Annotated in this window: 116 protein-coding genes, 1 tRNA gene and 1 pseudogene (1 of these 118 cut by a window edge); 98 read left to right on the plus strand and 20 right to left on the minus strand. The window is 55.8% G+C overall.

Annotated elements, in window-relative coordinates:
• The first annotated feature begins 418 nt into the window (after positions 1 to 418).
• Positions 419 to 889 (plus strand): SRPBCC family protein, encoded by a 471-nt coding sequence (locus tag MNODULE_RS18285; protein WP_168062618.1) that lies wholly within the window; start codon positions 419 to 421, stop codon positions 887 to 889.
• A 60-nt stretch (positions 890 to 949) separates the two neighbouring features.
• Entirely contained in the window at positions 950 to 2125 is a 1176-nt protein-coding gene (locus MNODULE_RS18290; protein ID WP_168062619.1) for a zinc-dependent alcohol dehydrogenase, read from the plus strand.
• Between the two features lie 41 nt (positions 2126 to 2166).
• Here MNODULE_RS18290 and MNODULE_RS18295 read toward each other — a convergent pair whose 3' ends face one another.
• The 3 genes from MNODULE_RS18295 to glgA are packed head-to-tail and all read right to left on the minus strand — an operon-like array spanning position 2167 to position 5476.
• The gene (locus MNODULE_RS18295) at positions 2167 to 2922 is read right to left on the minus strand and encodes a PD-(D/E)XK nuclease family protein (protein WP_168062620.1); all 756 of its coding nucleotides are present in this window, start codon (positions 2920 to 2922) and stop codon (positions 2167 to 2169) included.
• A complete protein-coding gene (locus MNODULE_RS18300; RefSeq protein ID WP_168062621.1) occupies positions 2919 to 3998 on the minus strand; it encodes an ATP-dependent 6-phosphofructokinase in 1080 nt (359 codons plus the stop codon). The genes MNODULE_RS18295 and MNODULE_RS18300 overlap by 4 nt, the downstream gene beginning before the upstream one ends.
• On the minus strand, positions 3995 to 5476 hold the full coding sequence (gene glgA, locus MNODULE_RS18305; protein ID WP_168062622.1) for a glycogen synthase GlgA: 1482 nt from the start codon (positions 5474 to 5476) through the stop codon (positions 3995 to 3997). Before glgA ends, MNODULE_RS18300 begins: the two co-directional genes overlap by 4 nt.
• Before the next feature lie 349 nt (positions 5477 to 5825).
• Here glgA and lpxC point away from each other — a divergent pair, with 349 nt between their 5' ends.
• Entirely contained in the window at positions 5826 to 6746 is a 921-nt protein-coding gene (gene lpxC, locus MNODULE_RS18310; RefSeq protein ID WP_238339652.1) for a UDP-3-O-acyl-N-acetylglucosamine deacetylase, read from the plus strand.
• A gap of 136 nt (positions 6747 to 6882) precedes the next feature.
• Here lpxC and MNODULE_RS18315 read toward each other — a convergent pair whose 3' ends face one another.
• Both MNODULE_RS18315 and murJ read right to left on the minus strand, forming a co-directional pair.
• On the minus strand, positions 6883 to 7419 hold the full coding sequence (locus MNODULE_RS18315) for an HTH domain-containing protein (RefSeq protein WP_168062624.1): 537 nt from the start codon (positions 7417 to 7419) through the stop codon (positions 6883 to 6885).
• A 157-nt stretch (positions 7420 to 7576) separates the two neighbouring features.
• Complete coding sequence (gene murJ, locus MNODULE_RS18320) at positions 7577 to 9199, minus strand: murein biosynthesis integral membrane protein MurJ (RefSeq protein ID WP_168062625.1); 1623 nt, start codon at positions 9197 to 9199, stop codon at positions 7577 to 7579.
• A gap of 47 nt (positions 9200 to 9246) precedes the next feature.
• Between murJ and rpsT the strand changes: the two genes are divergently transcribed.
• On the plus strand, positions 9247 to 9534 hold the full coding sequence (gene rpsT, locus MNODULE_RS18325) for a 30S ribosomal protein S20 (RefSeq protein WP_168062626.1): 288 nt from the start codon (positions 9247 to 9249) through the stop codon (positions 9532 to 9534).
• A gap of 128 nt (positions 9535 to 9662) precedes the next feature.
• Here the strand turns inward: rpsT and holA are convergent, their stop codons facing one another.
• The 3 genes from holA to leuS are packed head-to-tail and all read right to left on the minus strand — an operon-like array spanning position 9663 to position 13737.
• Positions 9663 to 10706: a DNA polymerase III subunit delta gene (holA, locus tag MNODULE_RS18330; protein WP_168062627.1), complete on the minus strand. Its 1044-nt coding sequence runs from the start codon at positions 10704 to 10706 to the stop codon at positions 9663 to 9665.
• Positions 10703 to 11245, minus strand: coding sequence for an LPS assembly lipoprotein LptE (lptE, locus tag MNODULE_RS18335; RefSeq protein WP_168062628.1), 543 nt, complete (start codon positions 11243 to 11245; stop codon positions 10703 to 10705). The genes holA and lptE overlap by 4 nt, the downstream gene beginning before the upstream one ends.
• Positions 11242 to 13737, minus strand: a complete 2496-nt coding sequence (leuS, locus tag MNODULE_RS18340; RefSeq protein WP_168062629.1) for a leucine--tRNA ligase — start codon at positions 13735 to 13737, stop codon at positions 11242 to 11244. Before leuS ends, lptE begins: the two co-directional genes overlap by 4 nt.
• 120 nt (positions 13738 to 13857) lie before the next feature.
• Between leuS and MNODULE_RS18345 the strand changes: the two genes are divergently transcribed.
• From MNODULE_RS18345 to MNODULE_RS18390, 10 genes are all read left to right on the plus strand, one after another.
• On the plus strand, positions 13858 to 14889 hold the full coding sequence (locus tag MNODULE_RS18345; protein ID WP_168062630.1) for a hypothetical protein: 1032 nt from the start codon (positions 13858 to 13860) through the stop codon (positions 14887 to 14889).
• Between the two features lie 364 nt (positions 14890 to 15253).
• Entirely contained in the window at positions 15254 to 16210 is a 957-nt protein-coding gene (locus tag MNODULE_RS18350; RefSeq protein ID WP_168062631.1) for a Fe(3+) ABC transporter substrate-binding protein, read from the plus strand.
• 26 nt (positions 16211 to 16236) lie between these two features.
• On the plus strand, positions 16237 to 17907 hold the full coding sequence (locus tag MNODULE_RS18355; protein WP_202882265.1) for an ABC transporter permease: 1671 nt from the start codon (positions 16237 to 16239) through the stop codon (positions 17905 to 17907).
• A 4-nt stretch (positions 17908 to 17911) separates the two neighbouring features.
• Positions 17912 to 19003, plus strand: coding sequence for an ABC transporter ATP-binding protein (locus tag MNODULE_RS18360; RefSeq protein ID WP_168062632.1), 1092 nt, complete (start codon positions 17912 to 17914; stop codon positions 19001 to 19003).
• 97 nt (positions 19004 to 19100) lie between these two features.
• A complete protein-coding gene (locus MNODULE_RS18365) occupies positions 19101 to 19589 on the plus strand; it encodes a Fur family transcriptional regulator (protein WP_168062633.1) in 489 nt (162 codons plus the stop codon).
• 135 nt (positions 19590 to 19724) lie between these two features.
• Positions 19725 to 19952, plus strand: coding sequence for a hypothetical protein (locus MNODULE_RS18370; RefSeq protein ID WP_168062617.1), 228 nt, complete (start codon positions 19725 to 19727; stop codon positions 19950 to 19952).
• A gap of 159 nt (positions 19953 to 20111) precedes the next feature.
• Positions 20112 to 21278 carry a hypothetical protein gene (locus MNODULE_RS18375; RefSeq protein WP_168062634.1) on the plus strand — a complete coding sequence of 389 codons (1167 nt, stop codon included), beginning with the start codon at positions 20112 to 20114 and terminating at the stop codon, positions 21276 to 21278.
• 39 nt (positions 21279 to 21317) lie between these two features.
• Entirely contained in the window at positions 21318 to 22790 is a 1473-nt protein-coding gene (locus tag MNODULE_RS18380; RefSeq protein WP_238339653.1) for an FAD:protein FMN transferase, read from the plus strand.
• 5 nt (positions 22791 to 22795) lie between these two features.
• Positions 22796 to 23335, plus strand: coding sequence for a hypothetical protein (locus MNODULE_RS18385; RefSeq protein WP_168062636.1), 540 nt, complete (start codon positions 22796 to 22798; stop codon positions 23333 to 23335).
• Positions 23336 to 23410: 75 nt separating this feature from the next.
• Positions 23411 to 23485, plus strand: a tRNA-Val gene (locus MNODULE_RS18390).
• A 22-nt stretch (positions 23486 to 23507) separates the two neighbouring features.
• Here the strand turns inward: MNODULE_RS18390 and MNODULE_RS18395 are convergent.
• Entirely contained in the window at positions 23508 to 24023 is a 516-nt protein-coding gene (locus MNODULE_RS18395) for a DUF4124 domain-containing protein (protein WP_168062637.1), read from the minus strand.
• A gap of 119 nt (positions 24024 to 24142) precedes the next feature.
• Between MNODULE_RS18395 and MNODULE_RS18400 the strand changes: the two genes are divergently transcribed.
• Entirely contained in the window at positions 24143 to 24952 is an 810-nt protein-coding gene (locus MNODULE_RS18400; RefSeq protein WP_168062638.1) for a M48 family metallopeptidase, read from the plus strand.
• Positions 24953 to 24966: 14 nt separating this feature from the next.
• On the opposite strand, the gene MNODULE_RS25305 is transcribed toward MNODULE_RS18400, so the two are convergent.
• The 7 genes and pseudogenes from MNODULE_RS25305 to MNODULE_RS18435 form a co-directional block, all read right to left on the minus strand.
• Positions 24967 to 26166: a tetratricopeptide repeat protein gene (locus MNODULE_RS25305; RefSeq protein WP_168062639.1), complete on the minus strand. Its 1200-nt coding sequence runs from the start codon at positions 26164 to 26166 to the stop codon at positions 24967 to 24969.
• Between the two features lie 84 nt (positions 26167 to 26250).
• Positions 26251 to 26499 carry a hypothetical protein gene (locus MNODULE_RS18410; RefSeq protein WP_168062640.1) on the minus strand — a complete coding sequence of 83 codons (249 nt, stop codon included), beginning with the start codon at positions 26497 to 26499 and terminating at the stop codon, positions 26251 to 26253.
• Positions 26496 to 26723 carry a hypothetical protein gene (locus MNODULE_RS18415; protein ID WP_168062641.1) on the minus strand — a complete coding sequence of 76 codons (228 nt, stop codon included), beginning with the start codon at positions 26721 to 26723 and terminating at the stop codon, positions 26496 to 26498. The genes MNODULE_RS18410 and MNODULE_RS18415 overlap by 4 nt, the downstream gene beginning before the upstream one ends.
• A gap of 76 nt (positions 26724 to 26799) precedes the next feature.
• The gene (locus MNODULE_RS18420; RefSeq protein ID WP_168062642.1) at positions 26800 to 27183 is read right to left on the minus strand and encodes a TraR/DksA family transcriptional regulator; all 384 of its coding nucleotides are present in this window, start codon (positions 27181 to 27183) and stop codon (positions 26800 to 26802) included.
• Between the two features lie 182 nt (positions 27184 to 27365).
• Positions 27366 to 28511, minus strand: a complete 1146-nt coding sequence (locus MNODULE_RS18425; protein WP_168062643.1) for a response regulator — start codon at positions 28509 to 28511, stop codon at positions 27366 to 27368.
• 196 nt (positions 28512 to 28707) lie between these two features.
• Positions 28708 to 29508 carry an MBL fold metallo-hydrolase gene (locus MNODULE_RS18430; protein ID WP_168062644.1) on the minus strand — a complete coding sequence of 267 codons (801 nt, stop codon included), beginning with the start codon at positions 29506 to 29508 and terminating at the stop codon, positions 28708 to 28710.
• A 208-nt stretch (positions 29509 to 29716) separates the two neighbouring features.
• Positions 29717 to 31420: pseudogene (locus tag MNODULE_RS18435) on the minus strand (vitamin B12-dependent ribonucleotide reductase); the annotation flags it as partial.
• Positions 31421 to 31601: 181 nt separating this feature from the next.
• Between MNODULE_RS18435 and MNODULE_RS18440 the strand changes: the two are divergent.
• Both MNODULE_RS18440 and MNODULE_RS18445 read left to right on the plus strand, forming a co-directional pair.
• On the plus strand, positions 31602 to 31979 hold the full coding sequence (locus tag MNODULE_RS18440; protein ID WP_168062646.1) for a cytochrome c: 378 nt from the start codon (positions 31602 to 31604) through the stop codon (positions 31977 to 31979).
• Positions 31980 to 32020: 41 nt separating this feature from the next.
• Complete coding sequence (locus MNODULE_RS18445; RefSeq protein ID WP_168062647.1) at positions 32021 to 32944, plus strand: TIGR02757 family protein; 924 nt, start codon at positions 32021 to 32023, stop codon at positions 32942 to 32944.
• On the opposite strand, the gene MNODULE_RS18450 is transcribed toward MNODULE_RS18445, so the two are convergent.
• The gene (locus MNODULE_RS18450) at positions 32908 to 33564 is read right to left on the minus strand and encodes a hypothetical protein (protein ID WP_168062648.1); all 657 of its coding nucleotides are present in this window, start codon (positions 33562 to 33564) and stop codon (positions 32908 to 32910) included. The genes MNODULE_RS18445 and MNODULE_RS18450 overlap by 37 nt on opposite strands.
• A 91-nt stretch (positions 33565 to 33655) precedes the next feature.
• On the opposite strand from MNODULE_RS18450, the gene MNODULE_RS18455 reads away from it, so the two are divergent.
• The 14 genes from MNODULE_RS18455 to MNODULE_RS18520 all read left to right on the plus strand — a co-directional run bounded on the left by MNODULE_RS18455 (position 33656) and on the right by MNODULE_RS18520 (position 45006).
• Positions 33656 to 33871, plus strand: coding sequence for an FmdB family zinc ribbon protein (locus tag MNODULE_RS18455; RefSeq protein ID WP_168062649.1), 216 nt, complete (start codon positions 33656 to 33658; stop codon positions 33869 to 33871).
• 279 nt (positions 33872 to 34150) lie between these two features.
• Complete coding sequence (gene ccmA, locus MNODULE_RS18460) at positions 34151 to 34828, plus strand: heme ABC exporter ATP-binding protein CcmA (protein ID WP_168062650.1); 678 nt, start codon at positions 34151 to 34153, stop codon at positions 34826 to 34828.
• On the plus strand, positions 34815 to 35492 hold the full coding sequence (locus MNODULE_RS18465) for a heme exporter protein CcmB (protein ID WP_168062651.1): 678 nt from the start codon (positions 34815 to 34817) through the stop codon (positions 35490 to 35492). The genes ccmA and MNODULE_RS18465 overlap by 14 nt, the downstream gene beginning before the upstream one ends.
• A 2-nt stretch (positions 35493 to 35494) precedes the next feature.
• Positions 35495 to 36208 carry a heme ABC transporter permease CcmC gene (gene ccmC, locus MNODULE_RS18470; protein WP_168062652.1) on the plus strand — a complete coding sequence of 238 codons (714 nt, stop codon included), beginning with the start codon at positions 35495 to 35497 and terminating at the stop codon, positions 36206 to 36208.
• Positions 36209 to 36245: 37 nt separating this feature from the next.
• Entirely contained in the window at positions 36246 to 36749 is a 504-nt protein-coding gene (locus tag MNODULE_RS18475) for a cytochrome c maturation protein CcmE domain-containing protein (protein ID WP_168062653.1), read from the plus strand.
• The gene (locus MNODULE_RS18480) at positions 36736 to 37191 is read left to right on the plus strand and encodes a cytochrome c maturation protein CcmE (protein ID WP_168062654.1); all 456 of its coding nucleotides are present in this window, start codon (positions 36736 to 36738) and stop codon (positions 37189 to 37191) included. The genes MNODULE_RS18475 and MNODULE_RS18480 overlap by 14 nt, the downstream gene beginning before the upstream one ends.
• 60 nt (positions 37192 to 37251) lie before the next feature.
• Complete coding sequence (locus tag MNODULE_RS18485) at positions 37252 to 39342, plus strand: heme lyase CcmF/NrfE family subunit (RefSeq protein WP_168062655.1); 2091 nt, start codon at positions 37252 to 37254, stop codon at positions 39340 to 39342.
• Complete coding sequence (locus MNODULE_RS18490; protein ID WP_168062656.1) at positions 39339 to 39929, plus strand: redoxin domain-containing protein; 591 nt, start codon at positions 39339 to 39341, stop codon at positions 39927 to 39929. Before MNODULE_RS18485 ends, MNODULE_RS18490 begins: the two co-directional genes overlap by 4 nt.
• The gene (locus MNODULE_RS18495; RefSeq protein ID WP_168062657.1) at positions 39926 to 40405 is read left to right on the plus strand and encodes a cytochrome c-type biogenesis protein; all 480 of its coding nucleotides are present in this window, start codon (positions 39926 to 39928) and stop codon (positions 40403 to 40405) included. The genes MNODULE_RS18490 and MNODULE_RS18495 overlap by 4 nt, the downstream gene beginning before the upstream one ends.
• Before the next feature lie 27 nt (positions 40406 to 40432).
• Entirely contained in the window at positions 40433 to 41359 is a 927-nt protein-coding gene (locus MNODULE_RS18500) for a TPR domain-containing protein (RefSeq protein ID WP_168062658.1), read from the plus strand.
• 91 nt (positions 41360 to 41450) lie between these two features.
• The gene (locus tag MNODULE_RS18505) at positions 41451 to 41984 is read left to right on the plus strand and encodes a TlpA disulfide reductase family protein (RefSeq protein WP_168062659.1); all 534 of its coding nucleotides are present in this window, start codon (positions 41451 to 41453) and stop codon (positions 41982 to 41984) included.
• 6 nt (positions 41985 to 41990) lie between these two features.
• Positions 41991 to 42734: a cytochrome c biogenesis CcdA family protein gene (locus tag MNODULE_RS18510; RefSeq protein ID WP_168062660.1), complete on the plus strand. Its 744-nt coding sequence runs from the start codon at positions 41991 to 41993 to the stop codon at positions 42732 to 42734.
• A gap of 49 nt (positions 42735 to 42783) precedes the next feature.
• On the plus strand, positions 42784 to 43833 hold the full coding sequence (locus tag MNODULE_RS18515; RefSeq protein WP_168062661.1) for a trypsin-like peptidase domain-containing protein: 1050 nt from the start codon (positions 42784 to 42786) through the stop codon (positions 43831 to 43833).
• A 42-nt stretch (positions 43834 to 43875) separates the two neighbouring features.
• Entirely contained in the window at positions 43876 to 45006 is a 1131-nt protein-coding gene (locus MNODULE_RS18520; RefSeq protein ID WP_168062662.1) for a geranylgeranyl reductase family protein, read from the plus strand.
• On the opposite strand, the gene MNODULE_RS18525 is transcribed toward MNODULE_RS18520, so the two are convergent.
• Positions 44987 to 45163 carry a hypothetical protein gene (locus MNODULE_RS18525; RefSeq protein ID WP_168062663.1) on the minus strand — a complete coding sequence of 59 codons (177 nt, stop codon included), beginning with the start codon at positions 45161 to 45163 and terminating at the stop codon, positions 44987 to 44989. The two genes, MNODULE_RS18520 and MNODULE_RS18525, sit on opposite strands and share 20 nt — an antisense overlap.
• A gap of 160 nt (positions 45164 to 45323) precedes the next feature.
• On the opposite strand from MNODULE_RS18525, the gene gspE reads away from it, so the two are divergent.
• From gspE to MNODULE_RS25310, 21 genes are all read left to right on the plus strand, one after another.
• Positions 45324 to 47048 carry a type II secretion system ATPase GspE gene (gspE, locus tag MNODULE_RS18530; RefSeq protein ID WP_168062664.1) on the plus strand — a complete coding sequence of 575 codons (1725 nt, stop codon included), beginning with the start codon at positions 45324 to 45326 and terminating at the stop codon, positions 47046 to 47048.
• Positions 47049 to 47276: 228 nt separating this feature from the next.
• The gene (locus MNODULE_RS18535) at positions 47277 to 48497 is read left to right on the plus strand and encodes a type II secretion system F family protein (RefSeq protein ID WP_168062665.1); all 1221 of its coding nucleotides are present in this window, start codon (positions 47277 to 47279) and stop codon (positions 48495 to 48497) included.
• Positions 48498 to 48571: 74 nt separating this feature from the next.
• Positions 48572 to 48904, plus strand: a complete 333-nt coding sequence (locus MNODULE_RS18540) for a hypothetical protein (protein ID WP_168062666.1) — start codon at positions 48572 to 48574, stop codon at positions 48902 to 48904.
• Between the two features lie 97 nt (positions 48905 to 49001).
• Positions 49002 to 49385 carry a type IV pilin protein gene (locus tag MNODULE_RS25120; RefSeq protein ID WP_168062667.1) on the plus strand — a complete coding sequence of 128 codons (384 nt, stop codon included), beginning with the start codon at positions 49002 to 49004 and terminating at the stop codon, positions 49383 to 49385.
• A 95-nt stretch (positions 49386 to 49480) separates the two neighbouring features.
• On the plus strand, positions 49481 to 49984 hold the full coding sequence (locus MNODULE_RS18550; RefSeq protein WP_168062668.1) for a GspH/FimT family pseudopilin: 504 nt from the start codon (positions 49481 to 49483) through the stop codon (positions 49982 to 49984).
• 56 nt (positions 49985 to 50040) lie between these two features.
• Complete coding sequence (locus MNODULE_RS18555) at positions 50041 to 50403, plus strand: hypothetical protein (RefSeq protein WP_168062669.1); 363 nt, start codon at positions 50041 to 50043, stop codon at positions 50401 to 50403.
• 18 nt (positions 50404 to 50421) lie between these two features.
• Positions 50422 to 51009 carry a prepilin-type N-terminal cleavage/methylation domain-containing protein gene (locus MNODULE_RS18560; RefSeq protein WP_168062670.1) on the plus strand — a complete coding sequence of 196 codons (588 nt, stop codon included), beginning with the start codon at positions 50422 to 50424 and terminating at the stop codon, positions 51007 to 51009.
• A complete protein-coding gene (locus tag MNODULE_RS18565) occupies positions 51006 to 52772 on the plus strand; it encodes a hypothetical protein (protein ID WP_168062671.1) in 1767 nt (588 codons plus the stop codon). Before MNODULE_RS18560 ends, MNODULE_RS18565 begins: the two co-directional genes overlap by 4 nt.
• Positions 52773 to 52788: 16 nt before the next feature.
• Entirely contained in the window at positions 52789 to 53673 is an 885-nt protein-coding gene (locus MNODULE_RS18570) for a hypothetical protein (RefSeq protein WP_168062672.1), read from the plus strand.
• A 35-nt stretch (positions 53674 to 53708) separates the two neighbouring features.
• Positions 53709 to 55385, plus strand: a complete 1677-nt coding sequence (locus MNODULE_RS18575; RefSeq protein ID WP_168062673.1) for a COG1361 family protein — start codon at positions 53709 to 53711, stop codon at positions 55383 to 55385.
• Positions 55386 to 55451: 66 nt separating this feature from the next.
• The gene (locus tag MNODULE_RS18580) at positions 55452 to 55718 is read left to right on the plus strand and encodes a MerR family transcriptional regulator (RefSeq protein ID WP_168062674.1); all 267 of its coding nucleotides are present in this window, start codon (positions 55452 to 55454) and stop codon (positions 55716 to 55718) included.
• Positions 55718 to 56740 (plus strand): type IV pilus assembly protein PilM, encoded by a 1023-nt coding sequence (pilM, locus tag MNODULE_RS18585; RefSeq protein WP_168062675.1) that lies wholly within the window; start codon positions 55718 to 55720, stop codon positions 56738 to 56740. Before MNODULE_RS18580 ends, pilM begins: the two co-directional genes overlap by 1 nt.
• Positions 56741 to 56778: 38 nt before the next feature.
• Entirely contained in the window at positions 56779 to 57345 is a 567-nt protein-coding gene (locus tag MNODULE_RS18590) for a PilN domain-containing protein (protein ID WP_168062676.1), read from the plus strand.
• Complete coding sequence (locus MNODULE_RS18595; protein WP_168062677.1) at positions 57342 to 57893, plus strand: type IV pilus inner membrane component PilO; 552 nt, start codon at positions 57342 to 57344, stop codon at positions 57891 to 57893. The genes MNODULE_RS18590 and MNODULE_RS18595 overlap by 4 nt, the downstream gene beginning before the upstream one ends.
• Positions 57890 to 58291 carry a hypothetical protein gene (locus MNODULE_RS18600; protein ID WP_168062678.1) on the plus strand — a complete coding sequence of 134 codons (402 nt, stop codon included), beginning with the start codon at positions 57890 to 57892 and terminating at the stop codon, positions 58289 to 58291. The genes MNODULE_RS18595 and MNODULE_RS18600 overlap by 4 nt, the downstream gene beginning before the upstream one ends.
• 27 nt (positions 58292 to 58318) lie before the next feature.
• A complete protein-coding gene (pilQ, locus tag MNODULE_RS18605) occupies positions 58319 to 59728 on the plus strand; it encodes a type IV pilus secretin PilQ (protein WP_168062679.1) in 1410 nt (469 codons plus the stop codon).
• 59 nt (positions 59729 to 59787) lie between these two features.
• Positions 59788 to 60105, plus strand: a complete 318-nt coding sequence (cutA, locus tag MNODULE_RS18610) for a divalent-cation tolerance protein CutA (protein WP_168062680.1) — start codon at positions 59788 to 59790, stop codon at positions 60103 to 60105.
• A 679-nt stretch (positions 60106 to 60784) separates the two neighbouring features.
• Positions 60785 to 61417 (plus strand): M23 family metallopeptidase, encoded by a 633-nt coding sequence (locus MNODULE_RS18615; protein WP_168062681.1) that lies wholly within the window; start codon positions 60785 to 60787, stop codon positions 61415 to 61417.
• Positions 61418 to 61562: 145 nt separating this feature from the next.
• Positions 61563 to 61760, plus strand: coding sequence for a cold-shock protein (locus MNODULE_RS18620; RefSeq protein WP_168062930.1), 198 nt, complete (start codon positions 61563 to 61565; stop codon positions 61758 to 61760).
• 131 nt (positions 61761 to 61891) lie between these two features.
• Positions 61892 to 64549, plus strand: coding sequence for a preprotein translocase subunit SecA (gene secA / locus MNODULE_RS18625; protein WP_168062682.1), 2658 nt, complete (start codon positions 61892 to 61894; stop codon positions 64547 to 64549).
• A 2-nt stretch (positions 64550 to 64551) separates the two neighbouring features.
• On the plus strand, positions 64552 to 65685 hold the full coding sequence (locus tag MNODULE_RS25310) for a sensor domain-containing diguanylate cyclase (RefSeq protein WP_320412497.1): 1134 nt from the start codon (positions 64552 to 64554) through the stop codon (positions 65683 to 65685).
• An 82-nt stretch (positions 65686 to 65767) separates the two neighbouring features.
• Here the strand turns inward: MNODULE_RS25310 and MNODULE_RS18635 are convergent, their stop codons facing one another.
• Entirely contained in the window at positions 65768 to 68353 is a 2586-nt protein-coding gene (locus MNODULE_RS18635; protein WP_168062684.1) for a BamA/TamA family outer membrane protein, read from the minus strand.
• Positions 68354 to 68490: 137 nt separating this feature from the next.
• On the opposite strand from MNODULE_RS18635, the gene MNODULE_RS18640 reads away from it, so the two are divergent.
• The 46 genes from MNODULE_RS18640 to MNODULE_RS18865 all read left to right on the plus strand — a co-directional run bounded on the left by MNODULE_RS18640 (position 68491) and on the right by MNODULE_RS18865 (position 113869).
• Positions 68491 to 69663 (plus strand): class I SAM-dependent methyltransferase, encoded by a 1173-nt coding sequence (locus MNODULE_RS18640; RefSeq protein ID WP_168062685.1) that lies wholly within the window; start codon positions 68491 to 68493, stop codon positions 69661 to 69663.
• Positions 69664 to 69696: 33 nt separating this feature from the next.
• Complete coding sequence (locus MNODULE_RS18645; protein ID WP_168062686.1) at positions 69697 to 70068, plus strand: NADH-quinone oxidoreductase subunit A; 372 nt, start codon at positions 69697 to 69699, stop codon at positions 70066 to 70068.
• Positions 70059 to 70538, plus strand: a complete 480-nt coding sequence (locus MNODULE_RS18650; protein WP_168062687.1) for an NADH-quinone oxidoreductase subunit B — start codon at positions 70059 to 70061, stop codon at positions 70536 to 70538. Before MNODULE_RS18645 ends, MNODULE_RS18650 begins: the two co-directional genes overlap by 10 nt.
• 67 nt (positions 70539 to 70605) lie before the next feature.
• Entirely contained in the window at positions 70606 to 71094 is a 489-nt protein-coding gene (locus MNODULE_RS18655) for an NADH-quinone oxidoreductase subunit C (RefSeq protein WP_168062688.1), read from the plus strand.
• A gap of 161 nt (positions 71095 to 71255) precedes the next feature.
• Positions 71256 to 72428 carry an NADH dehydrogenase (quinone) subunit D gene (gene nuoD, locus MNODULE_RS18660; protein ID WP_168062931.1) on the plus strand — a complete coding sequence of 391 codons (1173 nt, stop codon included), beginning with the start codon at positions 71256 to 71258 and terminating at the stop codon, positions 72426 to 72428.
• Between the two features lie 29 nt (positions 72429 to 72457).
• Positions 72458 to 72997 carry an NADH-quinone oxidoreductase subunit NuoE gene (gene nuoE / locus MNODULE_RS18665; protein WP_168062689.1) on the plus strand — a complete coding sequence of 180 codons (540 nt, stop codon included), beginning with the start codon at positions 72458 to 72460 and terminating at the stop codon, positions 72995 to 72997.
• On the plus strand, positions 72997 to 74304 hold the full coding sequence (gene nuoF / locus MNODULE_RS18670; RefSeq protein ID WP_168062690.1) for an NADH-quinone oxidoreductase subunit NuoF: 1308 nt from the start codon (positions 72997 to 72999) through the stop codon (positions 74302 to 74304). Before nuoE ends, nuoF begins: the two co-directional genes overlap by 1 nt.
• Positions 74304 to 76880, plus strand: a complete 2577-nt coding sequence (gene nuoG, locus MNODULE_RS18675; RefSeq protein WP_168062691.1) for an NADH-quinone oxidoreductase subunit NuoG — start codon at positions 74304 to 74306, stop codon at positions 76878 to 76880. Before nuoF ends, nuoG begins: the two co-directional genes overlap by 1 nt.
• Before the next feature lie 53 nt (positions 76881 to 76933).
• Positions 76934 to 77953, plus strand: coding sequence for an NADH-quinone oxidoreductase subunit NuoH (nuoH, locus tag MNODULE_RS18680; RefSeq protein WP_168062692.1), 1020 nt, complete (start codon positions 76934 to 76936; stop codon positions 77951 to 77953).
• Between the two features lie 8 nt (positions 77954 to 77961).
• Positions 77962 to 78513: an NADH-quinone oxidoreductase subunit NuoI gene (gene nuoI, locus MNODULE_RS18685; protein ID WP_168062693.1), complete on the plus strand. Its 552-nt coding sequence runs from the start codon at positions 77962 to 77964 to the stop codon at positions 78511 to 78513.
• Complete coding sequence (locus MNODULE_RS18690) at positions 78513 to 79154, plus strand: NADH-quinone oxidoreductase subunit J (RefSeq protein ID WP_202882266.1); 642 nt, start codon at positions 78513 to 78515, stop codon at positions 79152 to 79154. Before nuoI ends, MNODULE_RS18690 begins: the two co-directional genes overlap by 1 nt.
• Positions 79155 to 79205: 51 nt before the next feature.
• Positions 79206 to 79508 carry an NADH-quinone oxidoreductase subunit NuoK gene (nuoK, locus tag MNODULE_RS18695; RefSeq protein ID WP_168062694.1) on the plus strand — a complete coding sequence of 101 codons (303 nt, stop codon included), beginning with the start codon at positions 79206 to 79208 and terminating at the stop codon, positions 79506 to 79508.
• A 52-nt stretch (positions 79509 to 79560) separates the two neighbouring features.
• Positions 79561 to 81516, plus strand: coding sequence for an NADH-quinone oxidoreductase subunit L (nuoL, locus tag MNODULE_RS18700; RefSeq protein ID WP_168062695.1), 1956 nt, complete (start codon positions 79561 to 79563; stop codon positions 81514 to 81516).
• Between the two features lie 9 nt (positions 81517 to 81525).
• Complete coding sequence (locus tag MNODULE_RS18705) at positions 81526 to 83133, plus strand: NADH-quinone oxidoreductase subunit M (RefSeq protein WP_168062696.1); 1608 nt, start codon at positions 81526 to 81528, stop codon at positions 83131 to 83133.
• Positions 83130 to 84581, plus strand: coding sequence for an NADH-quinone oxidoreductase subunit N (locus MNODULE_RS18710; RefSeq protein WP_168062697.1), 1452 nt, complete (start codon positions 83130 to 83132; stop codon positions 84579 to 84581). Before MNODULE_RS18705 ends, MNODULE_RS18710 begins: the two co-directional genes overlap by 4 nt.
• A gap of 130 nt (positions 84582 to 84711) precedes the next feature.
• Positions 84712 to 85017, plus strand: coding sequence for an AtpZ/AtpI family protein (locus MNODULE_RS18715; RefSeq protein ID WP_168062698.1), 306 nt, complete (start codon positions 84712 to 84714; stop codon positions 85015 to 85017).
• Entirely contained in the window at positions 85007 to 85390 is a 384-nt protein-coding gene (locus MNODULE_RS18720; RefSeq protein ID WP_168062699.1) for a hypothetical protein, read from the plus strand. Before MNODULE_RS18715 ends, MNODULE_RS18720 begins: the two co-directional genes overlap by 11 nt.
• The gene (gene atpB / locus MNODULE_RS18725) at positions 85391 to 86218 is read left to right on the plus strand and encodes a F0F1 ATP synthase subunit A (RefSeq protein ID WP_168062700.1); all 828 of its coding nucleotides are present in this window, start codon (positions 85391 to 85393) and stop codon (positions 86216 to 86218) included.
• Between the two features lie 61 nt (positions 86219 to 86279).
• Positions 86280 to 86513 (plus strand): ATP synthase F0 subunit C, encoded by a 234-nt coding sequence (atpE, locus tag MNODULE_RS18730; RefSeq protein WP_168062701.1) that lies wholly within the window; start codon positions 86280 to 86282, stop codon positions 86511 to 86513.
• Positions 86514 to 86611: 98 nt separating this feature from the next.
• Positions 86612 to 87097, plus strand: a complete 486-nt coding sequence (gene atpF, locus MNODULE_RS18735; RefSeq protein ID WP_168062702.1) for a F0F1 ATP synthase subunit B — start codon at positions 86612 to 86614, stop codon at positions 87095 to 87097.
• The gene (gene atpH / locus MNODULE_RS18740) at positions 87098 to 87646 is read left to right on the plus strand and encodes an ATP synthase F1 subunit delta (RefSeq protein ID WP_168062703.1); all 549 of its coding nucleotides are present in this window, start codon (positions 87098 to 87100) and stop codon (positions 87644 to 87646) included. It begins immediately after the preceding gene.
• A 273-nt stretch (positions 87647 to 87919) separates the two neighbouring features.
• Entirely contained in the window at positions 87920 to 88597 is a 678-nt protein-coding gene (locus MNODULE_RS18745) for a response regulator transcription factor (RefSeq protein ID WP_168062704.1), read from the plus strand.
• Between the two features lie 217 nt (positions 88598 to 88814).
• Complete coding sequence (atpA, locus tag MNODULE_RS18750; RefSeq protein ID WP_168062705.1) at positions 88815 to 90335, plus strand: F0F1 ATP synthase subunit alpha; 1521 nt, start codon at positions 88815 to 88817, stop codon at positions 90333 to 90335.
• 2 nt (positions 90336 to 90337) lie between these two features.
• Positions 90338 to 91195, plus strand: coding sequence for an ATP synthase F1 subunit gamma (gene atpG / locus MNODULE_RS18755; protein ID WP_168062706.1), 858 nt, complete (start codon positions 90338 to 90340; stop codon positions 91193 to 91195).
• Between the two features lie 100 nt (positions 91196 to 91295).
• On the plus strand, positions 91296 to 92708 hold the full coding sequence (gene atpD, locus MNODULE_RS18760; RefSeq protein ID WP_168062707.1) for a F0F1 ATP synthase subunit beta: 1413 nt from the start codon (positions 91296 to 91298) through the stop codon (positions 92706 to 92708).
• Positions 92709 to 92750: 42 nt separating this feature from the next.
• Positions 92751 to 93155 (plus strand): four helix bundle protein, encoded by a 405-nt coding sequence (locus MNODULE_RS18765; protein ID WP_168062708.1) that lies wholly within the window; start codon positions 92751 to 92753, stop codon positions 93153 to 93155.
• Between the two features lie 4 nt (positions 93156 to 93159).
• Positions 93160 to 93444, plus strand: a complete 285-nt coding sequence (locus MNODULE_RS18770; RefSeq protein WP_168062709.1) for a FoF1 ATP synthase subunit delta/epsilon — start codon at positions 93160 to 93162, stop codon at positions 93442 to 93444.
• Between the two features lie 235 nt (positions 93445 to 93679).
• Positions 93680 to 95044 (plus strand): hypothetical protein, encoded by a 1365-nt coding sequence (locus MNODULE_RS18775; protein ID WP_168062710.1) that lies wholly within the window; start codon positions 93680 to 93682, stop codon positions 95042 to 95044.
• 162 nt (positions 95045 to 95206) lie between these two features.
• Positions 95207 to 97012 (plus strand): excinuclease ABC subunit UvrC, encoded by a 1806-nt coding sequence (uvrC, locus tag MNODULE_RS18780; protein WP_168062711.1) that lies wholly within the window; start codon positions 95207 to 95209, stop codon positions 97010 to 97012.
• An 82-nt stretch (positions 97013 to 97094) separates the two neighbouring features.
• Positions 97095 to 97847 carry a YebC/PmpR family DNA-binding transcriptional regulator gene (locus MNODULE_RS18785; RefSeq protein ID WP_168062712.1) on the plus strand — a complete coding sequence of 251 codons (753 nt, stop codon included), beginning with the start codon at positions 97095 to 97097 and terminating at the stop codon, positions 97845 to 97847.
• An 11-nt stretch (positions 97848 to 97858) separates the two neighbouring features.
• Positions 97859 to 98386 (plus strand): crossover junction endodeoxyribonuclease RuvC, encoded by a 528-nt coding sequence (ruvC, locus tag MNODULE_RS18790; protein ID WP_168062713.1) that lies wholly within the window; start codon positions 97859 to 97861, stop codon positions 98384 to 98386.
• Positions 98387 to 98399: 13 nt separating this feature from the next.
• The gene (gene ruvA, locus MNODULE_RS18795; protein WP_168062714.1) at positions 98400 to 99011 is read left to right on the plus strand and encodes a Holliday junction branch migration protein RuvA; all 612 of its coding nucleotides are present in this window, start codon (positions 98400 to 98402) and stop codon (positions 99009 to 99011) included.
• A gap of 13 nt (positions 99012 to 99024) precedes the next feature.
• A complete protein-coding gene (gene ruvB, locus MNODULE_RS18800; RefSeq protein WP_422666764.1) occupies positions 99025 to 100041 on the plus strand; it encodes a Holliday junction branch migration DNA helicase RuvB in 1017 nt (338 codons plus the stop codon).
• Between the two features lie 15 nt (positions 100042 to 100056).
• Entirely contained in the window at positions 100057 to 100566 is a 510-nt protein-coding gene (locus tag MNODULE_RS18805; RefSeq protein WP_168062716.1) for a MogA/MoaB family molybdenum cofactor biosynthesis protein, read from the plus strand.
• Positions 100567 to 100666: 100 nt separating this feature from the next.
• A complete protein-coding gene (locus MNODULE_RS18810) occupies positions 100667 to 102634 on the plus strand; it encodes a hybrid sensor histidine kinase/response regulator (protein WP_168062717.1) in 1968 nt (655 codons plus the stop codon).
• Between the two features lie 166 nt (positions 102635 to 102800).
• A complete protein-coding gene (gene pheA, locus MNODULE_RS18815; RefSeq protein ID WP_238339648.1) occupies positions 102801 to 103898 on the plus strand; it encodes a prephenate dehydratase in 1098 nt (365 codons plus the stop codon).
• Complete coding sequence (gene hisC / locus MNODULE_RS18820) at positions 103895 to 104986, plus strand: histidinol-phosphate transaminase (protein ID WP_168062718.1); 1092 nt, start codon at positions 103895 to 103897, stop codon at positions 104984 to 104986. The genes pheA and hisC overlap by 4 nt, the downstream gene beginning before the upstream one ends.
• 13 nt (positions 104987 to 104999) lie before the next feature.
• Positions 105000 to 106013 (plus strand): 3-deoxy-7-phosphoheptulonate synthase, encoded by a 1014-nt coding sequence (gene aroF, locus MNODULE_RS18825; protein WP_168062719.1) that lies wholly within the window; start codon positions 105000 to 105002, stop codon positions 106011 to 106013.
• An 81-nt stretch (positions 106014 to 106094) separates the two neighbouring features.
• Positions 106095 to 106955: a prephenate dehydrogenase gene (locus MNODULE_RS18830; protein WP_202882269.1), complete on the plus strand. Its 861-nt coding sequence runs from the start codon at positions 106095 to 106097 to the stop codon at positions 106953 to 106955.
• A complete protein-coding gene (gene aroA, locus MNODULE_RS18835) occupies positions 106952 to 108244 on the plus strand; it encodes a 3-phosphoshikimate 1-carboxyvinyltransferase (protein ID WP_168062720.1) in 1293 nt (430 codons plus the stop codon). The genes MNODULE_RS18830 and aroA overlap by 4 nt, the downstream gene beginning before the upstream one ends.
• Positions 108245 to 108345: 101 nt before the next feature.
• On the plus strand, positions 108346 to 109071 hold the full coding sequence (gene cmk / locus MNODULE_RS18840) for a (d)CMP kinase (RefSeq protein ID WP_168062721.1): 726 nt from the start codon (positions 108346 to 108348) through the stop codon (positions 109069 to 109071).
• A gap of 57 nt (positions 109072 to 109128) precedes the next feature.
• Positions 109129 to 109758, plus strand: coding sequence for a lysophospholipid acyltransferase family protein (locus tag MNODULE_RS18845; protein WP_168062722.1), 630 nt, complete (start codon positions 109129 to 109131; stop codon positions 109756 to 109758).
• Positions 109759 to 109767: 9 nt separating this feature from the next.
• Complete coding sequence (gene ispH, locus MNODULE_RS18850) at positions 109768 to 110613, plus strand: 4-hydroxy-3-methylbut-2-enyl diphosphate reductase (RefSeq protein ID WP_168062723.1); 846 nt, start codon at positions 109768 to 109770, stop codon at positions 110611 to 110613.
• A 137-nt stretch (positions 110614 to 110750) separates the two neighbouring features.
• Positions 110751 to 112502 carry a 30S ribosomal protein S1 gene (locus MNODULE_RS18855; RefSeq protein ID WP_202882270.1) on the plus strand — a complete coding sequence of 584 codons (1752 nt, stop codon included), beginning with the start codon at positions 110751 to 110753 and terminating at the stop codon, positions 112500 to 112502.
• Between the two features lie 119 nt (positions 112503 to 112621).
• Positions 112622 to 113518, plus strand: a complete 897-nt coding sequence (sppA, locus tag MNODULE_RS18860; RefSeq protein ID WP_168062724.1) for a signal peptide peptidase SppA — start codon at positions 112622 to 112624, stop codon at positions 113516 to 113518.
• A gap of 33 nt (positions 113519 to 113551) precedes the next feature.
• A complete protein-coding gene (locus MNODULE_RS18865) occupies positions 113552 to 113869 on the plus strand; it encodes an integration host factor subunit beta (protein WP_272953305.1) in 318 nt (105 codons plus the stop codon).
• A 91-nt stretch (positions 113870 to 113960) separates the two neighbouring features.
• Here the strand turns inward: MNODULE_RS18865 and MNODULE_RS18870 are convergent, their stop codons facing one another.
• Positions 113961 to 114043: the final stretch of a DUF1565 domain-containing protein gene (locus tag MNODULE_RS18870; protein ID WP_320412499.1), read on the minus strand. It continues 712 nt past the right edge of the window; the window shows 83 of its 795 coding nt (coding positions 713–795); the start codon falls outside the window, past its right edge — the gene reads right to left on this strand; the stop codon is at positions 113961 to 113963.

The raw sequence follows: 114043 nt of genomic DNA on the forward strand, positions 1-114043 counted from the left end.
GGACTCATTGATGATCGGCTCTACCTGGGTCATTGCTCCCCCTTTCCTTTTTCAAGAAAAAGCAGGGAAATCATGACCGTTAGCCGTTTAATTGGTCAATCTATTTTGTTACGTATAGGTAGGTGAAAGCGTGACTTCGTTGGTATTGCCTGACAGGTCACGTTCTGATTTTCACAAAAAAATTTCACAATCGATATTCCGTCCTTCTTCATCATCCATGCAATTCCGAAAAGCAACCCGTTCTTCCCCCCGCTCGGCGATCTCCTCTCAATGCTGAGGTTGCCTAAGCGGGATCACTACTCCCTTCAAGCTAATTGACGCCCCCTTCCATAGCGTTCTACCCTTCCATAAAGGATACTTCGTGTTCAAGCAGTCACGACCTCATTGAACAAAAAATTAGAACAAGGAGGTTCTTGAGATGGAAATAAAAAAGGCAGTCACCGTTTTAAAGTCGCCGGAGGAGCTCTACCGTTACTGGCGAAAGTTCGACATGCTTCCGAATTTCATGAAAAACCTCGAGGCGGTCACGCCGCTGGGGGACCGGCGCTCTCATTGGCGGGCGAAGGGGCCGGCGGCTCAGGTGTTCGAATGGGACGCGGAGATCACCGAGGATCAGATCAACGAGCGGATCGCGTGGCGGTCGCTGGAGGGCGCCGACGTTGAGCAGGCCGGCGCCGTGACCTTTAAAAAGGCGCCGGGCGACCGGGGGACGGAAGTTCGGGTGAGGATGGAATACAACGCGCCGGGCGGGAAACTCGGCGCGGCGGCGGCAAAGCTGATCGGAGATGATCCGGGGACGCGGGTCTATGAAGATCTGCGTCGCTTCAAAGCGCTGATGGAAACGGGAGAGATCCCGGTCAACAACGGCGAGCCGGCCCGTCCCAAATAGCCGAACGAGAACGATCGGTTTATTTCGTAGAAATTCTGAAGTGATTTAAGGAGGAAGAGAATGAAGGCTGTTTCTTGGTATGGATCACAAGAGGTTCGGGTCGAGACTGTTCCCGATCCGAAAATTCTCAATCCGCGCGATGCCATCGTCAAAGTGACGACGGCGGCGATCTGCGGTTCCGATCTCCACCTCTATCACGGCAATGTTCCGACGATGAAGCGCGGTGATATTCTCGGTCACGAATTTATGGGGGAGGTGGTCGAGGTGGGAAAGGGAAATCGGAAGCTCCGCGTGGGGGACCGGGTGGTCGTTCCCTTTTCGATCTCCTGCGGCAACTGCTTCTACTGCCGAATGGAAGCGTTCACCCTCTGTGACAACTCCAATCCGAATTTCCTGATGCAGGAGAAAGTGACCGACTATCCGACCGCCGGTCTCTTCGGCTACACCCACCTTTATGGCGGCTACCCGGGAGGACAGGCGGAGTATGTCCGTGTCCCGTTTGCCGACGTGGGGCCGGTCCGTATCCCGGACGATCTGACCGATGAGCAGGTTCTCTTCCTGGGGGATATCTTCCCTACCGCGTATCATGCGGCGATCAACGGCCGTATTCAGCCGGGGGATGTGGTGGCGGTTTGGGGATGCGGTCCCGTCGGACTACTCACGATCAAGTGCGCTTATCTTCTCGGGGCGGAGCGGGTCATCGCAATCGATCACGTTTCGGAGCGGCTCGAAAAGGCGGGGGGCCAGAACCACACCGAGGTCCTCAACTTCGAAGAGGTCGATGTCGTGGACGCACTCAAGGACATTACCGCCGGCCGGGGTCCCGATGTCTGCATCGATGCGGTCGGGATGGATGCCGATGAAAAAGGGCCGGTGGCCGCGTATGAAAAATTAAAACAGAAGTTTTACCTGGAGACCGATCGCCCCTTTGCGCTGAGAGAAGTCATCCGCGCCTGCCGAAGCGGGGGAACGGTTTCTCTGCCGGGGGTCTATGCCGGCTATGTCGACAAGATGCCGATGGGGATCGCCTTCGGGAAGGGGATCACGTTTCGGATGGGGCAGACGCCGGTTCAAAAATATACGGGGCTCCTGCTCGATCGGATCATCAAAGAGAAGATCGATCTGACCTACATTATCACCCATCGGATGCCGCTCGATGAAGCGCCGGAGGGTTATCGGATCTTTAACGAAAAAGAGGAGGGCTGCATCAAAGTTCTCTTAAAACCGGGGAGTTGATTCCTTCCGTTGTGCTGCTTGTGAATGGGGAGGGGAAAGCGTCAGCGGGAAAAAGGGGCGAGCGCCTGGTCGCAGAGCGCTTCGGCGTTAAACCGGCAGATCCGGCATTTGTTGATCGAACCGCTCGGTTCGGGCTCCCTTTTCCCCCGCCAGTAATCGACCGCCCAGCGCAGATCGCGCTCGGCGATCTGCGGACGGAACGGGAAGAGATGAAGCGTGAACGATTTTTCTTGCCGGAGAATGGGGACCGCAGAGCGGAACGTTTTTGCCCGAAGTTGCTCCGTGACCTTCAGGAGCGTTCCGATCAGATCGGCGGGGAGAAGCTTGACGTGAGGAATCGTCGCGGGGAAGATCGCGACGGCGCAAAGAAGAGAATCGACATCAAATCGATTCTGCTGGAGTAGCCAGCCGTAGAGGTTGGCCTGCGTTTGTTGCGAAGGGAAGAGATTCGAGCGACGTGAGAATTTAAATTCGACCAGCAGTTTGGCCGATTTCCCCTCCAATTGAACCAAGTCGGGCCGCCCCCAAATCGGGATCTCTTCCCAGACCCCTTCCATCGGAAATTCGAAAAGAGTCAGGCTCTCCCCGCGATGGAGCGAAGCCTCAATCTCCTCCCGGGTGACGGGGGTCGCCCCTTCTTCCAGCCGCGCATGGCCTTCGGCCCCTTGCTCCATCGCCGGAGAGGTCGGCTCCACCTCTGGGAACTGCATCGCGAGATCGACCTTCTTCTCGCAATACCGCTGTTGCGAGAGGGTGGAGACCATCAGGATTTCTTGTTGATGCCGCAATCCGCTCATCGGCCGAAGGAGATCCCGAGCGCTTCGGCGGCGCGGACCCTCTCCCCGTCGGCCGGGACGAATTTCAGCCCCCGCGTCGCTTCCGAGAGGGGAACCGAGCAGATCTCGTCTCCTTTCAAGCAGACCATCTCGCCGAAACGACCCTGCGCAAAAAGGTCCATCGCGGCGACGCCGAAGCGGGTCGCCAGGATGCGATCGTAGGGGGTCGGCGATCCGCCCCGCTGAATGTGGCCGAGCACCGTGACCCGGACATCCATTTTGGTGCAGCCGCCGATCTCCTCCCCGACCTTGTTGCCGATACCGCCGAGGCGCAGCGCGTAGCCGGTCTCGGAGCGTTTGATGACCGACATTTCGCCGCCGAGCGGTTTGGCCCCTTCGGCGACGACGACGATCGAAAAGCGGCTCCCCTGCTCGTAGCGCGCCACGATCTTCTTGCAAACCTGATCGATCTGGAACGGGATCTCCGGGATCAAGATCACATCCGCCCCCCCCGCAATCCCGGCTTCCAGGGCGATCCATCCGACATAGCGGCCCATCACCTCGACCACGATGACCCGATGATGGCTTTCGGCCGTCGTATGGAGCTTGTCGAGCGCCTCGGTCGCCGTGTTCACCGCGGTTTGAAATCCAAAGGTGACGTCGGTCGCCGGGATATCGTTATCGATCGTCTTCGGAATGCCGATCGTCGGGACCCCCAATTTGTAAAGGTTATCGGCGATTTTTAAGGTCCCATCCCCGCCGATCACGATCAAGCCGGAGAGCCCGAGTTCCTCGACATTTTTTTTGAGTTCTCCTGAAAGATCGACCTGCTGCTCTTTCCCGTCGATCTTTTTTGTCATCTCCATCGGGTTGATTGTGCTGGTGGTCCCCAAGACGGTGCCCCCCGTCGGAAGGATCCCTCGGATGGTCCAGGGGGTCATCGCTCTGACTTTCACCGGGGAGAGAAGCCCGTCGAAGCCTTCTTCGATCCCGAGCACTTCGCAGTTGTATTTGACCTTGGATGATTTGACGATGGCGCGAATGACGGCATTGAGTCCCGGGGCGTCCCCCCCTCCCGTTAACACACCGATTTTCATTTCTCCCCCCGTTTCTTATTGTGGATCCGCTTGTAGAGATTCAGGTATTTTTCGGCGGAGGCGTCCCACGCGTAATTCCCCTCCATCCCGTTTCGGATCAGGGCCCGCCACTTCTTTTTCTCTCTGAAAAGCGAGAGGGCGTTTTGGACTTGCCGAAAGAAGGCGGTTGCGGTGTACGCCTTGAATTTGAATCCGTTTCCCTTCAACGTATCCGGATTGAATTGGGTAATGGTGTCGTCGAGCCCTCCCGTCGCGCGGACGACCGGCACCGTTCCGTAACGGAGACTCATCATCTGGCTCAACCCGCACGGCTCATACTTGGACGGCATCAGAAAAATATCGGCGCCGGCTTCGATACGGTGCGCGAGAGGATGATCATAGGCGATCTTCACTACCGCCTGCTGCGGATATTCCTTTGCCAACGCTTCCAGCCGCATTTCATATTCCTTGTCGCCGTTTCCTAAAATGATCAATTGCGCCCCGGTCGCCATCATTCGATCAAAGGCCGAGACGATCAGATCGATCCCCTTCTGCTCGCTCAGCCGGCTGATCATCGCCAGCAGCGGAGCGTCTTTCTGGACGGGAAGGCCGACTTCTTTCTGGAGCGCGGCTTTGCATTTTTCTTTTCCCTGGAGCGTTTTTGTGTCGTAGTTTGAGGCGATATGAGGATCACGCGAAGGGTCCCATTCCTCTGTATCGATGCCGTTTAAAATTCCATAGAGGTTTTTCCTTCGTTTTCGAAGGACCCCTTCTAAACGGTGTCCGTATGCGGCTGTCTGGATCTCTTTCGCATAACCGGGGCTGACCGTCGAGAGGGCATCGGCAAAGATCAATCCTCCTTTGAGAAAATTGATCTTTCCATAGAATTCCAAAGCCTCAGGGTTGAAGTACTCCCAGGGAAGGTTGAGAAGATGCCAGTCATAATGCCAGAAGATCCCCTGATAGCCGAGATTATGAATCGTGAATAAGGTCGCGGTTTCCTGAAAAGAGGGCTCCCCGGCATAGGCCGTATTTAAGTAAACGGGGATGAGTCCGGTATGCCAATCGTGGCTATGAACGATCTGAGGGCGCAGATTCAGGACTTTTGCCGATTCCAGAACGGCGCGTGAGAAGAAAACAAAGCGCGCGGCGTTGTCGGGGTAGTCCCCTTCGTTGGTTCCATACAATCCGGGTCGATTAAAGTATGAATCGTTTTTGATGAAATAGTATCGAACGCCGGCGAGTTCGTGAGAAAAAATCTCGCCCGTCTCAAGCCGGCCGGAGACCGGGACGGCGATCGTCTGTCCCGTCGATTTCAGGGGGAAACGGCTTTGATCAATCTGCGAATAAAAGGGAAGGAAGACGGAAACCGATGCGCCGCGGGCTGCCAACGCCTTCGAGAGGGCGCCGACGACATCGGCCAACCCCCCCGTTTTCGCGTAAGGAGCCGCCTCGGAGGCCGCCATCAAGATATTTAATTTTCCTTCCACCGGGGTCATGAGGATTCCATCCGATTTGTTGATGCTATCTTAACCGTTTTGGCTGTCAAAGTCGATACCGAGGGGTCACCCGTTCGATCCGGTTTATTCAGTAATGCTGGGGAAGGAATAAAAATAAAAGCGTTGCTTAAAGACAACAGAATTCGCCCGGCTCGTCTTTTTTTTACAACAACTCGCACGCGTGATCTTCATCGCAGCGGCAAGCCTTTTCTAAACGATTGATTGTATGAATAAAATAAAACTCTCCGTGGGAATACATTGGCATAGATGTTGCTTTTCATCTCCAGGCAATGGTCATCATATCCCATATTAGAGATCAGGAAGGTTCGAGCGAGGTTTCTTACGAATGATGAATGAAAAAACAATCCAAAACGAGGTATCCTGCTCTGGAATCGGCCTTCATTCCGGGGAAAAGATCCATCTGAGACTCATTCCCGCCGCTGAGGGGAGCGGGATCATTTTCTGCAGAACAGATCTCGGCGGAGTATTGATCCCTGCAAATGCTTCCCATGTGGTTTCTACCCACTTGTCTACCACAATCGGAATGGAAGGAGCAACCGTCCAGACCATCGAACACCTTCTGGCGGCAATCGCTGCTTTCGGCGTCGATAACCTCATCATCGAATTAGATGGTCCGGAGGTTCCTATTTTAGACGGCAGCGCGGCCCCCTTTGCCGATCTCTTATCGGAGGCGGGGATTGTTCATCAGAAAAAGGCAAAAAGAATCGTCCAAGTGATCGAACCGGTGACCGTCTCGGAAAAGGGGAAACATGTTACTGTTTCTCCGGCGTCCACCTTCGAGATCTCCTATCAGATTCAATTCGATCATCCGCTGATCTCGAGCCAGACATACCGTTATCAGCATAGCCCGGAAACCTTCATGACCGAGATCGCTCCGGCCAGGACATTCGGGTTCCTGAAAGATGTCCAAATGCTTCAATCGATGGGGCTGGCCCGGGGAGGCTCGCTCGAGAATGCGATTGTCATTGGGGAGGAGCAGGTGTTAAATGAGGGGGGGCTTCGCTTCCCGGACGAATTCGTTCGCCACAAAATTCTCGATTTAATTGGAGATCTCTCGCTGCTCGGAATGCCGATCATCGGTAAGATCGAGGCGGTATGCTCGGGACACCTGCTTCATTCAAGGCTGATTAAAGCGCTTTTACAAAACAATAAAGCCTGTAAAATCTTGGGCGCCGGTCCCGCGGTTGAACCACACAGAGTTCCTTCCCGCCCAGCACCGATCTACTCTCCACTTTCTTCAGCAATATAATATAATTCCATAAAATCAAAAAACAGAGGGGCCCCGGAGGGCCCCCCATTCATTTCTATCTAACACTATTTCTTTTTTGTCGCTTTTTTCTTTGTGGCGGTCTTCTTTTTTGTCGCCAATTCTCTCTCACCCCCTTTCATGACCCAGCAGGGTTTTTTCCCAACAGGGTTTCCGGCCCTGTCTCCTCAACAAGCGTGAATGTATTCGGCGCGATTTTCTTGAAGCGCTTATCCCTTGAAAGGGAGATGGCGACCGAGGTCACAGGGGTCTTCCCCCTGATGCGAACACCCCCCTCCGTAAGTTTTTGGTATATTTCTTTGGCGTGTAGCGGCTTACCGGCCTCTTTCAAGAGCAAGAAGGTCGCCTGTGGGACGGAGAGCCCGGCATATTTGGTTTTTTCCAGAAGAATTTCTTTGGAGTGATCGTGGCCTTCGGAGGTGGGTTTGCCCCCCTTCTCTTTTTCCACTTCTGAAGTAAGTTGATTGGAAGGCTGAGCCCACTTGACCTTTTCAATCTCAACTCGGTAAAGCGTTTCGGCGAGCTCTAGGTATTTTTTGACAGTCTTAATCTCATCCTCGATCTTTTCACGTTTCTTTTGAAGCTCTTGAAGTTTCGATTTGTAAACGTGAATTCGCTGCTCAAGACCTGTAATAATATCTTTGAAGTCTTCCACTGTAACACCTCTATAGAACATGTATAGCACATAGAATAATTCCAGTCAAGACAAATTTATAGCCATGCTACTGTTATTAATTTTATGAATGCTATATCCAAGGCTATTGCTTGTATACTATATATGGACGGGATGTTTACTCACTCTACCAATGAGTTTAACGAGGAGTTTGGGAGCGCTTTGTAAGGCGGCTCTTGATAAGATTGAGGATAAAGTAGAATTCTTCACTTTTTAAAGAAGCCTGTATCAGAAAATAGGATGCTGCACTTACAACAATAGCTATAGAGAGTAGCGCTGCTTTAAGAAGCCAATCCCCGGCTGAGAGCCACATCTCATGGGCATTTAGCCATAAGGAGGCCGGTAAAAGGGTGCTGGAGGCGAAGAGTACCTTTAGATGGGAGTTGAGAATTCGTTTTCCGTCGATCCGTCCGATCCGTTTCCTCAAAATGAGGAGGAGGAGGGAAAAGTTGAGGATCGCTGAAAGAGAGGTCGCCAGCGCCAAACCGCCATGCTGGAGCGGACCCATCAGGATGAGATTCAGAATTATATTGGCGACCACGGCAACCAGACCGATCTTTACAGGGGTTTTTGTATCTTGAAGAGAATAGAAGACCGGCACCACGATCCGGATTCCGGCAAAGGCCCAAAGTCCGATGGAATAGAACAGAACGGCGTTTGCCGTCCCAAGTGTCGCCACGCGGCCGAATTCCCCATGTTCGAAGAGCAGATGAACGATCGGAATCCGAAAGAGAATCAGCCCCATCATGGCGGGAAAGGTGATAAAAAAGACCAACCGAAGGCCGAAAGAAAAGGTTTGCCGCAACCCTTCTGTTTCTCCTCTGGCCGCTTGTGCCGAGAGGGTCGGAAGAATCGCCGTGGAGAGAGCGACGGCAAAGATACCGAGCGGGAAGTGGATGAGCCGCATCCCGAAATAAAGATAAGTGACGCTTCCGGCAACCAAGTATGAGGCGAGAAGGGTGTTTACTAGGACATTGATTTGCGTGACGGAGAGGCCGAGCGTCGTCGGAAGGAGGAGCCGTCCCATTTGAACAACCCCGGGATGCAGCGGCCGGATCGGCCTTCGAAAGGAAAGAGGGAATCCCTCCTGATAAAGCGCGGGAACCTGGATGAGAAACTGCGCGAGGCCTCCCAGTGCAACCCCGATCGCGGCCCCGTAAACCGGCTCGGGAAGGAGCGGGGTAAAGCCGAAAACGAAAAGAATGCTGACCACATTAAAAACACCGGAGGCGAGCGCGGGGGGGGCGAAACGCCGGGTGCTGTTGAGGATTCCCATCGCGAGGGCCGCCAGGGAGATAAAGAGGAGGAAGGGAAACATGATCCGGGTCATGGAGACGGTCAGCGAGAATTTATGGGGATCATCGACAAAGCCGGGCGCAATCAAACGGATCAGTAGGGGAGAAAAGAAAATCCCGAAGGCGACGACAATGCAAAGAAGCAGAAGGAGGGTGGTAAAGGCCGCGGAGGCAAGCTCTTTGGCCTCCGACCGTGACTTTTTCGAGAGGTACTCCGTAAAAACCGGAATAAAGGCGGCCGACATCGAGCCCTCGGCGAACAACTCCCGAAGGATGTTCGGAATCCGGAAGGCGACATAGAAGGCATCCGCCGCGATCGTCGCCCCGAAGAGGTTGGCCAGGATCATATCCCGAATGAATCCGAGAATGCGGCTGATCAGCGTTCCGAATGCGACAATGCCGGCCGCGCCGGCGATTCCTTTCTCGACTTGGCCCTGAGCAGCGAGGCTTTTTCCTTGACTTTCCATAGCGTGCTATGTTAAAAAATGACTTTTAAATTAAGGAGATCTCAATCGTGGCAAATCATCCATCTGCATTGAAACGAGAACGGCAGGCAAAGAAAAGGAGACAGAGAAATCGAGGGATCCTCTCCGCCGTTCGAACCGCCGTCAAGCGGGTTCAGGCGGCCCTTTCCGAAAAAAATCAGGATCAGGCGAAAACGGCTCTCAAGGACGCAACCTCGTCGCTCGACGGCGCCGCATCCAAAGGGGTGATTCCCAAAGCGCGCGCCTCCCGCAAAATCTCTCGCCTCGCGGCGCGAGTCAATAAGTTCCTGTCGTCGAAGGCATCCCCCTCTGCCTAACATCAAACCACGGCATATCGAGCGGGTTATCTCAAGGCGCCTTGCTGGGCACGCTCCTTCCGCCGGATCGCCGGCGAGGCGGAGAGCGGTCCGATCGGTTCTCTTCAAAAGGGAAAATCGGGCGAGCCTCATGACCTTGATTCCAGAAAAGGGAGGGTGTAGCCGGTCCGTTGGGATGTCGGATGCGGTCTGCAGAGGTCGAGCAACAGCATCTCGAGAACTTGCGGCGCCGATTGTCTTCCCCCCTTCAATTGAGAATCTGCGGCCAAGGAGAGGTCAAACGCCCTCCGAATCTCGCTTTCCTTCCAATTCCGCAGCTGCTTGAAGAAAGCCGGAAGGAGGCTGGGGGGCATCGGAACCTTCTTGCCGACCGCCGTTTCCGATTTCCCGGCGTCGATTCCCTCTCGGGCCGTCGCCATGAGCCGCCACTGCCGCGTCAGCATCGTCAGAATGAAAAGGGGATGCTCCCCCTCTTCGAGCAGAGAGGAGAGAAGGGTCAGAGAGCGCTTCAGATTCTTCTCACCGACAGCTCGGACCAATTCAAAAATTGAATGGCTTCGCCCCCCTGCGATCAACTGCTGAACCATCTCGAGAGAAACTTCCTTTTTATCCGAAGAATGAAGTGAAAATTTATCGATCTCTTGCTGAATAAGAAAGAGATCATTCCCGAGGCGTTCTTTCAGGTACCATGTCGCTTCCTCCGAAAGGGAGACTCCCCGCCGCTTTCCTTCCTGAGCGATCCACCCCGGCAAGGCCTGTTCCGAGAGAGGGGCGCAGTGGATCGCGGTTCCTTTCTTTTTCAGCGCGGTAAAAAGTTTTTTACGCATATCGGGTTTCGCCGCAACAAAGACTAAAACGGTCGTATCGCAGGGCGATTCGAGGTAACTCAAGAGCGTCTCGCGCTCATCTTTGATGAGATCCGCGTTTTGGATGATGACCAACCGCCGCGCGCTGAACAAAGGAAAGGTCTTCGCCGTCATCAACACCTGATGCGGATCGAGACTCTCCCCTTGAAAGTGATCATAATTAAAATCGCGGGACGCCTCTTCGAGGACCTTCTCTCGAAAGCGGCTCAGGATCTGTTGGATGAAAAAGGGCTCTTCCCCGGTGAGCAGATAAATGGGAGAAAAGCGCGCTTGCTCAAGGTGCTTTACGGCTTCTGTGTAGGTCATCGGTCCGCCGGCGTTGCGAGGGGGGGTGCTGAAAGTGGGGCGATGCTGATCAAACCGGCTACCCGCTCGGCCAGCTTTTTCCCCGCTTCACGAATGGCCCGGTCTTGCGCGACCCGATCTGCAAGCGGGTCGGGATGGACGATGTACTCCGCGGACGCCTCCGCGTGATTTCTCTCTTTCGGCGGATCGCCTTCGCCGGAAAGGAGCGTATAGTCGAGGCCGATGGTAATCCGGTATTCCTGGGCTTGGCCGATCCGATTCAACGAGATGGGGGTTTTGTCGAAACGGGTCACGCGGCCGGAAAGGGTCCGGGGGGCTTGGTGGGGATGGGCGACGACCTGCCAACCTTGTCTGAGAAAGGTCTCTTTGAAGCTCTCGCCGACCCGCTTCTCCAAAAGCGGCTCGAACGTCGCGTTCTCAAAGAGGGGAATGGCGATCGTCTGATCGGGAGGGATCATCTCCGATCGGAGTCCGCTGTGGTATCCACAGCCGGCCAGGCTCACCAGGCTCGATAGAAAGAGAAGAATCGCTCTTCTCATACGACGATGTTGACCAATTTTCCCTTCACCACGATGACCTTCTTGATCGGGCGTCCTTCGATCCAGGGCTGTGTCTTCGGATCGGAAACGGCGCGCTCCTTGAGTGTTTCCTCATCGGCGTTTGCGGGCGCCGGAAATTTGCTCCGGACCTTGCCGTTGACCTGCACGACGACCTCCACGACCTCTTCTTCGGTCCAGGCCGGATCGTAAGAAGGCCATGAGACGTCCAGAATCGAAGGGGAATGGCCCAGAACCTCCCAGAGCGATTCGGACAGATGCGGCGCGAACGGCGAGAGGAGAAGGACCAAATGATCGAGCGCTTCCGTGTAGGCTGCCCGATGTTTTTGTTCTTCTTCCTGAGAGGGGGGCGCCGCCGACGGGTCGCGCGAGAGGGCGTTGTAAAACTCCATCAACGCCGCGATCGCCGTATTGAATTGGAACCCCTTTTCGATATCTTCGGTCACCCGTTTGATCGTCCGGTGGGTCATTCTTCGGATCTGTTTCACGCGGGGGGAGGCTTCGGAGAGATCGATCTGCTCGCGTAAGGCCCGGCCGGATGCGGCAAACTCCTGGACCATGCGCCAGACCCGCTGCAGGAAACGGAAGGCCCCCTGCACCCCTTCATCGCTCCACTCCAGATCTTTCTCGGGAGGGGCGGCAAAAAGAGAGAAAAGCCGGGAGGTGTCGGCGCCGAAGGTCTCGATCAGCTGATCGGGATCGACGATGTTTCCCTTCGATTTGGACATCTTGGCGCCGTCTTTGATGACCATCCCCTGTGTGAGGAGGTGGGCGAACGGCTCGCCGACTTTGATCAGGCCGAGATCGCGAATGACCTTGGTGAAAAAGCGGGCATAAAGAAGATGCAACACGGCATGCTCGATCCCGCCGATGTATTGATCGACCGGCATCCAATGAGCGGCCCCTTTCGGATGGATCGGTCCCGAGGTCTCGTGCGGAGAGGTGTAGCGCAGAAAATACCACGAGGAGTCGACGAAGGTATCCATCGTGTCGGTCTCCCGCCGCGCCGGCCCGCCGCATTTCGGACAGATGGTATTGAGAAAAGAAGGACTCTCCGACAAAGGGGAGCCTCCCTTTCCGGTAAAAGGGACATCCTCCGGAAGCGCGACGGGGAGATCTGACTCCGGAACCGGCACCACGCCGCAGCGCTCGCAATAGAGCATCGGGATCGGCGTTCCCCAATAGCGCTGCCGCGAGACCCCCCAATCCCTCAGGCGATAATGGATCTTTTCCCTTCCCAGCCCTTTTTCTTCAACGGATCGGGCGATCGCACTTTGGGCCTCAAGGGGAGGGAGGCCGCTGAACGGTCCGGAATTCACAAGCGTGCCGGCCTCTTCGGTGTAAGCGGCCGTCAGCGGTTCCGCCAAGGTCCCGGACGGATTCTGAATGACAATCCGAATCGGCAGGTGATATTTCCGGGCAAATTCGAAATCGCGTTGATCGTGCGCCGGCACGGCCATCACGATCCCGGTTCCATAATCCATCAAGACAAAATTGGCGACCCAGATCGGAATCCTCTCCCCCGTGAGGGGATGGACGGCATGCGCCCCGGTGAAAACCCCTTCTTTCTCCTGGTTCAGGGCGGTCCGGACCGTTTTATCCTGACCTTTGACCTTTTCGATAAAGGCGCGAACGGCGGCCTCCTCCGGCCGGCCGGCGATGAGGGCCGGGAGGAGCGGATGCTCCGCCGCGATGCTCATGAAGGTGACGCCGAATAAGGTGTCGGGACGGGTTGTAAAAATGGAGAGCTTTTCGGATCGATCCGCGACAGGGAAGGCAATCTCCACCCCCCGGCTTTTGCCGATCCAGTTTTTCTGCATCACCAGGACGCGCTGTGGCCAACCGGTCAACCGGTCGGACTCCGAGAGAAGCTCTTCGGCATAGGCCGTGATTCGAAAAAACCACTGCTCCAAATTTTTCTGGATCACGACGCTGTCGCAGCGCCAGCAGTGTCCCTCGATCACCTGCTCATTCGCCAGGACCGTGGCGCAGGAGGGGCACCAGTTCACCGAAGCCATCTTCCGATAGGCAAGGCCGCGCTCGTACATCTTGAGGAAGAACCATTGATTCCAGCGATAATATTCCGGCCGGCAGGTCGTCACCTCCCGATCCCAATCGTAAGAGAGCCCCATCTTTTGGAGCTGGGACCGCATATAGCCGATGTTTTGGGCGGTCCAAACGGCCGGATGGACCTTCTTTTGGATGGCGGCGTTTTCCGCCGGCAGACCGAAGGCATCCCATCCCATCGGATGAAGGACCTGATAACCGCGCATTCTCTTGAAGCGGGCGATCACATCCCCGATGGCATAGACGCGAACATGGCCCATGTGGATTCTCCCCGAAGGATAGGGGAACATCTCCAGGCAGTAGAACTTGGGGCCGATGGGGTCTTCGACCACCTTAAAGGTCTGATGATCGCGCCAGTAGGCTTGCCATCGCGCTTCGATCTCTTTGGGTTGATAGGTTTTTTCCATCTCTTCAGGGATACAATTTATGGTGTGAGTGTTGGATAAAATTAACATAGGCTTGCCAATTTAGCAAGCTTGGTTGACGGGAGAATACACGGGGTATATCCTTTTCTTATGCAAATGAACATGGAAAAAGAGGCCGCGTTGCCGGGAAGGCTGGTCGCTTTTTTAGTCGGCCAGACCGACCTCAACTTGGAGAGTACCGCTGTTTTTGAGAGCAAGACTTTAAAGCGCTCTCCCGCCTATCCCAACGTCATTCCAAAGCAAAAAGTCATCAGAGTAGAGAAAAAAAACATGCTCGGCCGTGATGCGACCTTTCTGGTCAAGGCCTATCTGCCCGATATCGTGATTGTCGAGGCCACCGTAGAGTTGGAGAACCTTCTTTCCGAGCAATTGGAGAGTATCAAGAAGGGACTTTTGGAAGAGTGCAGGGCGTTCCTGGTGAAATACCAATGTCTCCCCGATTTTGAAGAAGATTACAGCCTCTACTGCGTTTCCAACTATCAGGGAGACCCGGAAATCTATCTTACTCTTTACGGAGAGCGGATCGCCCAGATCCTCAAAAACGAAAGGATCCAGCTCGATGAAGAAGAGATTCAAAACACACTTCAATCGGGATTGAAATATGCCAAAGACGATCTGACGCTGGTCGACTGGGACGGCGCCTTTATGTTCGATCCGCACGGCGATTTCGAAAGCGACATCGAGCTCTTTGAGATCGCCAATGTTCAGCTTCTGAAGTCGCGGATTTTGGATAAGCAACTGGACGATCGACTCCAGCAGACGATTATTTTGCTGAAGCAGACGCAGCGAATGCTCTTCCGCTCCAAAGAGATCCGGGCCAATCTCAAAGAGATCATCCAGATTCGGACCCAATCGCTTCTGGAGTCCGACGCCATCGACCACAATATCAAGCTGATCGGCGATTGGTATTCGGCCCGTCTTTTCAATCAGATTTCAAAGAAGTTTCATCTGGATGCCTGGAGCAAAAGCATTTCTCAGAAGCTCGACGTCCTGGAGGATGTCTATACGATGGCGGCCGAGCAGTTTTCGGTCTCCTTTTCGACCACACTCGAGTTTATCCTGATCGCCGGCTGGTTTGTCCTTCTGGTCGGTTGGTTCGGGATCTTTATCCTTGATTTACTTCTTCGCACCTAGACTCCCCCTTTACTCTTTTTCCAAAAAGAGCTTGACAAGGAAAGCTCCCGGTTTTAGAATGGGAATGACTTTGATAATCATTCTCACTTCTTAAAGGATCGGAAAAACTGCGGAAGCAGGGCTCCCTTCCACTCAACAAACGATCCACGGGTCTTCCTCTCTTGATTCAAATCAATGACATCATGAGCGCAAACAGGTCACCGAATTCCTCCCTTGTCCGGGAAGAAATCCTGACTATAAACGAAGGAGAATAAGAAAACCGATGTCCCTTCTCAGCCGTCCGACTTATTGTTTTGCTTCCACAGAGTCATTCGTTCAATTTATTTCGAGATTATCCTTCATCGGGTTGCTTGTTTCGCTATTCATGACGTCTCCTCTCCGTGCGGCAGAGGAGGTGATCGTTTATTCTGCCCGGAATGAGCAGCTCATCAAGCCGCTTTTTGATGCTTACACGAAAGAGACCGGGACGCGCATCAAGTTTATCACCGACAAGGAAGGCCCTCTGCTGGAGCGGTTGAAAGCGGAAGGGGAGCATACACCCGCCGATCTCCTCATCACCGTCGACGCCGGCAATCTCTGGAGGGCGGCCGAGGAGGGATTGCTGAAGCCGATCCATTCGAAAGTCCTCCAGGAGAATATCCCGGCGCACCTGCGCGATCCCGAGAACCGCTGGTTCGGCTTGTCGGTGCGCGCGCGGACGATCGTTTACAACACCCAAAAAGTCAAGCCGTCGGACCTCTCGACCTATGAAGACCTCGCCGATTCCAAATGGAAGGGACGGCTCTGCCTTCGAACCTCGAAAAAGGTTTATAACCAATCGTTGGTGGCGATGATGATCTCGGAACATGGAGAGCCCAAGACGGAGCAGATCATCAAATCTTGGGTCGGCAATCTTGCCACCGATGTTTTTTCCGACGATACCCAAGTGATGAAGGCGATCGCGGCCGGACAATGCGATGTCGGAATCGTAAACACCTACTACTACGGACGCCTTCTCGTGAAAGAGCCGACCCTTCCTCTGGCCCTCTTTTGGCCCAATCAAAACGGCAGCGGTGTCCATGTGAACATCTCAGGGGCGGGGATCACAAAGCATGCGAAACATGAACAAGCGGCTTTGAAACTCCTCGAGTGGCTCTCTTCGCAGAAGGCGCAGAATCTTTTCTCAGACACCGATATGGAATACCCGGCCAACCCGAAAATCGCGCCGGACAAATGGGTGGCGTCGTGGGGATCGTTCAAGCAAAACCTGATCAATGTTTCCAAAGCGGGCGAGCTGCAGGATGAGGCGGTGAAGTTGATGGATCGCGCCGGATATAAATAAATACGGCGTGAAGGGGCCGGATCCGAATGATGAAACCGTATGTATTGAAAGTCCCTTTCGAGCGGGGGGTAAGCTTCTTTCAGCGCGCCTTTCTCGATCGCTGGCAGGTTGCGACATTGTCTATTGCCGGTCTGGTCTTGACGCCGCTCGGGGTCGTCCTCTTTTCGGTCTTCTCGGAGACGAATGATGTCTGGCTTCACTTCGTTCAGACCAGTCTGGTCACACTTCTCGCCAATACCTTTTGGCTCCTTCTGGGCGTGGGGGTAGGGACCACCTTCCTTGGCGTGAGTCTGGCCTGGCTGACGGCGGCGTGCGATTTTCCAGGAAGAAAATGGCTCGATTGGGCCTTGATGCTCCCCCTCTCTCTCCCCCCTTATGTGGTCGCTTTTGTCGGCATCGGCCTGCTCGATTTTACCGGTCCGGTTCAAACGCAGTTGCGATCGTGGCTCGGCGCGGAGCCGCTTTGGTTCCCGAAGATCCGATCGACCGGAGGGGTCATCGCCGTGATGACCCTGACCCTCTATCCTTATGTTTACATGTTGGCCCGCAATGCTTTTCTGACACAGGGAAGACGCGCCATCGAGGCGGCGCAATCGCTCGGCCAGGGTCGGCTCCGAGGGTTTCTCCATGTGGCGCTGCCGATGGCGCGGCCCTGGATCGCAGGGGGGTTGGCGTTGGTTCTCATGGAGACCTTGGCCGACTTCGGCACGGTTTCCATTTTCAATTACGATACCTTTACGACGGCGATCTATAAGGCGTGGTTCGGACTCTTCTCTCTCTCCGCCGCCGCGCAACTCGCCTCGCTGCTGGTCTTGATTGTCTTCATCGTCTTGCTCATCGAGCAGCGCTCTCGCTCCCGTCGGCGGTTTTCTCACGCGGGACGGAGCAGCGTGGCCGATCGGATTCCACTCCGGGGCGGGCGAGGCTGGTTGGCCTTTGCTTATGCGATATCGGTCCTGGGGATCGCTTTTATCATTCCGGTCGGTCAGCTCTCGGTCTGGGCTTTCGGTGTATTTCAGCAAGATTTCGATCTCCGGTATCTTTCCTTTCTCGGCCATTCCGTTTTTTTGGGGGGAGCGGCGGCGCTGCTCACCTGCGCCGGCGCGCTGATTCTCGTTTCCGCAAATCGGCTGCGAAACGATTTGATGACGCGGACCGCTGTCCGGGTGGCGACCCTCGGTTATGCCCTCCCCGGATCGGTGCTCGCGGTCGGCATTTTTATTCCCCTCATCTGGATCGATAAGCAAATGATCGAATGGATCCAAACCCTTTTCGGAATAGAAATCGGATTTATCCTCAACGGCACGCTGGCCGCGATGCTCCTGGCTTACCTGATCCGCTTTCTGGCCGTCGCGCACGGCGCCGTCGACAGCGCCATGAACCGGATCACGCCCAGTTTGGATGAGACCGCGCGTTGCCTGGGTGTCAGCGGCGTTCCCCTGCTTCGAAGAGTTTATCTGCCGATGCTTCGCGGGGGGCTCCTCACGGCCGCCCTGTTGGTGTTTGTCGATGTGATGAAGGAGATGCCGATCACATTGATGACCCGTCCTTTCGGCTGGGATACGCTGTCGGTTCGGATTTTTGAGATGACCTCCGAGGGCCAATGGGAGCGGGCGGCCCTCCCCGCCGTCGCACTGGTCTTAGCCGGGTTCATCCCGATTTTGTTGTTAAGCCGATATTCCAACAGGGAACCGTAACGGAATGACTGTCATCGAACTGGCTCAGATCACCAAGACATACCCGGGCGGGAAAATGCCGGCGGTCTACGATGTTTCTTTCAGGGTGGAGAAAGGAGAGGTGCTGGCGCTCTTGGGGCCGAGCGGCAGCGGCAAAACAACCCTTCTTCGCTTGATCGCCGGTTTTGAGAAGCCCGATCAGGGCAACATTCTCCTAAACGGCCAGGAAGTAAGCCGGCCGCATCAGTGCCTTTCTCCTGAAAAGCGGGGGGTCGGGATGGTCTTCCAGGACTATGCGCTCTTCCCGCATCTGACGGTGGAAGAGAACGTCGCCTTCGGGCTCGGCGGTTTGAGCCGGGAGCTTCGAAGGAAGCGGGTCCAAGAGGTCATCGATCAGGTCGGCCTGACCCCCTGGGTTCAACGCTACCCTCATGAGCTCTCCGGGGGGCAGCAGCAGCGGGTCGCCCTCGCGCGGGCGCTGGCGCCCAATCCGATCGTCTTGATGTTGGATGAGCCGTTCAGCAACCTCGATCCCGATATGCGAACCCAGATGCGGATGGAGGTGGCGGCGATTCTGCGCCGGACCGGGAGCACCGCCATCCTGGTGACGCACGATCATGAAGAGGCGTTCGCCATGGCCGATAAGGTCGCCGTCCTCAACGCGGGCCGTCTGGAGCAGTGCGATACCCCGGAGATGGTCTACCATATTCCGTCCACCCCTTTTATCGCCGATTTCGTCGGGCAGGCCGATTTTATCCCCGGGGCCATTCAGAACGGAAAGGTTCTCACCGAGATCGGGATCTTTCCGAACGTGTCGACCTTTCCCGACGGGGCGGAGGTGATGGTGATGATCCGTCCCGACGATGTCGATTTGCTCCCTCAGGCGGAGGGGGCGGCCACGGTTTTGGGCCGCCAATTCAAGGGATCGGAGAACCGCTACATCGTTGCCCTCCCCTCCGGGCAGATTCTTCATAGCAGCCAGCATTCCCTTGCGGTTTATGCCGACCGAACGAAAGTGGACCTTAAATTAAAGGTGACGCACACGGTTTTGTTTAAAAGGGACGATGAATTCTTTAAACAGGGGTTCCATCATCCATATGGAGTGAAAAATGCGTGAAAAAGGGAATCGCCCTCTGAAAAAAAGCTTGACAACCACAAAGCGCTCTTCTACTATGGAGAACGAATTTGATAATCATTCTCAATTAGGGACCCAGATGAAGGAAGAAGCACTGCTGCAAGAACATATCGCGAAGCATCATTTGAAGGTCACCAAAGAGCGAAGCGCCATTTTGCGCGCCTTCATCGAGGCGGAACGCCACGTTACCGCCGAAGAGTTATACCGAATGATGAGGGAGAAGCACGCCTCGATCGGGCTGGCGACGATCTACCGGACCCTTAATCTTTTCTGCGAATGCGGTTTGGCGGAGCAGCGGCAATTCGGAGACGGCCATGCCCGGTATGAACTGACCTACAACGTCAACCACCATGATCATCTGGTCTGCACCCAATGCAAGAAGATCATCGAATTCGAAAACATGGACATCGAGAAGCTCCAGGAGAAAGTGGCGAAGGCCCATCGCTTCACCATCTACAGCCATAAACTGGAGCTCTACGGACTCTGCTCCGATTGCGCCAAGTCGAACAGCTCCCTCCGGAAGGGAAAGGACGAGCTTCATGCCGTGCGATCTTCCCGATCCGAATAATCGCGCCGAGACGGGCGATCCTGAAGCGCTTCGTGTCGATTCCGATTTCTCCATGCATTTCCTTCACAGGCAGCACGAGTAAGAAGGTTTGGAAATAAGAGTATGGTTGCTTCTTAGGGAAAGAGAGAACTGGATATGCCGAAGAATGAAGAGAAAACAGCCCCGGAGGATTTGCGTTGTCTCTGTGGCAGTCTCGTCGCCAAGGTCAGAAAAGAGGGGATTGAGCTCAAGTGTCGTCGCTGCAAACGAGTGGCCCTCATTCCTTTTTCCGGGGATGATCAGGCTTTCCTGGAAGAAAACCATCCCGATATCTTTTGGCACCAGATTACATTCGACCACCCATCGGGCTGTAATCCGTTATAGTTCGGGCGCCGCTCGCGTTTCTGCAATATATTGAAAACATAAAAATTTAAGAGAAAAATTTGTGATCTTGGACACAGGGGGGTGTCCAGACAGCGGCCAGAGATCCTTTGCGAGCCAGAGCCCGAATTCGAAACAAAACACGAATAGGAGATCCTGGAGATGCTTAAGAAATGGGTGTGGCCGTTTTTCGCGTTGATGTTTGTTTTTGTTTCTTCCGGTTGGGCCATGGAGATGGAGCCGGGTGAAGGCTCGCAGACGAAGATCTACGGATATGGGGAGCTTCATTACAACGATTACGAGGGGACGCAATCGGTTTCCGGGAGACCGCAGGGAGGAGGGGTCGGAGCCAAACTGGAGCTTCACCGTTTTGTCATTGGAATCGGTCATGATTTCAACGACTGGATCTCGTTCCGCGGGGAGATCGACTTAGAGCATGCCTTTCGGGAGCCCTACGTCGAATATGCCTATATCGAGTTTCGTTTAAATCAAGCGTTGGCGATCCGCACGGGAAGTCTTCTGCTGCCGGTCGGTTTTATGAACGAGGTGCATGAACCGCCCACATTCTACAGCGTGGAGCGGCCCGACGTCGAGGCGAGGGTGATTCCGACCACCTGGCCGGAAGGAGGAATCGGATTTTTGGGAAATGTCGTTCCCGGCCTTCGATATAAGGTTTACATCGTCTCGGGTCTTGATGCGCAGGCCGGCTTCGGCGGCACGGCCAATTTCGCCACGGGATTCAGCGCCAGCAACGGCATCCGAGGGGGGAGAAACAAGGCGGCCGATGCGCCCGCGCAAGACAAGGCGGTGGTCGGCCGGCTGGAGTATACCGGGATTCCGGGGCTGAAGCTGGGAACCTCGGCCTATCGCGGAGAGGCCGATCAAGGAAAGATTCCGGGGGCGGATGTCGCCGTTCTTCTTTTGGAGGCTGACGCCCAGATCCGATTCGGAGGGTTCGAGGTGCGGGGGGTTTATGCTCAGATCGACATCGACGATGTCGCCGCCCTCAACGCCGCGAAAGGAATCGCGGCCGGCTCCAGCGCCTCCGTCGGGGAGCAAATTTACGGCTGGTATGCCGAACTGGCGTATCACCTGGTTCTCGGGAACCACGAACTGGTCCCTTTTGTCCGCCACGAGCAGTTCAATACGCAGGATGCGGTTCCGACCGGTTTTACAGCCGATCCGGCCAATGACGTGACGGTCTGGACGGGGGGATTGGCTTATTTCCCCCATCCGCAGGTCGTCGCGAAGGCCGACTTCCAGGGACGGGAGGATGGAACGAACGATCACAGCAGGCAGTTCAATCTCGGCATCGGTTGGATGTTTTAATCTTTGACGGATCGATATTACAAAAGAATACGCTACTTGATGGGATCTCCCGTCGAGATCACGGCGTATGGAGAGAAGGAGATCTGCTCGAACGGGATCGAAGCGGCCTTTCTGGAAATCGGTCGGATCGAGCGGCTGTTGAGTGTTTATCAACCGGACAGCGTCCTCTCCCGAGTTAATCGCTTCTCCAAAAAAGGTTTCATTTCGGTTCCGAGGGAGGTCTTGGATCTCCTCTCCGAGTCGATCCGTTACGCCAAGGAAAGCCAGGGGGCCTTCGACATCACCGCAGGCCCCCTGGTTCGTCTCTGGGGGTTTGGTCCGGGAAAAGAAAGGGGAGAGCCCCCTTCGAGAGAAGAGATCGCCGCGGCCTGCCGTTCGGTCGGCTCCGAGCATGTTCGGATCCATTTCGATTCCGGCGAGCTTGAACTTTTGCAGGAGGGAATGGAACTCAATCTCGGGGGGATCGGGAAAGGGTATGCCATCGATCGGGCGGCGCATGTTTTAAAAGCGTTCGGGGTCACCCGAGCGTTGATCAGTTCCGGAAGCACCCTCTTCGCGCTGGGGTCGCCGCCGGGCCAACGCGGGTGGCCGGTTTTGATTCGGCATCCGCGGCTGGAGAAAGAAGAGATCGGCACCCTTTTTTTATGTCATCAGGCCCTGTCCACCTCCGGAGATTATGAGAAATTTTTTGTTTTTCAAGGGAGGCGCTTCAGCCATCTGATCGATCCGCGGACGGGCGCTCCGGCCGCGTGGATGGCCTCCGTCAGCGTGGTCGCCCCCGGTGCGATGGAAGCGGATGCCCTCTCCACCGCCGGGTTTATCCTGGGAGAACGGGAGGGGAGCGCGCTTCTTAAAAGATTTTCAGGTGCCGAGGGGCTTTTTGTCGCCGAGAGTTCCGAAGGGAACGTCTCCTTTCATGCCACCACGGAGTGGCGTCGGGTCGAGGCCTCCTATTCACCAAGCCGTCGAAGGTTTCTGACGCTTCTCTCCGGATTCTTCATCGGCCTCATGGTTCCTCTCCCGGCGCGGGCGACCGTCGTCTACGCGAAGGAAGAGGAGGCGCTCCGGAGGATGATGCCGGAGGCCGATCGTTTCGACGCGGACGAGATCGATCTCTCCCCCGACCAGCTCTCCAAGGCGCAAAATCTGACCGGAAAGGGGTTCAGGGATAAAAAATTTCTCTTCAAAATCGGTCGGAAGGGAAAAGAGACGGTCGGGTATGCCGTTCGTCTTGAAGCGATCGGAAAGGAGCGGCCGATCACCTTTCTGATCGGGATCAATTCGGACGGGACGGTCAAAGGGGCCGAAGTCCTGATCTATCGTGAATCCGAAGGCTCCGAGATCCGTCACCCGCGGTTTATGGCGCAGTTTCTCAGAAAAACGGTGGAGGATCCTTTACGCCCCGGGCAAGACATTCAGGTGATCAGCGGCGCGACCCTTTCCTCCCGCGCCGCCGCCTACGTCGTCCGGAAAGCGTTATCGATCTTTGAGGCGGTTTATAAAAAAGGATAGCTTGCTTGAAAAACTTTATACGCAAAGGAACTTGGCTTGAACAGACCTCTTTGGAGATCCGGTGGATCTATAGCCTCTTTCTGGTTTTCGCCTTCGTCGGCCATTTAACCTTCGTCATGATTTCGGTCTACCGGGTCGGTCCCGGCTATCAGGAGATCGTCCGCCATTATCGGGGAGACGAAGGGGGGGATGAAATGGCCTTTCCGAAAGAGTTTCTCACTTTATTGGAAGTCACCCATTTCCATGCCTACATCGAAGGGATCGTTCTCTTGGTCTTGGCCCATCTCTTCGCCGCCGTTCCGATCCAGCAGAAGATACGGTTGGGAATTATCGCCGCCGCCTTTGGAGCCACCTTTCTCGATCTCGGCTCCCCCTGGCTGATCCGTTATCTTTCCCCCCAGGCAGCCTATGCCCAGATCGCCGCCTGGATCGGGATGGGGGTGAGTTATCTTCCCCTGACCTTCTTTCCTCTTTACTATCTCTGGAAGAGCCCTCCCGACAAGGAAGGCCGTAAGAAGAAGGGGCATGCCGCGCCGCAAGGGTAGTCCGATCGAATTCGGGTTTTCAGCGGTTGACAGCGGGGGGCTAATTTGTTAAATATGAGCTTCCCGTTCGGTATCGGGCGATTAGCTCAGTGGTAGAGCGCTTCCTTCACACGGAAGAGGCCGCTGGTTCAATCCCAGCATCGCCTACCAATCCTTAAAGTCTTTATCCCTCTCATCGAAGCCATCCCGGCGGTGCGCCGGCCTTTCTGGCCGCTTCCGGAAGCGCGGTTTGAAGCGCCTCTTCGGCCTCCCGGATCTCCTGTTTCATCGCTTCGATCTCCCGCAGAAGCCGGTTGGTTTCAGCCTCCCTGAAGAAAACGGCCTTATTCTCGAATCGAAGCCGGCCGAGCGCTTTCTCCGCTTCCGTCAGCTGCCTGATCAGTTCACCCTTTCGAGACCGCCATTCTTGGATTCGCTTCTTCCACCAACGCTCATCATGTCCGTTCAGATCGACATTCGCTGAACGTGGGACGGATACCAAGGGGGCGATCGATTTTACCACCGGCAGGTCGGGAAGCGGCTGGACCTCCGCATGTTCCCGATAGGCCGGCGGGATTCTCGAAGGAACGTTGGTAAAGTGTGGCGTGCCGTCTTCATCCAACCATCGAAAGATCTCCCCCGCCATGGCCGAAGGTTTGGATGGAGTCAATAACAGCAACAGAATCAACATGGTTTTAGAGAATATCATTTTTCTCCTCGGCAGAATTCATATGGACAATAGAACGCTTTTTGATTCGTCTCTTTTGCTTATGCTACTATAAAAGTACTGTTTATCCTTGGCAAAAATCAACTAGCAGGGTGGTCTCTATGAAATTTGCGAATGTAATTAAAAAACAGATGATCCTTCTGGTGCTCCTCTCGATCCTGGTTGCCTGCCGGAGCACTCCCGTCACCGACCGGGAACAGTTGATCCTGGTCCCGGAATCTCAAGAAATCCAGATGGGGCTCACCGCGTATCAGCAAATCTTGTCCGAGTCAAAACTTTCGGACGATCCTGAAAAAGTGGCCATGGTCCGGCGGATCGGCGAGCGGATCGCCGCGGCGGCGGATAAGCCCGATTATGAGTGGGAGTTTAATCTGATCGAAGATGACAGCCAGGTCAACGCATTCGCCTTGCCGGGAGGGAAGGTCGCCGTCTATACTGGAATCCTCCCGATCACGCAGAACGAGGCCGGGCTGGCGACGGTGATGGCGCACGAGGTGGCCCATGCGACGGCGCGGCACGGGGGCGAGCGGATGTCGACCGGGCTTCTGGCGCAGCTCGGAATGATGGCGCTCGATGTCGGATTGGCCATGAAGAATCAAGACCCGCAGATGAAGCAGGCGCTCCTTGCCGCTTACGGCGCCGCGGCTCAGGTGGGGGTGATCCTGCCGTTTAGTCGAAAGCAGGAATCGGAAGCGGATCGGATCGGCCTGACCTATATGGCAAAAGCCGGCTACGATCCCGAGGAGGCGCTTCAATTTTGGGAGCGGATGTCGAAGATCGAGAAAGAGAAAGCGCCCGAGTTTCTCTCCACCCATCCGAGCGACGAGACCCGTGTCGAGCAGATTGCCGAATGGATTCCGGAAGTGAAGGAGGAATATCGGGAGAATCAAACGGGGATGGGGGGAAGGTAACTCTTGGGACGCTGCTAAGAGGCGGCCGGCGCATCCGGCTGCTTGCAGCGGTTTTTCTCCCGCTCGGCATCGGCCGTCGATTCGAGGTGGGTGAACGCCTCTGCGAGAAGACAATGGGGCTCGTTTAATTGAGGATTGAGCTTGAGCGTTTGCTCCAGCTCAAGAACCGCCTGTTCATAGAGATCGACCGCAAGATAGGCTTTGCCCAATCCCAGATGGCCGTCCGCCGAGTCGGCCTTCCTGCGGAGAAGCTTATGGAATGTGTTAATCGATTCTTGCGTCCGGCCCTGCTTCAAGTAGGCTTCTCCCAGCTTTACGTATAGCCCGATATGACCGGGGGAAAGGACCAACGCCCGTTTGATGGCGGAGATCCCTTCATTTGTCGCCCCCTTTTTAAAGTAAACGTCGGCCAACCCCTCATAGGCCCGCGCGCTCTGAGAGGTCAATCGGATCGCCGCTTGAAACGATTCGAGGGCGGGGTCGGTTTCTCCATTCTTTAAATAGCTCTCTCCGAGAAGGACATGAAGATTCGGGTCACGGGGCTTTTTGGAAAGGGCCTCCCGATACGATTCAATCGCATCTCTCCATAATTCTTTCACCCTGTACAAATCTCCCACCCCGCGATAGGCCCGCGCATATTCATCATCGGACGGCGTTTGCCTTGGGAGGGGGGTCACGCCGTCGAGGATGTCATCGATCATTTGCTGCTGGTTTTCATAAAAAGGGGCCGGAAGCTCAAAGTGAAGTTGGACCAAATTCAGTCCAACCGAAACAGTGTACGAATGAAAAATTTTGGGGAGACCCTCTCTTTGGCCCATCCAGACCAATTCTCTCCAGGTTTCTCCTTTTCTTTCGATCTCTCGGGAGGAGATTTCCTGAAAGTGGGAGAGCTCATTCCGGATAAACTTTTGAAGCCGCTGGGGAAGCGGGAGCGCCGCCTCGATTTTTCGGTAGTTTTCCAGTGAAGGAATGTCCGGCAAGAAAATCCCGGTCAAGCGGGCGATCTCCGTTCCGTTCGGTTTTAACTTTCCGACGAACAGCGTATTTTCCGGGGCGGAGAGATGCCATTGCGGGGGGAAGGCGATTAAAATTCCGGCTTCGTTCGATTTGAAAAGATGGTTTTCGTTATCGATCGGTGTTGGCTTGGAAAAACATCCGGCGAAAAAAAGGAGGAGGACCGAGGTGAAGATCGTATTGTAATGCTTTTTTATCACAAATTTTAGTGTATCGCATCATTCGATGGTGTCAAGTTTCCGATGGGCGAGAAGGTTTCTCTGCCGAGCCAATTTTTTTATCGGTCATGGAAGGTGTTGAATGGCGACTTCGAGAAAATCCCATAAGACTTGACGCGTGGTGGCGTGTGCGTGGGGGTAGCTTTTCCCGGTCAACTGCTCGTAAAGAATTTTCGCTTTTTCTTTTTTCGCCTGAAAGTCGGCCAGCGGAAGATCGGGGGAGAGCGAGACCAGATCGGGATAGCCGTTGGGATCTTTTTTGATAAGAAGAGACTCCCCCTGGTCTGTTTGAATCCAAAGTCCGATCTCAGTCATGGCGCTTCTTCATCTGTGTTGTTTTGATGGTCGGTCTTCTCTTCTCGGACACTTTTCTTTTTCTCATCCCTGACCGGTCCGAGCGCAAAAGAGATAAGGAGGAGGGAGCCGATAAAAAAGAGAAAGGCGAGGGGGAGCAGATAAAAGGTGAAGGCAAGTATAATAGAAAAAAAGAGTCCGAAAAGTCCGAGGAAAACAAGAAAGCAGCCTCCCATTCCCTTCATGATCGGCTATTCCGGAACGGTTGCGCGGAAGGAGATGGAATCGGCCCGCTCGATAATTTTCAAGGGGAGGACTTTTCTACTGCCTGATTTTTTCTTCCGCCTCTTGTTTGGTTTTACAATCGATGCAAAGGGTTGTGACGGGGCGCGCTTTCAGCCGTTTTACCGAGATCTGGCCGCCGCACGATTCGCAGACGCCGAACGTTCCTTCGTTGATCCGATCGATCGCCTCGTCGATCTTCTTTAAGAGCTTCTGCTCGCGCTCACGAAGCCGGAGGATAAAGTTTTGATCCGCTTCCGCGGAGGCTTGATCGCCCAGATCGGTCAACGTTTCATTCCCCTGATTCAGACCGCTTCCGAGAATCACGCCGGCATCGGCCAGCAACGCTTCCTTTTGCTTCTCGAGATCCTTCTTGATCTCCTCATAGGGATTTGTCACCCGTTCTTTTTTCTTCGTTTTCATCCGATTGTTCCTTTCTATCGCCATTGCTTCGGTCCCTTTGTAAAAGCAATTAGCGAAACAGTATAACAAAGAAAAAAAAGTGCGTCAAATAGAAATTCCAGCCGCTTTTCTCTCCATTTACTTGGGCGACGGGAGCGTTTTGAAAGGAGTTTGGTCTGCGATAAACGGGAGGAGGCGAGGAGTTACTTCTCCTCTTCCTGAAGGCGCTTGATCTCTTTTTTAATCTCGACTTCTGCAAGGGAAGGAAGGACTTCCCAGGCGACCTTCTCGATAATTTCTTTTAATTCCGCCTTCGGCAGGGCGGCCTGGAGCATGCCTGGAAGCACTTCCCAGACGACCTTCTCGACAATCTCCAGGACGTTCTTCCGAATCAGTTCGTTCACCTCTGCCGGATCGATCGGAGCGGCGGAAGACGCGGCGGCCGTCCGAGAGATTTCCTCCGAAGAAGAGGAGGGATCGGCCATCGGCGGAACCAGCGGTACATGCATCTCCACCTCCTCATTGTTCGTTTGAAGCGATTCTTCCAGGGAGGGGACATCGATCTGCGGAAGGGAGCTCTCCAAGATAGACGGCTCTTCTAGAGAGGGTTCCTCTGTCGATGCGGGGGGAGGGGGCTCTTGAAAATAGCGGGTTTCTTCCAGAGACGGCTCATCGAAAGCCTTGGCCGATTCCGTCGGCGCCGCAGCCGGCTGAGGAACGACCGGATCGGTGAAAAACTGTGTTTCTTCTCCCATCTCTTCGGAGGAGGCCTTCGGTTCGTCTGACGCGGGAGGAGCGGACTCTATAAAGGTCTGTCCCGCCGGAACGATCCCTTCCGGCTCCTCCGGCAGGCTTCCCGGGCTCGACCAGCCGAGCAGCTCTTCGATCTTAACGGCGTCACCTCCCGGATTTGAGAAATGTTCCGAAAGAGTCGATCCTTCCTTTTTTCCGGAAGCGTTGAGATCGACCATGACCGCCTCGGCGGTTCCGGTCTGCCGTTTGGCCTCCTGAATCAGCTCTCTCGAATCGATCGGTTTTTTCAAGAAGGCCTGAATTCCCGCGGATTGAAGCTGCGCGGGATCGTAACTTTCAGTGGAGTTGATCAAAAGGATGATCGGGGTTTCGACGAGGCTTCCGCGCTGCCGTATCTTTTGAACGAAATTAAATATGTTCATCCCCTCGAGATTATAGTCGGCGAGGATCAAATCGGGCTGATTTTTAAATGCAAGATCGAGGGCGGAGAGGCCGTTGTCGATGGAGGTGACATCGTAACCCTCTTTTCGGAGGGTCAGCTCGACCAGCTTTTGGACGGCCAGATTATCATCGATGAGGAGCACTCTTCGGGGCATCTCGCCTCCGGTTCTTGGGGGTACGAAGTCCAGATTTCAAGGACGGAAAAAACGACCAAAAGCTACCATAGGATCTTTTTCCTGTCAAGGAATCTGCCTGGTTTATCGATTGAAAATCATTCTTTCCCAGGATATTACTCTCCTGGATGCAGGGATAGAAGCAGGGTTTGGCCGAAACAGTTCGAACGCGGAGGGCTTACGCCAGGGTGGCCACCGGGCTGATGAAGTCCTGCCAGCCGAGGTGAAGTTGAACCGCGTCGCCGGTTTCTTTCAACACCGATTCCGCAGCCTGGTAGGCGAGATGAGGAAGATTGTTCTTCCAGCTCAAATGGGCCAGAAAGAGGGTTCTTAATTTGGGGTGGAGAAGCGATCGGAGCAGCGTGCTGGAATCCTCGTTCGAGAGATGACCCCGGTCGCCGGCGACCCGCTTCTTGATGTGAAGCGGGTAGGGCCCGTTGAGCAACAAGTGGGGATCATAATTCGATTCAAGGATGAGGAGATCACATTCTTTCATCGCATCCAAAGAGGGGGTCAAACAACCGAGGTCGGTGACCATGCCGACTTTATGCCGGTCGGTCTGGACCGTATAACCGACCGGATCGGCGGCATCGTGAGAAATCGGAAAGGGATGGATCTGGAAAGGACCGACCGAGAAGGAAGACCCGGTTTCAAACAGATGAATCGACATCGGGAGTTTTCTGAGGCTCTTGGCGGCCCGGCGGGTTTCTTCATTGGCGTAGATCGGGATATTGTACTTCAAGGCGAGAGGACCGGCCCCGTGAAGATGATCGTGATGTTCATGGGTAATGAGGACCGCCTTGATCTGGCGGATATCGACCTGAATGGCGCGAAGGCGGGAGACGATCTGCCCTGCGGGAAGACCGGCATCGATCAAGACGCCTTCTCCCTCTTTCTTCCCGTTGTCGGGGTGGCCGATGTAGGCGGTGTTTCCCCCGCTTCCGCTCCCCAGCAGACAGACCCGTAGCTCGATGATCATTTCCCTCACACTGGAGGGAAAAGATAAAGAATCGAACCCGGCTTGTCAAGGCGGCTTTTGATTTGACGGGTCATCAGTGCAAAGCAAGCGACTGGCTTTGCCAGCGGGAGCGCCAGGGGTGTGGGGGCATCGGAGGATTCCTGCGCAGCAGGAACCGCACGGGCCCCCACATACAAACGGGTCAGCAGTAGTCGCTTTGTGCACAGGCGAGAACCTGCTCGTCTCGGCTCATGTCCCGGTAAATCGTGACCCCTTTGCACCCTTCGCGATAGGCGAGAAGAAAAGCCTTCTCGACATCTTGAGGGGTGGCCTCTCTGGGGAAATTGACCGTCTTGGAGACCGCGTTGTCGGTGTGCTTCTGAAAGGCCGCCTGCATTCGAATGTGAAATTCAGGAGCGAGATCATGGGAGGTCACGAAAATGCGTTGAATCTCTTCCGGGACCTCGGCCATCCCCCGTACCGATCCGGTCGCGGCGACCCGGGCGATGAGCGCCTCGGAATAGAAGCCTCCGCGGCGGGCCGCCTCCACGAAGCGGGCGTTTAATTCAGGAAGCCGAACCCCTCCCAGAACCCGGCGATGGTAGGAGAGGGCATACAGCGGCTCGATTCCGCTGGAGCAGTCTGCGATGACGCTCAAGGTTCCGGTCGGAGCGATCGTCGTCGTGGTCGCGTTCCGCAACCGGATTCCTTGGCGAGGATAAATGCTCTGATCGTAAGCCGGGAAGACGCCCCGTTCCTTCGCAATCGCCGCGGAGGCTTCTCGCGCTTCCCTCCGGATAAAAGACATGATCTCCTCCGCGAACCGAAGCGCTTCGTCGCTGTCGTAGGGAATGCTCAACTCCGTCAGCAGGTCGGCGAACCCCATCACCCCCAGCCCGATCTTTCGGGTCCGATGGGTCGCCTCGGCGATCTGGGGAAGGGGATATTGGTTTTGATCGATCACATTGTCGAGGAAGTGAACCCCCTTCCAGACGGTCTCCTTTAACTTCGGGTAGTCGATCTCTCTTTTGTGGGAGAGCATCTTGACGAGGTTCACCGAGCCGAGATTACACGACTCGTTCGGGAGAAGCGGTTGTTCTCCGCAGGGGTTGGTCGACTCGAAGTTCCCGAGCGCCGGCGTCGGATTATCCCGGTTGATCCGGTCGATAAAAATGATTCCGGGATCTCCGCTCTTCCAGGCGGCCTGAACGATCTGATTGAAGACCATTCGGGCCGGGAGCCGGCGCACTTCTTTCCCCGTCCGTGGGCTGACGAGCGGGTAGGCTTCGTCTTTCTGGAGCGCTTCCATGAACAGATCGGTCACGGCGACCGAGAGATTGAAGTTCACCATCTCCCGGGGGTCCTCCTTGATCGTGATGAAATCGAGGATGTCGGGATGGTCGACGCGGAGGATCCCCATATTGGCCCCCCGCCGGGCCCCCCCCTGCTTGATCACTTCCGTCGCCATGTTGAAGACCTTCATAAAGGAGACCGGTCCGGAGGCGATCCCCGAGGTCGAGAGGACCCGATCGTTCTGCGGCCGAAGCCGCGTGAAGGAAAAGCCGGTTCCCCCCCCGCTCTGATGAATCAAGGCGGTATCCTTGATCGCTTCAAAGATCGATTCGAGCGAGTCTTCGACCGGGATGACGAAACAGGCGGAGAGCTGCTGCAACTCTCTTCCGGCATTCATCAGCGTGGGGGAGTTCGGAAGAAACGCGAGAGACGAGAGAAGTTCGTAGAAGATTTCGGCGGTTTCCGCCGCTTGAGAAGGGGATCGATACCGCCGGTCGGCCTCGGCAATGTTGTTGGCTACCCGGCGGAACATCTCCTCCGGGGTTTCGATCAGGCGGCCCTCCGGGTCCCTTTTAAGATATCGCTTTTCCAGAACGGTGATCGCATTCTGAGAGAGGGAAGAGCGATCTTTTAGCTGCATGTTCCGAATTCCTTTCGATCTAAATGATTACGATCATATCGGTGCGGCGCGGGGGAGTCAAGTCTGAGACGTCTTATTCCAAACGCGACCTGATCTATTTTAACGGGACCGCCTCCCGGTTTGACAGCGCCGCGGCGGATCGATATGATAGCGCCGACCTGTTATTTACTTGGAGAAAAGAATGAAGAGAATCCTCTTTGTGTCGCTGCTGGCGGCTTTCCTCTGGGTCGGCTGCAGCGAGTCGAAATCGTTCCCATCGGGTCCGGCGCCGAAAGCGCCGGCCGAGCTCGCCAAGGGAGAGGCGCTATTCAATAGCCACTGCGCGCGATGCCACGGGGAAGGGGCCAAGGGAACCAACCGGGGACCGACTTTCCTTTCGAAAATCTATGAGCCGAGTCATCACGGCGACGCTGCGTTTCAACTCGCGCCCCAAAGAGGGGTCCGCGCCCATCACTGGAATTTCGGAGATATGCCGAAAATCGAAGCGGTTCAGCCGGAGGAGGTCAACGAGATTATCGGCTATATCCGGTGGCTTCAGAAAGAAGCGGGAATATTCTGATCTTCATTGATAGCCGTTCCGGCGAAGGGTAGCTTCAATTGATGACGTCCAAGCAAAAAGAGCGACTGGCGCCCCTGATTAAATCGTTTTTCCAAAGTCATCCTCATGCCGAGCGGATCAAAGCCGATCCGGTGGAGCTTCCGCACCGCTATACCGACCCGAGGGAGATCGAGCTGGTCGGCTGGCTGGCCGCGGCGCTCGCGTATGGCCGGGTTGATCTCTTCAAGGCGGCGGTGGAGAAGATTTTGGCCTTGATGGAGGGACGGCCGTATTCTTATCTGGCCCGGTTCGATCCGGTTCGCGAGCGTCCCCGTTTCAAGGGAATTTATTACCGGCTCAACTCAACCGATGATCTCTTCTGCTTCATTTACATGATGAGCCGGGTCGTCCAGCGGTTTGGGTCGGTCGGGGCGCTTTTCCGGTCGCTCTACCGGGAAGAGGAAGAAGACCTCGGTCCCACCCTCTCTCGGTTTATCGGGATTGTCTCTTCGATCGATTCCCGACCGGTCTACGGCAAAAAAGGGATTCCCGACGGCCTCCGCCAACTCCTCTCTTCCCCCGCCCAGGGGAGCGCTTGCAAGCGGATGAATCTTTATCTGCGATGGATGGTTCGTCCGAGCGATGGGATCGATTTCGGCCTCTGGAGGGAGGTCCCGCCGGGCAAGCTGATCATCCCGCTCGACACCCATATCGTCCGCATTTCCCGCTACCTGGGTCTGACACGGCGAAAGAGCCCCGACTGGAAGATGGCGAAGGAGATTACGCAAAGTCTAAAGGCGTTCGATCCACTCGATCCGCTCAAATACGATTTCGGTCTCTGTCATCTGGGGATTTCAGGGGCCTGTCCGATCGAACGGGATCGGGAAAAGTGCCGCGCCTGTTCCCTTTTGGACGGTTGTCGTCGGGGCCGACGGGCTGTAGGGGCCATTCAGGGATTACCCCTGCCTTCAATCACGATCTCGTAGCTTGGACGGGAGGGAGGAAGGTCGAATTCGAAGACGGCGTGATCCCGTCCGCCGATGATTCCGCTTTTCTCGCTCTCCTTCTGAAGGGTCTCGGAAAATTCAATCTCAACCCTCATCCGTCCTGTTTTCGGAACTTTTCCTTTATAACAATAACGGTGTTTTCGGTCTTCTCGGGTTGCCTCGCTCCGCTCATAGAGGAGTCCGTTCCAAGGGACCTCTTTAAACGAGTCGGCGCTTCCGGACGGACCGAGGGCAATCACGAACGGGATCGGTTTTGGGCAACTTTTTCGGGGGGCATGGAGGCCGCGGCAGGTGGGAAGGTCGCAGGGAAGGAATTCAAAAAAGGGTTTCCACCCTCTGGTTCCTTCGCGATGATAGAGGAAGATCTGAATTCGTTCCCCGTCCTGGCGTAGACCCTGGAGATAGATCGGGTTTTTTCGCTGGTTGATGATCCGAAGCGAGACGGGCGTCGGTTTTTCCGAGAAAGTTTCAGGAGGGACAGGCTGGGGAACGATCGTCCCGGCGGGGACGATTTTCGCGGTCTTTTCTTCCAGAAGGGCGGTTTGAACCGGAGCGATCGACGCCAAGACGAAAATGAAAGCCAGGGAGAGCGTCCGCATTTCTTGTTTCCCGAAGAGGGCTTCGATTCCCTTGAAAACGATCGACGCAGTGTGATATCACTATCGGTCAGAACGATCTCTGGAGGAAACCGTGCCGATTTACGAATATGCCTGCTTAGAATGTAAAGAACAGTTTACCCTGTTGCAGTCCCTTTCTGCCAAAGCGGAAGAGACCCTTTGCCCCCATTGCGGCAAGCGGAAGAGCCGTCGGCTCTTTTCGACCTTCGCCTCCAAAGCCAATACCGAAACTTCCTCCTCGCCTCCCTCCACCGGTCATTCCCATTCCGGCGGCTGCGGCTGTGGATAATTTTATAGACGAATGGCTGGAAGATTACTCCCTGTCGGCGTAGCCGTCAATAGATTTGTTATTTAATGATAGAGTAACTGAAACGGCCCCTCCGGAAAAAGAAGGGGTGGAAATTCCCCCCTTGACATGGGTGCCGGCGCTTGTTTTTCCGGAGGCTTCCCGCTGCTTGACCCCTCTCTTCAACCATGCTAAGATTCAGCACTTTACAGGCGCGTGGATCGGTTTCTCCGCCTGTTTTAACCTCTGAAATAAACGGGGAGAGACGGACTTAACTGTAGAATGGCAGCCATCCAAGGAATAGAGCTGAGTAAGTCTTTCCAGTATTTCCAGGTTCTGAATCGGGTTTCATTTGAGGTGAAGGAGGGCGAGTGTTACGCCCTGTTTGGACCGAACGGCGCGGGAAAAACGACCCTCCTGAGAATTCTGGCGACACTCCATCGTCCGACGAGCGGGCGATTCGAGATCTGCGGACACGACGGGCTCCGGGAGAAAATGAAGGTCCGGGAGGCCCTTTTTTTAATCAGCCACGGATCCTACCTTTACGATGATCTCAGCGTCTTAGAGAATATCCGGTTTGCGATCGGCCTTCGCGGGGCGGAGCCGACCGGTCCTGAGATCAAACGGGCTCTCGACCGTGTCGGGATCGGCGCATTCGGCTCCCTCAAAAGCCGGCATCTTTCCGCGGGAATGAAAAAACGCCTCTCCATTGCCAAGGCGATGCTCGCCCGGCCCAGCGTCCTCCTTTTAGATGAAGCGTATGCCTCGCTCGACGAGCGGGGGGTCGATATGATGAATGCCTATATTCGAGAGGTTACCCGGGAGGGGACGACCGTCCTCATCACCGCGCATGATCGGGCCAAAACAGCGGAAGTGGCCCATCGCGCCGGCGTCTTGAACCGAGGGGAGCTGCGCGAACTGGCAGTAAATGAATTGTTGACGGCCCATGCACTTTTTTAATGTCATAAAGTGGATCGCCTGGAAAGATCTCTTAAGCGAGCTGCGCAATCGCGAGAACATCTCTTCGATGTTCTTTTTCGCCCTGATCGTCATCCTGATCTTCAGTTTCAGCTTTTCGCTCGATCCGAAGTCCACCCATGAGCTGATGCCGGGGATCATCTGGATCGCCTTCGGCTTCACCGGAATCATCGGCCTCGGAAAGTCATTCCTGGCGGAGGTCCACAATGACTGTATGGAATATTTCCAAATCGTTCCGGCGCCGAAGGGGGCGATTTATCTAGGTAAGTTTTCAGGGAACGTCCTCTTTATGTTGATTGTGGAAATTATCCTCTTCCCATTGTTTATTCTTTTCTTCAATCTGGACGTACTTGAAAAAATTCCGATGATTCTGCTAATATTCGTGGCGGCCACGATCGGTCTTTCCGCCTTAGGCACCCTCTTCTCCGCTTTGACCGTTCAGATCCGCGCGCGGGAGGTGATGTTTCCGATCCTCCTCCTGCCGATGGCGGTCCCGATCTTTATCGGCGCGGTCGAAGCGACCCGCGGCGTGTTCAGCGGCGATCCTCTCTCGATGTATGTCGATTGGATCAAGTTACTGGTCGTTTTCGACGGTATTTTTATGGTCGTTTCTTTTTGGGTTTTTGAATTCATCTTGGATTATTAGGGATGGTGATCAGTCGTCTTATCGCCAGGCTTCAACGGTATGAAGGGTGGTTCGGCGTTGCCGCCGGACTTCTCATCATGGTCGGCCTTTATATGGGGCTGGTGACCTCCTCCCCCGATTATTATCAGGGCGAGGTGGTCCGCATTATGTATATCCATGTCCCGGCCGCCCAGAGCGCCATGTTTGCTTATACGGTCCTCTTCGGCGGCAGCATTTGGTATCTCTGGAAGCGCGATCCGATTGTCGATAACATGTCTCATGCGGCCGCCGGCATCGGCGTTTTCTTTACCCTGATCGCCCTCATTACCGGCTCGATCTGGGCAAAGCCGACCTGGAATACCTGGTGGACCTGGGATCCCCGGCTGATCTCCTTCACGATCATGCTCTTAATCCTCGTCGGGTACCTGATGCTTCGAACCTTCTTGGAGGATAAAGAAAAAGAAGCAACTTACGGCGCCATCCTCGCCATTGTCGGCTTCATCGACCTTCCGATCATCCATTTTTCCGTCGAATGGTGGCGGACATTACACCAACCCCTCTCGATTTCGACGAGAGGGGTCAGCATCGCCTCCGATATGCTTATCCCGCTGCTTCTGATGTCGATCGGTTTTTATCTCCTCTTCACCTACATGCTGATGGTCCGGACGCAAATGCTCTATCTTGAGCGCCTGCTCGAAGCCAAACGAGGGCGGATGCTCAGTAAGGTTCATGTATGAGAACCGATCATTTAGAAGAAGGAGCGGCCACCAGACAATGAAGCGGTTTTACATCCGGTGGGGAGGGGTCCTGATCATCACGGCGATCATCGGGGTCCTTGGAATTCAGCGTTATAATCGAGATGTCACCTCCATCTCCCCGGATCGCCTTCTTCGTGAGCAGCCGGCCCAAGCGGTCCGTGTTTTAGGGATGGTGGAGGCGGCCAGCATTGTGAAGGAGGGAGAAGGGGGGCCGGTCGCCTTCCAACTCTCCGGAGAGGGGACCAAATTTTCGGTCCGGTACATCGGTGAAGAGTCGGAAAACCTGAGGGATTTAAAAACCCTGGTCGTCGAAGGAAAGTGGAATTCGACCACCCAAATTTTTGAAGCGGATAAAATTTCTCTGGTCCCGAATTACGGTTTTATTACGGCGGCCTATTTGGCGTCGTTGATTCCGATGGGTCTTTTTCTTTTTAATATGGAACGAAGGGTCGCAATGTTATATATTCAGATTAAAGAGGAAAAGGTCTATCAACCGGAGGAGCCCCTTGAAGTCGGGTAGAAAAACAGCCATCATTATCAGCGCCCTGATCGTTTTGGCCGGGGTCGGCTACTTGGGTTTTGGGAGTTTCGGAAAGAACCTGATCTATTTTGTCACCCCGTCGGAGGTGGTTGCCTTTACACCCGAACATTACGGAAAGAAGGTTCGGGTCGCCGGGATGGTGGTGAAGGATAGCCTCAAGGTGGTTCCGAATACCTTGCGGCTCACCTTTGACCTAAGCGACGGGGCCCAGACTATCCCGGTGGCCTTCGAAGGGGTGCCGCCCGATCTCTTTAAAGAAGGCCAGGGGGCGGTGGTGGAAGGTTTTTGGGATGCCGATCGGACGTTTCATTCCCATATGATCATGGCGAAGCACTCTGAAGATTATATGCCGGTCGAAATGAAGAATGCGGGGGCGGAGCTCCCGAAGAAGGATTTCTTTAAAACCCTCAAGGTCGAGTAGGGCGGCGCATGCGTCGCCCCGAAAGGGGCCGGGGGCCAGCAAAATCGGAGGTCCAAATCAATGATCATTGAGCTCGGCCATTTCGCCGTCATTACCGCCCTGGTTCTCGCGGTCCTCGGAATTGTCTCCCCGATTGTCGGGTTGAAGCGGCGGGACGCCGTCTGGGTGGAGGTCGGCCGCCAGGCGGTCACGCTGAACTTCGTTCTGATCTCGGTCGGCATGCTGGCAATGATCTACGCCTACCTCACCCACGATTATTCGGTGAAGTATGTCTACGCCACCTCCAACACCAAGTTGTCGATCTTTTACAAAATCGCCGGCCTCTGGGGCGGCCACGAAGGCTCCCTCCTCCTTTGGGCATGGGTTCTCGCCCTCTTCTGCATGATGGCGGTTCACATTCACTGGAAAACACAGCCGGCGGTCATGCCTTATCTTATTTCAATTGAATCGGTCGTCTTAACCGGTTTCCTCCTTCTGACCCTCTTTCTCTCGAATCCTTTCGAGCGGATCTTCCCGGTCCCCGCCGACGGCAAAGATTTGAACCCCCTTCTGCAAGATCCGGCGATGGTGCTCCATCCCCCCTTCCTCTATCTCGGTTATGTCGGCCTCTCGATCCCCTTCTCCTTCGCGATGGCCGCCCTCTTCTCCGGGCGTTTGGGGGAGGAGTGGATCAAGGCGACGCAAAAATGGACTTTGGCGGCGTGGCTCTTCTTGACGATCGGGATTTTGATGGGAGGCTACTGGGCCTATTATGAGCTCGGCTGGGGAGGTTATTGGGGATGGGACCCGGTCGAAAATGCCGCCTTTATGCCGTGGCTTGTCGCCACCGCCTTCCTTCATTCGGTGATGGTTCAGGAGACGAGAAAGATGTTCAAGGTCTGGAACCTTTTTCTGATCATCCTCGCCTTCTCCCTCTCGCTGATCGGGACCTTCCTGGTCCGAAGCGGCATCCTCTCCTCGGTTCATTCGTTCGCCACCGACCCGGGCCGGGGTCTTTTTATCCTCGGTTTTGTCGCATTCATGCTCCTCCTTTCCTTCGGAACCCTCATTTTGCGTTCAGCCAAGCTGAAAAGCCAGATCGAGATGGATTCGGTCATCTCGCGGGAGGCGGTCTTCCTCTTCAATAATCTTTTCTTCCTGGTGGCGCTGATCACCGTCTTCGTCGGGACCCTCTATCCCCTTCTGGTCGAGGCGCTGCAGTTCAAGAAGGTCTCGGTCGGGCCCCCCTATTACAATACCGTCTTCATGCCGGTGGCGCTCGGCCTTGTTTTTCTGATGGGGATCGGACCGTATATTCCATGGCGGAAGGCGTCGGCCCAGAATCTGAAGGATCTCTTCCTGATGCCGAGCCTGGTCGCCTTGGGAGGGTTGGTCTTCTTCCTGGCCGTCGGCATTCGGCACAGTTACGCCTTGGCCGGATTAACGGTGGTCTGTTTCGTCGCCGTGGCGATTTTCCGCGATTTTGCGAAGATCTCCTCCTTTTGGGCGAAGCGGGAACAGGTCGGTCGTTTGCAGGGATTTCTCACCGCGTACAAAAAGAATCCGAGACGCCTCTCCGGCATCCTGACCCATATCGGCGTGCTCGTCATGATCATCGGCATCATTTTCTCGACCATCTACCAGACCGAGAAGATTTTGATCATGAAGCCGGGGGATGAGGTCGGGCTTGGTTCCTATCGGCTTAAATTGATCCGGTTGTACGGCGCCCAAGGGGTCAATTGGGAGGCCCAGGAGGGACTCTTCAATGTCTACAAGGGGGAGGCCCTGATCGCGCAGCTCCGTCCTCAAAAACGGTTTTATACCGTCTCGCAGACGCCGACCACCGAAACGGCGATTCACCAAGTCCTGATGGGGCATGTGTTCGTGACGATCCCGGAGGTCTCTCCCGACGGAACCTGGGCGCGGGTGCGGGCGCTGCACAACCCCCTGGTCCTCTGGGTCTGGTACGGCGGGGGAATCATGGGGATCGGGGTGATCTTGAACATATTGAGAAAGACCCGGCTGAAAGTAACTGCGGCGCGTCCCCAGGCGGCGGCGCCCGAAGGGGCGGTCTCTCTGCCGCGGCAGGCGCGGGAAGAGGTGTTGCAACATCGGTCGAATCGATGGCAGAGTTTCCTGAATGCCGTCCGGCCGGGGAGGAAAGAAGTATGAAAGAGATGGCTGAAAACAAATCGCCTTCGGCTGGCGTCCGCGGCTGGCAGATTGCGCTCCTCGTCGGCATTTTCGGCTTGATTATTCTCTTCTACAAGGGTCTGTGGGGCAACCCTTCCTTCATCCCTCCCGTGATCGTCGGAACAGCTGCGCCGGAGATTACGGCGCCCGATCTCTATCAGCCGAGGGAGGTGACCCTCTCCCAATTCCGCGGCAAGGTCGTGGTTCTCAATTTTTGGGCCTCTTGGTGTTTGGAGTGTAAGCTCGAACATCAAAACCTTCTCGCCATTCAGAAGCGCTTCGGTGAGAACCCGAATTTCGTGATGCTGGGGGTGAATTATCAAGACAAAGAAGACCTCGCCCGGCAGTATCTGCAGGAGCATGGAAATAATTTCGAGCATGTCCGTGATCTGAAGGGGAGGATCTCCATCGACTACGGGGTGTATGGGGTTCCGGAGACCTTCGTCATCGACCAGAACGGCGTGATCCGGCATAAACAGATCGGCCCGATTGTCGGAGAAACCTACACCTTCCTGGTGGAAGGGCTGATCGAGCCTTTATTAAATGGAACGGCAACGACGTCATGATGAAGCCTTTTGTTTTGGTTCCCATTTTCCTCCTTCTTTTTACCTCTCTTTCGACGGCGCAAACCCTCACTGAAGATCAGCTTCAAGTCCGCGTGAAAGAGGTGGCGAAAACCCTCCGCTGCGCCGTTTGCCAATCGGAGTCGGTCTGGGAGTCGAATGCGGAGCTCGCCCTCCAGATGAAAGAGATCGTCCGCGAGCGCCTGATCCAGGGGGAGTCGCCCGATGAGATCCGGGCCTATTTCGTCAGCCGGTACGGCGATTTTATTTTGCTGAAGCCCCGGGCGCTCGGCCTCAATCTGCTTCTTTGGATCGGGCCCTTTCTTCTTCTGGCCGTCGGGGGGGTCTTTTTGTTTCGCACTCTGCGGAAGTGGGTGGCTGAGACGTCGCCGGCGTCGCCGGAGGACCTCTCGCCCATCGACGAGAAAAGCCGGCGGCGGATTGAGCAGGAGATCCGCGCTCTGGAGCCGGACAAATAATGATGCGATTACTGAAGGAGTAAGCATATGTTACCCATTGCCGCCGGTCTGATGTTGTTGGCGGTCATCCTGGTTCTTCTTTTCCCGATGTGGCAACGCTCTAAAACGGCGTTGATCGTCGGCGATGAGGCTGCACTGGATGAAGAACGGATCAATCTTCAGATCGAGAAAGAAAGCCTTCTGCGCACCCTTTCCGATCTGGAACTCGATTATGCTCAGTCCAAAGTCGCTGAAGCCGACTACCATCGGCAGAAGCTCGGGCACGAACATCGGCTGATCCAGATCCTCGATCGACTCGATGCGCTGGTTGGGATCGGTCTCGTCCCGCCGAAAAACAAGAAATCTCGTTCGTCGCCGAGCGGCGCCGGCCCCGTTTTCATCGGCTTTCTGGGGACGGTGATCATCGCCGGCGCGGTCGGCATGCATCAGCTCGTCCAGTGGAAATTGGAGCGGCAACAGTTCGCCGAGGCCGGGGCGGAGGGGGCGGCGACGATGCCCCCGATCAATCCGGCGGAGATGGTGGCGCGCCTGGAAGAGCGGCTGAAGAACAACCCGAATGACCTTCAAGGGCAATTGATGGCGGGCCGATCGTATGTGGCGCTGGAGCGATGGGAAGATGCCGAAAAGGCGTGGCGGAAGGCGATCGAGCTCGACCGGCGCAGCCACGCCGCCCATTATGGACTCGCCGAGGTCCTGATCCGCACCGCCGATCCGGGCAATCGCGCGGTCTACCAGGAGGCGCTCGACCACCTCGACACGGCGCTGATCAATGTTCCTCAAGACGCGTCGGTTCTCTGGGCGAAGGGGGTGGTGCTGATTCACCTGGAGCGATACACAGAGGCGGACGAGGCCTGGACCGAGGCGTATAAATATATCCCCCCACAGACCGAAAGCGCCGAATTCGTCAAGAAGGCCCTGCAGGATCTCCGATCGGGCCGCGCGCCGCTGTTCTAGATCGTCCCTGGGCGACCGGCTGAGAAGGCAGTATAATAATCGAAAGAGGCCGGGCCTTCTTTGAAGGCCCGACGACGGATGTCATACGCAGATGATCAAGAGAACGCTGGCGATCTTTTTCCTTCTTCCACTGCTGATGGCTTGTTCTCAGAAAGAGAGAGGAGAAGCGGGGCCGCTTTCCATCGGCGTCGAAGCGGGGTCGCTCGCCCCCGACTTCATGGTCAAAAATCTCCGGGGCGGGATGACGTCGCTCTCGCAGTATCGGGGAAAGGTCGTCCTGATCAATTTCTGGGCGACCTGGTGCGGCCCATGCAAGATGGAGATGCCGTCGATGGAGGCGCTCTACCGAAGTTATTCCCGGGACGATTTCGAGATGTTGGCCGTTTCCATCGATACGATGGGAGAGCCGCCGGTCCGGCTCTTTGTGGAAGATTTCGGATTCACCTTTCCGGTGTTGATGGACGACCAGTTCGAGGTGAACGACCGGTTTCAGGTCCGTGTTGTTCCGACGAGCATCCTGGTGGACCGGAAAGGGGTGGTCGTGCAGCGGTTTCTCGGCGCAAAAGATTGGAATAACAAGGAGAGCCGAAGCGTCATCGAAAAGCTGGTGCAGGTGAAGGGTTAAGGTAAAATGCAGGGAGCGGAAAACATTTCACACTTTATCGCTTTTTCGGCGGGGTTTCTTTCATTCGTTTCCCCCTGTGTCTTGCCGGTGGTTCCTTCTTATATCTCCTACATCACCGGACTCTCCCTGGAAGAGTTGACCTCGCCCGAAGGAAAGGCGCGCGCCCGCGAGGTGGCGATTAAAAATTCCCTGATGTTCATCGGGGGGTTCTCAACGATTTTCATTCTCCTAGGGGCCTCGGCGACGCTGATCAGCCGGTTCTTTCTGATGTATCAGTCGGTCATTCGGCAGATCGGCGGGCTTCTGATCGTCTTCTTCGGTCTCTACATTATGGGTCTCATCAAACCCTCGCTGCTGATGCGGGACGCCCGGTTCCATTTTCAAAGCAAGCCGGCCGGTTATCTCGGCTCGTTTTTTGTCGGGATCGCTTTCGGCGCTGGATGGACGCCGTGCGTCGGCCCGATCCTCGGGTCGATTCTTCTCTACGCCAGCGCGTCGGGATCGGTGGCCACCGGGGTCACGCTGCTGACGGCCTATTCGTTCGGACTCGGCCTTCCCCTCTTTCTTTCCTCCATCGGGGTTCAATCGTTTCTGGCCTATTCCAGGAAAACGTCCCGGTACATGCCATGGATCTCCGCGACCAGCGGCGTTTTCCTGGTGGCGGTCGGCCTCCTCATCTTCACGAACTCATTGACCCGGCTCACTTCATTTTTTACCCAGATCGGCATCGGCTGGTCGATCGGGCAGTAGGGCGATCGGCCCGGTCTCTCCTCCATTTTTTCTCTTATGACGGTGACGCATGCTGCGATTGTTCCCTCTTTTATCTTTTATCCTTTTCGTGATCTCTCCTCTGCATGCGGAGGAAACCTCCCGAAACTATACCTTTGCGGAACTGGTCCATAAAGAGCGGGCGGCGGTCGTCAGCATCCGATCCGCGAAGCTGGCCCGGGAGGGGGGGGGACCGCTCAAAGATTTTTTCTCCCTCCCCGGCGACCGGCTCAAACAGGAGATCCGGGAGGGGAGTTTGGGGACCGGCTTCTTTATCGATTCATCCGGCTTGATTCTCACCAACTATCACATCATCGCGCCGGGCAATCGTCCGGCCGAGGAAATTCTCGTCCGAACCTCCGACCGGCGGGAGTTCCCGGCGCGGGTGATCGGGAAGGATGCAAAAACCGATATCGCGATCCTCCGAATCGAGGGGGGTGGTCCTTTCACCTCCGTCGTCTTGGGAGATTCCGACCAACTCGACATCGGCGAGTGGGTCGTGGCGCTTGGAAACGCCTTCGGTCTCGAGGAGACGGTCACGGTGGGGGTGGTCAGCGGAATCGGCCGCGCTCTCGGCACCGGCCCGTATGACAGCTACATCCAAACCGATGCGGCGATCAACGCCGGCAATTCCGGCGGTCCGCTCTTCAACATCCGGGGGGAGGTGATCGGCGTCAACGCGGCGGTCGGCGCCTCCGCGCAAGGGATCGGCTTCGCCATTCCGATCAATATGGTCCGAAAAATCCTTCCGGCCCTGGAGAAGGAGGGAAAGGTGACCCGCGGATGGCTGGGGGTGATGATTCAGCAGCTGACCACCGATCTGGCGAAGGCGTTCAAACTCGACGACGACCAGGGGGCGTTGGTCTCCGAGGTGATGAAGGAGAGCCCGGCCGAGCAGGGGGGGATTGTCCGGGGGGATGTCATTGTGGAGTTCGACGGGAAAAAGGTCACCCAGATGCATGATCTCCCCGCGATTGTGGCGGAAACCCCCATTGGAAAGACGGTCCTTGTCCGGGTCATCCGGGACGGCGCGCCGCTTCAAATGAAGGTCAAAATTCTCCAGTTAAAAGACGAAGAATAGAGCGAAGCTGCAAGGGCGACCTTATTGTCGTCTGGAATGAACATGCATTACGACGTCATTATCATCGGCGCCGGCCCCGCGGGATCTGCGGCGGCAACGGCCCTCGCGCGGCAGGGGCGTTCGGTCCTTCTACTGGAGAAGGCCGCTCACCCAAGACATAAATCGTGCGGGGGGGGCCTCTCCGCTCGCCTCCTTCCCTACCTGGACGCCGACCTGAAAGAGATCGTCGAGCGGGAAGTCCGAAAAGTCGTTTTTCTTCTCCGAAAAAAAGAGGTGTCGGGTTCTTCCGCTGAGCCGGTCGCCTATCTGGTGCGTCGTGATCGATTCGACGCCTACCTTGCCGAGAAAGCGCGAAAGGCGGGGGCCGAGATCGTCGAGAATTGCCCGGTGCGCGATTGGCGCGAGACGCCGGAGGGGGTGGAGGTGCAAAGCCGCCGGGGCCCCGATACCGCTTCGTTTTTGATGGGCGCCGACGGCGCGGCCGGCCGCGTGGCCCGGAAGCTCCATCCCGATTGGAAGAAACACCTTGCCTTCGCCCTGGAAACGGAGGTTCCCCTCCGGAACAAGGAGGAAGCGGTCTGGATCGATCTTGCGGTTCCGCGGGGATACGGTTGGATCTTTCCAAAGGAGAACGGGGCGGCGATCGGGGTGGCCGATTTTAAGGGAAAGGTCCCAAAGCCGCAGGCGCTTTATTCCGATTTTCTTGGACGGCACCCGCTCTCTTCCGAAGCGGGTTCGGTCCCGCCGAACGGCTGCACGATCCCGATCTATCGGAGCGCTGCCCCCCCACTGGTAAAGGGAAGGGTGCTCCTCATCGGGGATGCGGGCGGGTTGGTCGATCCGCTCTTCGGAGAAGGAATTTTTTATGCGGTCCGCAGCGGACAGATGGCGGCCGAAGCGATCGGCGCCGCCTTTGCCGGCCGCGGTGAGGCGACCTCTTACGACCGGGCCGTTCGGGAGACCTTTTATCCCGACTTCGAGCGGGCGGCGCGGATGGCGAAGTGGATCTATGCTTTCCCCGGCCTCTACCTGGAGGCGATCCGCCTTCATCCGGGGGCCGTCGATCTCTATTTGGGGATTCTTCGGGGCGAGCGGACTTACTGCCAATTTTGGAAGGAAGTGCAGTGGGCCTTTGTTCGAAAGTTCATTCCGTTCAAGAATACTGCTGGATGAACCACCCCACCATAAAGATTCCCATCCCCAGCACCGTGAACTTGAATAGAAATCCCATGCTGCCGTTCTCAAGCCCGGAGACGATCAAGACATTTAGGATCAAAAGCAATCCCGTCGCCTGAACGACTCTGCCGAGGTAATAAAAAAACTTTCCCATCGATCCTCATCCTGGTTGAGCAAAACCGGAATTTACCACAGCCCTGTCTAAAAATCAATTTAGCCGTGTTTCACGCGCCTTTTCTTGACAAATGTCCGACGGCTGTTATAGTAGGGGCGTATTGCAATACGCCCCTACCCATCTGAAAAAAGAGCCAACCATGCCGCAACCGCAGCAGAAAAGAAAGATGCTCGGCGAAATGTTGATCGCCGAGGGACTCCTTTCGAACGAGCAGCTGAAGCGCGCGCTCGCCGAGCAGAAGACACACGGCGGCCGGATTGGCGTGGTCCTCAAGAGCCTGGGCCTTGTCACCGAGGACGATATCATCAAAGTTCTCGGGAAGCAGATGGGGATTCAGTATGTCGATCTTTCCGGCATCATCGTCGAGCCGGAGACCATCCTGATCGTTCCGGAGATGCTGGCCCGACGTCATCAGATCATCCCTCTTTACAAAAAAGGCTCCATCCTGACCTTGGCGATGGCCGATCCCTTGAACGTCTTTGCGATCGACGATGTGAAGCGGACCGCCGGCTGCGAGATCGAGCCGGTGATGAGCAAAGAATCGGATGTAATGAGGGCGATCGACCGCTACTACTCCGGCGCGGGCTCCTTGGAGGAGGCGGCGCGGGAAGCCGACCGTCAGGGATTCGGGGTGGCCGAAGAAGGGGACGCTGTCATCGAGCTCTCCAAGTTGGCTGAAGACACGCCGGTCGTCAAGTTCGTCAATACGATGATCACGCAGGCGATCAAAGAAGGTTCAAGCGACATTCACATCGAGCCCGACGGCGAGGTGCTCCGCATCCGGTTCCGGCGTGACGGGCTGCTCCGGGAGGTGATGACCGCCCCGCGCAATCTTCAGTCGGGGGTCGCTTCCCGGATCAAGATTATGGCCGATCTCGACATCGCCGAGAAGCGGGTTCCTCAGGATGGGCGCATCCAGATGAAGGTGGGAGATCGCGACATCGATATCCGTCTCTCAACTCTCCCGACCCTCTTCGGCGAGAAGATCGTGATGCGGCTGCTCGACAAATCGAAGCTGCTCCTCTCACTTTCCGATCTGGGTTTTTCAACCGAGGGGCTCCAAGTTTTCGAGAAAATGATCCGCCGCCCGTATGGTCTGGTCCTGGTGACGGGACCGACCGGCAGCGGCAAAACGACGACGATCTATTCGGCCCTCAAACAGCTCAGCTCGGTTGAAAGAAACATCGTGACAATTGAAGATCCGGTGGAGTATCAGATCAAGCTGATCAATCAGGTACCGGTGAATACGAAAGTAGGCGTGACCTTCGCCAACGGGCTTCGCTCGATTTTGCGGCAAGACCCCGATATCGTGATGGTCGGGGAGATTCGGGACCGGGAAACCGCCACCATCGCCATTCAGGCGGCCCTCACAGGCCATCTCGTCTTATCGACCCTTCATACCAACGATGCGGCCGGCGCCATCGCCCGGCTGGTCGACATGGGGGTCGAGCCGTTCCTCATCGCCTCCTCGTTGATTGGCATTGCGGCGCAGCGGCTGGTTCGAAAAGTCTGCAGTGCCTGCAAGAAGTCCTACGCCGCCACCCCCCAGCTTTTAAACGATCTCGGTCTCACCCACCTTGTGAACGGGAAGCGGGAGATCACCTTTGCCCGGGGCGAGGGATGTCCCGACTGCCGGGGGAGCGGGTACTCCGGGCGGATCGCCATTTATGAGCTGCTGATGGCCGACGATCCGATCCGCCAGCTCGTCGTGACGCGCGCCTCTTCCAGCGAGATCCGCAAATATGCGGCGAACATGAAATTTAAATCGCTTCGCGTCGAAGGCCTTTTCAAGGCGGTCCAGGGAATGACGAGCGTGGAAGAGGTTTTCCGCGTCACCCAGGAATTCGACGGCGACCTCACCTAAAGACTTCCCCTCTTTGAACCACAATCCATGCGGATTTTTCCTGACAAAAAACGGCCCGGTTGGGTGGAGGCCTACATAAGTTTAAACTTCTAACGTCCTTCCTTTCTTCAAATCAAGCCGTTAACCGCATGACTTTTATGGTATTTTCACAACTTCTTTCAAGCATACCCCAAAGGCATATGACTTGCAAAACTGTGCGATGGGATCACCGCAGGTATAGGGAAGGACATGCCCACTTTTCGGTACAAAGCGAGAGACAAATACGGCGCCCTTTTTATGGGGACGTTCGAGACCCACGGCAAAGAGGCGGTCGCCGGCCATCTCGACAGTCTCGGCTACATCCCCGTTGCGATCGAGGAAGAAAAGCCGGGCATTTCTCTGACCGAGCTTCTTCCGCAATTCGAGAGGATCTCTTCCGAGGATTTGATCATCTTCTCCCGGCAGTTGGCGACGCTGATCGGCGCCGGGATTCCCTTCATGGCGAGTTTCAATGCGCTGGAGGAGCAGACGGAGAACCCGAAGCTGAAGAAAGTGATCGGCCAGGTCCAGAAGGAGGTGGAGGGAGGAAGCACTTTCGCCGATGCATTGGCGAAACATCCGAAGGTTTTCTCCCAGATGTATGTCAGCATGGTCAAAGCGGGAGAGACCGGCGGTGTGCTGGATGAAGTTCTCAACCGCCTGGCGATGCTGGCGGAGCATGACGCAGAAACCCGCGCTCGGATCAAAGCGGCGACGCGCTATCCAAAAATTGTTCTGATTGCCCTTGTTGTCGCATTTGTTATTTTAGTCTCTTTCGTTATTCCGAAATTTTCCGCTCTGTACGCCAATTATAACGTCGCACTGCCTCTCCCGACACAGTTGATGATCGGGCTTAATAACATCGTTCACCGACATGGACTCTTGATTCTTGCGGCGGCCATCGGGTCATTTTGGGGATTTCGAAAATATATCAATACCCCCCAAGGGCGGCTTTGGTGGGACGGCTTTAAGTTGAAGCTTCCGGTCTTCGGACCCATCTTCACTAAGACGGCCCTTTCCCGTTTTGCTCGGGTCTTCGGTACTTTGACCCGCTCCGGTCTCCCAATTTTACAGACGTTGGAGATCGTTTCAGAGACGGTGGGAAATGTGGTGATAGGACGCGTCGTCGACAATATCCGCGATTCGGCTCGACAGGGCCGCGGAATCGTCCAGCCAATGAAGGTCAGCAAGGTTTTTCCGCCGATTGTCATTCAGATGGTCGCCGTCGGTGAAGAGAGCGGCAAGATGGAAGAGATGATGATGAAAGTCTCGGAATATTACGATCGAGATGTGGAATATGCGATCAAAAATCTTTCGAGCAGCCTGGAGCCGCTGCTGCTGGCGGTGATCGGCGTCGTTGTTGTCTTTTTAGCGTTGGCAATCTTTATGCCTTGGTGGAACCTGATCAATGTGTTTAAAGGAGGCAGATAGTTGTTTTTATCGGCCCCATGTTGAGACCTAATCAAAAAGGGTTCACGAGTTTAGAGACGCTGTGTGTCTGCATAATGGTCGGCGGTTTGATCGGCATCGCGATGCCGTATTATCAAAAATTGGCGCTGGAGGCGAAAGAAGTGACGTTAAAGACTGGGTTGGTCAATATTCGAAGCGGGATTGTACTTTACCAAGCGCTTCAGCGGCATTACCCGACCGATTTAAAGAGCCTCGTCCGTGAAAAATATATTTTGCCGGTGAACGATAAAATTATTTCAAGGGAATATTTAATTGCACAATCTGTAGATACTGAAGGGAATCTGCTGGATCCTTTTGGAAATCATTACCGGTACGATCCGGTGACGGGCCAGGTGGCATCCAGTACAGAGGGATATGAAAGCTGGTAACAACACGAAGATAAAAACACGATGTAGTAAAAAGCAGGAAAAAAGAAAAACGGAATTTTGATGAACACCATGCACCTAAAAAAGGAGGAAAGAAACAATGAAGACGCTTCGAAATGAAAAGGGTTTTACACTCATTGAACTGGTTATGGTGATCGTGATCTTGGGAATTATGGCGGCGGTGGCGATTCCCCAATTTACCAATCTTTCGAACGAAGCAAATCAGGCTGCAACCAATGGTGTTGCTGGTGCAATGGGTTCGGCTATGGCAACGAATTTTGCCGCCCGCACGGCAAATAACGCATTAGGAGCTGCAGTGGATAATTGCGATGATGCGGAGACGCTCCTTCTCGGGGGAGCAATGGCTGGTTACACCGTGACGGCAGGGGCAATTGCACCCGGTGCAACAGCAACCTGTACGGTTACTAAAGATGGTACTGCCCCGGCTGTCACGGCGACTTTTATGGGGGTTGGGATCAACTAAGTCTTCCGGCGGTAAGCAGGGAGGAACGTGCTGGAGGGGGAAATCTCCGCCTTATTAGGGTGATCTCTACCTCCTCAAAACAAGGAGTATTCCTTGTGCATCAGCGAGGCTTCACCTTAGTTGAGGTGGTCATCGTCTTAGTTCTCCTTGGCATCTTGGCCGTGGTGGCAATTCCGCGGTTGGGAAATATGGCGGGAACGAGGGCGTCGGCGACGGCCCGGAAGCTTCAATCGGACATCGCCTATGCCCAAAGTCTCGCCATGACCCGCAACCTGCCGCACCGGGTTTACTTCAACACCGCTCCCGCCCCTGCAAACGGGTATGCGGTGGTGAATGATGCGAACGGGAACGGGAACTGGGGCGTTGATCCGGGGGAGTATGCAATCGACCCGGCCAACCCCGGCGCGAATCTCTCGGTGACCCTCAATGCCGGAAGCTACGCGGGGGTGACGATCTCGGGGGGGAGCTTCGCCGGTACCTTTGTCCACTTTAATACACTCGGGGTGCCGACGGCAGGAGGGACAGTGATCGTCTCGGGGGGAGGGGTTCCCATAACGGTAGCTGTTCAGCCGGAAACGGGAAGTGTGAGTATTCCTTGAAAAGGCCTATATACCCTATGCTCTACCAGGGCTTTGCCCAAGAACGAGGGTTTACGTTGATCGAGATTGTGATTTTTATCATGGTCATCGGTCTTGCCGGTGGAATCTTAATTCCGTTGACTCAAAGTGTCAGCGGAAGCGCCAACCCGGTGATCACACAGCAGGCGATCGCTTTGGCCCAGGCGGAGCTTGACCAAACAATCGCTCAGAAGCGGGCGGCCGGTTTTGGTCCGATAGCGTCAGGTGCCTGCGTTGTGCCGATGCCGGCGGGATTTACCTGCGCTCGCGCGGTTTGTTTTGTGCCGGCAACGAATCTCAACAGTTGCGGCGCGGCGACCGATTTCAAAAGGGTCGATGTAACGATCACAAACGCTGTTATTGGAAATGTAACTGCAGTAACGCTCTTGACGAATTACTGAAGAGAAGCGGAGGGATGGGTGAAGGATCGCCTGCCGGACGGTAAAACTGGCGCAACACCGAGACCGAGCGGAAAGGTAGTGCCCGTTCCAGGTTTCAACTTTGCCAATCGTGCCGCGCGGGGCGAGGCCGGTTTTACCCTGGTCGAACTGGTCCTGGTCATCGTCCTTTTGGGAATTGTTTCGGCCGTCGCCGCCGTTCCGTTGATGGAAGGGGCGAGAATATTCACTTCCGGCGAGGTTCGCGCCGATCTGAATAACCAGGGACGGCTGGCCGTCGAGAGAATGGCGCGCGAGATCCGGATGGCGCGAAGCCGAACCGCCGCCGATCTCCCAGGCTGCTGCAATGCAGGAACGCTCAGTTTTGTAGACTTGAATGGGAGTGCCATCGCTTATACCACGGCGGCCGGCAACACCATTACACGAAACGGAACGGCATTGGCCGCGGGCGATACGGTTGTCTTGAATTTTTCATACTTTCAGCAAGACGGGTCAACCCCGGCAACCCTGGCAACGCAGGTTTGGAGCATTCAAATCGATCTGACCGTCACAAAGAACAGCGAATCGCAGGCGTATCGGGTTCGGGTTCATCCAAGGAATTTCGTATGAGCCACTTTTTAATTCTGGAAACGGAACGGGGAATCGCGCTGATCGCGGCGGTTTTTCTGATTGTCGTTTTCGGCTTTCTCGGTGTTACTGTTGTCTCGCTGGTCGGCACGCAGGGATTCTCTGCGATGAACGAGGTAAAGTCGGATCAGGCCTTTTTCATCGCCGCGGGGGGGATGCAGATGGCCCGGTATCAGTTCGAAACGGGAACCCCCTGCGCCGGGCTGACCAACGCCGTTCCGACGGCGCTGGGAGCGGGAAGCTTTACCACCGTCGGGACAGCCTACAATCCGGTGTCCACCCTTGTCGATCAGGCCGGCGGGATCACTAGTTCCGCCGCGACGATTCCGGTCGACTCCATCGCGGGTTATGCGCCGCACGGACGCATCCGCATCGATGCGGAGTCGATCGATTATGCCGGAACGTCCACGGACGCGCTGGTCTGCGGCGCCCCGGCCTGCTTCACCGGCGCCGAGCGGGGCGCGGACGGAACGACGGCCGCCCCCCATGCAGACAACGCGCAGGTGACTCAGAACCAATGTTTGATCCGGTCGACCGGGACGGTCATCGGAGCATTCGGCAACAGCCGACGGGTCATCGAAGTGGGTGTGGCCAACAGCGGTCCCTCGGTTCAAACGGGCGAGAACACGATTTCGGGTCATCCTTCGGACACCGTGACCCTGGACATCCCGTTACCGACTCCCGTCGATCCGGCGCGCGCCTTTCTTCTTTTCAATACCCGTCACAATCACAATGAGCCGACCGGCGCAATGCTCCGCGGCCAGATCCTCGATGCGAATACGATCCGGTTTCAACAGAGGACGAACGCCTCTCGGCCGATCACAATCCGGTGGTATGTGGTGGCGTACCCCTCCGGCGTCAACGTGCAGCGCGGCTCCATTACCCAAAGCAACGCGGTGGTAAATGTCGGCGCCGCACAAGGTTTTGCAGGGGTGTCCTCTTTAAGTCAGGCCTTCGTGACCTGGTCGAAAACGCCCGACCCGGACCATGTCACTTGGGATAACAATGACCCGATTCTCGGGGAGCTGACGAGTCCGACCAATCTTCAATTTCGGGCGACGGATGCCGATAATACCCATACCATCTGGTGGCAGGTGATCGAGTTTACCAACCCGGCCGACATTTTCGTCCAGAAGGGGACCATCGGTCCAACGGCGATGAATCAAGGGGGGCCTACTGTTCAAACCGTTACGGCGACACTTCCGATCGCAGTCGATGTCAGCAAGACATTCGTGCTGGTGGGATATCGGACGTCGAGGGGCCAAGACGAAGACGACATCGTCGGAGCTCGGATGCTGCGGGCGCAATTGACCGGCCCGACCACGATCACCATCGATCGCGCCACAAGGCGGACCGCCAGAATCGAAGAGATCACCTGGCAGGCGATCGAACTAAGAGATGGCTCCACCGTTCAACACGGAAGCGAGACCTTTCCCAACAGCGATCCACTGGAGACCGTCAACTTGGCGACCCCGGTCGACGTGACCCGTTCCGTTGCCTTCGCGTCGGTTCAGCCGGCGGCGGGACAGAGCATGGGCCGCTCTCCGTATGCTCCGAACAACGGTTCCAATTCCGACTATGTCGGCGTCGGCTCGGTCACGATGGCGTTATCACCGGCGGGGGATCAGATCACGATGCAGCGAAGCAATACCAATTCGTCGGCCGACATCGGCTGGTTTGTCGTCGAGTTCGGGTCCGGCGGCGGGGGCCAGCCTCGGATCGATTGGATCGAGCGGTTTCAGTAGAAGAAGGATTTTCTGCATGGGTTATTCGGTATTAAAGACGGAGCGGGGAATCGCCCTGATTGCGGCGGTCTTCTTGATCGTTGTCTTCGGCTTCCTCGGTCTTGCCGTCGTCTCGCTGGTCGGCACGCAGGGATTCTCCGCAATGAACGAGGTGAAATCGGACCAAGCCTTTTTTGTCGCGGAGGGAGGGACCGAATTTAGCCAGCGCTTCCTGGCGCAGAACCTTCAGTGGTATCGGAGCACGGTCGATCCGATCCTCATCCCGGCCACGAATTTGGGAGCCGGGTCTTTTAATGTGAGTGTGAACCTGCCGGCGACGATGCTGAGAACCCGCATCCCAAATGACACTTCGACCGCGCCGATCCGCGTTTATACCACAAACCGGTTCCCGACAAGCGGATTTTTACAGATCGAGGAGGACCTCACCGGGGACGCAGAATTCGTCTTCTACAGTGGGATTGCCGGAAACACCTTCACCGGAATATTACGGGGACAGACGGTCGGCGGGGTGTCAAACGCCGCTTCGGCCCACGAGCGGGGCCACCGGGTTTATCCGGTGACGACCCTCACCGTCGCGCTTGCCAACAGTTGCGCAGCCCCCGCATCATTCACGGCGGCTGCTCATCCGAAGTTTCTCGGCGCGGGAACGGTCGACATCGAGGGGGAAGAGATCAGTTACACAGGGTCGACGATCGCCGGAGGTGTGATGACCCTCACCGGCGTAACGCGCTGCCAGAATGGGACCGCCTCCGCCGTCCATAACAACGGCAGGCCGGTGACGCCGCTGTTGGCGGAGGGGACCCTCCCCGATTTTGAGGCGGAGATTATTTCTACCGGAACGGTCAGTCTGGCCGCAGTGGGGAACGCGGCCCGATCGGTTCGCAAGACAGTGCAACGGTAATGGAAGAAAGAACCCGAATAAAGGTGACGCTGATCATGCTGATGACGGCAGGCTTATTTTTCTCCTTTGGGCAGAGCGCGGCCGAGGCGGCTTACAACTTCACATCGACCATGACCAATGCGCCGACCCCGGTCGAGTTTACCATGGGAGATCCCGCTTCGATCACGTTTCAGATCACGAACAGCAGCACGGGGGGAGAAGTGGATCAGCGGATCTACCAGATGCGGTTTCGCCTGACCAGCGCCACCGGAGGGACCGTTTTCTCAAACACGACCGCGGCCCCGGCGGGATGGACCCGGACCGCTTTCTCCACGACCTCAATTACTTTCCGGGCGAACACGGCGAACGATGCCATCGTCTGCACGATCGGCGGATGTCCCGTGGGACCGTCCACGTCAAAGACATTTACGTTAAACATCGTCGCCGGGAGTTATTCATCGGATGTCACCCACGACTTGCGGGATGTCCGGGCGTATTTTCAGGATTCGACCAGCCGCTGGCCCCCTTCCAGGTCGGATTCAACGGTCACCAAAAGCAGCGGAACGAGCGTCGGGCTCTGGACCCTTAAATCTCTCTTGATGACCCTGGTGCCGTCTACGACGGCGGTGCCTGTGGGCGGTACGTTTAACCTAACGATGACCGTGACCAATCGGTCGACGTCCAACTTAACAGGCGTGACCTCGAACCCCAAGCCGCCGACACGACAGTATGTTCACTTCAACAATCCGCCCACTCCAGTGGCGGTTAATACCACTTCGAATCCGGCCAACTTGAATCTTAATGCGGGTGCCACGGGAACCATGGTTTGGAGCTACACGACGACGGGCTCCGGCCCCGGTACAGTCACATTTCAGGCCTATGCCGGTGTCGGCACGAGAACGTCTAAAACCGTGACCTCCGTCCCGGTATCGATCGGCGTTATTTCAGGAAGCTTTTCGATCACACCGATCTGCCTTTTTTCCGGAAACGTTGCGACGTTTGTCATGACGGTGACGAATGTGACAGGAGGGACGGTGAACAACATTGTTCCCTCTGCTCTCACGAGGGGGGGGACTACGACGATCGGCGCCTTCACCGGACCGGCCCCCGCATCAATCGCCTCTCTCGCCAACAATAGCTCCGGCACATTTACCTGGACCGCGACCGTCACAGGGGCGGTCGGTTCGACCTTTTCTGTCACAGGTTCTGCGACCGGCAATGGCGGGAACAGCACCGGTCCGGTTGTCTCAGCTACGGAGGATGTAGGCGGATACGTGATCAATCTCGATGTCACCGAAACAAATCTTTCCAGCACCAACCAACCATTGACATGGTCGATTACGAATCAAGGTTGCGCGCCGGCCCAGAGCGTTTCGATCTCAGTTCCATCCGGCTGGGTATGGGGAGGAGGGGCGGAAGATGGTTACGCATTGGTAACGAACTCGGTTGGAAGTCTGGTCGAGTCTTGGGTTGCCTCCGGTCCGACCTCCGGCCCTGTTCAGTTTGCCTCCCCTTCCGCCGCGGATCGGATTCCGTTGACCGAGGGAGGGGACTTCGAACTGGTCTTTTCAACGGTACCGACTTCCGGAACGAGCAGCACATTTAACGTCACGGTGACCGATGAGAATGGCGTGACCAGTCCGCCGCAAGCACAGGTGGTGGATCTAAATGCATTTAATTTTAACGCGTTAAATGAAGCCAACACCGAATCGTACCGCGAGGAATTTCGTTGATCTGAGCAATGATTTTTCGCGCAACATTAGAAAAATAAATTCATCACCTTTTAGAACGATAGGCAGATGAAGACATCGGAAGTTTTACACAAGATCGATATTCCCAGACACAAGCTCTACTACTTGGAGCAGAAGGGATATGTCACACCCAGACGGATTCCGATGGGGGACCTTGAAGCCCGGGAGTACAGCCAACAGGATCTGCTCAAGATTAAATTTATCTGGAAATATTTAAGCAAAGGATTCAAACACAAGGTCGCTTACGAGATGGCCATGGAGGAGTTAAATGCCGGGGTCGGGTGGGGGCCAGGGAACGCAGGGGGGAGAAATTAATGGGATGGCTGCCATTTAGAAAGCCGTTTTGGGCCATTGATATCGGGGCGAGCTCGGTGAAGGTGGTCCGGCTCAGCCGGACGCGGCAAGGAATAAAGCTGCTCGATATCGGACTCAAAGAGCTTCCGATGGAGCAGGAGTTTCGGCAGGAAAATATCACCGCGGCGCTGGACGAGTTGATCAAAGAGAAAAAGCGGCCGAAGGCGGTCATTAATTTTTCCGGCCAGGCGCCTCTGATTCGATATTTAACCCTCCCCGCCATGCCGAAAGAGGAGCTTGCCGAGGCGGTGAAGTGGGAGGCGAAAAAGCTGGTCTCCATTCCGATGGAGGAGATGATCCTCGATTTCATCATCGCAGGGGGGCGTCAGGAGCGGGAAACGAAGCGATACGATTTGATTCTGGTCGTGGCGGACAGGAGCACCCTCCGCGAGCAGTGGGCGATGATGCAGCGGGCGGGGCTCGACATTGTCGCCATCGATGTGAACCCCCTCTCTCTGCTGAATACGATTCGGATGAGCTATGGGAAAGAGCTGACGGGGAATTTCATCTATATCGACATCGGCGCCGCGAAAACCGATATGACGATTTTGAAAGATGGTGTCCTGCGATTTACCCGGCGATTGGAAATGGGGGGGGAGCAGATTACACGCCGACTCGAACGGGAAATGGGCCTCCCGTATGAAGAGGCGGAAAAGCTGAAACGCGAAAAAGGGCTCGGCGCGGAAGAGGGGCCGCAGGCGATCATCAAAAATGAAATCGACCGGTTTATCGTAGAAATCCAGCGGTCGATCGATTATTACCGGGCTCAGTTCCGGGAAGGGGTCTTCAAAAAGGTGATCTTGATGGGGGGAGGGGCGCTTCTTCCAGGCTTCTCCGATTATTTTGGAAGTTATTTTGATGCCGAGATGGAAATTGATGATCCCCTTGCGGAGATCATCGGAACGGAATCGGTCGGCGCGATCCGGGCGATCGCCCCTCGCTTCTCGAGCGGGATCGGGCTGGCCCTCCGTTCTCACAATTAAGGCCGCGCTTTCCGTTTATTTGAAACGGGCGGATGAGGATGATGAAAGAACATATTAACCTCTTTCAACCGGATCTCCTTGAAGGAGCCGCCCAGGCAAGGACCCCCCGCAAAAAGCAGTGGGCGGTCGCCTCGGCCGGGATATTCCTTGTTCTTTTTATTCTATTTTATATTCAAGAGGAGAAGAAGCAGATCCTGCTTAAAAGAGAGGTCGATGCAATTTTACAACAGCGCCAACAACTTGAGCAGCAGATGGCGGCGCTGGCCCCGGGGACCCTCTCCCGCGGGGAGGGCGCCTTGACGGAAGAGGCGATTTTAAAAGAGCGGATCGCCTGGTCGAGGGTGTTGGTCGAGGTCAGCCGGGTGGTTCCGGAAGGGGTATGGATCACCGGATTTGAGAACAATGCAGGGGAGGGGGTTCGCTTCGATGGGTTCGCGGTCTCCTATCAGAAAGTGACCGATCTTCTCTCCTCACTGGAAGCCTCCCGGATGTTTCAAGATGTGCTGCTTGATTTTTCACGGCAGAATACCGAGCGGAAGGTCGACTTCTCAATCAACACCCGCTTGAAGAAGGTCGATCCGGAAGTTCAATTGGGAATGAGATGAGCGCGCTGACCCTATTACAATGGTCAAAGTTATCAAAAAGAGAGCGAATTCTCTTCGTCTCCACCTTATTTGCGCTCCTTTATTCGTTTGTCTTCTTTTTCTTGCAGCCGAGGATGGCGGAGCGCCAGAGACTCGATCAGCAAAAGAAAACCCTTCAACAAGAAATTTCGATGCTTTCCTCCACGATCCCCGTCCTGATGCGAAGAGCCGAAGCGGCCAATCCCTCTGATTCCGAGCCGGCGCTGCTCCTTTCGAATGCGTCGCTTTCGACGATTTTGGAAGAGCTCAGCCGGCAGGCGCGGATCAAGGAGGTCCAACTGATGGAGCTCAAACCGAGTCCGGCTGAAAAGAAAGAAGGCTATGAAATCTTGCAGATTCAGGTCAAGAGCCGCTCCCGATTTTTCAATCTGGGAGATTATATTTCGGCGCTGGAGCGTCTCCCGCGCCCCATTGTGATCGAGCGTCTCAAAATTGAATCAACCGCCGAGACCAGTCCCGACGTCATCGCCGAGATGGTCCTACAGGTTTATAAGGGAGGAGGCGTATGAAGAAAATGGCCGTTGTCATCATGTCTATTTGTTCGCTCCTTCTCACCTCGCCTGTTTTCTCCGCCCAGAATGCTCCTTCGTTGATCGACATGAATCGCGCTTTTCTTGAAGAGAAGCAGCGTGCGACCGATTGGGGAAGGGATCCGTTTATTCTTCCGGCCCCACTGCCCGAGCAGGCGCTGTTGAACAGTGTCGAGAACGATGCCGGAAAAGCATTTTCTTTGAGCGCGATCATCTATCGGGATGGGGAAGGGGCGGCGATCATCAATCACCGTATTCTTCGTCTGGGGGATCGGATTGAAGGGATGATGGTGCAAGAAATCCTCTCCGATCGGGTGATTCTCAGAGAAGGTTCTAAGATAATGGAATTGAAAGTCGATTCATTTTTAGCGAAGTAATGAACGCTTACATGCGGAGGATCTTCGATGAACGCATTTTTCACGGCCCGGCCTAGAGGGGCTCTCATCAATGTGGCGATATACTTTTCCCTCTTCCTGATTTTTGTCCCCGCAGCGATGCGGGCGGATGCACAGGAAGCGGCCGAGCGCGCGTCCATCTCGCTTAAAAAGGATGATTCCCTCTTTTCGATGGAATTCCGAAATGCCGAGTTGAAGGATGTTCTTCGCGCCCTCGGTCAAGAGAATCACCTGAATATCATTATCAGTGACGATGTTGACGGGAAGTTGACCCTCAGCTTCCGGGAGGTCACGTTCGAGGAGGCGCTCGAATCGATTTTGAAAATCAACAACTTGACCTCTTTCCGGGAGGGGGACATTATCCGCGTGATGAAATCTCCTTTTGGTGAAGGAGAGGCCGATCTTGCGACGAAGATCATCCCGATCCATTTCGGGAGTGCCAAAGAGATGCAGGAGAGCGTGAAAGGGCTGCTGACCAAAAAAGGAAGCCTTACGGTCGATGTCCGAACAAATGCTTTGGTTGTCCGTGATTATGCCTGGAACATGGCGAAAATTAATGAGGTAGTCAAACAACTCGACAGCAAGACCCCTCAAGTCATGATTGAAGCAAGAATTGTTGAGGTGAACTCGAATTTTGCGCGGGAGTTGGGTGTCCAGTGGGGAGGGGCGTACGAGTCGGATCGGTTCCAGGTAACCGGAGCGACGAGGGGAACGACCTCGACGACCGGTTCAAACGCGCTGACGGGAGGGGCCGGCCTATCCGGGAATAATTTTGCAGTCAATCTCCCGGCGGCGGTCGGTGTCGGCTCGGGCGGAGGGCTGGGTTTTACCTTCGCCAATGCGGGATCGAGCCTCCAACTGGATCTTCAGCTTTCCGCAATGGAAGATACTGGGCGAGGGAAGATCTTATCCAATCCCCGCGTTCTCACTTTAAACAATAAAGAAGCGAAAATTTCCAGTGGAACCGAAATCCTCATACCGACAACTTCGATTTTGTCGACCTCAACCTCCTCGACGGAGACGATAGCCGGCGCCACAACGACATCAGGGGTCACTGTCATCGATGCGAAACTAGAGCTCACCGTAACGCCCCATATTACACCGGACAATCAAATATTGCTCCACGTGAAAACGGAAAAGAAAGAACCCGATTTTAATCGTCAGGTCCAGAACATCCCTCCTTTGAATACACGTACCGCTGAGACCGATCTCTTAGTCGGAGACAATGAGACGGTCGTGATCGGCGGAATTTATACCCGTAACGAGTCGCACGGAGAGAAGAGCGTCCCCTGGCTCTCAAAGATTCCCATCTTAGGCTGGTTATTTAAAAAAGAAACAAAAACAGACATCCAAAATGAACTCTTGATTTTCATCACGCCGACCGTCTATAAAGGAGGGAACGAGGTCGCCCGGCAGTAAGATACCCGGGCCGACGAAACCGCCTCGCCGTTTATTTTCCCGCCGAATCGAATTGTCCTATGGATGAAATCGTCGTTCTGATGACCGCCCCTTCCAAAGAAGAAGGGGAGAAGATCGGGCGGGCGCTTGTTGAAATGAAACTGGCCGCCTGCGCGAATATCTTCTCTCCGATCTCATCGATTTTCTCGTGGGAGGGGAAGATATCTCAGGAGCAGGAAGCGCTGGTGATCCTAAAAACGAGAAGAGAGTGCTTCGCCCGGCTTGCTGAAGAAGTGAAAAGACGCCATCCTTATTCCGTGCCGGAAATTATCGCCCTCCCCCTGATAGAAGGATCTTCGGACTACCTCAATTGGATTCGAGGGAATACCCGGCCGTGACATATTTCTCCTGCCTTGAATTCTGGAAAAGGAATCTAAATTTCTCAAAAATAAATCACAGGTGTATCTTAATTTCGGCATCACCTTGGTAAGATAAAAGCGGATGACCCCCAGAGACCGCGCTTCGCGTGAATCGGTTTCGAGTCGAAATAAAACATTAAATGAATATCATATTGTAATTGTTGTTGTTTCAAAGAAAAGTATCCCAAAAAAATAAATCTAATTTTGGGTTAATTGACTAGGAGTAATATCTTAGTTTTGTCTTGACAAGAGGTTAAAAACTGATAGATTTAAATGCTGTGGAGAGGCGATAGAGCGTGTTACGGCCCGGGATTTATGATTTCGGGGGATATCCAGCTTGACAAATCGGAAATGGCTGTGATACCATCCCGGCCAAATTTTTAGGAGAGAGATAATGGGGAAGACTGACGACTCCTATACGGTTGTAATTCTCCCAAGTCCCACATCAGAACCATACCGATTCTCGCTCAGTAAAAAAACCTGCAAATATCTAATCGGGTTTTCATCGGTCCTCATATTAGTTCTCGCCGGCTTTTTCGTACAATACTTTTTAATGCTGGGCCAAATCACCGAACTAAAAGACCTTCGAAGAGAGGCAAAAACCCAAAAAATCCAAATCCAAAGTTTTTTGACGAGTATTGATGATCTGAAAAATCAGATGAACCGTTTGATCGAGTTGGACCAGAAATTGCGCGTCATTACCGACATCGGGCCGAGGAAAGAAGTGGGGGTGATGGGATTGGGCGGGCCGGAAGAGGTCGGTCTATCCCATCCCGATTCCTCAAAGTTGATGACGTCGATTCAACTCGATTTAGGAGATCTTCAGGCCAAAGCGATCGCGCAAGAAAAGAGTTTTCAGGAATTGACCGAAGCAGTCCGGAGCCGCCAATCTTTGTGGGCATCGACCCCTTCGATCTGGCCGACGACCGGTTGGCTGACATCGGGTTATGGTAATCGCGTCTCCCCTTTTACCGGGAGAGTGAGTAAGCACAACGGTATTGATATCGCATCCCGCCAGGATACCCCTGTCATCGCACCGGCGGCCGGAGTGGTAAGTTACACCGGATTTGATAGTGGACTCGGAAAGCTGGTCAAGATCAATCATGGTTATGGAATTACCACCTATTATGGCCATCTGGCGAAGGCAGCAGTGAAAGTCGGACAAAAAGTAAAGCGGGGAGAGGTCATCGCTTACGTTGGAAGCACTGGCCTCTCCACCGGACCTCACCTCCATTATGAAATTTATGTGAATGACGTACCCGTTAATCCAATGAGATATATTTTAAATTAAGAAAGCTCAAGGGAAGGAGAAGTTCTTCTCTTTGAAGGGGGGAGAGACTGCGCGGGTTTCTCTCTGGATTATCAACACCCCATCCTGGTTCGGGCCGGGGAGGCTGATCAAGATGGGCAGCAGGAGGGTTTGAGGTCAGATGGCGGTGAAAGGGAAAGTCAAGTGGTTCAACGAAAAGAAGGGGTATGGCTTTATTGAACGGGAAGATGGGGGAGATGTGTTTGTCCATTTTTCAGCGATCAAGGGGGAGGGGTTCAAAACATTGGCTGAAGGACAAACGGTCGAGTTTGAGATTATCCAGGGTGAGAAGGGTCCGCAGGCTGCCAACGTGATAAAGGAATAGAATGGAGCGGTTTCAACCCCGACAAGACCTTCTTGTCGGGGTTTTTTTTTGGGGGCAGATAGTAACGGTGAATGTTCTATGATATAATCAAAACATTTTGAGAAGTACTCTCTTAGGTTAAGGGAATTGCAATGCTAGATATTCTATTAAAGAAGGTCATCGGGAGCAGAAATGACCGGGAGCTCAAGCGGCTTTGGCCCGTCGTGGCCAAAGTGAATGAGCTTGAGAAATCGATTTCCCCGCTCTCGGACGATGGGCTCCGCGAGAAAACAGCCGCCTTCCGTCAACAGCTTGCGGAGGGGACGCCGACCGACGAAGAATTATCCAGACGACTCGAAGCCATTCTGCCGGAAGCCTTTGCCGTGGTTCGTGAGGGATCGAAACGGGTCCTCGGGATGCGCCATTTTGACGTACAGATTGTGGGAGGGATGGCCCTGCACGAGGGGAAGATCGCCGAGATGAAGACGGGCGAAGGGAAGACGTTGGTCGCGACGCTTCCCGTTTATCTCAATGCGCTGACGGGACGCGGCGTTCATGTGATTACGGTGAACGACTATCTGGCGAGAAGAGACTCGCAATGGATGGGCGAGCTTTATCGATTCCTCGGACTGACGGTGGGAACCATCCAGCACGATTCGACCGATCGCGAACGCCAGATCGCCTATGGATCGGATGTGACGTATGGGACCAACAACGAGTTCGGATTTGATTACCTCAGAGACAATATGAAGTTTGACCCGCAGAGTTTCGTCCAGCGGGAATTGAATTATGCCATTGTCGATGAGGTCGACAGCATCTTAATTGACGAGGCGCGAACCCCGCTGATCATCTCGGGTCCGTCTGAAGATTCAACCGACCTCTACTATCGGGTCAATCAGGTCATCCCCTCTTTGAAACAGGATAAGGATTATACGATTGAAGAGAAGTCGAAGACGGCGACCCTGACCGAGGAGGGCAATGCCAAGGTCGAAAAACTGCTCGGTGTCGACAACCTCTACGACATCACAAACATGTCTTTGGTGCACCATGTGCTCCAGGCGCTGAAGGCGCATACCCTTTTTAAGGCGGATGTCGATTATGTGGTCAAGGACGGCGAGGTCCTCATTGTCGATGAGTTTACCGGTCGCTTGATGCCGGGCCGTCGGTGGAGCGACGGCCTGCACCAGGCGGTGGAGGCGAAAGAGGGGGTGAAGATCGCCAATGAGAATCAAACCCTCGCTTCCATTACTTTCCAGAATTATTTTCGCATTTACAAGAAATTGGCCGGGATGACGGGGACGGCCGATACGGAAGCGGCCGAGTTCTCGAAAATTTATAATTTGGAGGTCTTGATCATTCCGCCGAATCGACAGATGATCCGGAAGGACTTCTCCGATGTCATCTATCGGACCGAGCGAGAGAAATTCGATGCCATCGTCGAGGAGATCATCGAGTTGAACAAGACCGGTCATCCCGCCTTGGTGGGAACGATCTCCATCGAGAAATCGGAGCGCCTTTCCGCTCTGTTGAAGCGGAAGGGGGTTCCCCACGCGGTTTTGAATGCGAAGTATCACGAGAAGGAGGCCGAAATCGTCGCGCAGGCGGGGCGCAAAGGGGCCGTGACGATTGCGACCAACATGGCCGGACGCGGGACCGACATCCTTCTCGGAGGCAATCCGGAATTCTTGTTCAAGCAATATCATGCGCAACATCCCGACGCGGAGCCGCAGGTCCTCGAAGCGGCGAAGGAAAAAATCAAGAAGACATGCGAGAGCGAGAAACAGGAGGTCATCGCCTTGGGCGGGCTTCACATCATCGGGACGGAGCGGCACGAGTCGCGGCGGATCGATAATCAGCTGCGGGGCCGGTCGGGACGGCAGGGTGATCCCGGCTCTTCACGATTTTATCTTGCCCTGGAAGATGATCTTCTCCGAATCTTCGGATCGGATCGGATCTCCAACTTAATGGGCCGTCTTGGAATGGAGGAGGGGGTTCCGATCGAGCATCGGATGGTCACCCGCGCCATTGAGAACGCCCAAAAACGGGTGGAAGGGCACAACTTCGACATTCGAAAACAGCTGCTGGAATATGACGACGTGATGAACAAGCAGCGGACCGTTATCTATAATCGGCGCAGGGAGGTCCTCTTCGGTGAGCAGGTCAAAGAGGACCTGAAGGAGATCCGGGAAGAACAGGTCGATGAGATCTTGGGGCTCTATTGCCCGGAGGGGGCCTATCCCGAAGAATGGGATACCGACGGCCTTCTGGAAACCCTCTCTCACCAGTTTAATCTCCCCTTCACCAAAGACGAATTGGGTTTGCCTTCCGTCGGAAGAGAGGCTCTGAAAGAGGAAATCGTCCGGCGGGTCGAGGAAGCCTACAGCCGAAAAGAATCGGAGATCGGCTCTGAATTGTTGCGGCATCTGGAGCGGCAAATCTTTTTGCGGATGATCGACACCCATTGGAAAGACCATCTCCTTGGAATGGACTACCTGAAAGAAGGAATTGGCCTGCGCGGGTATGGACAGAAGGATCCTCTCAGCGAATATAAACGGGAGGGTTTCGAAATGTTCTCCGCAATGATCGACCGGATCAAGCGGGACACCATCGAGCATCTCCTGCGCGTGCAAGTGATGCGGGAGGAGAAGAAACCGATCGCTCAGGTTTTCCCCAAGGCGCAAGAGATGCAGCTGAACCGGGGAGATTCGGCGCCGGTTCGGACCGTTCAACGTTCCGAGAAAAAGATCGGAAGGAACGATCTCTGCAGTTGCGGGAGCGGGAAAAAATATAAGAAGTGCCACGGAAGATAAGTGTGAAGAAAAGAAACACCGAAATCCGATCAGGCCGCAAAACATCTATTTCACGCAAAACGTCTATTTCAAATGACCCGCCTCTTCGCCTTCTTTCTCAAGAAAATGCCCGCCTAAAACAAGAGCTCCGCCAAAAAACGAGAGAGCTCGCTTATTTCATCAGCGTCGGGAAGGCCCTCACCTCAACCCTTGAACTAAAGAAAATGCTCCGGGTCATTATGAGCACCGCTCAGAAAATGGTCCGAGGCGAATCGTGGTCGCTTCTCTTGAGTGATGAGATGAAGGATGAACTTTATTTCGAGTTGACGAAGGGGATCAATCCGAAGTCGATCAAGGGGGTTCGTTACAAATGGGGGGAGGGACCGGTCGGCTGGGTCGCGGCGAAGGGAATTCCCCTGCTCATCACCGATTTCTCGAAGGAGACGCAATTCCAGCGAAGCGAGTTTTATCCTCATACAAAAGTGAAATCGGTCCTCTCCGTGCCGATCATCAGCAAACGGAAAGTGATCGGCGTGATCCAGATGATCAACCGGTCGGACCGAAGAGCGTTCGATCAGAACGATCTCGATCTTTTGTTAAAGTTGGTCGACCAGGCGGCCCTGGCGATCGAGCGCTCCTCGCTCTACCAGAAGATGTCCGATCTTGCGACGACCGACGACCTGACCCGCCTCTACAATTTCCGATTTTTGGACCAGACGCTCGATATCGAAATCAAGCGATGTCAGCGCTACGGCTCCTGTATCTCGCTGATCTTCCTTGACATGGATCATTTCAAATTGGTCAATGATCAATACGGCCACTTGATGGGAAGTCAGGTTTTGATCGAGGTGGCCCAGATCCTCCGAAAAACGCTTCGGGAGGTCGATATCATCGCGCGCTATGGCGGGGACGAGTTTGTCGTCGTTCTCCCGGAGACCAACGTGGAGACCTCTTCCCGGATCGCGCATCGCGTTCGAAACGCCATTCGCACCCATGAGTTTCTAAAAAGAGAGGGACTCTCCATTCATCTTTCCGCCAGCTTCGGGATCGCCGGGTTTCCGGAGCATGCCAAGAATAAGACCGATCTGATCCGCCTCGCCGACCAAGCGATGTACAAGGCAAAGGTGATGGGGCGAGATAAGATCTTCCTTGCATAGAGAATCGATATTCGTTAAACGTTATTCGTAAACCGTCTTGCTTTCCACGTTTAACGATTCACGACAAACGAGTAACGAATCCTCAGAAAGGCACCCCTGCGGTGAGGTAATAGTGCGGTTTCTTCTCCGCCTTGATGGTTGCGCCGACCGGAATGGCCACGTCGAACCGGACCGTGGCCGGGTAGAAACCCAAGAAATCAAGATGCCACCGAACGCCCGCGCCGACATCTTTTTTATATTCGGTAAACTGAAAAACATTTCTTGAATCGGTCACGATTCCCGTATCGGCGAAGAGCGCTCCCTGCAGCGTGTGGGTCAGCGCGGTGCCGGCCAGATTCAGATCGGTATCGTAGAGGAGGGGGAATCGGTACTCCACCGAAATCAACGCCATATTATCTCCTTCAAATCGCAACGGCGTGAAACCCCGCATTCCATCATCCCCGCCCAAAAAAAAGCGGCTGTTCTCAAAAAGATCTCCGAAGGTTTGGCCGATAAAGAACCGTGTTCCGATTTCGTGGTAGTTGGAAAAGGAGAAGACCCGGCGCAGATCGATCGTCGTTGTCACCAGGTGTTCATATTCGCCCCCGGTAAACCGCTGATCATATCCGAAGCTGATGTTGAATTTAGGATACCGTCCCGTTAAACGCTGGATGTAGTCTCTCGCGAAGAGGGGGATATCCGGGTAGCTAAGAGAGTAGCCGACGTGAACGGTTCCGGCCGGCTCTTCTGGTGGCTTGTCTTTGGGCGTCTGGGGGCCCTCATAAGAGAGGCCGAGCGTGAGGGTGTGATTGTTCTTGAAGATGTGGCTGAACTCGATCCGGCTGGCATTTCCCTCTTCCCTGTGGGAAAACTCGAACCCGATCCTGTTCTTGTTGTCGTAAACGGGCTGGAAGAGGAGGCCCGCTTTGTAACTGAGGGTACCGGTATTGAAGTTGTAGCTGACCCCATATCGATTCAGGAGTATTTTCCAGAGTCGCGGGTCCCGGTTGTTCAGCCGATTGGGATCGCTTGAGTCTTTGTCGGGATCGAGTTCGATCACGCTGATCGGAGAGGGGGTAATGAGGACCTCTTGATGTGTTTCTTGATCCCCCTCCCAAAGAAGGGGGATCCGCGATCCGTTTTTTTCAACCGCCAAGATCTCGAGCGGCTCAATCCCGTCTCCATGTTTTTTTATGGTCAGGGTGGTCCGGTAGCCCTCATCAATCTTCTCCCGATCGATCTTCTCGATTCCAAAGTCGAGCGCAGGACTCGACCTCAGCCATTGTTCAAAAAACCAATCCACCTTTCTTCCGGAAACCTGATAGAGGACCTCTCTAAAGGGGATCTTCTCCCCCGCTTGAATCTTTTTCTTATAATCCTCCACCGCCCGCTTGACGGTTTCATGGCCGACGAGGTTTCCGAATTTTGAGAAAATCGTGGTCCCCTCCGGGCGCGGATGGTTGAAGAATTGGATATCTTCATTCAAGATGGGCGCGACCCTTTCTTTAAAATAGGTCTGCCGGAAGGGAAGATCCCTGGAATAGAGGATCTCATCGATGATTGGAATAAAAGAAATCGGTTTGAGCCACTTTTCAAGGCTTGGTTTTGCTCCATATTGTTCTCGCATGAACTGTTCCGATTCCAGATCGGCCATCCCCTCGATCAGCCACGACTCCTCCCAGGGAAGCTTCTCCCGCCAAAGGAGAAGGAAAATGCCTCTCGCGATGCTCGCTTCATGGAACCGCTTCAGCAGCGGAAAAACCTTAAAGAGCCGGTTGTTCATATAAAGGAGTTTGGAACCGGCGCTGACGAGATCCTGGTAAAGGTATGATTCGGCCATCTGCAAACGGGTCGGGGGAAGCGGGCCGGAACGTTCCAGAAAATGGAAGACCGCTTTTCGCGCCGTTCTCATCGCCTGATCCGCATAAGAGCGATCTCGCGGAAGGAAATGATAGACAAGATCGACCTCGCCTATTTTTTTCTCATTTTTGGCGAGCTTCTCTCCGATCGAGAGTGAAAAGTAAGGAAGCGCATCGGCTTTCAATAAATAACTCGCGTCGCTTCCTTCCTGGCTTTCTAATTCGAGTGGAGAGGAAGCAAGCAGGTCAAGATGCTCATTTAAGGTGAAACGGATCCGAAAACGGCTGATCGGGGGGGGGAGGAGAAAGTCCCATTTCCCTTCGGAGAATTGCGGGAGATAAGGATGCCACCCCCCTTGTAGGGTGACGATATTTCGGTTGTAGCCGAAGATTCCATACTTATTCGGGATAACCGTAATGAAATGAACCAGAAACTCGAAGCTCTGTTCGGGAGGAATCGGGGTGGGGAGGCGGATCTTCATCAGAATCCGTTTTTTAAAAAGCTCCGGGAAATAGGGGAGGTTTTGACCTTTTAAGTCTTGGATGGAGGTGATGATCTGCTCCCCCGGATTAAAATCGACAGGGTAGGCCCGCTTGTACAGGTTTTGATTGATGTCCGGATCTCTTTCAAGATAGAGGTTCGGATAGAGGAAGAGATAAAGCTCCGAGAGAGGTTCGTCCCCGGTGTTCGTGAAAGTGATTTTCTCCGAGCCGTAAATCCGGTGTTCCTCTTCGGAGTAGGCGGCCACGATATCGTATCGAGGGGTGGATGCCGAAGCGTGAGCGGGATTCGCGATGAGCAGGAGAAGGGAGAATAATAAAATGATCATTTAAGCCATTATAACATTTTTCTAAGAGGCGATGAATCAAAACGCTTGCAGTATAGGCGATTTGCGGTCGCATCGCCAGACCCCGATGGACGCCCCGCTTATTGATTCTTCCGGCTCTTTTCGGTAGAGTGAGGACCATGCCCAAACCCGAATTGATTGCTTTCCTTCGTGATGAAATTGTGAAACACGGGCCGATCCCCTTTTCCCGCTTCATGGAGGAGGCTCTTTATCACCCCGCCCTCGGCTACTACGCTTCCCCCGGCGAGAAAATCGGTCCCGAAGGAGATTATTACACCAGCAGCTCGGTCCATCCCATTTTTGGGGAGCTTCTTGCCAAGCAATTCCATCAGATGCTTCTTCCCCTCGGGGAGGGTGAATCGGGTTATACGCTGGTCGAAATGGGGGCCGGAAAGGGAAGCCTCTGTTTCGATATCCTCCGCTATTTTCAGCGGGAAGCCCCCTCCTTTTTCAGCCGGCTTCAATATATCATCGTTGAAAAAAGCCCCGCTTTCAAGGAGCGACAGATGAAGCGATTGAAGCCGATCTTCCCGAGTCAGGTTCGATGGGAAGAGGCGGTTCCCGACCGGTTCGTCGGGGTGCTTTTCTCGAACGAACTGCTCGATGCGATGCCGGTCCATCGTCTTCAGATCGATCGAGAAGTGGTTCAAGAGATCTATGTCGTCTGGAAAGACGACCGTTTTGTCGAAACACTCGGTCCCCCCTCCACGCCGAGACTCCTCGATTACCTTAAAAATATCGAGATCCAGTTCGACCGACCGACCGAAATCGAAATCAATCTCCAATCGGTCGATTGGATGCGCCGGGTCGGACAATCGCTGGCGCAAGGCTATGTCGTCACAATCGATTACGGCTATCCGGCGGAGATGCTCTACACCTCCCGCCGTCCCAAGGGGACCTTCCTCTGTTATTACCGGCATGCCACCAACGAGAATCCTTACGACCATGTCGGTGAGCAAGATATGACCGCCCACATCGATTTCACCTCGCTGGCCAAAGCGGGAGAGGAAGCCGGGCTTTCCGTGATCGGATTCACCGATCAAACCCATTTTCTCATGGGGCTCGGGATTGCACAACGAATGGAGCCGTACGCGATGGAGATGGATCGGTCGGAAAAGGCGAAGAAAGAGTTCCTCGCAATGAAGCAGCTGATGGCTCCGGAGCGGATGGGACGGGTCTTCAAAATCTTGATTCAGGGGAAAAATATCCCACCCGGGCTTTCATTGGACGGACTCCAATTTAAACCTTTTTTTAAGCTCTTGACATTAATTTTTTTCTTCTTTATGATGTGAAACCTGCTGTCTTTTTGGAGGTTTCAGACGACGGTGTCGACCGATCTTTTACCGGCCAATTACCTTCCCATTGTTGTCTTTATCGCCATTGCCTTCGGCTTCGGCGCGGTCACCATTTTGGTCGGATACCTCGTTCGTCCCAGTAGACCCTATAAAGAAAAACTCTACGCGTATGAAAGCGGCATCCATCCCCTGACCGATGCGCGCCAGATGTTTCCCCTTCGCTATTACATGATTGCGATGCTCTTCGTGATCTTCGACATCGAGGTGGTTTTTCTCTATACCTGGGCCGTCGTTTTAAAAGAATTGCCCCTATCCGGATTTCTTGCGATGATGTTCTTCCTGTTTATCTTGATTATCGGGTTCTTTTACGAGTGGAAAAAAGGAGCGCTCGAATGGGATTGATGGATCGGCAGTTCGAGTCGAATATCGTGACCGCCTCGCTCGATTCGTTGGTGAACTGGGCTCGCAAATCGGCCTTGTGGCCGATGACGTTCGGGCTTGCGTGTTGTGCGATTGAAATGATCGCCTCCGTCTCCTCCCGATATGATATCGACCGCTTCGGGGCCGGTGTTTTTCGGGCCTCCCCCCGGCAGTCGGACCTGATGATTGTCGCGGGAACGGTCTGCCGTAAGATGGCTCCGGTGATCCGGCGAATTTACGATCAGATGCCGGAGCCGCGTTATGTGATTTCGATGGGTTCCTGCGCCACGTCGGGGAACATTTATAACAGCTACAGCGTGGTGCAGGGCGTCGATCGCTTCGTTCCGGTTGATATTTACGTGCCGGGATGCCCGCCACGTCCTGAGGCCCTTTTTGCAGGAATCTTGCGGCTTCAGGAAAAAATCATGGAACAAAAGGTTTTCACCAAGTAGAGGCGCGCCGGTGGCGCGCCTGAGATCGTCAGGGGCCGCTTGGTTTACACCCTACAGAGACGTTATTATGCATCCGATTGCCCAAAAAATTCAGGAGAAATTTCCGGACGCCTTCGTCGGGTCGATCGAGGCCCTCGGGGAGGTATCCGTTTCGGTCAAGCGGGAGAAGATCGTCGATATCTGCCGGTTTCTTCACGACGATCCGGCCCTTTCCTTCGACATGATCACCGATATCTGCTCGGTCGATTTCCCGAACGAGGAGCTTCGATTCGAGATGATCTACCAATTTTATTCGATTCAACGGAACCATCGCATCCGGATCAAGGCCCGTGTCCCCGAAGAAGACTGCGCCATTGACTCGGTCACCGGCATCTGGAAGGGGGCTGATTTTATGGAGCGGGAAGTTTACGACATGATGGGGATTGTCTTCAACAACCATCCCGACCTCCGCCGCATCCTGATGACCGAAGATTACGATGAAGGTTTCCCCCTCCGGAAGGATTTCCCGGTGGAGGGAAAAGGGTGGCGGGACACCTTTGAGTTTATGCCCTCATAAACAGAACAATCGGTATTCGGCCCGTTGCGATAGAAGCGGGCTATTTTAGGGTAGTAATGGAAGAGCTTGAGCAGAAAAAGAAGATGGAAGTCACTCCGCCCGATGTCGTTCGGTACGATGATGATGACGATTTCGACCAGGTCCTCGTCGCCGAAAAGGGGGTGAAGCGGACCGAAGACATGCTCCTTAACATGGGTCCGCAGCATCCCTCGACCCATGGGGTGCTCCGGATCGTCCTCGATCTCGAAGGGGAGACGATCATCAAGGCGACCCCGCATCTCGGCTACCTTCATCGCGGCGTGGAAAAGCTCTCTGAAAACTCGACCTATCCCCAGATCATCCCCCTGACCGACCGGCTCGATTACGTCTGCGCGATGACCAACAACTACGCCTTCGTCCGGACGGTGGAGAAGCTTCTCCAGGTGCAGGTGCCGGAGCGGGCGGAGTATATACGGACGATCGTCGCCGAAATGCAACGGTTGGCGGGCCATCTCTTTTGGCTGGGGACGCAGGCGCTCGATATCGGCGCCATGACCGTCTTCTTCTACACCTTCCGGGAGCGGGAAGTCCTGCTTGATCTCTTCGAGTTGATCTGCGGCGCCCGCCTCACGATGAGCTACTACCGTGTCGGCGGGGTCGATCGCGATTTCACCCCGGAGATCATCGATCGGCTGTACAAGTTCCTGGAGACCTTCCCGGAAAAAGTCGTCGAGTACAACACCCTTCTTGAGACCAATCGGATCTGGATCGCCCGCACCAAGAACATCGCCGTCATCTCGGCGGAAGATGCAATCAACTTCGGCCTCACCGGCCCGGTGCTCCGGGGCTCGGGGGTCAACTATGATATTCGTAAGGCCGAGCCGTATGGGGTTTACGACAAGGTGGAGTGGGAGGTTCCGCTCGGAAAGAACGGCGACACCTACGACCGTTACTGGATCCGCGTCGAGGAGATGCGGCAGAGCGCCAAGATCGTCAAGCAGTGTCTCGACCAACTCCCGCAGGGGCCGATCATGGCGAATCTCCCGACGATCACCTATCCTCCGCGCGACAAAGTTATGACCGATATGGAAAGTCTCATCCATCATTTTATGATCGCCACCCGCGGGTTCGACGTGCCGGAAGGGGAGGTCTACTGCGGGACGGAAGCCCCGAAGGGAGAGCTCGGATTTTATATCCGGAGCCTCGGGGGGAACAAGCCGTATCGTCTGCGCATTCGTCCGCCGTCGTTCATTCATATGGGCGCCTTCGATCACATGGCGCGGGGTTATATGATTGCCGACATCGTCACGATCTTCGGAACCTACGATATCGTCATGGGAGAATGCGACAGGTAAGGTCGTTCGAGTAAAGGGAAACAAAGAACATGAGACTCAAAGTCTTATCCGATAAAGCCAAAGCAGCCATTGAAGCGGAGTTTCCGAAGTATCCAGACAAACGGTCGGTTCTCCTTTCTGCGCTTCATATCGCTCAGAAAGAGGTTGGCTATCTTTCTGAAGCGGCGATGGTTGACGTTTCCGAGCTTCTGGAACTGACACCGGTCCAGGTTTACGATGTCGCCACCTTCTATAGCCTTTACAATCTCAAGCCGGTTGGGAAGCACGTCATTCAGGTCTGCAAGACCCTCTCCTGTGCGCTGGTCGGTGCGGGCCAGATCATCGAGCACCTTCAGAACCGCCTCGGGATCAGGGTCGGCGAGACGACCCCGGACGGCCTCTTCAGCCTCAAATTGGTCGAATGCCTCGCTTCGTGTGGAACCGCCCCGATGGTCCAGATCAACAACCGTTATTATGAAAACCTGACCCCCGAGAAGGTCGACCGGCTCTTGGACGATCTGAAGCGGGAGGGAAAAAGTGCCATGGCCTCCGGGCCGTTTCAGCTGCCGGTGCTGGGAGGAAAGTCCTGATGCCGAAATATGAACTGGTTTTGTTGAAGAATATGGCTCAGCCCGGTTATACCGGAGCGCTCGATGAATATCGGAAGACCGGCGGCTATACCGCCTTCGAAAAGGTCCTCAAGGGAATTCCGCCGTCGGAAGTGATCGAGCTCGTCAAGAAATCGGGGCTGCGCGGAAGAGGGGGGGCCGGGTTTCCCACCGGAATGAAGTGGAGCTTCATTCCAAAAGACCACCCGGGCCCCAAGTATCTCTGCTGCAACGCCGACGAGAGCGAGCCGGGAACGTACAAAGACCGGCAATTGATTGAAAACGACCCGCATCAGATGTTGGAGGGAATCGGGATCGCCTGTTACGCGATCGGCTCGCACCATGCCTATGTCTATATCCGCGGGGAATTCGATTTGGGGGCGGAAATCATCCAGCGGGCGATCGATGAGGCCTACGAGGCGAAGCTCTTCGGAAAAAATATCTTCGGAACCGGATTCGATCTCGACGTCGTGCTCCATCGCGGCGCCGGCGCCTATATCTGCGGCGAGGAGACCGCCCTGCTCGAATCGATCGAGGGAAAGCGGGGCAAGCCGAGAACCAAGCCGCCGTTCCCTGCGACCCACGGGCTTTATCAAAAGCCGACGGTGGTGAACAATGTCGAGACACTGGCGAATATCCCCTACATCATCAACCGGGGTCCGGAGTGGTTCGCCTCTCTCGGCACCCCCAAGAGCGCCGGCATGCGGGTCTTCTGCGTCAGCGGCCATGTGAATCGGCCCGGCAACTACGAGGTCCCGATGGGGATCACGATGCGGGAGATGATCTACGAGCACGCCGGGGGAATGCGAGGGGGGAAGCAGTTGAAAGCGATCATCCCCGGCGGGGCGTCGGCGCCGTTTCTCACGCAGGAACATCTCGACGTGAAGATGGATTTTGAGTCGATCGCGCAGGCCGGTTCGATGCTCGGATCGGGAGCGGTCACGGTGATGGATGAAGATACCTGCATGATCTGGGCGGCGATGAACCTGATGGAGTTTTTTCATCACGAGTCGTGCGGCAAGTGCACCCCTTGTCGCGAGGGGAGCGCTTGGTTGCTGAAGATTCTCCAACGGATCGAGTATGGTCAGGGGCGGATGGAAGACCTCGACCTGCTGGTCAGTCTCTCCAAACGGATCGAGGGGCGGACCGTCTGCGCCTTCGGCGACGCGGAGATCGCGCCGGTCCTCTCGACCTTGAAGCATTTTAGACAAGAGTACGAGACCCACATCCAGGAGCGGCGCTGTCCGTTCCGTCCCAACGTGGTGTTGGCGATGGCGGGGGGTCATTGATGAGCAATAAAGTGAAAATTAAATTCAACGGGGCCGAAATCGAGGTCGAGAAGGGAACCCTTCTTATTGAGGCGGCCAAGCGGGCGGGGATCGAGATCCCTCATTTCTGCTACCACCCGAAGCTGAAGCCCGACGCCAACTGCCGGATGTGCCTCGTCGAGGTCGAGAAGATGCCGAAGCTTCAGACCTCCTGCAGCACCCCCGCGGCGGAGGGGATGATCGTCTCGTCGATCTCTCCCCGGGTCAAAGATGCGCAGTTCGGCGTGATGGAGTTCATTCTCGGCAATCACCCGCTCGACTGTCCGGAATGTGATCAGGGGGGAGAGTGCCAGCTTCAAGATTTCGCCCATGCCTATTCTCCGACGACCAGCCGGTTCACCGAAGACAAACGGGTTTTTGAGAAGACCTATTTCGGCCCGTTGATCGAAAAAGAGATGAACCGCTGCGTTTCCTGTTTACGGTGTGTGCGCTACTGCGATGAAGTGATCGATTCCAACGCGCTCGGCTCGATCGACCGGGGGAGCCATCACCAAATCGGCGCGTTCGCGCAACATGAGCTCGATTGCGAATTCTGCGGCGGCTGCATCCAGATCTGTCCGGTCGGCGCGTTGACCAGCCGGCTGGCGATGTACGACTACCGCCCTTGGCAGTTGAAGAAGACCGAGACAATCTGCAACTACTGCGGCGACGGCTGTCTGATGACGCTTGAGGCGGTGAAAGACGACGTGAAGCGGGTCAGCTCGGAGTTGGGAACCGGTAGAAACGAAGGGGACCTCTGCGCCCGCGGCTTCTTCGGCTACGGAACGATCAATCATGAAGACCGGCTGACCCGTCCGACGGTCCGGGTGCAAGATCGGCAGCTCCAGACTACCTGGGAAGGGGCGACCGACAAAATCGTCGCCGGTCTGAAGCACATCAAAGCCCAATACGGACCGCAGGCGATCGGCGGGATGATTTCCCCCCATTGCACCAATGAAGAGATTTACCTCTTTCAGAAGCTGATGCGCAAGGTCATCGGGACCCCGAATATCGACAGCGGCGCCCGCTACGGCCACATCAATGCCGTCGCCGGTCTCAACGATGTTTTCGGGACGACGCGGCTGGCGCGGTATGAAGACATTGTCGAAGCCGACGTTCTGCTCGCATTTGCCGGGGAGTTGACCGAGTCGAACCCGATCACCGGTCTTAAAGTGAAAGAAGCGATCAAGAAGCGGGGGGCGAAGCTCATCGCGGTCGATGCCTTCAACCGGCAGAGCGATGCCTACCGGAGCCACCTGCCGAGGCTGGCGTCCCAGCATCTTCAGATCAAGATGGGGAGCGAGGGAGCGGCGATTCTCGGACTGACCAAAGCGCTGGTCGAAGGAAGCGCCCCCCTTTCCGCGCCCGCCCCCTTTATCGAGAAGGTGAAGCAGTCGGCGGCCGGAATCTCCTTTGCGCAGATCGAGGCTGCGACCGGGGTTGCCGAGGCGGTCTTCAGGGCGGCGGCGTCCCTTTACGCCGGGGCGAAGCGCGGGGTGTTGCTCTTCGGTCGGGCGATCACCCGAAGCGAAAACGGATACCAAAATGTTGTGGCGCTTGCCGAGTTGGCGATCCTGGCCGGACAGGTCAACAAGCCCGGTGCAGGCATCCTCGCCCTGGCGAAGGAGAACAACGCGCAGGGGGCGGTTGAGATGGGGGGTGTCACCGAATACCTTCCCGGTTTGACCCCGACCGCCGGCGGACTGACCCTCAGCGAGATGATCGACGCGGCGGCGCGGGGAGAGATCAAAGCGCTCTACCTGGTGGGAGAGAATCCGCTCCGCTCGCTTCCCCAGAAAAAGGTGGAAGAGGCGCTGCGCAAGCTCGATCTGTTGATCTGCCAGGAGCTCTTCCCGAATGAGACGACGGCGCTGGCGCACATCGTCCTGCCGGCGACGAGCTACGCCGAGAAGGAAGGTCGCTTCACCAACCACGAAGGGGAGATCCAGAAGGTTCGGAAAGCGATCGAGCCGCTCGGCAATGCCAAGCCCGATTGGGAGATCTTTTCTCTCCTTGGAAAGAAGTTTGGAGCGGAGTCGTTCCAATACAAAGACGCCGATGCGATCTGGAAAGAGATCGTCATGGCGCTCCCGGCCGGATGGCCCGCTTCCTCGCCGGAGGGGATCGCCGCCAAGATTGCGGCACATGCTCAGACGGCGACCCGACGGGTGGCCGCTCCGGCCCCTTCGGCGTCGAACGGGCATTTCGACCTTCAGATCGGCCAGATTCTCTTCCACTCCGGAAAAATGTCGACCTATGCCGGCGGGCTCTTGGGTCTTTTCCCGAAAGAGGCGGTGTTGATGCACCCCGACGACGGGGAGCGGTTGGGTCTGGAGGATGGAGAGGTCGTCGAGATCTCCGCCGACGGCGGGGGAGCGGCGATCCAGGCGCCTGTGAAATTGAGCAAGAAGGTGGCGCCCGGAACGCTCCTCTTCCCGGAGCATTTCGGGATGGAGATCAAGCGGCTGCTGCCGGTGTCGACAGACCCGAAAACGCGGGCCCTCTACACTGAGCGGGGAAGAGTCACCCTCTCGAAGGTGTCGGTCTCGGTAAAATAATTTAATTCTATAGGTCCGACAGGACCTGTAAGTCGTATAGGTCATATAAAAACATGGATGCAATGTTAAAATTGGTCGTCATTCTGGTCCAGATCGGCGGCGTGCTCGGTGTGGTCCTGCTGCATGTCGCTTACTTGACCTATCTTGAGCGGAAGGTCTTGGGCGACATGCAGGATCGGATGGGGCCGATGGAAGTGGGCCCCCACGGATTGCTGCAGCCGATCGCCGACGGCTTGAAGCTCTTCTTCAAAGAAGATATTATCCCCGCCGGCGCCAATAAAATTATCTTCTCGGCGGCTCCGATTCTTGTCCTCATTCCGGCGCTCATCGGGTTTGCCGTGGTTCCGTTCGGGAGGGACAGCATACAGATCGGTCCGCTCGAATTAAAACCGGTGATCACCGACATCAACGTCGGCATCCTCTATATCCTGGCCTTCGCTTCGCTCGGCGCCTACGGCATTTTGCTCGGCGGGTGGGCTTCCAACAGCAAATACTCGCTCCTCGGCGGCCTCCGTTCGGCGGCGCAGGTGATCAGCTACGAGCTGTCGCTCGGATTGGCGCTGGTCGGTCCGATCCTGCTTTCCCAGTCGCTTTCAATGGTGAAAATGACCGAGGCGCAGGGGGGAGGCTTCTGGAAGTGGTTCATTATCGTCCAGCCGATCGCCTTCGTGATCTACCTGATCTGCGCCATCGCGGAGACGAACCGGCTTCCGTTCGACCTGCCGGAGGCGGAGAGCGAATTGGTCGCCGGCTTCTTTACCGAATATTCCGGGATGAGATTCGCCTTTTTCTTCCTGGCCGAATATGCCAATATGATTCTGGTCTCCTGCATCGCGACGGTGGCGTTTCTCGGCGGATGGCACGCGCCGCTCCCCTTCCTGGAGTTCATCCCGCCGGTCGTCTGGTTTATCGGCAAGGTCTACCTCTTCCTTTTCTTTTATATCTGGCTCCGCGCGACGGTGCCGAGACTGCGCTTCGATCAGCTGATGGCTTTCGGTTGGAAGGTCATGCTTCCGTTGGCCTTGGCGAATATTTTGGTGACATCGACGATTGTTTACTTTCTTAATCGCTAGAGGAAATCATGCCAAATTTAGTCGACTGGATTAAGAAGATTTCGTTTGCGGAGATCGGAAAAGGGCTCGGCTTGACCTTCAAGCATCTGTTCGTGAAGCCGATCACCAACCAATATCCGCACCAGAAGCGGAATCTACCCGACGGCTACCGGGGGGTGATCGTCCACCTCCGCTACGACGATATGACCGAGAAGTGCGTCGGCTGCGCCCTCTGCGAAGCGGCCTGCCCCTCGCATTGCATCACTGTCGTCAGCGCCGAGCGGGAGGATATGCCGCAGAAGCGTTATGCGAAGCAATACATTCTCGACGTGACGAAATGTGTCTTCTGCGGTTTCTGCGTCCAGGCCTGTCCGGTCGACGCCCTGGCTTCAAGCAAGGAGTATGAAATGGCGACCGGCAACAAACGAAGCCTCATCATGGACAAGGAGATGATGCTGGCGCTGGGGGATAAATACTTCCCGAGCCGTCAGAAGCGTCCGAAGTATACCGAAGAGCGGCTCGCCTTCTTCAATCAGGTGAAGGAAGAAGGATTCCCGACCGCCAAGAAAGGGGCGGCTTAGTGACGGCGCAACTGCTCTTTTTTTATTTTGCGGCAATGATCCTGGGCGGCGCGGTGGTGGCGGTGGCGTCGCCGAGTCTCATCTACAGCGCCCTGGCCCTTCTGGTGACCTTTATCCATGTCGCCGGTATTTACGTTCTGTTAAACGCCGAGTTTATCGCGGCGGTCCAGATCATCATCTACGCCGGGGCGATCCTCGTCCTTTATCTTTTCGTCCTGATGCTCTTCAACCCGAAGCAGGAGCGATTTTATCTCCACCGCCAGCTTCCGGTGGGGATCTTCCTGGGAGGGGTCATTCTCGGTCTGATGTTCTTGGCCGCCTTCAAGACGGAACTGATCGCTCAGAAGGGGACGTTTACCGTTGAGTCGGTGAGAGCGGCCGGTCATACCCAGTCGATAGGAAAAGTTCTTTATACCGATTTTATTTTTCCTTTTGAAATCGCTTCGTTTATCTTACTGGTCGCGATGTTCGGCGCCATTCTCCTGGCGGGGAGACGAAGCGCTCCCAAAAAGAAATCGGAACTCCCCGGAACGGCGGGAAACGGAAAAGCCGATCATGTTGAAGCCCCCTCCCCTCGTGAAACGATGAAGGAGGATGCGTCTCTGACGGTTCAAGCGCGCCGCATTGTAAATGAAGGATAGAAGGCGCTGTGAGTTTTATTCGGCAACGATTCGGTTTGATGGTGTAATCAGATGGTCCCTTTAGAGTGGTATCTTCTTCTCGCATTTGCCCTGTTCGCCATCGGCGTGACGGGGGTCTTGGTTCGACGAAACGTCATCATGGTCCTCCTTTCGATCGAGCTGATTCTGAATTCGGCCAACATTACCTTTGTCGCCTATTCATATTATCTCCAATCGATCACCGGACAAATCGTTGTCTTTTTTGTGTTGACGATGGCGGCGGCGGAGGTGGCGCTGGGACTGGCCCTGGTGATCGCGCTCTATCGCGTTCGGGCGGTCATGAATGTCGACGAAATCAACCTGATGCGATGGTAATTCGAAGAATTTTTCTCCCGTCTCATCTTCATCGGAAGTAGGACAATTTAGAATGATTCAGCTTGCATGGCTTATTCCGATCTTCCCCGCGCTCGGCGCCCTGATTAACGGGCTCTTCGGGAAGACCCATACCAAAGAGCGCGCCCATCTGGTCGCCATCGGGGCGGTTGCGGCGTCGTTCCTGATCTCATGCTTGGTTTTCATCTCGATGGCGACGGGCGCTCCTGCCACGACCATTACGCTCTACGAGTGGATCGCCTCGGCCAATTTCCGGGTCAACATCGCCTTCCTCATCGATCCGCTCACCTCAATCATGCTGATGGTGGTGACCGGGGTCGGGCTGCTGGTCCATATCTACTCCGCCGGCTACATGCATCATGACGAGGGGTACGCCCGCTTCTTCACCTACCTGAACCTCTTCATGTTCTCGATGTTGATCCTGATCCTCGGCGACAACTATCTTCTGATGTTTGTCGGCTGGGAAGGGGTGGGGCTCTGCTCCTATTTGCTGATCGGCTTTTGGTATCAGAAACCGTCGGCCACCACCGCCGGCAACAAGGCGTTCATCGTCAACCGGATCGGCGATGCCGGTTTTCTCATGGGGATCTTTACCATCTTCGTGACCTACGGCTCGGTCCGTTATCTCGACGTCTTTCCGAACGCGAACCTGGCCACCGAGTCGGTCGCCACGGCGATTACCCTCTTCCTCTTCATTGGAGCCATGGGGAAATCGGCTCAGGTTCCCCTCTATGTCTGGCTTCCCGATGCGATGGAAGGGCCGACCCCGGTCTCGGCCCTGATTCATGCCGCGACAATGGTGACGGCGGGGATCTACATGGTGGTCCGGTCGAACGCCCTCTTCGCCCTCGCCCCTTTTTCCATGGAGGTGGTCGCGGTGGTCGGGGCGATCACGGCGATTTTCGCCGCGTCGATCGGCTTGGTACAGACCGATATCAAGCGGGTCTTGGCCTACTCCACCGTCAGCCAGCTCGGCTACATGTTTCTTGCCTGCGGCGTCGGGGCGTATGTCTCGGGCGTGTTCCATCTCTTCACGCATGCTTTCTTCAAGGGGCTCCTCTTTCTCGGCTCCGGAAGCGTGATCCATGCGCTTTCCGGGGAGCAGGACATGCGGAAGATGGGGGGACTTTATAACAAGATTCCGATTACCTATAAGACGTTTTTGATCGGAACGATCGCCATCGCCGGAATCCCGCCGCTCGCCGGATTTTGGAGCAAAGATGAGATCCTTGTATCGACCTTCGTCGGGGGACATTATCTCCTCTGGGGGGTCGCCGTGATTACCGCCCTGATGACCTCGTTTTATATGTTCCGCCTTCTCTTCATGACCTTCCACGGTCAATCACGGGTCGATCATGAGGTGGCGCATCATATTCATGAGTCCCCTTCGACGATGACGATCCCCTTGATGATTCTCGCCGGTTTTTCCCTTCTGATCGGTATGGTCGTCGGCTTTCCCCCCGAATCGGGATGGATCCATCATTTCCTCTCCCCGATCCTGGCGAAAGGGGGCGAAGTACATCATCCCTCTTTGGCCGTGGGGCTGGGGCTGATGGCCCTTTCCACGGTGGTGGCGGTGTCCGGATGGGCCTTGGCACGTCATCTTTATATCAAGGAGCCGCAACTCCCCAACCTGCTGGCGGAGAGGGCGCGCGGACTTTATACGGCCCTCGTCAACAAATACTGGGTGGATGAGATCTACCAGGCGGTCATTGTCCGGCCGCTCCTTTGGTTCGCAAATTTTCTTTGGACCTTCGATCAGTGGGTCCTCGACGGTCTGGTGAACGCCTCCGGTTGGGTGACCCTCATGGAGAGTAAGATTTCGGAAATCTTCGATATCTATATTGTCGACGGCACGGTGAACGGCGTCTCGGCCACCCTCGATGTCGGCGCGCGGGGGTTGCGGCGGCTGCAGACCGGCGCGGTTCAAAATTATGTCCTGGCGATGGTGATGGGGATTGTGGTCCTTGCCGTCGTTTTTATGTTTTAGGGAGGATTCATGAACAGTTTCGGTTTTCCCATCTTATCCTTGGTCGCCTATATTCCTCTCATCGGCTGTCTGATCCTATTGTTCTTGAACAAGGATGATCATAAGAAGATCATGTACACCGCCTTCGGTGTCACGATCGTCGATATGCTGGTTTCCTTTCTCCTTTTGTTCGGTTTTGATTCTTCCCGGGCCGAGATGCAGTTCGTCGAGAAGGGGTCGTGGATTCCGACTTTGGGGGTTGAATACCACTTCGGAATCGACGGGATCAGCCTCCTCTTGATTTTGATGTCGACGATCCTCTGCGCCATCGCGGTGGTCAGCTCCTTTACCGCCGTTCACGAGCGGGTCAAGGAATACTACGTCTCGCTCCTCTTTCTCCAGACCGGCATGTTGGGGGTCTTCATGTCGCTCGATCTCTTCCTTTTTTATATCTTTTGGGAGGTCATGCTGGTGCCGATGTATTTCCTCATCGGGATCTGGGGCGGGGGGCGCCGGCTTTATTCGGCGATCAAGTTCTTTCTCTATACCCTTTTCGGCAGCCTCTTCATGCTCCTGGCGATTTTGGCCCTCTATTTCCTGAATCGGAATCCCGAATACGGAACCGGCGAATTTACATTCAATCTGATCGAACTCTCGAAGATGAACCTTCCCCTCTGGCCTTTCCAGTTCTGGCTTTTCCTCGCCTTCTTTCTCGGTTTTGCGGTCAAGGTGCCGATGTTTCCCTTCCATACCTGGCTTCCCGACGCGCACACCGACGCGCCGACGGCGGGGAGCGTTTTGCTGGCGGGGGTCCTCCTGAAAATGGGGACCTACGGCTTCGTCCGCTTCTGCCTTCCCCTCTTTCCGGCGGCGAGCCATTACTTTGTCCCGCTCATCGCGATTCTGTCGCTTGTCGGGATTGTGTATGGAGGGCTGGTGGCGCTGGCGCAAAAGGATATCAAGCGGCTGGTCGCCTATTCATCCGTCAGCCACTTGGGTTTCGTGATGCTGGGGATGTTCGCGCTCAATCCGCAAGGGATCACCGGGAGCGTCCTTCAGATGATCAACCATGGGATTTCGACCGGCGCCCTCTTCCTGATCGTCGGCATGATCTATGAGCGCCGCCACACCCGTCTGATCGCCGATTTCGGCGGGCTCTCTTATCAGATGCCGATCTTCGCCGTATTTTTTGCCATCACGATGTTTTCGTCGATCGGGCTTCCCGGCTTGAACGGTTTTGTCGGGGAGTTCCTCATCTTGGTCGGCGCTTTTCAATACAATAAAATTTATGCCGCCGTGGCCCTGCTCGGAATTATTCTCGGGGCGGCCTACATGCTCTGGCTTTTCCAGAGGATGATGTTCGGCACGATCGACAAAGCGGAGAATAGAAATCTCACCGATATGAACCGGCGCGAAATCGCCTATATGGCGCCGCTGATTCTTTTTATGTTCTGGATCGGGCTCTATCCGAAGCCGTTTATCCGGATCATGGAGCCGGCGATCATCAACATCGTTCAAAAGGTGAATCCGAATTGGGAGAATAAGCCGATGGCGGCGGAAAAGGAAAAAGCGCCGGTCGCCCCCGCGGCGATCGAGCTCCCGGCTGCCGAGACGGTCCATGAGGTAGAGACGCCATGACGACCCCGATGTCCGATCTCGGAATGATCGCGATTCTTCCCGAGTTGGTCCTGGCGCTGCTGGCCTGTCTGGTTTTTGTGATGGTGCCCTTTGTGCCGAAAGAGAAACGGGATCTGCTCGGCTATTTCTCGATCGGCGCGCTGGTCGTCTCCGGTCTCTTGATCATTCCCCTTTGGGGAAAAACCGTCTCGGCCTTCTCGGGGATGATCGCACTCGATTCGTATGCCATCTTTTTCAAGGTCCTCTTTCTGATCATCGCGCTCCTCGTGATCCTTGTCTCAACCCTTTATCTTAAGATCGAGCGGGTTCATCTGGGAGAATATTACGGTTTGGTTCTCTTCGCGACGGTCGGAATGATGTTGATGCCGGCGTCGACCGACCTCCTCTCCTTCTACCTTTCGCTGGAGCTGATGTCGATGTCGTTTTACATTCTCGCCGCCTTTATGCGAAAAGATGCGAAGTCGGTGGAAGCGGGGATGAAATATTTTCTGACCGGCGTCTTCACCTCCGGCCTGATCCTCTATGGAATTGCATTTCTCTACGGCGCCGCGGGAACGACGAACCTGAAGGCGATCCAAGCCTTCCTGTCTCAAGCGAATATCAGCGGGAGCCCGACCCTTATCCTCGGGCTGATCTTGCTCACCGCCGGTTTTGCTTTTAAGATCGCCGCCGTCCCCTTCCACATGTGGGCGCCCGATGTGTACGAAGGGGCCCCGACCACGGTGACCGCTTTTCTTTCGACCGGTTCCAAGGCGGCGACGCTGGCGGCGATGTTGCGCGTTTTTATCTCGGGGCTGTCGTTCAGTTACGGCACTTGGTGGCAGTTTCTTTGGATCATCGCCGTTTTGACGATGACCGTCGGAAACATCGCCGCCCTGGTCCAGACCAATGTGAAACGGCTGCTCGCCTATTCGTCTATTGCGCACGCCGGCTATATTCTGATCGGACTGATCGCCGCTTCAAAGATCGGCATGGCATCGATCCTCATCTATTTGGTCGCCTATATTTTTATGACGATCGGCGCCTTTACGATGATTATTCTTCTCTGCAGATTCAATTCGCGGGGGGATCAGATCAGCGACTTTAAAGGATTGGCCCGGACCCATCCGGCGGTGGCGGCGGCCTTTGTCCTCTTTGCCCTTTCGCTCATCGGGATTCCTCCGACGGCCGGCTTCGTCGGAAAACTCTTTTTATTCAACGCGGCGATTCAGGGCGGGTTTTACTGGCTGGCCGTCATCGGCATTCTCAACAGTACGATCTCTCTTTATTATTATTTCAAGATCGTCATGGTGATGTATATGGAAGAGCCGCAGGGGAGCACCCCTCTCTCTTTCTCTCCGCCGCTGACCGTGGCGCTCGGGGTGACCGCTTTTGCAACGCTCTTTATCGGCCTTTATCCCGAACCGCTCATCCGCGCCGCGCTCCACTCCATCCAAATCTTTTTGTAAGATCCAACAGAAGGCACCGGGTCAGGTTTTTGTAAGGGTTATCGTGTTGAACCCCTTACGACCTCCTCCATTCTTGACGGCCCCCCACTTCGATCTAAGATTCACGGCGGAATCTCTTGACATTCGGTGGATGGATGATCTATATTTCCAAGAATTTGTCTGCTGCATGCGGGTGTCGCCGACCCGCTCCATTATAATGAACGGTCCGGATCCGAAATATGAGGGATGGCGGCAGGTGGCGCTGCTGACCAGCATTCCCGTCGTTCTGTTGGCCGGACCGGCGGTCGGTTACTTCATCGGCAGTTTTTTAGATCGGCTGTTCGGCACCTCTCCTTGGCTGATGGCTTTTTTTACGACGATGGGAGCGATCTCCGGGGTGAGGCAAACGATTTCGGTGATCAAGCGGGCGACGGAGAAAGGGCAGCGTGACACCTGACTTTATCGATCGGACAATCCGGGTCTCGTGGGTGATTGGAGCGGTTCTGTTTGTATTCCTCGCCCCCTCTGTTCCGATGTCGGTGACATGGGGCGTGTCGATCGGTCTGTTTCTGAGCGGGTTGAACCTCCGGATTCTGCAGAGGCTCTTTGGCTCCCTTTTTCAGGGATCCTCGAAAGCGAAGATGCTCTCTTATTTGGGGATGAAGTTCCCGCTTTTTTATGGTCTGTTGTTTCTGGTTTTGTATCTTTTTCCTCTATCTCTTGGAGCCTTCTTTCTGGGATTCGTCTTGCCGTTTATCGTGATTGTTTTAAAAGCGGTCGGCCAGGTTTCCCTCGAAAGGTCTTCATCTATCATGCATACGGAGCGATAATTGACTGGAGAGGTTGCATTCAATTTAATGGCGGCCGCGGGAGGATTGGCCGCGTTAGAGCCGCCGAATATCATTACCCTGCTTAACCATTATGCCCCCCCTTCCAAAGTGATCGAATTTCTCCATCACTTCGAGAATCCCATTTTTTCCGGGATCGCGATCTTTCTGTTGGTTTTCGTCGCCAGACAGGCGACCCGCCGACCCCAATTGGTCCCGGGAAAGCTCCAAAATCTGGTCGAAATGGCGGTCGAGGCGCTCGATAATTTCGTCACCGGCGTCATCGGACCTCGCGGCAGACGATTCACCCCTTTTATCGGCACCCTTTTTCTCTACATCCTGACCATGAATATCATGGGACTGGTTCCGGGGATGAAGGCCCCGACCTCCAGCTTCAATACGACGGTGGCATTGGCGCTGACCGTTTTTCTCTACGTTCAATTCACCGGCATCCGCACCAACGGGATCCTCGGCTACCTGGATCATTTGGCCGGAAGCCCCCGCCCGAAAGGGGTCGCCGGTTTCCTCATTGCGCTCGTTTCCGTCCCGTTTAATGTAACCCTTCATGTGATTGAAGAATTGGCCAAACCGTTGAGTCTTTCCGTCCGGCTTTTCGGCAATATTTTCGGAGAAGACGTCCTGATCGGCCAGATGCTGATCTTGGGGATCGCCGCTCTTAGCTTTATCAACAGTCCCGTCGGCCTCCCGCTTCAATTTCCCTTTTATCTGTTGGCCCTTTTGCTCGGCTCCATCCAGGCGCTCGTTTTCTCGTTGCTTTCGACCATCTACATTTTCTTGATGCTTCCTCACGAAGAAGAAGGACATCACTGAGCCGCGGGGGAAGGTCCCCCGCTTTATAAACGATAGATAATCATATAAAAGGAGAGAGACAATGACACCAGCAATTGCGTTAGCGTTTGCACTTCCTCTAGGCGTCGCGTTGGCTGCGATCGGATCGGCCTATGGACTGGGCCGGGCGGTGAGCGCCGCCATGGAAGCGATCGGCCGCCAGCCGGAAGCGGCGCCGAGGATTCAGTTGGCGATGGTCATCGGGGCGGCGTTTATTGAAGCCTTGACCATTTACGCCTTGTTGACGGTTTTCATCCTTCAAGGAAGAATCGGATGAGAAGGGGCTGCCGGGCGCCTGTCGGCAGAAAGCGCATGAAGATCGCCGCCGGCCGGCAGACCCGATGCGACGTCTGATGTTTTTTGAGGGGGAATGAAGTGGGAATTGATATTCAACAGGTCTTGACCCAGATCGTCGGTTTTCTTCTTCTCCTCTGGTTATTGCGGAAATTCGCATGGGGGCCGTTGCTCGGCGTTTTGGATGAGCGGCGAACACGAATCGCCTCCGAGCTCGAAGAGATCCGAAAGGGGAAAGAGTCCTTGGCCCAGATGAAAACCGAGTATGATACGAAGCTCTCGGAGATCGAAAACCAGGCGCGCTTGAGGATTCAAGAGGCGGTGGTGGAGGGGCAGCGGATGGCGAGAGAGATCGCCGAAGGGGCTCGAGAAGAGGCGCACCAGATTCTGGAAAAGGCAAAAGAAGATATCCAACGTGAAATGGCGAAGGCGAAGGCCCAGCTTCGAGATGAGATCGCCACCATTGCGGTCTCCGCCGCCGGGAAAATCGTCCGTCAGGAAATGAACAAGCAGAAGGACAAAGAGCTGGTCTTGCAGTACATCGACGAATTGAAGGGTTTTAAATAAATGAAAAGCGAGGTCACGGCGGAACGGTATGCGCAAGCCCTGTTGGAGGTCGCGGAGGGGCATGCCCTCGGGGAGTCGATCCTGGAGCAGATCGATCGATTCCGGCAGGCGGCCGCCGGCTATCCGGCGTTGAGCCGCTTTCTTGGGAGCCCTCGCGTTCCTGAGGAGAAGAAAGAAGCGTTGATCGGCCGGATCTTCGAGGGAGAGGCGAAAAAAGTGATGATCCACTTTGTCCGGCTTCTTCTCCGCAAGGGGCGGATCGACTATCTGGAAGATATCCTCGCTCTCTACCCGAAGCTTCACGATGCCAAGCGCGGGGTGTTGAAGGGAACGCTTACGACGGTTCACCCGCTCGACCCGGAAGTGCTCGCCCGGTTAAAATCAAAACTCGAAGCCGAAGTCGGCCGCACATTAGAGTTGACCTACTTGGAGAACCCGGAGATTCTCGGCGGATTTGTCTTCTCGACCGGAACCACCCTCATCGATGCCAGCGTTCAACGACAATTGGACGAGTTGGGAGAGAGGTTAAGAGCCCTCCCGGTTGCCTAATCATCGGGTGAACAGGTTACCCGACCCGCCTTTCTCACTGACCTTATAAAGACCTTCTTCCGTATCGGGCATCATCCATGAGAGGATTGAATTGCCATCAGGAAGTGTGTATCCTTGCAGGAGGATTTCTTGAAGGCCAAACCTGAGCTGTCCCTCCACTCAACCGGGAAAGTTCCTTGCCGCGGATTCATCGGAGCGTCGGTTTGATTATGACGGAGGCTGTTCGGAGAGAAGGATAGACTCCCTGCTTGCAGGGAGAAGGTGGAGTGATTCATGAGGGGAAAAAAGAAAGTCCTCGTCGTCGACGACAACCGGGACACCGTCCGGATCATCCGGGATGCATTGGAAGGGGCCGGTTTTTCCGTCGCCTCCGCTTATGACGGCAGAGAGGCGCTGGAACGCGTTCGCGAAGAGGCGCCGGACCTGATGATCCTCGATCTCATGATGCCGAAGATGAGCGGTTACGAGGTCTGCAACGAAATTCGAAAAGACCCCAAGACAAAAGAGTTGATCGTGTTGATGCTCACCGCCCGATCGGATATCGACGCCAAGATTCAGGGGATCGAAGGGGGCGCCAACGATTATCTGGTCAAGCCGGTCGAGCCGCGGGAAGTCGTCTCCCGGGTCCGCCGCTTCCTTGCCACCGAAGGGGCCTATCAGGAAAAGGTCCTGCTGGAACGACTTGAGGCGATCGGGCAGATCAGCCTGACGGTCCGGCACGAGATCAACAATCCGTTGGCCGTGATCTGCGGGCAGGCGCAACTGCTTCTTCAACGAAAAGACCTCCCGGAGGAGGTCCGGAGCAAGCTCAAGATCATGTATGAGATGGGCCTTCGGATCAGCGAGATCATCAAACAACTCGACCAGGTTCAAGACAAGACGCGGGAGTACATCCGTGGAGAAAAGATGATCGATATCCGATCTCCCAAGAAACGTTCCGCAGGCGGGTAACCCGTTTCACGTTCCAATCTGCTGCCGGCGAACGAATCTCCTCCTTGCATGTGTTTAATTCCCAGAAATGCTCCCTCAGAATCTTGACAACCCATTTGAAAAAAGTTTATAGTATACAGTCTTTTGCCTTGAGCCGTTCGAATTGCCCCTTATGCGTCGCTCAAGGTCCTTCAATGTAATTCTTTTTTATTTAAATGATGACTAAGGAGAATGTGGCATGGCACTTAAGCCGGAAGAAGTGACCTCCATTATCAAGACCGAGCTGGAGCAGTATGAAAGCGAGCTCCATCTGGAAAGTGTCGGGAGCGTTCTGCAGGTCGGCGATGGAATCGCTCGGGTGTACGGTCTCGACGATGTGATGGCGGGCGAGCTGGTCTCCTTCCCCGGCAACGTGATGGGCATGGTCCTCAACCTCGAAGAGGACAATGTCGGAACGATTCTCTTCGGCGCGACCAATAACATTAAAGAAGGCGACGTCGTCAAGCGGACCGGAAAGATCGCGCAGATCCCCGTCGGCGATGCCATGGTAGGGCGGGTGGTCGATGCCCTCGGCCGTCCGATCGACGGGAAAGGGCCGATCGTCACCGATAAATCCCGGCCTCTCGAAGGCCGCGCGCCGAACGTGGTTCAGCGCCAGTCGGTGCATGAGCCGGTTCAAACCGGATTGAAAGCGGTCGACGCGATGATTCCGATCGGCCGGGGCCAGCGGGAGCTGATCATCGGCGACCGTCAAACCGGAAAAACCGCGATCGCGCTCGACGCCATCATCAATCAAAAAGGAAGCGGCGTCTACTGCGTCTATGTCGCGGTCGGCCAGAAATCGTCGAACGTGGCGGCGGTGGTGAAGACATTGGAGCGATATGGCGCCATGGAATATACGACCGTGGTCTCCGCGACCGCGAACGAAGCGGCCTCGATGCAGTATATCGCTCCGTATGCCGGCTGCACGATCGGCGAAGAGTTCATGTACACCAACCGGCACGCCCTGGTGATCTACGACGATCTCTCGAAGCATGCGGCGGCCTACCGGCAGCTCTCGCTTCTGCTCCGGCGTCCGCCGGGACGCGAAGCCTATCCGGGCGACGTTTTCTATCTCCACTCCCGTCTTCTGGAGCGGGCGGCGAAGCTTCATCAAAGCCTCGGCGCCGGCTCATTGACGGCGCTGCCGATCATCGAAACCCAAGCGGGCGACGTCTCGGCCTACATTCCGACGAACGTCATTTCGATCACCGACGGGCAGATCTATCTGGAGACCGATCTCTTCTATGCCGGCATCCGGCCGGCGATCAACGTCGGTCTCTCGGTCTCCCGCGTCGGCGGAAACGCGCAGACCAAAGCGATGAAAAAGGTCGCCGGACGGTTGCGTTTGGACCTCGCGCAGTATCGGGAATTGGCCGCCTTCGCCCAGTTCGGCTCCGACCTCGACAAGGCGACCCTGGCGCAGCTCCGGCGAGGAGAGCGGATGGTCGAGCTCTTAAAGCAGGACCAGTACCAGCCGTATTCGCTCTCTCATGAGGTGATGTCGATTTATGCCGGAACGTCCGGGCACCTGGACGATATCGAGGTCCTGGAGGTCCGCCGGTTCGAGAAGGCTTATCTGAAAATGATGGATGAGCGTTATCCGGATGTCGGCCTCGAAATCGAAAAGAACAAAGCGCTGACCGACGAGCTGACCCGGAAGATGGACGAAGCGATTACCGCCTTTAAGAAGGAGTGGCGTCCGGTGGAGGCGCGTTAGAGATGCCGGTTCTGACCCTTCGGCAGCTCCGCGAGCGAATTCGCGGCGCCCAGAAGACCAAGCAGATCACGCGGACCATGCAGATGGTCGCCGCTTCCCGCCTCAAGAAGTCCGAGGAGAAATTCCGGCAGGCCAAGCCGTTCGCTCAAAAGATGGAGATGATCCTCTCTCATCTTCAGCAGTTCAGCGAGGAGTTTACCCATCCTTTTTTCGAGAGCAGGGAGGTCAAGTCGATCGGCCTGGTGGTCGTCACGTCGGATCGCGGTCTCTGCGGCGCTTACAACGGCAACGTGATCGCGCGGGCGGAAGAATTTCTTGCCGAGCACAAGGCGCAGAGCGTCAAGTTGATGCTGATTGGAAAGAAGGGGTACGACTATTTCAAAAAACGGGATTGGCCGATCCATCTGAATGCGCTCGATATCGCCGGCAAGGGGGACTTCCAACGAATTTCCGAGATTACCCAGCAGATTATCCAGGCCTACCTCTCGGGTGAAGTCGACGCGGTCTATCTGATTTTTACGAGCTATATTTCGGCCCTGTCGGTCAAACCGATCTGCGTGAAGTTCCTCAACCTTCAGCAGGAAGGGGAGGTCAAGCCGATCCAGACGATTTTGGAGCCGAGTCTTCCTGAAATCCTCGATCAGTTCCTGCCGCAGTTTGTGACCTCCAAGATGTATATCTCTCTGATGGAAGCGTTCACGGCGGAGAACTCGGCGCGGATGATTGCGATGAAGACGGCGACCGATAATGCCAAGGAGATGATCGAGCGACTCACCCTCCAGCGCAACAAAGCGCGGCAGGCGGCGATTACGAAAGAGATTTTGGAAATTGTCACGGCGGGTGAGGCGCTGAAAGCCTAAAATCTGGGGCTGGGGGCCAGGGGTCAGGGGTCGGTAAGAAGATGTTTGTTCGCCGATCCCCGGCCCCCGACCCCCGGCCCCCTGAAGAATGGAGATAAAGATGGCAACAGCAACAACGACAGGGCATATTGTTCAGGTGATCGGTCCGACCGTCGATATCCGGTTTCCGGCCGAACAGCTTCCTCCCATCCTCAATGCGGTGAAGATCGAAGATGCCAAGTTGGGCATTAACCTGATTGTGGAGATTGCCCAGCACATCGGAAACGATATCGTCCGATGCATCGCGATGGGGTCGACCGACGGGCTGGTGCGCGGCATGGAGGCCAAAGATACCGGCGCGCCGATCTCCGTCCCCGTGGGTGAACAGTCGCTCGGGCGAATCTTCAACGTCCTGGGAGAGCCGATCGACGGCAAGGGAGGCATTGCCAAGCCCGATCAGCGTTGGCCGATCCATCGGCCGAGCCCTTCTTTCGAAGAGCAGGTGCCGGTCGCTTCGATTCTGGAAACCGGAATCAAGGTGGTCGATCTTCTCGCCCCTTACGCGAAGGGGGGAAAGGTCGGCCTATTCGGCGGCGCCGGGGTGGGAAAGACCGTCATCATCATGGAGTTGATCCGGAACATCGCGACCGAGCACGGCGGCTACTCCGTCTTCGCCGGCGTGGGGGAGCGGACCCGCGAGGGGAACGAGCTCTACATGGAGATGAGCGGATCGGGGGTGCTCGATAAAACCGTCCTCGTCTTCGGCCAGATGAACGAGCCGCCCGGCTCCCGGTTGCGGATCGGTCTTTCGGCATTGACGATGGCCGAATATTTCCGCGATGAAAAGGGGCAGGATGTGCTTCTCTTCGTCGATAACATCTTCCGGTTCGTTCAGGCCGGCTCCGAGGTGTCGGCGTTGTTGGGAAGAATGCCCTCCGCGGTGGGATACCAGCCGAGTCTCGGGACCGAGATGGGCGAGCTCCAGGAGCGGATCACCTCGACGACCAAGGGGTCGATCACATCGGTTCAGGCCATTTACGTTCCGGCGGACGACATCACCGATCCCGCGCCGGCGACGACCTTCTCCCATCTCGATGCGACGACGGTGCTTTCCCGGCAGATCGCGGAGTTGGGGATCTACCCGGCGGTCGATCCGCTCGATTCGACCTCTCGCCTCATGGATCCGCGAATCATCGGCGACCAGCACTATCAAACCGCCCGCGCGGTTCAGCGGACACTGCAGCGGTATAAAGATCTCCAGGACATCATCGCCATCTTGGGGATGGACGAGTTGTCCGAAGAAGATCGGGTGACGGTGCAGCGCGCCCGGAAGATCCAGCGGTTCCTCTCCCAGCCGTTCTTCGTGGCGGAGACCTTCACCGGAATCCCGGGGAAATATGTGAAGCTGGCCGATTCGATCAAGAGCTTCCAGATGATCGTCGATGGAAAATACGACTCCCTTCCCGAGCAGGCGTTTTACATGGTCGGAACCATCGAAGAGGCGCAGGAAAAGGCGGAAAAACTCAGGAAGTAAACCAGGGGCCGGGGGCCAGGTGTCGGGGGCCGGAGAGAACAGATGCCGGTCAACAGATCGGTCAATAGTTTTCGAGATCTCCGAGTTTGTCAGCTCGGAATCAATCTTGTGGAGCAGGTTTATCTGCTGACGGCACGTTTTCCTAAAGAAGAAATATACGGTTTGACGAGTCAGATTCAACGGGCTGCTGTCTCGGTCCCCTCGAATATTGCAGAGGGACATACCCGCGAGCACAGGAAAGAATATCTACAGCATCTCTCTATTGCTCAAGCTTCTTTGGCCGAATTGGAAACCCAATTGGAAATTTCGGCGCGTCTTAAATATCTTACATCGGATGAATTCAATCAGATTACAGAAAATATCAAATCATTGGGCAGACAACTTTACGCACTACGAAATGCTTTAGGAGATAAACCGGCCCCTGGCCCCCGGCCCCCGGCCCCTTAAAATTATGGCTGAAAAAACATTTCATCTCACCGTGATTACACCGGACCGGGTCTTTTTCGACGGCCCGGTACGATCGATCGTGGCCCCCGGAGGCGACGGAAGCCTCGGGGTCTTGGTCGATCATGCCCCGCTCATCACCACCCTCCAGACAGGCCGGCTTTCGATGACATCGTCCGAAGGAAAAGTGCAGTCCTTCCTCATCGGTCCCGGCTTCCTCGATATCCTCAAAAACGAGGTCGTTCTCCTGACCGAATCCGCCAAGGCGGACCATCCGACAAATTTGTCTTAAAAAAACCTTGACAACCGAATGACGTAAGTGATATAGTCGGGCCGGTTTTTTTAAATCTATTGCCAGTATATTTCCGCCTAAGTATATTCAAACTACTCATCAAATCTGATTGAAAGGGGGTGACGGGGTTACCAAGGCATCACTCTATTTGCTTGTTCGTTAATATCTCTACATCTCTGTTCGGTTGTGAATCTGTTTAGTTCTACTCTGGTTAATTCGGAAAAGGAGGTTACGAATGAAGAAGTTATGGGTCATGGCCTTAGGAACTGCGTTTCTTCTACAGACCGCGGCACTCTATGCAGCGGATGTCAAATTCGAAGGAGATTTCCGCGTCCGCGGGATTTATGCCGACGACCTTGACGCCAACGAGGATGTCAACGATCAACAGGCATTTGCCGACGGACGTTTTAGATTGAGAACCACCGCGACCGCGGGAATTACCTCCGGGGTTGTGGTCCTTGATTTCACCAGTTCTTTCAGCGATCCAAGACAAACGGGAGCCGGCGGGGCAGTCGACTGTTCAGCCACCGGTTGCACGACCGGAAACTATCGCTTCGGCTCGGCCAACTTCGGCGGAAGCTACAACATCGTCGGTGTCCGGGAAGCCTACCTCAAACTCGATCTCAACATGGTCAAGCTCGCCTTCGGCCGTAAGCCATTCCGACTTGGCCACAGCCTCATCTTGGATGATACGATGGATGCGATCGTCGGAAAATTCATGGTCGGCGGGTTCGAAGTAATGTTGGCGAATGGAAAATTGCTCGATACCAATTCGACGGTTGCCCCTGGAGGTGGATTAACGGGTAGCGATACCGATCTTTACATTGCGAAGACCGGCTTCAATCATGGCGATATGCACAATATCGGCCTCTTCGCGACCTATCTCAAAGATCGCGGACCTGCTTTCTTGCCTGCAGCTGCGGCACCTGATAAAACCGAGCTTTGGGTTTTGGGTGTGACGGCCGATGGAAAGTTCGGTGCGATCAACCTGGGCGCGGAAGTTGACTTCCTGACCGGGAGCCAGGATGTGACTACGGGAGATTCTGTCGATCTGGCCGGTTTGAATGTTTTGATCGGATTAGGGTTCGATGTGGGTGCTGTTGATGTCGGCGTTGCCGCTCTTTACACCACTGGGGACGATGGGACCGATGCCGGCGAGAGAAATGTCAACGGCATCTCAGGGAATTTTGTTCTCGGAAACATCTTAATTAATGATAACATTCTCAGCGACCGAGAAGGACAGTGCGCCAGCGTCGGTGGGGCCCGGATCGGTTCCGGTGGCTCTTCCTGTTTCGCCGGATTGGGTGTTACCGGAATTAAGGTCTCTGCCGGTCTTGAAGGGGTTCCTTTCGGCAAAACCTGCCATACCGAATTGGCCGCCATCTGGGCACAGACCACCGAGGATCCGATTGGACCGGGTGGGGCGGGTGACAGCGACCTTGGGATCGAGATCGACCTGAACCACAAACACAAGCTGGATGACAATGTCGCCGTTGCAGTGAACCTGGGCTATCTTCTCTCCGGAGATGCCTGGCAGACCCTCACCGGCGGTGATGACAACCAGCTCAAAGGGATCATTGCCCTCAACTACATGTTCTAACTTTCCTTAAGTTACACCGAATGAAAAGCCCTCCGGTTCTCAGCCGGAGGGCTTTTTTATTGCTCGTTCAGGAAACAGGGCGCTATTCCTTGCCGCGGAAGTTTGATAAAATGAGGCCTGGATCGGCGGCATCTTCAGCCTGGAATAAAGAAGAAAGAACAGATGGAACTAAAGCAAAAAATCGAATCGCTTCCCCATACCCCGGGCGTTTACCTTATGAAGGGAAAAAAGGGGGAGGTCCTCTACGTCGGCAAGGCGAAAGAGCTGGCGAGCCGTGTGCGGAGCTATTTTCGTCCCAATGCCGATGTGACCCCGAAGATCCGATCGATGGTCTCGCAGGTGGCCGACCTGGAATATATCGTCACCGTCAGTAACCTCGAGGCGCTGATTCTGGAGAGCAACCTCATCAAGAAACATCGCCCGAAGTACAATGTCGTTCTGCGGGACGATAAAAATTACCCCCTCCTTCGCCTCTCGATGAAGGACGATTACCCGCGGCTTGAGATCGTCCGCCGGGTGAAGCGGGACGGCGCGCTTTACTTCGGCCCGTATGTCCCGACCGGAGGGCTTTATGAAATGCTCCGGCTGCTGAGGAAGATCTTCCCCCTTCCGAACTGCACGATCGACATCGACGGTAACGCCGAGCGGGCCTGCATCGAATTCGAGATTAAAAGATGCCTGGCCCCCTGCACCGGAAATCAATCGAAGGAAGATTACCGCCAGATGATCCAGCAGGTCCGCCTCTTCCTCGAAGGAAAGGACAAGGTCCTCCTCACGGCGATGCGGGCGCTGATGGAGAAGAAGGCGGGCGAGCTCAACTTTGAGGCGGCGGCCCGGCTTCGCGATCAGATCGCCAAGATCGAGCGGGCGTTGGAGCAGCAACGGGTCACCTCCACGCAGATCGAGGATCACGACGTAATCGCCTTGGCGCGGGAAGGGGAGGCGGCCGACCTTCAGATCCTTTTCATCCGGGGCGGGATGATGGTCGGTCGAAAAGACTTCTTCTTCGAAAATGTCGGGGAAACGCTCGATGAGGAGCTCTGCGCCACCTTCATTCAGCAGTTCTACAATAAGGAAGGGCTGATTCCGAGGGAGATCTTTCTTCCGATTCCGCTGACGGAAGCCTCCGTTCTGGAAGAGTGGCTCTCGGAGCGGCGCGGCGGGCCGGTTCATCTTGTTTTCCCCTCGCGCGGGAGAAGGGCCCATCTGCTCGATTTGGCCCTGGAGAATGCGCGCGCCTCCCTGACGAACCACGTTCAGATTCGCGAGGGGGGAGAGGCGACGCTGGAGAAACTGAAAGATCTCTTGCAACTCTCCCGTCTTCCCCGCCGGATCGAGGGATACGACATCTCCAATATCATGGGGACCAGCGCGGTCGGTTCGATGGTGGTTTTCGAAGAGGCCAAGGCGAAGAAATCGGATTACCGCCACTTCCGGATCAAAACGATCGAGGGGGCGAACGACTTCGGGATGATGGCGGAGGTTCTGACGCGGAGATTAAATTTGTTGAAAGAGAAGGGGGAGGCGCCTCCAGACCTCTTCCTGATCGACGGCGGGAAGGGTCAGATCTCGGCGGTGCGGGAGGTGATGGAGAAATTCGATCTCGGATCGGTCGATCTGATCGGGTTGGCGAAGGAGAGGGAAGATCGATGGGAGCGGGTCTATCTGCCCGATCTTTCAGATCCGATCGCGCTTCCGGTCGGCTCCCCGGCAACCCATCTGCTTCAGCAGATCCGCGATGAAGCGCACCGCTTTGCGGTCTCCTATCATCGGAAGATTCGGGACAAGAAGATGTTGGAGTCGCCGCTGCAGGAAATCGAGGGGATCGGGAAGACCCGGCGGCTGGCGCTGCTGAAGCATTTTGGAAGTGTCTCAAAGATTCGCGAGGCCAGTCTGGAGGAGCTCGAAGCGGCCCCCTCCATGAACAAGGCGGTCGCCCGAAAAGTGTTTGAGTCGCTTCATTCCTAATTGCCCTTCCACATTGACACTTTGCGTTCAATTATGCTAAAAATACGCAGATTATTTAAATGTCTATACAATTGGAGAAGCCATGTCCGGACATTCTAAATGGGCGACGACCAAACATAAAAAGGCGGCGGCCGACTCGAAGCGGGGGAAAATTTTCACCAAGATTATCCGCGAGATCACCGTTGCGGCGAAGATGGGTGGGGGTGACCCCGAAGGGAATCCCCGTCTTCGAACGGCGATCCTGAAGGCCAAAGAAAACAACATGCCGGCCGATAACATCAAGAAGGCGGTTCAAAAGGGGACCGGCGAGCTTCCAGGTGTCACGTATGAGGAGATGACTTACGAGGGTTACGGGCCGGGCGGGGTGGCGATCATCATCCAGATCATGTCGGACAACAAGAACCGGACCGTTTCCGAAATCCGCCACCTCCTCTCCAAGAGCGGCGGCAACATGGGAGAGTCGGGCTCCGTCGCCTGGATGTTTCAGAAGAAGGGGTATCTGTCGATCGAGAAGCAGAAGGCCGACGAGGAGAAGTTGATGTCGGTGGCGCTCGATGCGGGGGCGGAAGATATCCGCTCGGACGATCCGACCCTTTTTGAAGTGATCACCGCCCCGGCCGATTTCGAAAAAGTCAAAAAGGCGATGACCGACGCCGGTCTTGCCCCGTCTTATGCCGAGGTGACCTTTCTCCCGCAGACCTATATCCGGCTCGATGGGAAAGAGGCGGAGCAGATGCTCCGGTTGATGGAAGCGCTCGAAGATCACGACGATGTTCAGAACGTCTACGCGAACTTCGATATCCCCGATGAGGTGATGGCGAAGGTGGCCGGGTAATTTAACCCAATATGCCGATTTTAGGAATCGATCCGGGAATGGGTGTCACAGGGTATGCGATCCTGGAAGAAGCCCCCGCAGGCCGTCTGATCTTGAAAGGATCGGGCGAGGTCCGGACGATTTCAAAACACCCCTTTCCGAAACGACTCAAACATCTCTTCGACGACCTCCTGCAGGTGATTCAGAAAGAGCTTCCGACCGCCGTCGCCATCGAAGATACCTTTCTCGCCAAAAATTTCAAGTCGGCCCTCAAGCTCGGACAGGCCCGCGGGGCGGCGCTGCTGGCGGCCGAGTTCCATCAGATCCCGGTCTTTGAATACACGCCGACGGCGGTGAAGATGGCGGTGGTCGGTTATGGGGGAGCGACCAAGGATCAAATCCAGCAGATGGTCGGCCGGCTGCTCCAACTTCCGAGCCTCCTGACCTCGGAGCATGCCGCCGATGCCGCCGCGGTTGCGATTTGCCACATCCACTCCGCCCAATTTCAAGCGAAGGTCGGAGCGGCCGAGAAGAGATCGGACGAATTCACGCGATATTAAATGCGGTTGAAAGATGATTGCATTCCTCACCGGAACGATCCTTGAGAAAACCCCCAGCACTCTGATCGTGGAGGTGCATGGGATCGGATACCAGATCTTTATCCCGCTGAATACTTTTTATCGACTCCCCGAGGTGAAGGAGAGTGTCTCGCTTCACGTCCACACGCATGTTCGGGAAGATGCCCTTCAACTCTACGGGTTTCTCTCGCCGCTCGAAAAGGAACTCTTTCTGCTTCTTTTGGGGATCTCCGGCGTCGGACCGAAGGTGGCCCTGGGAATCCTCTCCGGGATGGAGTTGACCGAATTGGTTCAGGCCTTGCGGGACGGAAACGTCGACCGGCTCCGGGCCATCCCGGGGGTCGGGCCGAAGACGGCCGGGCGGCTGGTCCTGGAGTTGAGAGAGAAGGTCAACGCCCTGAGTCTGGCGGGCCTTCAAACCCCGGTCTCGGCCGGTTCGGAATTGGATAAAACCAAAGAGGACGCCCTCTCGGCATTGGTCAACTTGGGTTATCATCGAACCGAAGCGAAGCGGACCGTCGATAAAATCGCCGAAGAAACTGGCGATTCCGAGTCGGTGGAGGGGCTGATCAAAAAAGCGCTGAAGAAATTGGCAAAGGTGGGTTAGCGGGCCGGTCATGATGGATCGTATTTTATCGACGCAATTGAATGACGAAGAAAAGCGGATGGAGGCGAGCCTTCGACCCGCCTCGCTCGACGAATATGTCGGCCAGACGCGGATCAAGGAGAATCTCCGGATCTATATCGAGGCGGCGAAGAAGCGGGGCGATGTCCTCGACCATGTCATCTTCTACGGCCCTCCCGGTCTCGGCAAGACGACCCTGGCCAACATTATCGCGCGGGAATTGGGGGTCAATCTCAAGGCGACCTCCGGCCCGGCGGTGGAGCACCCCGGCGACCTGGCGGCGATCCTCAGCAACCTCTCCGAGGGGGATGTTTTCTTCATCGATGAAATCCACCGGCTCCACCCGGCGGTGGAAGAGGTCTTGTATCCCGCCATGGAGGATTTTCAGCTCGACCTGATCATCGGCCAGGGCCCCTCGGCCCGGACGCTGAAATTCAATCTGCCGAGATTTACGCTCATCGGCGCCACCACCCGCGCCGGTCTTCTCACCTCGCCGCTGCGCGAGCGATTCGGCGTCATCAGCCGTCTCGAATTCTACCGTCCCGAGGAGCTGGAGCAGATCGTCCTTCGCTCCGCCAAGTTGCTGAACATTGCGATTGAACAGACGGCCGCGTATGAAATTGCCGCCCGGACGCGGGGAACCCCCCGGATTGCCAACCGGATCTTGCGGCGGGTCCGCGATTTTGCCGAGGTGAAATCGGACGGCCGCATTCTCCTGGAGGTCGCCCGTCAGGCGCTGTCGCAGATGGAGATCGACTCCGCCGGATTCGACGCGATGGACCGAAAATATCTTCTCCTCATGATCGAGAAATTCGGCGGCGGGCCGGTCGGCGTCGAAACCTTGGCGACCGCCCTCGGTGAAGAGCGCGAGACGCTCGAAGATGTCTACGAGCCGTTCCTGATCCAAGGGGGATATCTCGACCGGACCGCCCGCGGACGAATGGCGACCGACCTGGCCTATCAACATTTCGGAGTGAAGCGCCCCGAGAACACTCAGCCGAGGCTTTGGTAAATGGAAAGAGGGACGATGTTTACAGTCGGTATTCTGACCATCAGCGACAAGGGCTCGGCCGGAAAACGGGAAGACGCCAGCGGCCTGCTTCTCCACCAACTGGTCGATCAGCTTCCGGGGAAGGTGACGGTTTACCAGGTCATCCCGGATGAGAAGGAGGCGATCCAAAACCAGCTGATCTCCTTTTCCGATCGATGGAAGGTCGATCTGGTCTTGACGACCGGAGGAACCGGCGTTTCTCCCCGCGATGTCACCCCGGAGGCGACGATGCAGGTCCTCGATCGCCTGATTCCCGGCATGGGGGAGATTATGCGCATGGAAGGATATCGAAAGAACCCCAAGGCGATCATCTCCCGCGGCATCGCCGGCGTCCGCAAGCAGACCCTCATCGTGAACCTCCCCGGCAGCCCCCGCGCCGTCCGGGAGAATTTTGAGATCCTCCTCCCGGCCCTCCCTCATGCCATTGAGAAAATGAAAGGGGACGAAGAAGACTGCGGAATCCCTCCGCGCAATGAGAGGGTCTAGTTTTCCAAATTCTCTTCTTTTCCTTCGATGGCTCTTGTAGTATACTCTCAAGGGATCGAGTCTTGCCGGTTTTCCCGGAATCGAGCATCCGAGGTCGCGTTTGGAAGAAGGGATCCTTTTTCGTCTGGCGTTTGATCAAGCCTCCGTCGGCATGGTGGTGCTGGCCATGGATCCGCTCGGTCAGTTTATCCAGGTCAATCCGGCATTCTGCCGGATGACCGGATATTCCCGGGAAGAGCTGTTGGCGCGCGATTTTCAAAGCATTACCGCCCCCCAAGACCTGGAAAAAAACCTCAAAGGGATACGCTCCCTTCTCGAACAGCCGATCCCGTCCCTGCAGATTGAAAAGCGCTACATCCGAAAAGACGGCCGTCCCTTTTGGGTCCGTCTGAATGCCTCTCTGCTTCGGGACGACCGGGCAAGGCCGACCTGCATCGTTGTCGAAGTGGAAGACATCGAAACCCATAAGAAAACGGAAGAGGCGTTGCGGGAGACCGACCAGACGCTCCGTCCGCTGATTCAGGCGTCTCCTCTGGCCATCGTGACCATCGACCTCGCGCTGAATGTGAAGATGTGGAACCCGGCGGCCGAACGCCTCTTCGGATGGCGCACCGAGGAGATCCTCGGCCGCCCCCTTCCGATTATCCCGCGGGAAAAGCAGGAGGAGTTTCAGCTTTACGTCGACCGTTTGGCGGGGGATGGACCGACGTTTGTGAATGCGCCCAAGCGGCGGGTCCGAAAAGACGGCACGGTGATCGACGTTCGGGTTTCGACCGCGCTCCTGCGCGATGCCGACGGCAAGGTCAACGGCATCATGGGAATCTTCACCGATATCACCGAGGAGAAGCGCCTGGAAGCGGAGCTTCGCCACGCTCAAAAGCTGGAGGGGATCGGTCAATTGGCCGGCGGGATCGCCCATGAGTTCAATAACCTCCTGACGGCGATCATCGGCAATATCGAATTGGCGCTGGGGGAGACCGTGTCGGGATCACGTCTGCGCGCCACCCTGTCCCGGGTCGATCAGGCGGCGCAACGGGCGGCGGTGCTCACGCAGCAGCTTTTGACCTTCAGCCGGCGATCGAGGATCGATTTGAAACCGCTCCATCTGCAGGTCGTGGCCGAGGAGGTGGTCTGTCTCCTCGGCCAGACGTTCGATCGGCGCATCCGTCTCCGCGTTGAATCGGCCGAGGGGGTCTGGCCGGTTTTTGCCGATGCAGGTCAGATGAACCAAATCTTGATGAATCTCTGCGTGAACGCGCGGGATGCCCTCCTGGAGCGGTTGGGGGAGACGGAGAACCCAAGAGAGCCGGCCGATTGGGAGCCCCGGATCGTCATCGGGATAGAAAATGCCCCTTGTGATGAAGACTTCTTTCGCGCTCACCCGGAGGTCAAACCGGGGGAGTATGTCTGTCTGTCGGTTTCCGACAACGGCATCGGGATCGACGATGCGATCCGGCACCGGATTTTCGAGCCCTTCTTCACCACGAAAGAGGTGGGGCGCGGCACCGGCCTGGGCTTGGCCGCTGTCTATGGGATTATCCGGCAGCATCTGGGGTGGATCGAGCTGCAGACCGTAAAGAGCGAGGGGACGGTTTTCAAAATCTATCTCCCTGCAGGACAGAATGCGCAGGTCCTCGATCCACAGGCGGGCCGGCCGAAGCGGGTCGCCGGCGGGGATGAAACGATCCTTTTTATCGACGACGAGGTGGCCATCCGACAATTGGCCAAGACGGTTTTGGAGCAGTATGGATACCGTGTCCTCCTGGCGGGAGACGGGGTCGAGGCGGTGGGGATTTTTCAGCGCGAGATTGATCGGGTTCACCTCGTCGTTCTCGATCTGATGATGCCGCGCCGGTCGGGAGAAGAGGTGTTCCGGGAATTGAGGGCCCTCGCCCCCGGCGTGAAGATCCTCATTTCAAGCGGCCACCCTCCGGCCGGCGGCGATTTGTCCGCGCTCGGCGGCCCTGCCGCCGGGTTCATCTCCAAACCTTACCATCCGGACGATCTGGCCCGGAAGGTGAGGGCTCTGCTCGACCGATCGGGCGGAAAAGGACCATCCGCTCACTGATTGAAGCCCGATATTCTGTTTTTCTTTCCCTCCCATCGGTTCAGATCATTTAAAAGATCATCCCTCCCGGGTCCGATTCGAATCTGGGACAACCTACAAAAGCGCTTGAAAAACCGGCTTAAATGGGCTATACTCCTAAAATTTCCCTGAATGGAGGTATCCTCGTTTGTCCGAAACAGATCCCCTGGTCCCGCTTCGTCGGAAGATCGACGAAATCGATGAGCGGATTCTTGCGCTTTTAAACGATCGGGCCCGCATCGTCCAAGATGTCGGAAAGATCAAAAAAAATCAGCAGGCCGATTTTTACGCCCCCTCCCGCGAGCAGGCGATCTACGATCGATTGACCCATCTCAATCCCGGGCCGTTTCCAAATGAGGCGCTCAAGAGCGTTTTCCGAGAAATCATCTCAGCCTCCCTCTCCCTTGAAGGGCCGATCAAGGTGGCCTACTTGGGGCCGCGGGCGACCTTTACGCACCTGGCTACCATGCAGCGCTTCGGTTTTTCGGCCACCGACATTCCGGTCAACAGCATCAAGGAGGTCTTCGATGAGGTCGAACGGGGGCGGGCCGATTTCGGCGTGGTGCCGATTGAGAATTCGACCGAGGGGGTTGTCAATCATACGCTCGACCTTTTCGTCGATTCCCCGCTGAAGATCTTCGGAGAAATCCTGCAAGAGGTCTCGCATCACCTCATGTCGAAGACCGGTCAGATCGGGGATCTCCGCCGGATCTACTCTCACTCGCACGCCATCGCGCAGTGTAAAAACTTTTTGGAGACGAACCTGCCGCGGATTCAGGTGACCGAGACCTCCAGCACCGCGCGGGCGGCCGAGCTGGCGCAGGAAGATCCGACCGCGGGGGCGATCGCTTCCGAGCTGGCGGCCAAGCTCTATAATCTGGTCGTCATCAAGCGGCGGATCGAGGACAACATCAATAATTTCACCCGGTTCCTGGTGGTCTCTCAGAAAGGGGCGCCGCGGAGCGGACGGGACAAAACCTCGGTGATGTTCTCGATCAAGGATCGGGTCGGCGCCCTCTATGAGATGCTCCGTCCTTTTTCCGCCCAACAGATCAACCTGACGAAGATCGAATCGCGGCCGTCGAAGAAGAAGGCGTGGGAGTATATCTTCTACATCGATATGATCGGCCATGTGGAAGATGAAATGATCCGGACCGCCATCGAAGAGCTCCGGGGCCAGGCGGTTTTCCTGAAGGTCCTCGGCTCCTATCCGATGGCGGAAGAGATGAAAAACGAGAAGAAATGATTAAAGTCAGCCCCGATATCGCCGGCATCATCCCTTATCCTCCCGGCAAGCCGATGGAGGAGCTCGAGCGGGAGCTCGGGATCAAAGGATCGATCAAGCTTGCGTCGAACGAGAATCCGCTCGGGCCTTCGCCGAAGGCGGTGGCGGCGATCCGAAAAGGGTTGGAGAAGATCCAGCGCTATCCCGACGGGGCCGGTTATTATCTCAGAGAAGCGTTGGCCGAAAAATGGAAGGTCGAGCCCTCGCAGGTGATCATCGGGAACGGCTCGAACGAGATCATCGAATTGCTTGTCCGAACGTTCATCCTGCCGGGGGATGAGGCGATCATGGCCGACCCGAGCTTCTCGCTTTATCCGTTGGTGGTTACCACCGGCCACGGCAAGCCGGTTCAGATCCCGCTGAAAGAGGGAAGGCACGACCTCGCCCAGATGGCGAAGGCGATCACCCCGAAGACGAAGCTGATTTTTGTCTGCAACCCGAACAACCCCACCGGAACGATGGTTGACAAAAGAGAGGTCGCCCGGTTTCTGCTGCGGGTTCCGAAGCGGATTTTGGTGATCTTCGACGAGGCCTATGCCGAATATGCCACCGATCCCGATTTTCCTCAGACGATCGATTCCCTCCGGGAAGGGGCGTCGGTGATTTTTCTTCGGACCTTTTCGAAGATTTACGGCCTCGCCGGTCTTCGGATCGGTTATGGGATCAGCCGGCCGGAGGTGATCGACTACATGAACCGGGTGCGGCAGCCGTTTAATACCAATCTGCCGGCGCAGCAGGGGGCGCTCGCGGCCCTTTCGGATGAGGCCCACGTCTCCAAGTCGCTTCGGATCAACCAGGAGGGAAAGGAGTTCCTCTGTCGGCAGTTTGATGAGATGGGACTTTCCTATTTCCGATCCGAGACGAATTTTATTTATTTTAATCTAAACGGCTCCGAGCCCGCACTCGGCAAGAAAGTCTTTACCGCGCTCCTCCACAAGGGGGTGATTATCCGGCATCTGGAGGGGCGCCATCTTCGGGTGACCATCGGCCTTCCGAAGGAGAATCGGCGATTCATTCAATCACTGAAAGAAGTTTTGTCTTTAAAGTAGTAAGGAGTTCAAAATGATCATCGTCTTAAAACCGAGCGCCACCGAGCGGGAGATTGGGCATATCGTCGCCAAGATCAAAGAGGCCGGCTTGAAATCGCACATCAGCAAGGGGGAGGAGCGGACGATCATCGGCGTTGTCGGTGATGAACGGGCTCTCCAGAGCCAGCCGCTCTTGGCCTTCCCCGGGGTCGAGGGGGTTCTGCCGATCCTGGCGCCGTACAAGCTGGTCAGCCGCGAGTTCAAGAAAGAAAACACGGTTCTCGATGTGCAGGGGATCCAGATCGGCGGAAAGCGGCTGGTGATGATGGCCGGCCCCTGCTCGGTCGAGAAGCAAGACCTCCTCTCCTCGATCGCCCAGGAGGTGAAGGAGGCGGGGGCGGTGATCCTGCGGGGCGGGGCCTTCAAGCCGAGGACCTCTCCGTATGCTTTCCAGGGATTAGGGGAAGAAGGGCTCGAATATCTGACCGAGGCGAAGAAGAAGACCGGTCTTTTAATTATCACCGAAATCATGGACCCCCGCGACATGCCGATGATGATGAAGCACGCCGACATCATTCAGATCGGGGCGCGGAACATGCAGAACTTTCGTCTGCTGGCGGAAGTCGGCTCTTACAACAAGCCGGTGATGCTCAAACGGGGTCTCTCCGCCACGATCAAAGAGTTTCTTCTCTCGGCCGAGTACATCATGGCCGCCGGAAATTCGCAGGTTATCCTCTGCGAGCGGGGGATTCGAACTTTCGAGACGGCGACGCGGAACACCCTCGATCTCTCCGCCGTCCCGGTGATCCGGGAGCTGTCGCATCTTCCGATCATCATCGATCCGAGCCATGCGGTCGGGAAGACCCATCTGGTCGCGCCGATGGCGAAGGCCGCGGTGGCGGCGGGGGCCGACGGGCTGATCATCGAAGTCCACTCCAATCCGGAGGAGGCCTACTGCGACGGGGAGCAGGCGATGCTGCCGAAGGATTTCAAAACCTTGATGGCGCAGCTGAGGCGGATCGCGGCGGCAGTAGATAGAGAATTATAAAAATAGTCGGGCTCAGGAGAGCCCTCCCACAATGAGGTTTGTGGGAGGGACCTTCCGGTCCCGATTTTTCCGGGAGTTCCATTGCTCTTCAAACAAATGACGATCATCGGCGTCGGCCTCATCGGCGGGTCGTTGGGGCTGATCTCGAAGCGGAAAAAACTGGTCGAGACGGTTGTCGGATACGGCAAGAAACGGGGAAGCCTTCAGAAGGCGACCGCGATGGGAGTGATCGATCGGTATGTCCTCACCCTCCCGAAGGCGGTCGAGGGGGCCGATCTGGTCGTCCTCGCCACGCCGGTCGGGACCTTTGAGCGGATCTGTCAGGCGATCGCCCCGCATCTGAAAGAAGGGGCGATCGTGACCGATGTCGGAAGCGTCAAAGGGGCCTGGGTCGCCCGGATGGAATCGCTGATGCCGCGCCACGCTTTTTTTGTGGGAGGACATCCGATTGCGGGGCGCGAGAAATCGGGGGTCGAGGCGGCGACGGCCGAACTCTTTCAGGGAAGCCGCTGCATCCTGACGCCGACCGCTCAAACCGACCCGAAGGCGCTCAAGAAGGTGGCGGCGCTTTGGGAAAAGGCGGGGGCGCGCGTCTCGGAGATGAACCCTTTCGACCATGACCAGATTTTGGCGGCGGTCAGCCATCTTCCTCATCTCGTCGCTTATGTGTTGATGGAAACATTGACCCATCCGAAAATCGCAAAGAAAAATCCGGTCCAGTTCTCGGCAGGGGGGCTGCGCGATTTCACCCGGATCGCGGCGAGCTCCCCGGAGATGTGGCGCGATATCTTTCTGCTCAACCGGGACGCCGTGGTGGAGATCGTCGATCTCTACCAGGAGTCGCTTGAGAAGGTGAAGAAAAAGATCCTGGAGGGGGACGCGGCGGGCCTGATGGAAATTTTCGAGCGGGCCAAGTCAATCCGCCAGAAGGCGCTGTCATGACAACGCCTGTAAAAAAACGTCCCCTGCGCGGGACAATCACCGTTCCCGGGGATAAATCGATCACCCATCGGGCGGTGATCTTCTCGGCGCTGGGGGAGGGGACGAGCGAGGTCATCGGCTATCTTCCTTCCGAGGATTGCGAGCGGACGATCACCGCCTTTCGGGAGATGGGGATTGCCATCTCCGTCGAGACGGTGAACGGTCTTCCCTCTCTCCATGTGCAAGGGAAAGGGCTCTGGGGACTGACGGAGCCGACGGGGGTCATCGACTGCGGCAACTCCGGAACGACGCTGCGGCTTCTGACCGGATTGCTGGCCGGGAAGCCGTTTTTCTCGGTTCTGACGGGAGATGCCTCCCTTCGGAAACGTCCGATGCGGCGGGTCATCGATCCCCTTCGGAGCATGGGGGCGGAGATCTTCGGCCGATCGGGGGGAAATCTCGCCCCGCTGGCGATCTCCGGAAAGAAACTGAACGGAATTGATTATCGACTCCCGATCGCAAGCGCCCAGGTCAAGTCGGCGATCCTGCTCGCCGGGCTGACCGCTTCGGGGGTGACGACCCTCTCCGAGCCGAGCCGGTCGCGCGATCATACCGAACGGATGCTCCGCTCTCTCGGGGTCCGGTTCGAGGAAAACAACGGGCGGCTTTCCATCGTCGGCGGCTCGTCTTACCCCGGCAAGCGGATCGAAGTCCCGGGGGATCTCTCCTCGGCGGCGTTTTTCCTGGTCGCCGGGGCGATCATCGAAGGTTCGGAGATCACGATCCGAAAGATCGGGGTCAATCCGACCCGGACCGGTCTCCTGGAAGTATTGAAGGAGATGGGGGCGGAGATCACGGTGACCCCTCTTGAGCCGATGGGAGACGAACCGGTCGCCGACCTGACCGTCCGTTCCACCTCACTCCACGGGGCAGTGATCGGGGGGGATCTGATTCCCCGCACGATCGATGAGTTCCCGATCCTCTGCGTCGCGGCGGCGGCGGCCGAAGGGGAGACGGTGATCCGGGACGCGCAAGAACTACGGGTCAAAGAGAGCGATCGGATCGCCGCGATGGCCCAGGCGTTGCGGGGAATGGGAATCACGGTGGAGGAGTTCCCCGATGGGATGCGGATCGAAGGGAAGAAAAAGTGGAAGGGAACCTTCTGCGAGACACATGGAGACCACCGAATCGCCATGTCGATGGCGATCGCCGGTCTTGTCGCCGAGGGGGGAAATGAGATCGACGACGTTGCCTGCATCGACACTTCTTTCCCGGGATTTTTGGGGTTATTGTCAACGTTGAACGGGTAGGGGCGGACCGGTGTGTCCGCCCGCCTTTGTTCACCGTTGTCATCATTCGATTTGGTAGGATCAGGGCGGACACAGAGGTCCGCCCCTACGAGAGATTGCGCGTGAGAAAACTCATTATTGCCATCGACGGTCCGGCGGCGGCCGGAAAGAGCACTGCGGCGAAGAATTTGGCCAAACGGCTCGGCTATCTCTATCTCGATTCGGGTGCGCTCTATCGCGCCATTGCCTGGAAGCTTCTTCAAGAAAAGATCAATCCGGAGTCCCAGGAGGAGGTCGAGGCGGCGGCCCAATCAATCGAAATCGAGTTCCGGCTGAAGGGAGAGCAGACCGAGATCTGGGTCGGCGGGATCGATGCCACCCCTTCCCTTCGATTGCCGGAAGTGACCCGGGTCTCTTCGATCGCGTCGACCTATCCGGGCGTTCGAAAGAAGCTCCTCTCGATTCAGCGGTCGATCGGAAGCGGCGGCGGGGTCGTGATGGAAGGACGCGATATCGGCACGGTCGTTTTTCCCGAGGCCGATCTGAAGTTCTATCTTGATGCGACCACCCCGGTCCGGGGGCTGCGCCGGCACAAAGAGCTCGAGCAGAAGGGGATCCCGTCCGACCTGGAGAAAACGACCCGGGAGATCGAGGAGCGGGATCTCAAAGACAGCCGTCGGCACGTTGCCCCGTTAAAAAAGAGTGAGGATGCCGTTGTGATCGATTCCACCCCGCTGAACCTGGAGGAGGTGATCGCGCAGATGGTCCAAGAAGTCGAGAAAAAGTTAAAAATAAGGGGCCAGAGGTCGGGGGCCGGGGGCCGGGGAGAAAGAATCAAAGAATTTTGAACCTTTTCTTTTTCGACCGGCCCCAAATCCCCGGCCCCTGACCCCTCATTTCAAGAGATGCTTTATCGAATCGCGCATGTGGTGGTTTGGACCCTGGCGAGGCTCTTTTTCCGGATCAGAGTGATCGGTGAGTCTTACGTCCCACGGGAAGGGGGGGTGATTGTCGCAGCCAATCACAACAGCTATTTTGATATTCCCCTTCTCGGCTGTGTCCTCTCCCGCCGGGCCGACAACATTGCGAAGAGCGAGCTTTTCCGAAATCGGCTCCTCGCCGCCCTTTTCAGGACGCTCGGCGGATTTCCGGTGCGGCGCGGGACAATCGATCGGCAGGCGATCGGCGAGGCGGTGCGGCGATTGAAAGCGGGGCATCTTCTGGCGATGTATCCGGAAGGAACACGCAGTAAGGACGGCCGGCTCCAGTCTCCGAAGCCGGGGATCGGAATGATGGTGGCGCTCTCGGGGGTGAAGGTTATTCCGGCCTATATCGATGGAACTGCGCCGGTCCGTCCCTTTCGGCGGGTGACGGTGATCTTCGGCAAGCCGATCGATTTTAAGGGTCAAATTCAAGAGATTGAAAGGGTTGAAAAAGAAGGTATCAATCCCAAAATACTTTATGCTACAATTTCACAGGAAATCATGAGCGAGATTGCGGCACTAGAACGGACATGGGCGGAGACCAATCGTTGAGGGGTGGGAATGGAAATTTACGTTGCTGAAAATGCAGGTTTCTGTTTCGGGGTGAAGCGGGCGGTGAAGATGGCGTTCGACGCGGCCGAGAGCTATCAAGGGGAGGTCCATAGCCTCGGGCCATTGATCCATAACCCGCAGGTCGTCGATCGGCTGGCGGAGAAGGGGGTTCAAAAGGTCGAGCGCTTGAACCAGATCGAAGGGGGGGTCGTCATCCTCCGATCTCACGGAGTTTCTTCCCCTCAAGTGGTCCAGGATGCCGAAGCGCAGGGGCTGCATATCATCGACGCCACCTGCCCGTTTGTGACCAACGCGCAGCGATATGCAAAACAGCTGGTCGATGAAGGATATCAGGTAGTGATGGTCGGGGATCGGAATCACCCCGAGTCTCAGAGCGTCCTCGGGCATGCCGGGGGAGAGATCCTGGTGACGGAGGATTTCGACGAGATCAAGCAGATGTTGAACCGGTTCACCCGGAAGCGATTGGGCATCATTTCCCAAACGACGCAAACCTATGGAAAATTTTCTGAAATTGTAGTAAAATGCCTCCAAATCTGCGAAGAGGTCAAAATCTTCAACACCATCTGTTACGCCACGGAAGACCGCCAGACAGAGGCGCAGAGCCTTTCGGAAACGGTGGAAGTGATGGTGGTGGTGGGGGGGAAGAACTCCGCGAACACGACCCATCTGGCCGATATCTGCCGCGAAAAGGGAGTTCGGGTTTATCACGTTGAGACGGCGCAGGAGATCGATCGGCATTGGTTTGAAGGGGTTCAGAAGACCGGGGTGACGGCGGGGGCCTCGACGCCCGATTGGATTATTCAAGAGGTGATCAGTTATTTAAAAACGGTTTAAGGAGTCAGAGGCGGCCCCAGGCCGCCGTTTCCGTTGTTTGAGAAGTGACCAAATATAGGGGCCGGCATCGGAGGGCCTGATTCCACTCCGCACAGGCCGGCCTCTAAACTCGAAGAAGAGGGGAGAGAATAGTTTTTATGCCAAAAGGAAAAAGAACGGTTTTTGATGCCGATGAGATGCTTGACTCCGAGAAGAGCCAGGAGCGGATGGAGCTTGAAGCGCTCTATGCCGAGACGTTCAAAAATCTCCAAGAGGGGAGCGTCGTAGAAGGGATCATCCTTTCCATTCAAGAAGACGGGATCATGGTCGATATCGGATATAAGTCCGAAGGGATGGTCGCCAGACAGGAATTCACCCCCGAAGAGATCGGCAAGCTCAAGGCGGGGGAGAAGATCCAGATCTACCTTGAAGAGCGGGAAGACTCCGAGGGAAACATCATCCTCTCGAAGGAAAAAGCCGACCGGATGAAGATCTGGAAGGAGATCGAAGAGGTCTACCAGAAAGACGCCGTGATCGAAGGGAAGGTGATCTCCCGGATCAAGGGGGGGATGATCGTCGATATCGGGGTCAAGGCCTTTTTGCCCGGCTCTCAAATCGACCTTCGGCCGGTGCGCGATCTGGATCAGCTGATCGGAAAAACCTTCCCGATGAAGATCATCAAGATGAATCATCGCCGCGGCAACATCGTCGTTTCCCGCCGGGTCTTGTTGGAAGAGTCGCGCGATCGGAAGCGGCAGACGACCCTCTCCTCGCTCCAAGAGGGGCAGGTGGTCGAAGGGGTGGTGAAGAACATCACCGAATACGGCGCCTTTATCGATCTCGGCGGCATCGACGGTCTACTGCACATCACCGACATGTCGTGGGGCCGGGTCGGCCATCCCTCCGAGCTCTTCATGGTGGGGGACAAGGTTTCGGTCGTCGTCCTCAAATACGACAAGGAGACCGGTCGGGTCTCGCTCGGCTACAAGCAGAAGATGCCCGATCCCTGGAGCCATGTCGAGGAGCGGTATCCGGTCGGAACCCGCCTTACCGGCAAGGTGGTCAGCCTCACCGATTACGGCGCTTTCGTCGAGTTGGAACCGGGGGTCGAGGGGTTGGTCCACATCTCGGAAATGTCGTGGGCGCATGAAGCGAAGCATCCGTCGAAGATCGTTTCGGTCAGCGACCGGGTCAACGCCGTCATCCTCAACGTCGATCGGAAGGGAAGAAAGATCTCGCTCGGCATGAAGCAGGTCGAGCCGAATCCGTGGAACGTCGTCGAGCAGCGTTATCCGCCCGGGGCGAAGATCACCGGCAAGGTCCGCAGCATCACCGATTTCGGCGTCTTTGTCGGGCTGGAAGAGGGGATCGACGGGCTGATCCATATTTCCGATATCTCCTGGACCCGCCATGTCAAACATCCTTCGGAGGTCTTCAAAAAAGGACAGCCGATTGAAGCGGTCGTCCTGAAGGTCGATCGTGAGAAGGAGCGGATCTCGCTCGGCTTCAAGCAGCTGACCTCCGATCCATGGGAGACCGATATCCCGCAGAAGTACAGGGTCGGCAGCGGTGTTCGCGGGAAGGTGACCAAAATTACCGATTTCGGCGTTTTCGTCGAGCTCGAAGAGAATGTGGAAGGCCTGATCCATATCAGCGAATCGGGGGTGGAAGCGCCCGCGCGCGTGGAGGATGTCTTCCACATCGGAAACGAGGTCGAGGCGAAAATCATCCGGATCGATACGGCGGAAAGAAAGATCGCCCTCTCCGTTCGAGAGCACCGGCGCGATTCGGACAAGGAAGCGGTCGACCGCTTCCATCACACGCAGGGAAAGCTCGATCAATCGATCGGGGCGGTCGCCAGCAAGATCACACGGCGGCAGAAGAACGAAGAAGAGGGAAAAGAGTCGTAAGGTTCCGAACCTTTCCTCTCTTTCCAACCGGTTGAGACGCCGGCGGAGGGCGCAGGCCCTTCCCGCCGGCGGATCGTCCGGAACCCTCCTCGAAAAGCGCTGCCCATTACCGATATTAAATGATGAATCGAAAATCAATTCTGATTGGCGGAATTTACTTTCTTCTCTTTCTCCTCCTCTTCTTCGCCTTTATGTTCTGGACCAGCCGTCTGATCGGCGGCGGGCAGGGAGCGGCGTGGGGGGCCGGAGATCGGATCGCCCTCATCCGGATCGAAGGGGTCATCGCCGATTCAAAAACCGTGGTCGAAGATCTGCGACGCTACCACCGGGATGACAGCATCAAGGCGATTCTCATTCGAATCGACAGCCCCGGCGGCGCCGTGGTCCCTTCCCAGGAAATTTATGATGAGGTGAAGCGGATTCGCGACGCCGGAAAGAAGCGGATCGTCACCTCGATGGGGACGGTCGCCGCTTCCGGCGGTTATTATATCGCCGCCGCCTCGGAGAAAATCATCGCCAACCCCGGGACCCTCACCGGCAGCATCGGCGTCATCATGGAGCTGGTCAACGTCGAAGGGCTCCTTCAGAAAATCGGCGTGGAGGGGGTGGTGATCAAGAGCGGGGAGAATAAAGATGTCGGCTCCCCCTTCCGAAAGATGACCGAAGAAGAGCGTGCGTTGCTGAAGAACGTGATGGATGATGTCCATGCCCAGTTTATCGAGGCGGTCGCCGAAGGGCGCTCTCTGAAGATCGAGACGGTTCGTCCTTATGCCGACGGGCGAATCTTTACCGGCCGCCAGGCGAAGGAGATTGGTCTGGTCGATGAGTTGGGGAACCTTCAGGACGCCATCCAGCGCACGGCGGAGCTGGCGGGAATCGAGGGGGAACCTCAGACCGTGGAGAGGCAGGAGCGGTCAACGCTGTTTGAATTTCTGCAAAACCGGTTTCTGGGAAAGTGGGAGGGGGCTCGCTTCCCGGGCGCTTCGGTCCGTCTGAACTATCTTTTCTCCTTATAGTCGCCATTCGGCGGTCCGAGCGATTCAGAGAGCCTGACATCAAGGAACGATCCAGTCCATGGGGGGATGATGACCAAAGCAGAACTGATCGAAAAAGTGGCGGAACACTACACCGTCCTGACCAAACGCCAGACGGAGATCCTGGTGAATACCTTCTTTGACAGCATCAAAGAGGCGCTGGCCAAGGGGGACAAGATCGAGATCCGGGGGTTCGGCAGCTTCCGGCTCCGGCACCGGAGAATGCGCGAGGGGCGAAACCCGAAGACCGGCGCGTTGGTCTCGGTCCCCGAGAAGAAGGTCCCCTTCTTCAAGGCCGGGAAAGAGCTGAAGGAATTGGTCGATCGGGGATAACCGGCTTTCCGTTCTGCGAGACCTGATCCTCTCTTCATGGACCATCCCCGACTTCTCCTTGTCTCTTTTCTCTAGACTCTATTATTGAATCCTATCCGCAAGACTGCGCAGCGATTCCGGCGCCGGTGGTATCGATGATTCCGGCGCCGTTGTCGACGGCGTCGATGTCGTTCG

Source organism: Candidatus Manganitrophus noduliformans, from assembly GCF_012184425.1.
Lineage (GTDB): Bacteria > Nitrospirota > Nitrospiria > SBBL01 > Manganitrophaceae > Manganitrophus > Manganitrophus noduliformans.

Excerpts from the sequence above, each read along its gene's own strand:
- MNODULE_RS18370 (WP_168062617.1), top strand. The coding sequence starts at position 19,725 with ATGCCGAAGAATGAAGAGAAAACAGCCCCGGAGGATTTGCGTTGTCTC.
- pilM (WP_168062675.1), top strand. The coding sequence starts at position 55,718 with ATGGGATGGCTGCCATTTAGAAAGCCGTTTTGGGCCATTGATATCGGG.
- MNODULE_RS18510 (WP_168062660.1), top strand. The coding sequence starts at position 41,991 with ATGCAGGGAGCGGAAAACATTTCACACTTTATCGCTTTTTCGGCGGGG.
- MNODULE_RS18295 (WP_168062620.1), bottom strand. The coding sequence starts at position 2,922 with ATGAGCGGATTGCGGCATCAACAAGAAATCCTGATGGTCTCCACCCTC.
- MNODULE_RS18290 (WP_168062619.1), top strand. The coding sequence starts at position 950 with ATGAAGGCTGTTTCTTGGTATGGATCACAAGAGGTTCGGGTCGAGACT.
- MNODULE_RS18415 (WP_168062641.1), bottom strand. The coding sequence starts at position 26,723 with ATGAAGGGAATGGGAGGCTGCTTTCTTGTTTTCCTCGGACTTTTCGGA.
- holA (WP_168062627.1), bottom strand. The coding sequence starts at position 10,706 with ATGACCTACACAGAAGCCGTAAAGCACCTTGAGCAAGCGCGCTTTTCT.
- MNODULE_RS18350 (WP_168062631.1), top strand. The coding sequence starts at position 15,254 with ATGACGTCTCCTCTCCGTGCGGCAGAGGAGGTGATCGTTTATTCTGCC.
- MNODULE_RS18430 (WP_168062644.1), bottom strand. The coding sequence starts at position 29,508 with ATGATCATCGAGCTACGGGTCTGTCTGCTGGGGAGCGGAAGCGGGGGA.
- MNODULE_RS18375 (WP_168062634.1), top strand. The coding sequence starts at position 20,112 with ATGCTTAAGAAATGGGTGTGGCCGTTTTTCGCGTTGATGTTTGTTTTT.
- MNODULE_RS18285 (WP_168062618.1), top strand. The coding sequence starts at position 419 with ATGGAAATAAAAAAGGCAGTCACCGTTTTAAAGTCGCCGGAGGAGCTC.
- MNODULE_RS18570 (WP_168062672.1), top strand. The coding sequence starts at position 52,789 with ATGGGTTATTCGGTATTAAAGACGGAGCGGGGAATCGCCCTGATTGCG.
- lpxC (WP_238339652.1), top strand. The coding sequence starts at position 5,826 with ATGAATGAAAAAACAATCCAAAACGAGGTATCCTGCTCTGGAATCGGC.
- cutA (WP_168062680.1), top strand. The coding sequence starts at position 59,788 with ATGGATGAAATCGTCGTTCTGATGACCGCCCCTTCCAAAGAAGAAGGG.
- nuoI (WP_168062693.1), top strand. The coding sequence starts at position 77,962 with ATGCCAAATTTAGTCGACTGGATTAAGAAGATTTCGTTTGCGGAGATC.
- MNODULE_RS18450 (WP_168062648.1), bottom strand. The coding sequence starts at position 33,564 with ATGCGGACGCTCTCCCTGGCTTTCATTTTCGTCTTGGCGTCGATCGCT.
- ccmC (WP_168062652.1), top strand. The coding sequence starts at position 35,495 with ATGGTGATCAGTCGTCTTATCGCCAGGCTTCAACGGTATGAAGGGTGG.
- nuoF (WP_168062690.1), top strand. The coding sequence starts at position 72,997 with ATGCCGAAATATGAACTGGTTTTGTTGAAGAATATGGCTCAGCCCGGT.
- MNODULE_RS18525 (WP_168062663.1), bottom strand. The coding sequence starts at position 45,163 with ATGGGAAAGTTTTTTTATTACCTCGGCAGAGTCGTTCAGGCGACGGGA.
- MNODULE_RS18500 (WP_168062658.1), top strand. The coding sequence starts at position 40,433 with ATGTTACCCATTGCCGCCGGTCTGATGTTGTTGGCGGTCATCCTGGTT.
- MNODULE_RS18805 (WP_168062716.1), top strand. The coding sequence starts at position 100,057 with ATGTTTACAGTCGGTATTCTGACCATCAGCGACAAGGGCTCGGCCGGA.
- MNODULE_RS18345 (WP_168062630.1), top strand. The coding sequence starts at position 13,858 with ATGGAAAAAGAGGCCGCGTTGCCGGGAAGGCTGGTCGCTTTTTTAGTC.
- MNODULE_RS18595 (WP_168062677.1), top strand. The coding sequence starts at position 57,342 with ATGAGCGCGCTGACCCTATTACAATGGTCAAAGTTATCAAAAAGAGAG.
- nuoL (WP_168062695.1), top strand. The coding sequence starts at position 79,561 with ATGATTCAGCTTGCATGGCTTATTCCGATCTTCCCCGCGCTCGGCGCC.
- atpD (WP_168062707.1), top strand. The coding sequence starts at position 91,296 with ATGGCAACAGCAACAACGACAGGGCATATTGTTCAGGTGATCGGTCCG.
- lptE (WP_168062628.1), bottom strand. The coding sequence starts at position 11,245 with ATGAGAAGAGCGATTCTTCTCTTTCTATCGAGCCTGGTGAGCCTGGCC.
- MNODULE_RS18745 (WP_168062704.1), top strand. The coding sequence starts at position 87,920 with ATGAGGGGAAAAAAGAAAGTCCTCGTCGTCGACGACAACCGGGACACC.
- ruvC (WP_168062713.1), top strand. The coding sequence starts at position 97,859 with ATGCCGATTTTAGGAATCGATCCGGGAATGGGTGTCACAGGGTATGCG.
- MNODULE_RS18535 (WP_168062665.1), top strand. The coding sequence starts at position 47,277 with ATGCCCACTTTTCGGTACAAAGCGAGAGACAAATACGGCGCCCTTTTT.
- MNODULE_RS18355 (WP_202882265.1), top strand. The coding sequence starts at position 16,237 with ATGATGAAACCGTATGTATTGAAAGTCCCTTTCGAGCGGGGGGTAAGC.
- MNODULE_RS18520 (WP_168062662.1), top strand. The coding sequence starts at position 43,876 with ATGCATTACGACGTCATTATCATCGGCGCCGGCCCCGCGGGATCTGCG.
- MNODULE_RS18515 (WP_168062661.1), top strand. The coding sequence starts at position 42,784 with ATGCTGCGATTGTTCCCTCTTTTATCTTTTATCCTTTTCGTGATCTCT.
- MNODULE_RS18360 (WP_168062632.1), top strand. The coding sequence starts at position 17,912 with ATGACTGTCATCGAACTGGCTCAGATCACCAAGACATACCCGGGCGGG.
- aroF (WP_168062719.1), top strand. The coding sequence starts at position 105,000 with ATGATCATCGTCTTAAAACCGAGCGCCACCGAGCGGGAGATTGGGCAT.
- MNODULE_RS18615 (WP_168062681.1), top strand. The coding sequence starts at position 60,785 with ATGAACCGTTTGATCGAGTTGGACCAGAAATTGCGCGTCATTACCGAC.
- MNODULE_RS18855 (WP_202882270.1), top strand. The coding sequence starts at position 110,751 with ATGCCAAAAGGAAAAAGAACGGTTTTTGATGCCGATGAGATGCTTGAC.
- nuoE (WP_168062689.1), top strand. The coding sequence starts at position 72,458 with ATGAGACTCAAAGTCTTATCCGATAAAGCCAAAGCAGCCATTGAAGCG.
- MNODULE_RS18440 (WP_168062646.1), top strand. The coding sequence starts at position 31,602 with ATGAAGAGAATCCTCTTTGTGTCGCTGCTGGCGGCTTTCCTCTGGGTC.
- ccmA (WP_168062650.1), top strand. The coding sequence starts at position 34,151 with ATGGCAGCCATCCAAGGAATAGAGCTGAGTAAGTCTTTCCAGTATTTC.
- MNODULE_RS18300 (WP_168062621.1), bottom strand. The coding sequence starts at position 3,998 with ATGAAAATCGGTGTGTTAACGGGAGGGGGGGACGCCCCGGGACTCAAT.
- MNODULE_RS18650 (WP_168062687.1), top strand. The coding sequence starts at position 70,059 with ATGGGATTGATGGATCGGCAGTTCGAGTCGAATATCGTGACCGCCTCG.
- hisC (WP_168062718.1), top strand. The coding sequence starts at position 103,895 with ATGATTAAAGTCAGCCCCGATATCGCCGGCATCATCCCTTATCCTCCC.
- MNODULE_RS18425 (WP_168062643.1), bottom strand. The coding sequence starts at position 28,511 with ATGCCCCGAAGAGTGCTCCTCATCGATGATAATCTGGCCGTCCAAAAG.
- MNODULE_RS18710 (WP_168062697.1), top strand. The coding sequence starts at position 83,130 with ATGACGACCCCGATGTCCGATCTCGGAATGATCGCGATTCTTCCCGAG.
- ruvA (WP_168062714.1), top strand. The coding sequence starts at position 98,400 with ATGATTGCATTCCTCACCGGAACGATCCTTGAGAAAACCCCCAGCACT.
- MNODULE_RS18395 (WP_168062637.1), bottom strand. The coding sequence starts at position 24,023 with ATGATATTCTCTAAAACCATGTTGATTCTGTTGCTGTTATTGACTCCA.
- MNODULE_RS18420 (WP_168062642.1), bottom strand. The coding sequence starts at position 27,183 with ATGAAAACGAAGAAAAAAGAACGGGTGACAAATCCCTATGAGGAGATC.
- MNODULE_RS18635 (WP_168062684.1), bottom strand. The coding sequence starts at position 68,353 with ATGATCATTTTATTATTCTCCCTTCTCCTGCTCATCGCGAATCCCGCT.
- MNODULE_RS18400 (WP_168062638.1), top strand. The coding sequence starts at position 24,143 with ATGAAATTTGCGAATGTAATTAAAAAACAGATGATCCTTCTGGTGCTC.
- ruvB (WP_422666764.1), top strand. The coding sequence starts at position 99,025 with ATGGATCGTATTTTATCGACGCAATTGAATGACGAAGAAAAGCGGATG.
- MNODULE_RS18600 (WP_168062678.1), top strand. The coding sequence starts at position 57,890 with ATGAAGAAAATGGCCGTTGTCATCATGTCTATTTGTTCGCTCCTTCTC.
- MNODULE_RS18575 (WP_168062673.1), top strand. The coding sequence starts at position 53,709 with ATGCTGATGACGGCAGGCTTATTTTTCTCCTTTGGGCAGAGCGCGGCC.
- nuoH (WP_168062692.1), top strand. The coding sequence starts at position 76,934 with ATGGATGCAATGTTAAAATTGGTCGTCATTCTGGTCCAGATCGGCGGC.
- MNODULE_RS18380 (WP_238339653.1), top strand. The coding sequence starts at position 21,318 with ATGGGATCTCCCGTCGAGATCACGGCGTATGGAGAGAAGGAGATCTGC.
- MNODULE_RS18565 (WP_168062671.1), top strand. The coding sequence starts at position 51,006 with ATGAGCCACTTTTTAATTCTGGAAACGGAACGGGGAATCGCGCTGATC.
- MNODULE_RS18495 (WP_168062657.1), top strand. The coding sequence starts at position 39,926 with ATGATGAAGCCTTTTGTTTTGGTTCCCATTTTCCTCCTTCTTTTTACC.
- MNODULE_RS18540 (WP_168062666.1), top strand. The coding sequence starts at position 48,572 with ATGGTCGGCGGTTTGATCGGCATCGCGATGCCGTATTATCAAAAATTG.
- leuS (WP_168062629.1), bottom strand. The coding sequence starts at position 13,737 with ATGGAAAAAACCTATCAACCCAAAGAGATCGAAGCGCGATGGCAAGCC.
- MNODULE_RS18640 (WP_168062685.1), top strand. The coding sequence starts at position 68,491 with ATGCCCAAACCCGAATTGATTGCTTTCCTTCGTGATGAAATTGTGAAA.
- atpE (WP_168062701.1), top strand. The coding sequence starts at position 86,280 with ATGACACCAGCAATTGCGTTAGCGTTTGCACTTCCTCTAGGCGTCGCG.
- MNODULE_RS25120 (WP_168062667.1), top strand. The coding sequence starts at position 49,002 with ATGAAGACGCTTCGAAATGAAAAGGGTTTTACACTCATTGAACTGGTT.
- MNODULE_RS18715 (WP_168062698.1), top strand. The coding sequence starts at position 84,712 with ATGGATGATCTATATTTCCAAGAATTTGTCTGCTGCATGCGGGTGTCG.
- MNODULE_RS18505 (WP_168062659.1), top strand. The coding sequence starts at position 41,451 with ATGATCAAGAGAACGCTGGCGATCTTTTTCCTTCTTCCACTGCTGATG.
- murJ (WP_168062625.1), bottom strand. The coding sequence starts at position 9,199 with ATGGAAAGTCAAGGAAAAAGCCTCGCTGCTCAGGGCCAAGTCGAGAAA.
- glgA (WP_168062622.1), bottom strand. The coding sequence starts at position 5,476 with ATGACCCCGGTGGAAGGAAAATTAAATATCTTGATGGCGGCCTCCGAG.
- MNODULE_RS18770 (WP_168062709.1), top strand. The coding sequence starts at position 93,160 with ATGGCTGAAAAAACATTTCATCTCACCGTGATTACACCGGACCGGGTC.
- MNODULE_RS18490 (WP_168062656.1), top strand. The coding sequence starts at position 39,339 with ATGAAAGAGATGGCTGAAAACAAATCGCCTTCGGCTGGCGTCCGCGGC.
- MNODULE_RS18475 (WP_168062653.1), top strand. The coding sequence starts at position 36,246 with ATGAAGCGGTTTTACATCCGGTGGGGAGGGGTCCTGATCATCACGGCG.
- atpH (WP_168062703.1), top strand. The coding sequence starts at position 87,098 with ATGAAAAGCGAGGTCACGGCGGAACGGTATGCGCAAGCCCTGTTGGAG.
- aroA (WP_168062720.1), top strand. The coding sequence starts at position 106,952 with ATGACAACGCCTGTAAAAAAACGTCCCCTGCGCGGGACAATCACCGTT.
- MNODULE_RS18410 (WP_168062640.1), bottom strand. The coding sequence starts at position 26,499 with ATGACTGAGATCGGACTTTGGATTCAAACAGACCAGGGGGAGTCTCTT.
- nuoK (WP_168062694.1), top strand. The coding sequence starts at position 79,206 with ATGGTCCCTTTAGAGTGGTATCTTCTTCTCGCATTTGCCCTGTTCGCC.
- ispH (WP_168062723.1), top strand. The coding sequence starts at position 109,768 with ATGGAAATTTACGTTGCTGAAAATGCAGGTTTCTGTTTCGGGGTGAAG.
- MNODULE_RS18485 (WP_168062655.1), top strand. The coding sequence starts at position 37,252 with ATGATCATTGAGCTCGGCCATTTCGCCGTCATTACCGCCCTGGTTCTC.
- MNODULE_RS18365 (WP_168062633.1), top strand. The coding sequence starts at position 19,101 with ATGAAGGAAGAAGCACTGCTGCAAGAACATATCGCGAAGCATCATTTG.
- nuoG (WP_168062691.1), top strand. The coding sequence starts at position 74,304 with ATGAGCAATAAAGTGAAAATTAAATTCAACGGGGCCGAAATCGAGGTC.
- MNODULE_RS18655 (WP_168062688.1), top strand. The coding sequence starts at position 70,606 with ATGCATCCGATTGCCCAAAAAATTCAGGAGAAATTTCCGGACGCCTTC.
- MNODULE_RS18775 (WP_168062710.1), top strand. The coding sequence starts at position 93,680 with ATGAAGAAGTTATGGGTCATGGCCTTAGGAACTGCGTTTCTTCTACAG.
- pilQ (WP_168062679.1), top strand. The coding sequence starts at position 58,319 with ATGAACGCATTTTTCACGGCCCGGCCTAGAGGGGCTCTCATCAATGTG.
- uvrC (WP_168062711.1), top strand. The coding sequence starts at position 95,207 with ATGGAACTAAAGCAAAAAATCGAATCGCTTCCCCATACCCCGGGCGTT.
- atpA (WP_168062705.1), top strand. The coding sequence starts at position 88,815 with ATGGCACTTAAGCCGGAAGAAGTGACCTCCATTATCAAGACCGAGCTG.
- MNODULE_RS18845 (WP_168062722.1), top strand. The coding sequence starts at position 109,129 with ATGCTTTATCGAATCGCGCATGTGGTGGTTTGGACCCTGGCGAGGCTC.
- gspE (WP_168062664.1), top strand. The coding sequence starts at position 45,324 with ATGCCGCAACCGCAGCAGAAAAGAAAGATGCTCGGCGAAATGTTGATC.
- MNODULE_RS18465 (WP_168062651.1), top strand. The coding sequence starts at position 34,815 with ATGCACTTTTTTAATGTCATAAAGTGGATCGCCTGGAAAGATCTCTTA.
- sppA (WP_168062724.1), top strand. The coding sequence starts at position 112,622 with ATGATGAATCGAAAATCAATTCTGATTGGCGGAATTTACTTTCTTCTC.
- MNODULE_RS18785 (WP_168062712.1), top strand. The coding sequence starts at position 97,095 with ATGTCCGGACATTCTAAATGGGCGACGACCAAACATAAAAAGGCGGCG.
- MNODULE_RS18590 (WP_168062676.1), top strand. The coding sequence starts at position 56,779 with ATGATGAAAGAACATATTAACCTCTTTCAACCGGATCTCCTTGAAGGA.
- MNODULE_RS18765 (WP_168062708.1), top strand. The coding sequence starts at position 92,751 with ATGCCGGTCAACAGATCGGTCAATAGTTTTCGAGATCTCCGAGTTTGT.
- MNODULE_RS18705 (WP_168062696.1), top strand. The coding sequence starts at position 81,526 with ATGAACAGTTTCGGTTTTCCCATCTTATCCTTGGTCGCCTATATTCCT.
- atpG (WP_168062706.1), top strand. The coding sequence starts at position 90,338 with ATGCCGGTTCTGACCCTTCGGCAGCTCCGCGAGCGAATTCGCGGCGCC.
- MNODULE_RS18580 (WP_168062674.1), top strand. The coding sequence starts at position 55,452 with ATGAAGACATCGGAAGTTTTACACAAGATCGATATTCCCAGACACAAG.
- secA (WP_168062682.1), top strand. The coding sequence starts at position 61,892 with ATGCTAGATATTCTATTAAAGAAGGTCATCGGGAGCAGAAATGACCGG.
- MNODULE_RS18445 (WP_168062647.1), top strand. The coding sequence starts at position 32,021 with ATGACGTCCAAGCAAAAAGAGCGACTGGCGCCCCTGATTAAATCGTTT.